Annotated in this window: 100 protein-coding genes, 4 tRNA genes and 3 rRNA genes (2 of these 107 only partly in view); 47 read left to right on the top strand and 60 right to left on the bottom strand. The window is 71.2% G+C overall.

What is annotated here, in order from left to right:
• The 3 genes from ACQP1N_RS23940 to ACQP1N_RS23950 form a co-directional block, all read left to right on the top strand.
• Positions 1-395, top strand: the 3' portion of a protein-coding gene (locus tag ACQP1N_RS23940; protein WP_242609053.1) for a TetR/AcrR family transcriptional regulator. Its footprint begins 313 nt before the window's first position; only the last 395 of its 708 coding nucleotides appear in the window; its start codon lies off the left edge, out of view; its stop codon occupies positions 393-395.
• Between the two features lie 61 nt (positions 396-456).
• The gene (locus tag ACQP1N_RS23945) at positions 457-1,458 is read left to right on the top strand and encodes an AurF N-oxygenase family protein (RefSeq protein WP_067797391.1); all 1,002 of its coding nucleotides are present in this window, start codon (positions 457-459) and stop codon (positions 1,456-1,458) included.
• Positions 1,455-2,273, top strand: a complete 819-nt coding sequence (locus ACQP1N_RS23950; protein WP_067797394.1) for an SDR family NAD(P)-dependent oxidoreductase — start codon at positions 1,455-1,457, stop codon at positions 2,271-2,273. The genes ACQP1N_RS23945 and ACQP1N_RS23950 overlap by 4 nt, the downstream gene beginning before the upstream one ends.
• A 6-nt stretch (positions 2,274-2,279) precedes the next feature.
• On the opposite strand, the gene ACQP1N_RS23955 is transcribed toward ACQP1N_RS23950, so the two are convergent.
• Positions 2,280-3,488, bottom strand: coding sequence for a PP2C family protein-serine/threonine phosphatase (locus tag ACQP1N_RS23955; protein WP_067797397.1), 1,209 nt, complete (start codon positions 3,486-3,488; stop codon positions 2,280-2,282).
• Positions 3,489-3,599: 111 nt separating this feature from the next.
• Here ACQP1N_RS23955 and ACQP1N_RS23960 point away from each other — a divergent pair, with 111 nt between their 5' ends.
• Entirely contained in the window at positions 3,600-4,100 is a 501-nt protein-coding gene (locus ACQP1N_RS23960) for a DUF523 domain-containing protein (RefSeq protein WP_067797400.1), read from the top strand.
• Between the two features lie 13 nt (positions 4,101-4,113).
• On the opposite strand, the gene ACQP1N_RS23965 is transcribed toward ACQP1N_RS23960, so the two are convergent.
• Entirely contained in the window at positions 4,114-4,800 is a 687-nt protein-coding gene (locus ACQP1N_RS23965) for a hypothetical protein (protein ID WP_067797403.1), read from the bottom strand.
• 640 nt (positions 4,801-5,440) lie between these two features.
• Between ACQP1N_RS23965 and ACQP1N_RS23970 the strand changes: the two genes are divergently transcribed.
• A complete protein-coding gene (locus tag ACQP1N_RS23970; RefSeq protein ID WP_433226753.1) occupies positions 5,441-5,587 on the top strand; it encodes a hypothetical protein in 147 nt (48 codons plus the stop codon).
• A complete protein-coding gene (locus tag ACQP1N_RS23975) occupies positions 5,587-6,000 on the top strand; it encodes an ATP-binding protein (RefSeq protein WP_131733027.1) in 414 nt (137 codons plus the stop codon). The genes ACQP1N_RS23970 and ACQP1N_RS23975 overlap by 1 nt, the downstream gene beginning before the upstream one ends.
• A 180-nt stretch (positions 6,001-6,180) precedes the next feature.
• Here ACQP1N_RS23975 and ACQP1N_RS23980 read toward each other — a convergent pair whose 3' ends face one another.
• Positions 6,181-6,780: a helix-turn-helix domain-containing protein gene (locus tag ACQP1N_RS23980; RefSeq protein ID WP_433226755.1), complete on the bottom strand. Its 600-nt coding sequence runs from the start codon at positions 6,778-6,780 to the stop codon at positions 6,181-6,183.
• 90 nt (positions 6,781-6,870) lie between these two features.
• On the opposite strand from ACQP1N_RS23980, the gene ACQP1N_RS23985 reads away from it, so the two are divergent.
• On the top strand, positions 6,871-7,854 hold the full coding sequence (locus ACQP1N_RS23985; protein ID WP_433226757.1) for an NAD(P)/FAD-dependent oxidoreductase: 984 nt from the start codon (positions 6,871-6,873) through the stop codon (positions 7,852-7,854).
• Positions 7,851-8,561, top strand: a complete 711-nt coding sequence (locus ACQP1N_RS23990; protein ID WP_242609054.1) for an MFS transporter — start codon at positions 7,851-7,853, stop codon at positions 8,559-8,561. The genes ACQP1N_RS23985 and ACQP1N_RS23990 overlap by 4 nt, the downstream gene beginning before the upstream one ends.
• Positions 8,562-8,742: 181 nt before the next feature.
• Here ACQP1N_RS23990 and ACQP1N_RS23995 read toward each other — a convergent pair whose 3' ends face one another.
• The 5 genes from ACQP1N_RS23995 to ACQP1N_RS24015 all read right to left on the bottom strand — a co-directional run bounded on the left by ACQP1N_RS23995 (position 8,743) and on the right by ACQP1N_RS24015 (position 15,604).
• Positions 8,743-9,783 (bottom strand): hypothetical protein, encoded by a 1,041-nt coding sequence (locus ACQP1N_RS23995; protein WP_433226759.1) that lies wholly within the window; start codon positions 9,781-9,783, stop codon positions 8,743-8,745.
• A complete protein-coding gene (locus ACQP1N_RS24000) occupies positions 9,780-10,022 on the bottom strand; it encodes a hypothetical protein (RefSeq protein ID WP_067797424.1) in 243 nt (80 codons plus the stop codon). The genes ACQP1N_RS23995 and ACQP1N_RS24000 overlap by 4 nt, the downstream gene beginning before the upstream one ends.
• 250 nt (positions 10,023-10,272) lie before the next feature.
• A 5S ribosomal RNA gene (gene rrf / locus ACQP1N_RS24005) occupies positions 10,273-10,389 on the bottom strand.
• 164 nt (positions 10,390-10,553) lie between these two features.
• A 23S ribosomal RNA gene (locus tag ACQP1N_RS24010) occupies positions 10,554-13,663 on the bottom strand.
• A 419-nt stretch (positions 13,664-14,082) separates the two neighbouring features.
• Positions 14,083-15,604, bottom strand: a 16S ribosomal RNA gene (locus tag ACQP1N_RS24015).
• Together the 16S, 23S and 5S rRNA genes form the textbook arrangement of a ribosomal RNA operon.
• Before the next feature lie 840 nt (positions 15,605-16,444).
• Between ACQP1N_RS24015 and ACQP1N_RS24020 the strand changes: the two genes are divergently transcribed.
• Positions 16,445-17,416, top strand: a complete 972-nt coding sequence (locus ACQP1N_RS24020) for an ATP-binding cassette domain-containing protein (protein WP_433226761.1) — start codon at positions 16,445-16,447, stop codon at positions 17,414-17,416.
• Entirely contained in the window at positions 17,413-18,234 is an 822-nt protein-coding gene (locus ACQP1N_RS24025) for an ABC transporter permease (protein WP_067794101.1), read from the top strand. Before ACQP1N_RS24020 ends, ACQP1N_RS24025 begins: the two co-directional genes overlap by 4 nt.
• Before the next feature lie 8 nt (positions 18,235-18,242).
• Here the strand turns inward: ACQP1N_RS24025 and ACQP1N_RS24030 are convergent, their stop codons facing one another.
• The gene (locus tag ACQP1N_RS24030) at positions 18,243-21,464 is read right to left on the bottom strand and encodes a BTAD domain-containing putative transcriptional regulator (RefSeq protein ID WP_067794102.1); all 3,222 of its coding nucleotides are present in this window, start codon (positions 21,462-21,464) and stop codon (positions 18,243-18,245) included.
• A 66-nt stretch (positions 21,465-21,530) separates the two neighbouring features.
• Between ACQP1N_RS24030 and ACQP1N_RS24035 the strand changes: the two genes are divergently transcribed.
• The 5 genes from ACQP1N_RS24035 to modA all read left to right on the top strand — a co-directional run bounded on the left by ACQP1N_RS24035 (position 21,531) and on the right by modA (position 24,840).
• Positions 21,531-21,788, top strand: coding sequence for a DUF7218 family protein (locus tag ACQP1N_RS24035; RefSeq protein ID WP_067794103.1), 258 nt, complete (start codon positions 21,531-21,533; stop codon positions 21,786-21,788).
• Between the two features lie 137 nt (positions 21,789-21,925).
• Positions 21,926-23,035, top strand: coding sequence for a Vms1/Ankzf1 family peptidyl-tRNA hydrolase (locus tag ACQP1N_RS24040; RefSeq protein WP_433226764.1), 1,110 nt, complete (start codon positions 21,926-21,928; stop codon positions 23,033-23,035).
• A gap of 198 nt (positions 23,036-23,233) precedes the next feature.
• Positions 23,234-23,416 carry a hypothetical protein gene (locus tag ACQP1N_RS24045; protein WP_067794105.1) on the top strand — a complete coding sequence of 61 codons (183 nt, stop codon included), beginning with the start codon at positions 23,234-23,236 and terminating at the stop codon, positions 23,414-23,416.
• Between the two features lie 184 nt (positions 23,417-23,600).
• Complete coding sequence (locus ACQP1N_RS24050) at positions 23,601-23,999, top strand: TOBE domain-containing protein (protein ID WP_067794106.1); 399 nt, start codon at positions 23,601-23,603, stop codon at positions 23,997-23,999.
• Between the two features lie 34 nt (positions 24,000-24,033).
• Complete coding sequence (gene modA / locus ACQP1N_RS24055) at positions 24,034-24,840, top strand: molybdate ABC transporter substrate-binding protein (RefSeq protein ID WP_433226767.1); 807 nt, start codon at positions 24,034-24,036, stop codon at positions 24,838-24,840.
• A 95-nt stretch (positions 24,841-24,935) separates the two neighbouring features.
• Here modA and ACQP1N_RS24060 read toward each other — a convergent pair whose 3' ends face one another.
• From ACQP1N_RS24060 to ACQP1N_RS24090, 7 genes are all read right to left on the bottom strand, one after another.
• Entirely contained in the window at positions 24,936-25,820 is an 885-nt protein-coding gene (locus tag ACQP1N_RS24060; protein ID WP_433226769.1) for a class I SAM-dependent methyltransferase, read from the bottom strand.
• 264 nt (positions 25,821-26,084) lie between these two features.
• Positions 26,085-26,157, bottom strand: a tRNA-Ala gene (locus ACQP1N_RS24065).
• Positions 26,158-26,549: 392 nt separating this feature from the next.
• Positions 26,550-26,622, bottom strand: a tRNA-Ala gene (locus ACQP1N_RS24070).
• A gap of 78 nt (positions 26,623-26,700) precedes the next feature.
• Positions 26,701-27,363, bottom strand: a complete 663-nt coding sequence (locus ACQP1N_RS24075; RefSeq protein WP_067794107.1) for a histidine phosphatase family protein — start codon at positions 27,361-27,363, stop codon at positions 26,701-26,703.
• The gene (gene rsfS, locus ACQP1N_RS24080; RefSeq protein ID WP_067794108.1) at positions 27,356-27,769 is read right to left on the bottom strand and encodes a ribosome silencing factor; all 414 of its coding nucleotides are present in this window, start codon (positions 27,767-27,769) and stop codon (positions 27,356-27,358) included. Before rsfS ends, ACQP1N_RS24075 begins: the two co-directional genes overlap by 8 nt.
• 175 nt (positions 27,770-27,944) lie before the next feature.
• A complete protein-coding gene (gene nadD / locus ACQP1N_RS24085) occupies positions 27,945-28,532 on the bottom strand; it encodes a nicotinate-nucleotide adenylyltransferase (protein ID WP_174548826.1) in 588 nt (195 codons plus the stop codon).
• A gap of 44 nt (positions 28,533-28,576) precedes the next feature.
• On the bottom strand, positions 28,577-29,863 hold the full coding sequence (locus tag ACQP1N_RS24090) for a phenylacetate--CoA ligase family protein (protein ID WP_433226772.1): 1,287 nt from the start codon (positions 29,861-29,863) through the stop codon (positions 28,577-28,579).
• Between the two features lie 92 nt (positions 29,864-29,955).
• Here ACQP1N_RS24090 and ACQP1N_RS24095 point away from each other — a divergent pair, with 92 nt between their 5' ends.
• On the top strand, positions 29,956-30,990 hold the full coding sequence (locus ACQP1N_RS24095; protein WP_084262511.1) for a M48 family metallopeptidase: 1,035 nt from the start codon (positions 29,956-29,958) through the stop codon (positions 30,988-30,990).
• A gap of 66 nt (positions 30,991-31,056) precedes the next feature.
• Here the strand turns inward: ACQP1N_RS24095 and ACQP1N_RS24100 are convergent, their stop codons facing one another.
• From ACQP1N_RS24100 to ACQP1N_RS24180, 17 genes are all read right to left on the bottom strand, one after another.
• Positions 31,057-32,835: a TIGR03767 family metallophosphoesterase gene (locus tag ACQP1N_RS24100; RefSeq protein ID WP_433226774.1), complete on the bottom strand. Its 1,779-nt coding sequence runs from the start codon at positions 32,833-32,835 to the stop codon at positions 31,057-31,059.
• A 63-nt stretch (positions 32,836-32,898) separates the two neighbouring features.
• On the bottom strand, positions 32,899-34,158 hold the full coding sequence (locus tag ACQP1N_RS24105) for a glutamate-5-semialdehyde dehydrogenase (RefSeq protein ID WP_433226776.1): 1,260 nt from the start codon (positions 34,156-34,158) through the stop codon (positions 32,899-32,901).
• An 88-nt stretch (positions 34,159-34,246) separates the two neighbouring features.
• On the bottom strand, positions 34,247-35,353 hold the full coding sequence (proB, locus tag ACQP1N_RS24110; RefSeq protein ID WP_067794114.1) for a glutamate 5-kinase: 1,107 nt from the start codon (positions 35,351-35,353) through the stop codon (positions 34,247-34,249).
• Positions 35,354-35,364: 11 nt separating this feature from the next.
• Complete coding sequence (gene obgE / locus ACQP1N_RS24115; protein WP_067794115.1) at positions 35,365-36,759, bottom strand: GTPase ObgE; 1,395 nt, start codon at positions 36,757-36,759, stop codon at positions 35,365-35,367.
• 94 nt (positions 36,760-36,853) lie between these two features.
• Positions 36,854-37,111, bottom strand: coding sequence for a 50S ribosomal protein L27 (gene rpmA, locus ACQP1N_RS24120; protein ID WP_067640985.1), 258 nt, complete (start codon positions 37,109-37,111; stop codon positions 36,854-36,856).
• A 14-nt stretch (positions 37,112-37,125) separates the two neighbouring features.
• A complete protein-coding gene (gene rplU / locus ACQP1N_RS24125) occupies positions 37,126-37,440 on the bottom strand; it encodes a 50S ribosomal protein L21 (RefSeq protein ID WP_067794116.1) in 315 nt (104 codons plus the stop codon).
• A 289-nt stretch (positions 37,441-37,729) separates the two neighbouring features.
• Positions 37,730-40,816 carry an Rne/Rng family ribonuclease gene (locus tag ACQP1N_RS24130; protein ID WP_433226780.1) on the bottom strand — a complete coding sequence of 1,029 codons (3,087 nt, stop codon included), beginning with the start codon at positions 40,814-40,816 and terminating at the stop codon, positions 37,730-37,732.
• A gap of 207 nt (positions 40,817-41,023) precedes the next feature.
• Positions 41,024-41,881, bottom strand: coding sequence for a TIGR03936 family radical SAM-associated protein (locus tag ACQP1N_RS24135; protein WP_067794118.1), 858 nt, complete (start codon positions 41,879-41,881; stop codon positions 41,024-41,026).
• Between the two features lie 190 nt (positions 41,882-42,071).
• On the bottom strand, positions 42,072-43,994 hold the full coding sequence (locus ACQP1N_RS24140) for a TIGR03960 family B12-binding radical SAM protein (RefSeq protein WP_433226782.1): 1,923 nt from the start codon (positions 43,992-43,994) through the stop codon (positions 42,072-42,074).
• A gap of 60 nt (positions 43,995-44,054) precedes the next feature.
• Positions 44,055-45,239, bottom strand: coding sequence for a rod shape-determining protein RodA (gene rodA, locus ACQP1N_RS24145; RefSeq protein ID WP_242608972.1), 1,185 nt, complete (start codon positions 45,237-45,239; stop codon positions 44,055-44,057).
• Positions 45,236-47,308 (bottom strand): penicillin-binding protein 2, encoded by a 2,073-nt coding sequence (gene mrdA / locus ACQP1N_RS24150; protein WP_067794120.1) that lies wholly within the window; start codon positions 47,306-47,308, stop codon positions 45,236-45,238. The genes rodA and mrdA overlap by 4 nt, the downstream gene beginning before the upstream one ends.
• Positions 47,305-47,904, bottom strand: coding sequence for a rod shape-determining protein MreD (gene mreD, locus ACQP1N_RS24155; RefSeq protein ID WP_067794121.1), 600 nt, complete (start codon positions 47,902-47,904; stop codon positions 47,305-47,307). The genes mrdA and mreD overlap by 4 nt, the downstream gene beginning before the upstream one ends.
• A 1-nt stretch (position 47,905) precedes the next feature.
• The gene (gene mreC / locus ACQP1N_RS24160; RefSeq protein WP_067794122.1) at positions 47,906-48,895 is read right to left on the bottom strand and encodes a rod shape-determining protein MreC; all 990 of its coding nucleotides are present in this window, start codon (positions 48,893-48,895) and stop codon (positions 47,906-47,908) included.
• A 34-nt stretch (positions 48,896-48,929) separates the two neighbouring features.
• A complete protein-coding gene (locus ACQP1N_RS24165; RefSeq protein ID WP_067794123.1) occupies positions 48,930-49,964 on the bottom strand; it encodes a rod shape-determining protein in 1,035 nt (344 codons plus the stop codon).
• Between the two features lie 196 nt (positions 49,965-50,160).
• Positions 50,161-50,571: a nucleoside-diphosphate kinase gene (gene ndk / locus ACQP1N_RS24170; protein ID WP_067794124.1), complete on the bottom strand. Its 411-nt coding sequence runs from the start codon at positions 50,569-50,571 to the stop codon at positions 50,161-50,163.
• 333 nt (positions 50,572-50,904) lie between these two features.
• On the bottom strand, positions 50,905-51,249 hold the full coding sequence (locus tag ACQP1N_RS24175; protein WP_067794125.1) for a DUF4233 domain-containing protein: 345 nt from the start codon (positions 51,247-51,249) through the stop codon (positions 50,905-50,907).
• Positions 51,246-52,667, bottom strand: a complete 1,422-nt coding sequence (locus tag ACQP1N_RS24180) for a bifunctional folylpolyglutamate synthase/dihydrofolate synthase (protein WP_407642234.1) — start codon at positions 52,665-52,667, stop codon at positions 51,246-51,248. Before ACQP1N_RS24180 ends, ACQP1N_RS24175 begins: the two co-directional genes overlap by 4 nt.
• A 71-nt stretch (positions 52,668-52,738) precedes the next feature.
• Between ACQP1N_RS24180 and ACQP1N_RS24185 the strand changes: the two genes are divergently transcribed.
• Entirely contained in the window at positions 52,739-53,941 is a 1,203-nt protein-coding gene (locus tag ACQP1N_RS24185) for a hypothetical protein (RefSeq protein WP_433226787.1), read from the top strand.
• Here ACQP1N_RS24185 and ACQP1N_RS24190 read toward each other — a convergent pair.
• Both ACQP1N_RS24190 and ACQP1N_RS24195 read right to left on the bottom strand, forming a co-directional pair.
• A complete protein-coding gene (locus ACQP1N_RS24190; RefSeq protein ID WP_433226789.1) occupies positions 53,913-54,827 on the bottom strand; it encodes a hypothetical protein in 915 nt (304 codons plus the stop codon). The genes ACQP1N_RS24185 and ACQP1N_RS24190 overlap by 29 nt on opposite strands.
• Positions 54,828-54,948: 121 nt before the next feature.
• Positions 54,949-57,570 carry a valine--tRNA ligase gene (locus ACQP1N_RS24195; protein ID WP_433226791.1) on the bottom strand — a complete coding sequence of 874 codons (2,622 nt, stop codon included), beginning with the start codon at positions 57,568-57,570 and terminating at the stop codon, positions 54,949-54,951.
• Positions 57,571-57,779: 209 nt separating this feature from the next.
• On the opposite strand from ACQP1N_RS24195, the gene ACQP1N_RS24200 reads away from it, so the two are divergent.
• The gene (locus tag ACQP1N_RS24200; RefSeq protein ID WP_084262513.1) at positions 57,780-58,577 is read left to right on the top strand and encodes a sensor histidine kinase; all 798 of its coding nucleotides are present in this window, start codon (positions 57,780-57,782) and stop codon (positions 58,575-58,577) included.
• Positions 58,578-59,234, top strand: coding sequence for a response regulator transcription factor (locus ACQP1N_RS24205; RefSeq protein WP_067794129.1), 657 nt, complete (start codon positions 58,578-58,580; stop codon positions 59,232-59,234).
• A 53-nt stretch (positions 59,235-59,287) separates the two neighbouring features.
• Here ACQP1N_RS24205 and clpX read toward each other — a convergent pair whose 3' ends face one another.
• From clpX to tig, 4 genes are all read right to left on the bottom strand, one after another.
• Positions 59,288-60,562 carry an ATP-dependent Clp protease ATP-binding subunit ClpX gene (clpX, locus tag ACQP1N_RS24210; protein ID WP_067794130.1) on the bottom strand — a complete coding sequence of 425 codons (1,275 nt, stop codon included), beginning with the start codon at positions 60,560-60,562 and terminating at the stop codon, positions 59,288-59,290.
• 172 nt (positions 60,563-60,734) lie between these two features.
• The gene (locus ACQP1N_RS24215) at positions 60,735-61,418 is read right to left on the bottom strand and encodes an ATP-dependent Clp protease proteolytic subunit (protein ID WP_067794131.1); all 684 of its coding nucleotides are present in this window, start codon (positions 61,416-61,418) and stop codon (positions 60,735-60,737) included.
• A gap of 28 nt (positions 61,419-61,446) precedes the next feature.
• Positions 61,447-62,079, bottom strand: a complete 633-nt coding sequence (locus ACQP1N_RS24220) for a ClpP family protease (RefSeq protein WP_084262514.1) — start codon at positions 62,077-62,079, stop codon at positions 61,447-61,449.
• Between the two features lie 208 nt (positions 62,080-62,287).
• Complete coding sequence (gene tig, locus ACQP1N_RS24225; RefSeq protein WP_067794132.1) at positions 62,288-63,748, bottom strand: trigger factor; 1,461 nt, start codon at positions 63,746-63,748, stop codon at positions 62,288-62,290.
• A 225-nt stretch (positions 63,749-63,973) separates the two neighbouring features.
• Between tig and ACQP1N_RS24230 the strand changes: the two genes are divergently transcribed.
• The gene (locus tag ACQP1N_RS24230; protein ID WP_433226796.1) at positions 63,974-65,113 is read left to right on the top strand and encodes a hypothetical protein; all 1,140 of its coding nucleotides are present in this window, start codon (positions 63,974-63,976) and stop codon (positions 65,111-65,113) included.
• Between the two features lie 85 nt (positions 65,114-65,198).
• Here ACQP1N_RS24230 and ACQP1N_RS24235 read toward each other — a convergent pair whose 3' ends face one another.
• Together ACQP1N_RS24235 and ACQP1N_RS24240 are read right to left on the bottom strand one after the other, a co-directional pair.
• Positions 65,199-67,676, bottom strand: coding sequence for a Tex family protein (locus ACQP1N_RS24235; protein ID WP_433226798.1), 2,478 nt, complete (start codon positions 67,674-67,676; stop codon positions 65,199-65,201).
• Positions 67,677-67,922: 246 nt separating this feature from the next.
• Positions 67,923-68,339 carry a cupin domain-containing protein gene (locus ACQP1N_RS24240; protein WP_067794135.1) on the bottom strand — a complete coding sequence of 139 codons (417 nt, stop codon included), beginning with the start codon at positions 68,337-68,339 and terminating at the stop codon, positions 67,923-67,925.
• 60 nt (positions 68,340-68,399) lie between these two features.
• On the opposite strand from ACQP1N_RS24240, the gene ACQP1N_RS24245 reads away from it, so the two are divergent.
• From ACQP1N_RS24245 to alaS, 4 genes are all read left to right on the top strand, one after another.
• On the top strand, positions 68,400-68,870 hold the full coding sequence (locus ACQP1N_RS24245) for a MarR family winged helix-turn-helix transcriptional regulator (RefSeq protein WP_067794136.1): 471 nt from the start codon (positions 68,400-68,402) through the stop codon (positions 68,868-68,870).
• Positions 68,871-69,074: 204 nt separating this feature from the next.
• Positions 69,075-70,910, top strand: coding sequence for a glycosyl hydrolase family 18 protein (locus tag ACQP1N_RS24250; protein ID WP_433226801.1), 1,836 nt, complete (start codon positions 69,075-69,077; stop codon positions 70,908-70,910).
• 132 nt (positions 70,911-71,042) lie between these two features.
• A complete protein-coding gene (locus tag ACQP1N_RS24255) occupies positions 71,043-71,720 on the top strand; it encodes an HAD family hydrolase (RefSeq protein ID WP_433226803.1) in 678 nt (225 codons plus the stop codon).
• Between the two features lie 170 nt (positions 71,721-71,890).
• Complete coding sequence (gene alaS, locus ACQP1N_RS24260; protein WP_433226805.1) at positions 71,891-74,515, top strand: alanine--tRNA ligase; 2,625 nt, start codon at positions 71,891-71,893, stop codon at positions 74,513-74,515.
• Positions 74,516-74,582: 67 nt separating this feature from the next.
• Here the strand turns inward: alaS and ACQP1N_RS24265 are convergent.
• Positions 74,583-74,656, bottom strand: a tRNA-Pro gene (locus tag ACQP1N_RS24265).
• A gap of 156 nt (positions 74,657-74,812) precedes the next feature.
• On the opposite strand from ACQP1N_RS24265, the gene ACQP1N_RS24270 reads away from it, so the two are divergent.
• A tRNA-Gly gene (locus tag ACQP1N_RS24270) sits at positions 74,813-74,886 on the top strand.
• 374 nt (positions 74,887-75,260) lie between these two features.
• Here ACQP1N_RS24270 and ACQP1N_RS24275 read toward each other — a convergent pair.
• From ACQP1N_RS24275 to ACQP1N_RS24285, 3 genes are read right to left on the bottom strand one after another with little or no spacing between them, the layout of a single operon-like run.
• Positions 75,261-76,034: an ABC transporter permease gene (locus ACQP1N_RS24275; RefSeq protein ID WP_433226807.1), complete on the bottom strand. Its 774-nt coding sequence runs from the start codon at positions 76,032-76,034 to the stop codon at positions 75,261-75,263.
• A complete protein-coding gene (locus ACQP1N_RS24280) occupies positions 76,031-77,002 on the bottom strand; it encodes an ATP-binding cassette domain-containing protein (RefSeq protein WP_433226809.1) in 972 nt (323 codons plus the stop codon). The genes ACQP1N_RS24275 and ACQP1N_RS24280 overlap by 4 nt, the downstream gene beginning before the upstream one ends.
• Positions 77,003-77,014: 12 nt before the next feature.
• On the bottom strand, positions 77,015-77,677 hold the full coding sequence (locus ACQP1N_RS24285) for a DUF4097 family beta strand repeat-containing protein (protein WP_067794141.1): 663 nt from the start codon (positions 77,675-77,677) through the stop codon (positions 77,015-77,017).
• Positions 77,678-77,918: 241 nt separating this feature from the next.
• On the opposite strand from ACQP1N_RS24285, the gene ACQP1N_RS24290 reads away from it, so the two are divergent.
• On the top strand, positions 77,919-78,710 hold the full coding sequence (locus tag ACQP1N_RS24290) for a helix-turn-helix domain-containing protein (RefSeq protein WP_433232802.1): 792 nt from the start codon (positions 77,919-77,921) through the stop codon (positions 78,708-78,710).
• Between the two features lie 54 nt (positions 78,711-78,764).
• On the opposite strand, the gene ACQP1N_RS24295 is transcribed toward ACQP1N_RS24290, so the two are convergent.
• Positions 78,765-79,457, bottom strand: a complete 693-nt coding sequence (locus tag ACQP1N_RS24295) for a hypothetical protein (RefSeq protein WP_242608935.1) — start codon at positions 79,455-79,457, stop codon at positions 78,765-78,767.
• Between the two features lie 401 nt (positions 79,458-79,858).
• On the opposite strand from ACQP1N_RS24295, the gene ACQP1N_RS24300 reads away from it, so the two are divergent.
• Entirely contained in the window at positions 79,859-80,176 is a 318-nt protein-coding gene (locus tag ACQP1N_RS24300; protein WP_131732827.1) for a DUF7455 domain-containing protein, read from the top strand.
• A gap of 21 nt (positions 80,177-80,197) precedes the next feature.
• Here ACQP1N_RS24300 and ACQP1N_RS24305 read toward each other — a convergent pair whose 3' ends face one another.
• Genes ACQP1N_RS24305 through acsA form a run of 5 tightly spaced genes read right to left on the bottom strand, consistent with a single transcriptional unit; the run spans position 80,198 to position 85,612 of the window.
• The gene (locus tag ACQP1N_RS24305) at positions 80,198-80,440 is read right to left on the bottom strand and encodes an acyl carrier protein (protein ID WP_067794144.1); all 243 of its coding nucleotides are present in this window, start codon (positions 80,438-80,440) and stop codon (positions 80,198-80,200) included.
• On the bottom strand, positions 80,437-81,789 hold the full coding sequence (locus ACQP1N_RS24310) for a dihydrolipoamide acetyltransferase family protein (RefSeq protein WP_067794145.1): 1,353 nt from the start codon (positions 81,787-81,789) through the stop codon (positions 80,437-80,439). The genes ACQP1N_RS24305 and ACQP1N_RS24310 overlap by 4 nt, the downstream gene beginning before the upstream one ends.
• The gene (locus ACQP1N_RS24315) at positions 81,782-82,807 is read right to left on the bottom strand and encodes an alpha-ketoacid dehydrogenase subunit beta (protein WP_067794146.1); all 1,026 of its coding nucleotides are present in this window, start codon (positions 82,805-82,807) and stop codon (positions 81,782-81,784) included. Before ACQP1N_RS24315 ends, ACQP1N_RS24310 begins: the two co-directional genes overlap by 8 nt.
• Entirely contained in the window at positions 82,804-83,841 is a 1,038-nt protein-coding gene (gene pdhA / locus ACQP1N_RS24320) for a pyruvate dehydrogenase (acetyl-transferring) E1 component subunit alpha (protein WP_174548827.1), read from the bottom strand. Before pdhA ends, ACQP1N_RS24315 begins: the two co-directional genes overlap by 4 nt.
• The gene (acsA, locus tag ACQP1N_RS24325) at positions 83,819-85,612 is read right to left on the bottom strand and encodes an acetate--CoA ligase (RefSeq protein ID WP_433226813.1); all 1,794 of its coding nucleotides are present in this window, start codon (positions 85,610-85,612) and stop codon (positions 83,819-83,821) included. Before acsA ends, pdhA begins: the two co-directional genes overlap by 23 nt.
• Before the next feature lie 155 nt (positions 85,613-85,767).
• Between acsA and ACQP1N_RS24330 the strand changes: the two genes are divergently transcribed.
• The gene (locus tag ACQP1N_RS24330; RefSeq protein ID WP_084262516.1) at positions 85,768-86,412 is read left to right on the top strand and encodes a flavodoxin domain-containing protein; all 645 of its coding nucleotides are present in this window, start codon (positions 85,768-85,770) and stop codon (positions 86,410-86,412) included.
• Positions 86,413-86,424: 12 nt separating this feature from the next.
• Here ACQP1N_RS24330 and ACQP1N_RS24335 read toward each other — a convergent pair whose 3' ends face one another.
• Positions 86,425-86,787 (bottom strand): hypothetical protein, encoded by a 363-nt coding sequence (locus ACQP1N_RS24335; protein ID WP_131732826.1) that lies wholly within the window; start codon positions 86,785-86,787, stop codon positions 86,425-86,427.
• Positions 86,788-87,111: 324 nt separating this feature from the next.
• On the opposite strand from ACQP1N_RS24335, the gene ACQP1N_RS24340 reads away from it, so the two are divergent.
• Entirely contained in the window at positions 87,112-87,309 is a 198-nt protein-coding gene (locus tag ACQP1N_RS24340) for a hypothetical protein (protein ID WP_433226815.1), read from the top strand.
• Positions 87,310-87,710: 401 nt separating this feature from the next.
• Positions 87,711-88,643 carry a hypothetical protein gene (locus ACQP1N_RS24345; protein ID WP_433226817.1) on the top strand — a complete coding sequence of 311 codons (933 nt, stop codon included), beginning with the start codon at positions 87,711-87,713 and terminating at the stop codon, positions 88,641-88,643.
• Between the two features lie 54 nt (positions 88,644-88,697).
• On the opposite strand, the gene ACQP1N_RS24350 is transcribed toward ACQP1N_RS24345, so the two are convergent.
• A complete protein-coding gene (locus tag ACQP1N_RS24350) occupies positions 88,698-89,174 on the bottom strand; it encodes a cyclic nucleotide-binding domain-containing protein (RefSeq protein WP_433226819.1) in 477 nt (158 codons plus the stop codon).
• A gap of 210 nt (positions 89,175-89,384) precedes the next feature.
• Between ACQP1N_RS24350 and ACQP1N_RS24355 the strand changes: the two genes are divergently transcribed.
• Positions 89,385-90,872 (top strand): AAA family ATPase, encoded by a 1,488-nt coding sequence (locus ACQP1N_RS24355; RefSeq protein ID WP_433226821.1) that lies wholly within the window; start codon positions 89,385-89,387, stop codon positions 90,870-90,872.
• A 115-nt stretch (positions 90,873-90,987) separates the two neighbouring features.
• On the top strand, positions 90,988-91,659 hold the full coding sequence (locus ACQP1N_RS24360) for a response regulator (protein ID WP_067806857.1): 672 nt from the start codon (positions 90,988-90,990) through the stop codon (positions 91,657-91,659).
• Positions 91,660-91,708: 49 nt separating this feature from the next.
• Here the strand turns inward: ACQP1N_RS24360 and ACQP1N_RS24365 are convergent, their stop codons facing one another.
• A complete protein-coding gene (locus ACQP1N_RS24365; RefSeq protein ID WP_242608934.1) occupies positions 91,709-92,572 on the bottom strand; it encodes a universal stress protein in 864 nt (287 codons plus the stop codon).
• Positions 92,569-93,066 carry a flavodoxin domain-containing protein gene (locus tag ACQP1N_RS24370; RefSeq protein WP_433226824.1) on the bottom strand — a complete coding sequence of 166 codons (498 nt, stop codon included), beginning with the start codon at positions 93,064-93,066 and terminating at the stop codon, positions 92,569-92,571. The genes ACQP1N_RS24365 and ACQP1N_RS24370 overlap by 4 nt, the downstream gene beginning before the upstream one ends.
• A 144-nt stretch (positions 93,067-93,210) precedes the next feature.
• Between ACQP1N_RS24370 and ACQP1N_RS24375 the strand changes: the two genes are divergently transcribed.
• From ACQP1N_RS24375 to ACQP1N_RS24385, 3 genes are all read left to right on the top strand, one after another.
• Positions 93,211-95,823 carry a cation-translocating P-type ATPase gene (locus tag ACQP1N_RS24375; protein ID WP_067806851.1) on the top strand — a complete coding sequence of 871 codons (2,613 nt, stop codon included), beginning with the start codon at positions 93,211-93,213 and terminating at the stop codon, positions 95,821-95,823.
• A 147-nt stretch (positions 95,824-95,970) separates the two neighbouring features.
• Entirely contained in the window at positions 95,971-97,353 is a 1,383-nt protein-coding gene (locus tag ACQP1N_RS24380; RefSeq protein ID WP_067806848.1) for a tyrosine phenol-lyase, read from the top strand.
• 39 nt (positions 97,354-97,392) lie between these two features.
• Positions 97,393-98,406, top strand: a complete 1,014-nt coding sequence (locus tag ACQP1N_RS24385) for an Acg family FMN-binding oxidoreductase (RefSeq protein ID WP_067806845.1) — start codon at positions 97,393-97,395, stop codon at positions 98,404-98,406.
• Positions 98,407-98,419: 13 nt separating this feature from the next.
• Here ACQP1N_RS24385 and ACQP1N_RS24390 read toward each other — a convergent pair whose 3' ends face one another.
• Genes ACQP1N_RS24390 through ACQP1N_RS24400 form a run of 3 tightly spaced genes read right to left on the bottom strand, consistent with a single transcriptional unit; the run spans position 98,420 to position 100,760 of the window.
• Positions 98,420-98,851: a putative zinc-binding protein gene (locus ACQP1N_RS24390; protein ID WP_433226827.1), complete on the bottom strand. Its 432-nt coding sequence runs from the start codon at positions 98,849-98,851 to the stop codon at positions 98,420-98,422.
• A gap of 53 nt (positions 98,852-98,904) precedes the next feature.
• Entirely contained in the window at positions 98,905-99,339 is a 435-nt protein-coding gene (locus ACQP1N_RS24395; protein WP_067806866.1) for a hypothetical protein, read from the bottom strand.
• A complete protein-coding gene (locus ACQP1N_RS24400) occupies positions 99,336-100,760 on the bottom strand; it encodes a multicopper oxidase domain-containing protein (protein ID WP_433226829.1) in 1,425 nt (474 codons plus the stop codon). The genes ACQP1N_RS24395 and ACQP1N_RS24400 overlap by 4 nt, the downstream gene beginning before the upstream one ends.
• Positions 100,761-100,983: 223 nt before the next feature.
• On the opposite strand from ACQP1N_RS24400, the gene ACQP1N_RS24405 reads away from it, so the two are divergent.
• The 12 genes from ACQP1N_RS24405 (at position 100,984) to fdh (ending at position 113,043) form a co-directional block, all read left to right on the top strand.
• The gene (locus tag ACQP1N_RS24405; RefSeq protein ID WP_433226831.1) at positions 100,984-101,949 is read left to right on the top strand and encodes an Acg family FMN-binding oxidoreductase; all 966 of its coding nucleotides are present in this window, start codon (positions 100,984-100,986) and stop codon (positions 101,947-101,949) included.
• Between the two features lie 41 nt (positions 101,950-101,990).
• Positions 101,991-102,488 (top strand): hemerythrin domain-containing protein, encoded by a 498-nt coding sequence (locus ACQP1N_RS24410; protein WP_433226833.1) that lies wholly within the window; start codon positions 101,991-101,993, stop codon positions 102,486-102,488.
• Positions 102,481-103,899: a nitronate monooxygenase gene (locus tag ACQP1N_RS24415; RefSeq protein ID WP_067800960.1), complete on the top strand. Its 1,419-nt coding sequence runs from the start codon at positions 102,481-102,483 to the stop codon at positions 103,897-103,899. Before ACQP1N_RS24410 ends, ACQP1N_RS24415 begins: the two co-directional genes overlap by 8 nt.
• Complete coding sequence (locus ACQP1N_RS24420) at positions 103,896-105,080, top strand: TIGR04053 family radical SAM/SPASM domain-containing protein (protein WP_433226835.1); 1,185 nt, start codon at positions 103,896-103,898, stop codon at positions 105,078-105,080. Before ACQP1N_RS24415 ends, ACQP1N_RS24420 begins: the two co-directional genes overlap by 4 nt.
• Positions 105,081-105,198: 118 nt before the next feature.
• Positions 105,199-105,393 carry a hypothetical protein gene (locus ACQP1N_RS24425; protein WP_067800963.1) on the top strand — a complete coding sequence of 65 codons (195 nt, stop codon included), beginning with the start codon at positions 105,199-105,201 and terminating at the stop codon, positions 105,391-105,393.
• Positions 105,394-105,427: 34 nt separating this feature from the next.
• Positions 105,428-105,841: a PRC-barrel domain-containing protein gene (locus ACQP1N_RS24430; RefSeq protein WP_207394175.1), complete on the top strand. Its 414-nt coding sequence runs from the start codon at positions 105,428-105,430 to the stop codon at positions 105,839-105,841.
• A gap of 12 nt (positions 105,842-105,853) precedes the next feature.
• On the top strand, positions 105,854-106,024 hold the full coding sequence (locus ACQP1N_RS24435) for a hypothetical protein (protein WP_165488444.1): 171 nt from the start codon (positions 105,854-105,856) through the stop codon (positions 106,022-106,024).
• Positions 106,025-106,151: 127 nt separating this feature from the next.
• A complete protein-coding gene (locus ACQP1N_RS24440; RefSeq protein WP_067800966.1) occupies positions 106,152-106,715 on the top strand; it encodes a hemerythrin domain-containing protein in 564 nt (187 codons plus the stop codon).
• 193 nt (positions 106,716-106,908) lie between these two features.
• Entirely contained in the window at positions 106,909-107,433 is a 525-nt protein-coding gene (locus ACQP1N_RS24445) for a MarR family winged helix-turn-helix transcriptional regulator (RefSeq protein ID WP_084263123.1), read from the top strand.
• 161 nt (positions 107,434-107,594) lie between these two features.
• On the top strand, positions 107,595-108,908 hold the full coding sequence (locus ACQP1N_RS24450) for a PP2C family protein-serine/threonine phosphatase (RefSeq protein ID WP_433226839.1): 1,314 nt from the start codon (positions 107,595-107,597) through the stop codon (positions 108,906-108,908).
• A 79-nt stretch (positions 108,909-108,987) separates the two neighbouring features.
• On the top strand, positions 108,988-109,725 hold the full coding sequence (locus ACQP1N_RS24455) for an SCO6745 family protein (protein WP_433226840.1): 738 nt from the start codon (positions 108,988-108,990) through the stop codon (positions 109,723-109,725).
• Between the two features lie 66 nt (positions 109,726-109,791).
• Positions 109,792-113,043 carry a formate dehydrogenase gene (gene fdh / locus ACQP1N_RS24460; RefSeq protein ID WP_433226842.1) on the top strand — a complete coding sequence of 1,084 codons (3,252 nt, stop codon included), beginning with the start codon at positions 109,792-109,794 and terminating at the stop codon, positions 113,041-113,043.
• Here fdh and selD read toward each other — a convergent pair.
• Together selD and ACQP1N_RS24470 are read right to left on the bottom strand one after the other, a co-directional pair.
• Entirely contained in the window at positions 113,040-114,029 is a 990-nt protein-coding gene (gene selD / locus ACQP1N_RS24465; protein WP_067800985.1) for a selenide, water dikinase SelD, read from the bottom strand. The genes fdh and selD overlap by 4 nt on opposite strands.
• On the bottom strand, positions 114,026-115,343 hold the 3' portion of the coding sequence (locus tag ACQP1N_RS24470) for a SelB domain-containing protein (protein WP_433226844.1). Its footprint extends 449 nt past the window's final position; 1,318 of the gene's 1,767 nt are visible here — the last part of the coding sequence; its start codon lies beyond the right edge, outside the window; the stop codon is at positions 114,026-114,028. Before ACQP1N_RS24470 ends, selD begins: the two co-directional genes overlap by 4 nt.

Below are 115,343 nucleotides of genomic sequence, written 5' to 3' on the forward strand. Positions count from 1 at the left end.
CGCTCGACCTGCTGTGGGAGGTGTTCCGCGGCCGTCCGGCCAAGGCCCTCACGGAGCTGGCGGTGGCGGCCCGCACCGACGACGAGCTGCGGCCGCTGTGCCGCGACCTGAACGAGCGGATCCTCCAGGTGATCCTGGAGACGTTCGAGCGGCTGTTCCCGGAGAACACGCTGCCCCCCGACTTCGTCCCGGCGATGCTGCGCGGCGTGTTCGCGATGTTCGTCGGGCTGTCCATCCAGAACGCGCTGGACGACGACGCCGAGGGCCACCAGGCCGCGGTGCTGCGCCAGGTCAAGGACGTCGCGCAGCTGATCGTCCCACAGCCGGGCATCCCGGCCGGCCCGCCCATGCCCGACACGCCCGCGGAGGCGTCGTCGCCCGGATCCGAGCAGTGACCCCGTCCCCGTGACCCCCGTCGGCGCCCGCCGACCGCACCGCCCCGAGGGAGCGCCTCACATGCCGAAAGCCCCCACCGAACTCGCCGACGAGCTCCGCGAGCAGGTCAAGGACAAAAAGTCGTACATCGGTGTCATCGACCGCCTGAACAAGGCGTCGGTGGAGAAGCACTGGGAGGCCTACGCCGACATCCCCTGGGACGACCCCGAGTTCGCCGTGGACAAGAACGACCCGCGCTGGGTGCTGCCGCCGTTCGACCGGCTCGGCGAGACGGCCTGGTACCAGGCGCAGCCGCCGGAGATCCAGGCGCAGATCGGGCTGTGGCGCATCGCCACCGCGATGAAGATCGGCCTGCAGTTCGAGAACCTGCTGAAGCGCGGGCTGCTCAACTACGCCTACCGGCTGCCGAACGGCCGTCCCGAGTTCCGGTACGTCTACCACGAGACGACCGAGGAATGTCATCACGGGATGATGTTCCAGGAGTTCGTGAACCGGACGAAGATGCCGATCCGCGGCATGCCGCGGTCGCTCAGCCTCATCGCGCAGGCCGCCCCGTGGATTCCGCTGGTCAGCACCGAGATGTTCTTCATATTCGTGCTCGGCGGCGAGGACCCGATCGACTACGTCCAGCGCAAGTCCCTCAAGGGCGGGCACGTCAAGCACCCGCTCGAAGAGACCATCATGAAGATCCACATCGCGGAGGAGGCCCGGCACATCTCCTTCGCCCGGCACTACCTCAGGCACCGGGTGCCGAACATGAACCCGCTGCGCCGCCGCGTCCTCGGCATCGCGACCCCGGTCGTGCTCGGCGTGATGGCGCGGATCATGCTGGCCCCGCCCGGCCCGATGGTGCGGCACTTCGGCATTCCGAAGGACGTCGTCCGCGCCGCCTACAAGAACGAGGCGTCGCAGGCGGAGATCTCCAACTCGGTCGGCAAGATCCGCGACCTGATGGCCGAACTCGGCGTGATCAGCCCGGTGAACAGGCAGGTCTGGAAGGCGTTCGGCATCTGGGACGAGCCGAGGCAGCGCCGCGCCGGCACCGGGCGGAGCGCGCGATGAGCATCGCGATCGTGACCGGAGGCGCATCCGGCATCGGCCGCGCGATCGCCACGTCCCTGGTGGCGCGCGGCGACACCGTCGTGGTCACCGACGTCAACGCCGCGGGCGCCGCGCGGGTGGCCGACAAGCTGAACACCCTCGGCAGGGGCAAGGCCACGTCCGCCGCCCTGGACGTCACCGACGCCGGCGCCGTCACCGACCTCTACAAGGGCGTCAGGGCCGACCACGGACGGCTCGACCTCGTGTTCAACAACGCGGGCATCGCGATCGGCGGCCTGGCCGAGGAACTCACCCTCGACCACTGGAACCGCGCCATCGACATCAACCTCAAGGGCGTCGTGCACGGCGTCCACGCCGCCTACCCGATCATGCTGGAGCAGGGCGGCGGCCACATCGTGAACACCGCGTCGCTCGCCGGGCTCGTCCCGATGCCGATCGGCATCCCCTACACCGCCACCAAGCACGCGGTCGTCGGGCTCTCCCTCGGCCTGCGCGCGGAGGCCGCCGGACGCGGCGTCAAGGTCAGCGTCGTGTGCCCGTCCTTCGTCGACACCCCGCTTCTGCACAACGTCAACCCGGACCTGCCGGAGACGGCGCTGAGCGGCGACGCGACCGGTGACATCGCCAAGGCGTCCCCGCGCCTCTACACGGCGGAGAAGCTGGCCCGCGACATCATGCGCGGCGTCGCGAAGAACCAGGCGCTCATCGTCGCACCCGCGCACGGCCGGATCGCGTGGCGGGGCGTCCGGCTCAACCCCGGCGCGGCCGTCCGGGTGGCGCAGCTCGCCGTGAACCGGATCCGCGCCGGGAAGTGAGCCCGTTCAGGCGGGGGCGCGCCGGATCACCAGCAGCGCGACGTCGTCCTCGGTCCGCTCGCGGCCGATGAGCGCCGACATCACCGTGGCGCTCACCTCCTCGGGCGGACCGGCGAACACCACCTCGCAGAGCCGGTCGATGCCGGTGTTCACCGAGCTGCCCCGCCGCTCCACCAGCCCGTCGGTGTAGAGGGCCAGCAGGCCGCCCGGCGGGAGCGTGACGGTCACGGTCTCGCGCGGGGTCTCGATCCCGAGGCCGATGAGGACGTCGGGTTTCGTGTCGACACACCGCGCGGGACGTCCCGGCAGGGCCAGGGCGGGCGGCAGATGGCCGGCCGACGACAGCCGGACCCGCTCCAGCCCGGGATCGAACACCGCGTACAGGACCGTCGCCGTCGCGTCGGGCTCGAAGTGCTGCATCTTGCGGTCGAGCCTGCGCAGCACCTCGGCGGGATCGGTGCTCTCCAGCGCGTAGGCCCGCAGCGCGCTGCGCATCCGGCCCATCACGACGGCGGCGCCGAGCCCGTGCCCGGCCACGTCCCCCATGACGATGCCGATCTCGCCGGACGGGAGCGTGAACACGTCGTACCAGTCGCCGCCGACGCTCGCCTTGCCGGGACTGTAGCGAGCGGCGAGCTCGGCGCCGGGGATGTCGGGAAGCGCGGTCGGTATGAGGCTGCGGGTCAGTTCCCGGGCTCCGGCGCGTTCGGCCCGGCTGACCAGCGCCTGCACCGCCAGCGCCGCACGCGAGGCCGCGAGCTGCAGCAGTTCGGCCTCGTCCTCGGTGAACTCGCGGTGGGTGAGCGTCCCGACGTGCAGCACCCCGACCACCCGGCCACCGCCGATGAGCGGCACGCCGAGCAGGGAGCGCAGGCCCCGCTCGGCGAGCAGCGGGTTGAACACGGCGGCGCTCGGCACGTCCGCGATGTAGACGGGGCGGCGCTCGGCGGCGACACGCCCGGAGAAGCCCCGGCCGACCGGGACGCGCGCGGCCTGGCTGACCTCCTCCTCGATGCCCTTGGCGGCCGTCGCCTCAAGGAAGCGCCCCTGCCGGTCGAGGAGCAGGACGACGGCGGTGTCGACGTCCAGGATCTCGCGCACGCGGTCGAGCAGCGTGTCGAGGAACTCGTCCATATCCATATGGGCGAACGCCTCATCGGTGAGCGCCCGGATGTTCTCAAGCCTCCGGGCGGCGTCCTCCGAGTTCTCCAACATGCCACCTGTATGTACTAGATCTACTGATTCACTGCTGTTCCCCCAGGTCTGGGGGCCGATCCTAACCGGGGCGCAGAGTACGGCGCGACGGTCCCGCATAGGCTGGGCGACGTGGAACGCATCCTGGTCAGCTCCTGCCTGGCGGGCCGCCCCGTCCGCTACGACGGCGCGGCCAGGCCCGTGGGGAACGGCCTGTTCGAGCGCTGGCGTTCGGAGGGGCGTCTCGTGCCATTCTGCCCGGAGGTGTCGGGTGGCCTGCCCGTCCCGCGCCCTCCGGCCGAGATCGTCGACGGCGACGGCGCCGACGTCCTGGACGGAAGAGCCCGCATCCTCACCGACACCGGCGAGGACGTCACGGACCGGTTTCTCCAGGGCGCCCGCCTGGCCCTGGACACCGCCCAGCGCACCGGCACCCGAATCGCCCTCCTGAAGGAGGGCAGTCCGTCCTGCGGCACCCACCGCATCTACGACGGCACCTTCACCGCCACGAAACGCCCAGGCTCCGGTGTGACCACGGCCCTCCTGGAACGCGCCGGCATCACGGTCTTCACCGAGAACGACCTGGAAGCCCTCCAGACCCACCTGGCCGTCCTCGAAGACCGGTCCCTCTAACCAGGGTACGTGGCTACCAGAGGTCGAAGGGCCGGACCCGCACCCCCTTGCTCTTCCAGGGCTCCGGCGAGTCGTCGGACGAGAGGCGCTCCAGCCACCGGAGCTGCTCCACGAAGTAGGCGTGCGAGGACGTGCCCTCGCCGAAGACGATGATCGGGCCATGGGTCCCCCGCCGGCCGTGCCCGTACATCATGACGCGCACGACCCCGTCCACCTCCTCCATCGCGAACGAGCAGGGGAAGTCGAAGAGGTACAGCCGGAGCCGGGGCTCTTCGTCCGACGCGGCACGGAGCGGCCGGATGATCTCCCGAACGTAGCGCTCGGGGTCTTCCATGGCCGCGTCCGCTGGTTCGATCCGGTAACGGTCCTTGCGGGACTCGCAGTAGGGGTCCATGACATAGACGTTGACGTCCATCGTCCGCGCCTTCTTCTTCAGGACGGAGAGAACGGTGTCACTGGCGTAGAACGATCGCGTCAGGCCGAACAGGTTGATGCGCTCCCGGGCGGCCGAGATCCGCTGGACGAGATCCTGTTCGGACTCCTCACTCGTGAACGGGAACGCGTCAACGATCCCCGCGCGCTGAACGTGGGCCACGTCGCCGGGACTGTGGTCGGTCCCGAATCCGAGCCGATCGGGCCTTGTGCGGTAGAGGCGGCAGAAGTACTCGATGCGTTCGTTGCTCGGGCGGCGATCGCCCAATTCCCACCGGCATAGGACGGCTGCGTCTATGTGCGGCGGCTGGAGACCGTCCGCCTCGTACAGGGCGTCGAGTCTCGCGGAAACCTCGCTGCGGTCGTAGCCGCTGGCGAACCGCCATGCCTCCAGCGGCGTAATGTCCGAAATCTTACGAGTAATCCCTTCAACGATGGCTTCGACGGTAAGGCCGCGACGGATTCCATCCAGACGAATCTCGTTGGCTTCACGTTCAATCTGCCGGCGACGCTGCACATTCGCCCTGGTAGCAGCCACTGCTCACGCTCCCATTGTCGCCATACGGCAATGCCGTTGCCTTGATCAGACATTGGCTTTATTGCCGCATAGCGGCAATCTTGACCCAAGTCTAAGCGCTCTCCGAATCAGAGAAAAGAGAAAGATCGCGCCTCTCCTCGCTGGACCGCCTCACCTTCCCCCGAAAGCGAAAGAAGGGCGCAGAACGGAGATACAAGGCGGCCCCGGACCGGTGTCATCACCACCGCGTCCCAGGGCCTGGGCCCGACTGGAAGGAGTCGGACTTATGGGAAATATTACGACCAACCCATTAGCGGAGTTGGCAGCGCGGCTCATGCGGTGGAGACGCCGCGCGGCGGTGCACGGGACGCCCCTGATCACATCGCTGAGAGTGCGTGGCGAGCGGGTGATCGCGTGCAACGGCCGCCTGTTCCGCCTGGGCGGCGAGCGCGGGCATGTGCTCGGCGAGGCCGGCGACGGGTCGGCGACGGCGGAGCGGGCCGTACCGGTGCTGCGGCAGTTGGCGCGGCGGTCGTGATGGGCCATGGCAGGAGGAGCGCGATCGTCACCGACAGGCTGGACATGACGTTCCTGGCGGCGCGGACGGCCCCGGGTCAGGTTCGGACACTGGTAGACCTCCGGCTTGCCTCGTGGGGGCTGGCCGGGCTGCGCGACGACGTGGCGCTGATCGCCAGTGAGCTGGTGACGAACGCGATCCTGCACACTCCCGAGCAGCAGATTCGCGTGCAGTTCACGCGCGAGCCGTGCGGGGTGCTGCTGATGGTGTGGGACTCCTCGGACGCCCTGCCGGTGCGCAAACCGCCGATGCACACCGCGCCCATGAGGGCGGACGGCAGGGGCCTGCCCATCGTGGAGGCGCTGTCGTCCAAGTGCGGCATCTCCCCGACCAGACCATGCGGGAAGTGGATATGGGCACGTGTGCTGGCGTGACGCACTCGGGCCGTGCCGGGCACCCGAACGGACCGAAACGGGAAGAGCAGGCAAGATCACGCAAGGCGTGCGTCCGTTGCGCGGGCCTGCACGACAAGCGGGAGTTCCGATCCGAGGCGGGGAACGGACGCGGCGGATCCATCTCCCCATGCGGCAACGTGAAGGCGGCGGCCGAGCGGGTCAGGACGCCGGCTCCCGCCGGGGGCGTGGCCTGGCGCGGATGTGCATGCGCTCCCCCTGACGGCCGAACAGGCTGAGGACCTCCACCGGAGACTCACCGGTGGGGCCGAACCAGTGCGGCAGGCGAGTGTCGAACTCGGCGGCCTCACCCGGTCCCAGGATCAGGTCGTGGTCGGCCACGATGAGCCGCAGGCGCCCGGATAGCACGTACAGCCACTCATACCCCTCGTGTGTGCACGGCTCGGGCCGGTTCTGCTCGGCCGGGATGATCGACTTCCAGGCTTGCAGGGGGCCGGGGTGGGCGGTCAGCGGAATCATCGTGCGGCCATTGCGGACGCGGGGTTTCCAGCGGATTCGCGGGTCGCCGACCTCGGGCGCGCCGACCAGCTCGTCCAGCGGGAGCTGGTGGGCTTGGGCGATGGGCAGCAGGAGCTCCAGGCTCGGGCGGCGCCCGCCCGTCTCCAGCCTCGACAGGGTGCTCTTGGATATGCCGGTGGCCTCGGCCAGCGCGGACAGGCTCACGCCGCGCTGGGTGCGGATGCGCTTGAGGCGTGCGCCGACCTGGGCCAGCGTGGCGGCGATCGGAGATTGCTCGTTCATCCCCCCATTCCATCCCTGCGTCCCAGAAATGGCAACAGAAGTTGTCGGAACCTCACCAGGGCCGCACCATCGGGCGCGGAGGTGATCGCCATGATCAATGCGGTGAACGACCAGCCCCCCGGCGCGCGGCGCGCCGCCGGCGACGGGGTTTACGACGTGGTGGTGATCGGCGCCGGCGCCGCCGGTCTGAGCGCCGCCCTGGTGCTGGGACGGGCCCGGCGTACGGTAGCGGTAATAGACGGCGGTGAGCCGCGCAACGCGCCCGCCTCGCACATGCACGGCTTCCTGTCCCGTGACGGACTGGCCCCCGCGACACTGCTCGAACTCGGCCGCGCCGAGATCTCCCGGTACGGCGTCCGGCTCATCCAAGGCCGGGTGGACCGGATCGACCACGGCTACTACGTCCGGATGGCCGGGGGGCCGACACTCAAGGCCCGCCGCGTGCTGGTCGCGACCGGGTTGCGCGACGAGTTGCCCGACATCCCCGGCGTGCGTGAACGGTGGGGCAAGGACCTGCTGCACTGCCCCTACTGCCACGCCTATGAGGTCCGTGACCGGCCGCTCGCCGTCCTCGGCTCCCATCCGGGCTCGGTTCACCAGGCCCTGCTCCTGCGCGCGTGGAGCGACGATGTCGCCTTCTTCCCGCACACGCTCAAGCTGACGGCGCAGGATCGGGAAAGGCTGGAGGCACGCGGCCTGCGCATCATCGAGGGCGAGATCAGGCATCTGGTCATCGACGACGACCGGCTGCAAGGCATCGAACTCACCGACGGTCGCCACATCCCCCGTGCCGCCGCCTTCCTCGTCCCCCGCATGGTTCCGCAGGACGAGTTGCTGACCCGGCTGGGCTGCGACAAGGACGACGACGGCTGGGTCACCGTCGACCGCACCGGCCGCACCGGCATCGCCGGCGTCTGGGCCGCCGGTAACATCATCGATCCGTGCGCCCAGGTCATCACCGCCGCCGGCCTGGGCTCCACCGCCGCCTTCGCCATCAACACCGACCTGCTGGACGAAGACGTCGACCGCGCCGTCGAACAGCACCGCGCCACGGCCCGGGGTGATGGCCGATGAGCGTGGACACCACCCGGCAGCAGGTGCCGGTCCCTCACGGAAGGCTGCCGCTCGGCGTCCACCTGCTCGCGTTCAGCCTGTTCGCGATGGGCAGTGCGGAGTTCCTGCTGGCCGGGACCCTGCCGGCGATCGCCGACGACCTGAAGATCAGCCTGTCCTCCGCCGGCGCGCTGATCTCGGCATTCGCCGTCGGTGTCGTGATCGGCGGGCCTCCCTTCGCCATCATGACGCTGCGCTGGCCGCGACGCACCACGCTGGTGACCGCTCAGGTCGTCTTCGCCGTCTCGGTGACGGCCGGCCTTCTGACCGGGAGTTACGCGGTGCTCCTGGCCACCCGTTTCGTCTGCGGCCTCGCCTATGCGGGGTACTGGGCGGTCGCAGCGGTCACCGCGACCGGCCTCGTCCCCCCTGGCCGCACCGCACGCGCCTCCGGAGTCGTCGTCAGCGGCCTCAGCCTGGCGATGATCGCCGGTGGCCCGGCGGGCGCGCTGCTCAGTCACTTCACCGGATGGCGGGGCGGGTTCTGGGGCGTGGTCGCCCTGAACGCCGGCGCGGGCCTCACGTCCGTCACCTGGATCGGCGCCGTCCTGGCCGCGGCCGTGGTGCCGGCCGTCCTGCTCGACCGGGCGGTCTCTCGCCGCCCGGTCGCAGATGACGGTGGACGAGGCCGGTTCGCCGGGCTGAGCCCGAGGTCTCCGCCGGTGTAGACGTCCGTCCGGACGTCGGCGGTGGCGGCCCGATGACGGCTGGGGATGGTGCGAGGCTGTACTCGAACCGGCGGGTCAGCGGAGGCCAACCCGTTCGGCGAGCGCCGCACCGGCGACCTCGTCTCGGGAGGAAAAGGGATGAGTGCCGTGACGTCGCCGGTCCGGCTCGTCGCGAGCGGCGTCACCCGCTCGGCGGCTGAGCAGCGGGCTCGAATCGTTCCCCGGCGGTGGACGCGGCCGGCCGGAACGCGTGCAGTCTCCGGGCCGCGAACACGACCAGGGCAACGGTGCCTGAAGCCAGCACAACGTTCATGACGTAGTCACCCGTGGTCTTGGGGCCCGACTCCGGCTGCATCCCGAACCCCATCCAGGCATAGGTCAGCACCGCGCCCGTGGCGAGAGCAAGGCGATGAGCACGGCTCCAGTTCCGCTGCCGCGACCAGCGGCCGACCACGATGATCGTGACGGCGATCACCACTGCAACCGCCGCGGCGCTCCACCATCCGGGCAGGTCGGCCGTGCACGAGAACGCGCCACCCGCGACGAAGGCGACGACGCCGACGATCCACGGCTTCGGGGCGATGCCGGCGAGCCGCGACGCGGGTGGACGGCGGAACGCCACGATGACCAGTGCCACAATCGCGGCCGCGGTGCCGAGCAACTGCACGGGCGCGGCGAGGAACCGCTCGTCCTGGTAGCCGCCCCAGGCGACGAGAGCCGAGCCGGTGGCGAAGATGACCGCGGTGACGCTCAGGCCGGTCCGGCCCAGCCACGGTGTCTCCGCCCGATCAGGCACGAAAGCCTCCACCAGCGCGATACCGACGTTCGTACTCCATACCGCGTGCATCGTCAGGACACCGAGGGTCAGCCAGCCGCCCATCCCGAGCACGGGAATGTAGGTGTCGCCCATCTCGTCGTGCCCGGCGTAGTACCGGTTGAAGAGCATCTGATCCGCCAGGCCCTCCTCTACGAGCCCATAGGCCACGCCGAGGATCAGCATCGTCGTCGGCCCACGCCCGGCCCTCCGGGTCACTTCCCGGATGAGCAGGGCGCCGCCGCCGTACATTGGGGCGAGGATGGGCAGGAAGAACGGCAGTTGCGTGTACGCGAGGTTCCCCAGCAGCAGTTCTCCGACCGTCGGCGCGAGGAGGAACAGCGCTATGGCGGGAGCGGCACGCCGGCTTCGCCGCAACCGGATCCCGCCCGTGTTCGGCCCGCTCATTCGGATTTCTCCGGAAAGCGTCGTTTCTTCGCCACATCGAGCCAGATGATCAGTGTGGCACTGAAGACGATGACACCGGCCGACGCGATCCACCAGAAGGGGCTCGGCAGGTACATGGGCAGGCAAAGGAAGCTGCTGTCCCAGCCGAGAGCTTTGTTGATGAACGGCCGGACACCCTCGATGACGCCGAGGAAGAGCAACAGTCCCGACAGGCGATCGTAAGACTTTGAATCCTTCATGACTACGATCGTGCCGAGCCGGTGCCCCTGCCGATAGCGACAATGGTCTAGGGCGAGCGGTCCATCGGTCGAGTGGGGGCCGTTCTTCTTACCCTTCGAGCAGCCGACACCCACCAGATGCGAGCTGGTCCCGGGCCGACGGTCAACACTGTGCCGATGTGTCTTCGGCGTCGCAAGAACGGCGGGAGCGGCAGGAAACCCTAGAAATGAGAAGACCCCGCCGGTAACGGCGGGGCCCTCCACAATATGAGTCCGGCGGTGTCCTACTCTCCCACACGGTCTCCCATGCAGTACCATCGGCGCTGAAGGGCTTAACTTCCGGGTTCGGGATGGGACCGGGTGTTTCCCCTTCGCCAAAACCACCGAACGACCAACCCCAACACCCCACCAAACGGGGGTGCGGGAAGACTCGTCCGAGCGTCAGGCTCGGTATTCACTTTTTGCTGCGGTACCCGGTTGTTTTCCGGGAACCACACAGGGACGCGAACAACTACACGCAACACATGCGGCGATTTGGTTTGAACGGATCATGTGTTCAAGCCACTCGGCCTATTAGTACCGGTCGACTCCACACGTCACCGCGCTTCCATCTCCGGCCTATCAACCCGGTCGTCTACCGGGGGCCTTACACCCCACAACGGGGGTGGGAGAACTCATCTTGAGGAAGGCTTCCCGCTTAGATGCTTTCAGCGGTTATCCCGACCGAACGTAGCCAACCAGCCGTGCCCCTGGCGGGACAACTGGCACACCAGAGGTCCGTCCGTCCCGGTCCTCTCGTACTAGGGACAGACCCTCACAATTCTCCTACGCGCGCAGCGGATAGGGACCGAACTGTCTCGCGACGTTCTAAACCCAGCTCGCGTGCCGCTTTAATGGGCGAACAGCCCAACCCTTGGGACCTACTCCAGCCCCAGGATGCGACGAGCCGACATCGAGGTGCCAAACCATCCCGTCGATATGGACTCTTGGGGAAGATCAGCCTGTTATCCCCGGGGTACCTTTTAGCCGTTGAGCGACACCACTTCCACACGTAGGTGCCGGATCACTAGGCCCTGCTTTCGCACCTGCTCGACACGTCCGTCTCACAGTCAAGCTCCCTTGTGCCCTTGCACTCGCCACCTGATTGCCAACCAGGCTGAGGGAACCTTTGGGCGCCTCCGTTACACTTTAGGAGGCAACCGCCCCAGTTAAACTACCCACCAGGCACTGTCCCCCACCCGGATCCACGGGTGCGGGTTAGACGCTCAAAACGACCAGAGTGGTATTTCACCAGCGACTCCACCGGCACTGGCGTGCCGGCTTCACAGTCTCCCACCTATCCTACACAAGACGCTCCAAGCGCCAATGCCAAGCTATAGTGAAGGTCCCGGGGTCTTTCCGTCCTGCTGCGCGAAACGAGCATCTTTACTCGTACTGCAATTTCGCCGGGCCTGTGGTTGAGACAGCGGGGAAGTCGTTACGCCATTCGTGCAGGTCGGAACTTACCCGACAAGGAATTTCGCTACCTTAGGATGGTTATAGTTACCACCGCCGTTTACCGGCGCTTAGATTCTCAGCTTCGACCCCCAAAGGGATCTAACCGGTCCTCTTAACGTTCCGGCACCGGGCAGGCGTCAGTCCGTATACCGCGTCTTACGACTTCGCACGGACCTGTGTTTTTAGTAAACAGTCGCTTCCCCCTGGCCTCTGCGACCCCACCCAGCTCCCACCGCAAGGGCGTTCACCGGGCGTGGTCCCCCTTCTCCCAAAGTTACGGGGGCAATTTGCCGAGTTCCTTAACCACAGTTCACCCGATCGCCTCGGTATTCTCTACCTGACCACCTGAGTCGGTTTAGGGTACGGGCCGCCGATACACTCGCTAGAGGCTTTTCTCGACAGCATGGGATCACTCACTTCACCTAAAACGGCTCGGCATCACATCTCACCCTCAACGGCGCACGGATTTACCTGCACACCGGGCTACATGCTTACCCCAGGACAACCATCGCCTGGGCTGAGCTACCCTCCTGCGTCACCCCATCACTCACCTACTACCCCCTCGGGCCCCACGCTCCCCGCAGACCAGGCCCGAAGGCCCAGACCACAGCTCGGGTGGTTAGCATCAGAGGGTTCAGCGTTGGCGCATACCAGCGGGTACGGGAATATCAACCCGTTGTCCATCGACTACGCCTGTCGGCCTCGCCTTAGGTCCCGACTTACCCTGGGCGGATTAGCCTGCCCCAGGAACCCTTGGTCATTCGGCGCACACGTTTCTCACGTGTGACTCGCTACTCATGCCTGCATTCTCACTCCCACAGCCTCCACCACTCGATCACTCGGCGGCTTCACCGGCTGCAGGACGCTCCCCTACCCATCAACACATCACATGTCAATGCCACGGCTTCGGCGGTGTGCTTGAGCCCCGCTACATTGTCGGCGCGGAATCACTTGACCAGTGAGCTATTACGCACTCTTTCAAGGATGGCTGCTTCTAAGCCAACCTCCTGGTTGTCACGGCAACTCCACATCCTTTCCCACTTAGCACACGCTTAGGGGCCTTAGCCGATGATCTGGGCTGTTTCCCTCTCGACTACGAAGCTTATCCCCCGCAGTCTCACTGCCACGCTCTCACTTACCGGCATTCGGAGTTTGGCTGACGTCAGTAACCTTGTAGGGCCCATCAGCCATCCAGTAGCTCTACCTCCGGCAAGAAACACGCGACGCTGCACCTAAATGCATTTCGGGGAGAACCAGCTATCACGGAGTTTGATTGGCCTTTCACCCCTAACCACAGGTCATCCCCCAGGTTTTCAACCCTGGTGGGTTCGGGCCTCCACACCGTCTTACCGGCGCTTCACCCTGCCCATGGCTAGATCACCCCGCTTCGGGTCTACAGCATGCGACTGAAAACGCCCTATTCAGACTCGCTTTCGCTACGGCTACCCGCCACCGGTTAACCTCGCCACACACCATAACTCGCAGGCTCATTCTTCAAAAGGCACGCCATCACGAACACCACCCGAAGGCAGTGAGGACGCTCTGACGGCTTGTAGGCACACGGTTTCAGGTACTATTTCACGACCCCTCACCGGGGCACTTTTCACCTTTCCCTCACGGTACTGGTCCGCTATCGGTCATCAGGAAGTATTCAGCCTTACCACGTGGTCGTGGCAGATTCACACGGGATTTCACGGGCCCCGTGCTACTCGGGAACACACCCAAGAGACGTCATGATTTCACCTACCGGGCTCTCACCGTCTACGGCCGGCCATCCCATACCGTTCGGCTATCACAACATTTTGTAACTCTCCGACCCAGCGGCAGCTAGATCAAGGCGGTCCCACAACCCCGCACACGCAACACCTGCCGGCTATCACACGCGCACGGTTTAGGCTCCTCCGCTTTCGCTCACCACTACTCACGGAATCACTATTGTTTTCTCTTCCTGCGGGTACTGAGATGTTTCACTTCCCCGCGTTCCCACCAACCTGCCTATACATTCAGCAGGCGGCGACACCCCATGACGGGTGCCAGGTTTCCCCATTCGGAAATCCCCGGATCAAAGTCTGGTTGCCGACTCCCCGAGGCATATCGCAGGCTCCCACGTCCTTCATCGGCTCCTGATGCCAAGGCATCCACCGTATGCCCTTAAAAACTTGAACACACGAAACGATCAAAACAAATCGCAGATGAGAGATACATGACCCGAAAGCCACAACCCCTCACCAGAGATGCTCGCGTCCACTGTGCAGTTCTCAAAAAACAACCGGGCCCACCAGACCCCCACCCCCGCGAAGGAGCGCGGTGTCTGGTCCCGCAGTCCGAGGCCACCGGGCTTACGCCCGTTCCCTCAGGACCCAACAGCGTGCCCAGCCCACCACCGGCCCGAAACCGCCGTTCCCACTCCCCACAGACCCAAAGGCCCCTGGGGCGGTACTTGCCGGCTCACACCAGTGGTGAGCTGAATAGCCAGTGCTCCACATCTATGAGCAGCCACCTGACGGACGTGCGCCGTCAACGGCGGCCACCGACCATCGCATCCCGCGGACGGGATCAGCGACGGCCAGTCGATGCTCCTTAGAAAGGAGGTGATCCAGCCGCACCTTCCGGTACGGCTACCTTGTTACGACTTCGTCCCAATCGCCGGCCCCACCTTCGACCGCTCCCCCCACACAAGGTGGTTGGGCCACGGGCTTCGGGTGTTGCCGACTTTCGTGACGTGACGGGCGGTGTGTACAAGGCCCGGGAACGTATTCACCGCAGCGTTGCTGATCTGCGATTACTAGCGACTCCGACTTCACGAAGTCGAGTTGCAGACTTCGATCCGAACTGAGACCGGCTTTAAGGGATTCGCTCCACCTCACGGTATCGCAGCCCTCTGTACCGGCCATTGTAGCATGTTTGCAGCCCAAGACATAAGGGGCATGATGACTTGACGTCATCCCCACCTTCCTCCGAGTTGACCCCGGCGGTCTCCCATGAGTCCCCACCACTACGTGCTGGCAACATGGAACGAGGGTTGCGCTCGTTGCGGGACTTAACCCAACATCTCACGACACGAGCTGACGACAGCCATGCACCACCTGTCACCGGCCCAAAAAGGACCCACCATCTCTGATGGTTTTCCGGCAATGTCAAGCCTTGGTAAGGTTCTTCGCGTTGCGTCGAATTAAGCAACATGCTCCGCCGCTTGTGCGGGCCCCCGTCAATTCCTTTGAGTTTTAGCCTTGCGGCCGTACTCCCCAGGCGGGGCGCTTAATGCGTTAGCTGCGGCGCGGAATCCGTGGAAGGACCCCACACCTAGCGCCCAACGTTTACGGCGTGGACTACCAGGGTATCTAATCCTGTTCGCTCCCCACGCTTTCGCTCCTCAGCGTCAGTACAGGCCCAGAGAACCGCCTTCGCCACCGGTGTTCCTCCCGATATCTGCGCATTTCACCGCTACACCGGGAATTCCGTTCTCCCCTACCTGCCTCTAGTCTGCCCGTATCCACCGCAGACCCACGGTTAAGCCGTGGGCTTTCACGACGGACGCAACAAACCGCCTACGAGCTCTTTACGCCCAATAATTCCGGACAACGCTTGCGCCCTACGTATTACCGCGGCTGCTGGCACGTAGTTAGCCGGCGCTTCTTCTGCAGGTACCGTCACGTTAGCTTCGTCCCTGCTGAAAGAGGTTTACAACCCGAAGGCCGTCATCCCCCACGCGGCGTCGCTGCGTCAGGCTTCCGCCCATTGCGCAATATTCCCCACTGCTGCCTCCCGTAGGAGTCTGGGCCGTGTCTCAGTCCCAGTGTGACCGGTCGCCCTCTCAGGCCGGTTACCCGTCGTCGCCTTGGTAGGCCATCACCCCACCAACAAGCTGATAGGCCGCGAGCCCATCCCCAACCGAAAAACTTTCCACCACCACCAGATGCCCGGAGTGGTCATATCCGGTATTAGACCCAGTTTCCCGGGCTTATCCCAGAGTCAGGGGCAGGTTGCTCACGTGTTACTCACCCGTTCGCCGCTCGAGTACCCCCGAAGGGGCCTTTCCGCTCGACTTGCATGTGTTAAGCACGCCGCCAGCGTTCGTCCTGAGCCAGGATCAAACTCTCCATTAAGGTCCAACGACCACACCAGGGAACAAACCCCGGCCGGCCAAACCTTGAAGAAAATCCCAGCACACACAACCCCCCAAGGGGGCCGTGTATTGCCTCAAAGAAATCCCCACCACCCCCACAAAAGAGGATGGCCACGGGGCGACCCGGCCAAAAAGGCCGAGCCGATAAAGGCACTGGCTTTTAACACGCTGTTGAGTTCTCAAGAAACGGACACCCACCGCGCCGAACCCCGCTCCCGCGGACCCCGGCTCCGGGGCAACCCTACTAACTTACCCGGTTCGCTCCCGTTGTCAAGCCGATCAGCGAAGATCTTTTTGACGATCGGAGGCGTCCCAGCCCCCCACGCGACGACTCACCCCCAGGCCGAAGACCTGGCGAAGACCATCTCGTAGGAGGTGCCCTGCGGGTCGGCCACCTTGCGGTGTCCTGCATCCCGTCCGAGCTTGCCTTTTAAGAGTACCTCGGCCCGGAGCAAGCTACGAACCGTTCTCTCTGTTGGCTTCCCCCCGGGGCCGTCCGCCTGTCGGCGTCCCGCATCCCCTTGGGGCACGACAGACATTAGCAGCCGCGGACGGTCCGTCAAATCGACACGGCCGTACAACGCCCGGCAGAGGAGGTCGTTGACCTCTCTACGCGTCCGTCGCCTCATCGCCCCGGGCATCAGCGGTGTTCTGGCGTGTACTCGGCGAACTTGCTGGTCGTCGCGGTATCGAGCGGTCAAGATCAGTAGCGCGTCAGCGGCGTGTCAGCGGCCGGGCGCCGATGTACGCGGCCTGTCAGCGCCTTCCCCGACGGTGGTGACCGTCACAGAAGATGCCCAGGCGGAAGGCAGGCAGATCGATGGACGAAGTGATCCGGGCCGAAGGGCTGCGCAAGAGGTTCGGCGAGACACGGGCCTTGGACGGTGTCGGCATCACGGCTCGCCGAGGCACGGTGCTCGGGGTGCTGGGGCCGAACGGCGCCGGCAAGACCACCGCCGTGCGGGTGCTGGCGACACTGCTCAAGCCCGATGCCGGACGGGCCGAGGTGTGCGGCTACGACGTGGTCGAGGACGCGGCGCGCGTCCGGGCGAAGATCGGGCTCACCGGGCAGTACGCATCGGTCGACGAGGAGCTGACCGGCACCGAGAACCTGGTGATGATCGCCCGGCTGCTGGACTTCGGCAGGCGGGAGGCGAAGGCCAGGGCACAGCAGTTGCTCGACCGGTTCCGGCTGACCGACGCCGCGGCGCGCGCCGTGAAGACGTACTCCGGCGGTATGCGCCGGCGGCTCGACCTCGCGGCGAGCCTGATCAACCACCCCGAGGTCATCTACCTGGACGAGCCCACGACCGGCCTCGACCCGCGGGCCCGCAACGAGGTGTGGGACACAGTGCGCGATGTCGTCGCCGACGGCGCGACGGTGCTGCTGACCACGCAGTACCTGGAGGAGGCCGACGCGCTCGCCGACCGGATCGTGGTGTTCGACCACGGCCGGGTCATCGCCGAAGGGACGTCCGACGACCTGAAGGGGCGGGTCGGGCGGCAGACGCTCGTGGTGCGCACGGCTGAGCCGTACCGGATCTCCCAGCTCACCGCGATCGTCGCCGAGCTGACCGGGGAGCAGCCCGAGGTGCAGGAGGCGGCCGGGCTCGTCACTGCGCCGGTGGACGACCGGCGGCTGCTGTCGGTGCTGGTCCGGCGGCTGGACGAGGCGTCCATCGTGGCGGCCGAGCTGGCGCTGCGGATGCCGAGCCTGGACGAGGTGTTCCTCACGCTGACGGGCCACCTCGCCGAAGAGACCGGATCCGAACTCGAAGGGAGCCTGGCATGACCGCGATGACCGTTGACGCTCGCCGCACCGCGGCGGAGCCACCCGGACGCGTCAGCCCGCGGCGGACGCTGCGGCACGGCCTGACGCTCGCGTGGCGCAACGTCGCCCAGCTGAAGCACTCGCCGGAGAAGCTGCTGGACACGACGCTGATGCCGATCGTGTTCCTGCTGCTGTTCCTGTACGTGTTCGGCGGTGCGGTGGCCGGCGACACGCACTCCTATCTGCAGCAGTTGCTTCCGGGGCTGGTCGCGCAGATGGCGATGTTCGCGACGATGGGGCTTGGGACGGCCCTGAACGAGGACATCCACAAGGGGGTGTTCGATCGGTTCCGGAGCCTGCCGATCGCGCGTTCGGCTCCGCTGGTCGGGACCGTCCTCGGGGACACGGTCCGGTTCCTCGTCGTGATAACGGTGCTCGTCGGGTTCGGGTCGCTGCTGGGGTTCCGGTTCCACACCGACCCGTTGTCGGTGGTGGCCGCGTTCGCGCTGGCGTACGTGTTCTACCTGGCCGTCTCCTGGCTGTCGGTGCTGGTGGGCCTGATCGCGCCGACACCGGGGACGGTTCAGGGGTTCTCGTTCATCTGGCTGATGCCGTTGACGTTCGGCAGCAGCATCCTCGTCCCGGACACCTCCACCATGCCGGGCTGGCTGGAGGCGTGGACGAAGGTGAACCCGGTCACGCATCTGGCGGAGGCGGTGCGCGCGCTGACGGTCGGCGGCACGGTCGGGAACCACGTCTGGTACACGCTCGCGTGGGCGGCGGGGATCGTTCTCGTCACGTTCCCGCTGGCCATGCGCATGTACTCACGGAGGGTCTGAAGGAGCCGTCAGACGGACTCCACCAGGTCGGCGCCCTGGGCGAAGACGTCTTCCCGCGTGACCCTGCGGCCACGGTCGTAGGCGGCGGTGAAGGCGTCTTCGCCGAGTGCGCGGGTCGCGGCGGGCACCGTCCGGCGGACTTCGTGGCAGGCCGTGTCGCGGTAGCCGTGCAGGCTGTGCGCGGTGCCCAGGAGTTCGGCGGCGCGGGCGAAGTTGCCGCGTGCGGCGGCGTAGGCGGCGAGTCCCTCGACGAGGGAGGCCACCGTCGGGTTGCCCATGAGCGCGCCGTCGGTCAGGCCGGTGAGGGCCTGGACGTGCCGGCGTTTCGCCGTTTCGAGGTCGCCGTCCTCCTCGGCGAGGCAGCCGAGGCGGCTGTAGGTGCGGCGGGCGGTCTGCGCGAAGTCGGGGCGGTGCGCGCGCGACTCGACCCACCGGTGGGCCCGGTCGGCGTGCGGGCGCGCGGCCTCGCGGTCGCCCTCCCACAGGGCCAGTTCGCACAGCATCAGCGACGCGCCGGCCGCATCCGCGAACTCGCCGATCCGTTCCAGCTGCGCCATGGCGTTGCCGAGGTCCGCGCGGGCCCGGGCCATCTCGCCCCGCTGGGCCCGCGCCCGCGCCAGATGGACGAGGAGCGTCCCGCCCTGTTCGGGGCTGACCCCGCTGGTCGCGTAGCCGTACGCCTCCTCGCCGAGCCGGACGGCCTCCGCGAGTTCGCCGCGGGCCATGGCCACCTGCATCAGCCCGCTCAGCCCGAGGATCATCCCGAACCGGTCGCCCAGCGCGCGGAAGCGCGCGTAGCCGTCGGCGGTCTGCGTGGCGGCCTCGTCGATGTTCCCGGTGTTGACGCCGATGTGCCCGAGGATGACACGGACGACGGCGCGGACCCACGGGTCGGGGTGGTCCTGGCGGCGCCGCAGACGCCTCCTCACCTCGTTCATGTCCCCGCTGAAGAGGCAGCTCGCGGTGTCGGCGAGGGCGAGGACCGGATGCACCGGTGCTTCGGGCACGACGGCGGCGGCCTCGGTCAGTGTCGCGCGCAGTGTTTCCGGGGTCGGCCCTTCGTCCCTGGACATCTCGCTGAAGAGGCTGGACGAGATGACGCACAGGGCGTACTCCTCGTCCAATCCGGGCGGCGGGGTGTCACCGATCATGGCGCGGACGACGATCGACCAGCCGCCGGCCTCCCGCTCCATGTCCCGCAGGATCCAGAACCACACGAGCGCCGCGACGAGCCGCAGGCCCGTCCCGGCATCACCGGTGTCGGCCACATGGCGGAACGCGACGGCGATGTTGCCGCGTTCCGCGGCGATCCGTTCGGCCCAGCGCAACTGGTCGCGGCGGCGCAGCTCCGGCTCGGCGCGCTGAGCGAGCCCGACGAGGTGGGCGGCGTGCGCGTCCCGGACGCGCCGGGTCTCGCCGGCCTCCTCCAGCCGCTCCCCCGCGTACACGCGGACGGTCTCCAGCAGCCGGTAGCGGACGTCGGTGTCGCCGTCCGCGATCACCAGCGACTTGTCGATCAAGGCGGCGATCACGTCGATGACGTCGTGGGGTTCGGGCGCGTCCGGCGCGTCCAGCCCGCACACGTGGACGGCGGCGTCCGGGGTGGCGCCGCCGGCGAACACCGACAGGCGGCGCAGGACGGCGCGTTCGACATCGTCCAGCAGGTCCCAGCTCCAGTCGACGACGGCGCGCAGCGTCCGGTGGCGGGGCAGTGCGGCGCGGCTGCCGCCGGCGAGCAGCCGGAACCGGTCGCCGAGCCGCGCCGCGACCTGGCCGCAGGTGAGGGACCGCAGCCGGGCGGCGGCCAGTTCGATCGCGAGGGGGATGCCGTCGAGCGCGCGGCAGATCGCGACGACGTCGGCGACGGTTCCGGCGTCCACGCCGAAGCCGGGGCGGACGGCCGCGGCGCGGTCGGCGAACAGCCGCACCGACGCGTGGCGGAGCGCCTCGGCGGGGTCGGTGACATCGTCGTCCGGCAGCGGCAGCGACGGGACGGGGCACAGCGCCTCGCCGGTGATGCCGAGCGGTTCGCGGCTCGTCGCGAGGATCCGGACGCCCGGTACCTTCGCGAGGACGTGGTCGACGAGCCGCGCGACGGCGTCGATGAGGTGCTCGCAGTTGTCGAGGACGACGACCATCCGCTTGGCGGTGAGGAAGTCGGTCAGCCGGTCGAGGGGCCGCACCACCACCCGCGTCTCGCCCGGACGGACGGCCTCGGGCACGCCGAGCGCCGACAGCACGGCCTGCGCGACGTCGCCCGGATCGCTGACCGGCGCGAGCGGGACGAACCACACGCCGTCCGGCATCTCCTCCACGACCGCGGTGGCGCTCTCCCCCGCCAGCCGTGTCTTGCCGGCGCCGCCCGGGCCGGTGAGGGTGACGAGCCTGGTCTCGCGGAGCAGCTTGCCGACGCGCCGCGACTCCTCCTCCCGTCCGACGAAGCTGGTGAGCTGCGCGGGCAGGTTGGTGCGCGGTGAAGACGCGGCATCCGGGGCGGCGGGCGCCGGTGCGTCGCGGCGCAGGATCGACAGGTGCACGGCGGCCAGTTCCGGGGACGGGTCGACGCCGAGCCGGTCGGCGAGCGTCCGCCGCGTCTCCTCGTACACCTCCAGCGCCTCGGCCTGCCGTCCCGCCGCGTAGAGGGCGCGCATGAGCTGCCCGCGCAGCCGTTCGCGCAGCGGGTTCGCGGCGGCGAGCGGCTCCAGTTCGGCGACCGGCGGGACGGGCAGCCCGGCGGCGAGCTCGGCGTCCACCCGGTCCTCGACGGCGGCGAGCCGCAGTTCCTCCAGGCGGGTGATGGTCCCGTAGGCGAAGTCGGCGTCGGCGACGTCGGCGAGAGCCGGGCCGCGCCACAGCGCGAGCGCCGCCCGCAGCCCGTCGGCCCGCCGCGCGGGATCGTCCTGCGCGCGTGCCGCCGCGACGCCGCGTTCGAAGGCGACCGTGTCGACCCCGGCCGGGTCGATGCCGAGCCGGTACCCGCCGGGGCCGTGCTCGACGACGTCCCGTCCGGCGGCGCCGCGCAGCCGGGAGACGAGGGCCTGCAGCGCGTTGCCTCCGCCGGCGGGCGGCGCGCCGTCCCACAGGTCGTCCAGCAGCCGCTCGGCCGACACCGGCCGCCCCGCCTCGACCGCGAGCCGCACCACCAGGGCGCGCAGCCGCCGGCCGCCGACCTCGACGGGCCGCGCCGCCTCGTCCCGCACCATGAGCGGGCCCAGGATGCCGATGCGCACAAGTCCCCTTCCCGGGTGTCATTGTCTCTGATGTGTGGACCACGCGTGCCGGGTACTTGTCCGGATATGCCGAGAGCGCAGATCAAGGACGAGAAGACGTACCAGAAGCTCCGCGACAAGGGCGAGAGCAAGGAGAAGGCCGCGCGCATCGCCAACGCCTCCGCGAGCCGCGGCAAGAAGAACGTCGGCCGCAAGGGCGGCAAGAGCCCGTCCTATGACGACTGGACGAAGGACGAGCTGCTGAAACGGGCCCGCGAGATCGGCGTCAAGGGGCGTTCCTCGATGAGCAAGTCCGAGTTGGTCAAGGCGCTGCGCGACCACTAGATGGAGCTCGTTTTCGTGCTGGGCCGCCGCACTCGGCTACGCGCGTCCGCGGCAGGCCGCCGAGAGCTGGCGTCCCACTCGCCCCAAGCGTCGCTTTCTTCATGTTTGCCCCAACAAAAACGGGTACCGCCATTCCCATGGATCTGGCATTCCTCAAGACGCTGTATCAACATCCGGGCCCGTACGCGTCGGTGTACGCCGATCTGACCCGGACCACCGAGGACGCGGCGAAGGCGGCCGAGTTGCGGTGGCGGGCGCTGCGCGCGGACCTGGAGGACCAGAACACCCCGAAGCCCACCCTCCGCGCGATCGAGCGGGTCATCGAAGAGGATCTGGGTGAGCGCCGTTCCGAGGGCATCGTGATCTTCGCGGCGGACGGCGAGGTGGTGCACAGTGAACGGCTCCCCCGGCCGCCCCGGACCACGCGCGCCGTCCTCGCGCCGCTCCCGGACGTCCTGCCGTATCTGGCCGAACGCGGCGAGAGGTTCCCGCACCTGCTGGCCGTCGTCGACCGCCGCGGAGGCGCGATCGACTGTGTGACGGCCGACGGGCGCCACCAGCACATCGACGTGCGGGGCGACGAGGACTATCCCATCCGCAAGGTGAAGGCGGGTGACTGGAACCAGTCCCGCTTCCAGCGCTCCTCGGAGAACGTCTGGAAGACCAACGCGAAGAAGGTCGCCCACGAGATCGACCGCGCCGCCGACCGCTGCGGCGCCGAGGCCGTCGTGATCGCCGGCGACACGCGCGCCCGCAGCGCCGTCATGGAGGAGGTCTCGGAGAGCGTCCTGGAGCACACGGTCGAGGCGGACAAGAACACCACGGTCGACGACCCGGACCTCGACGCCGAGGTGCGCCGTCTCCTGAACCTGAAGACCACCGAACGCGTCATGACGGTCGCCGAACGCTTCGACCGCGAACTGGCCAACGGCGAGCGAGCCGTCTCGGGCCTATCCGAGACCACCACGGCTCTCCGTCACGGCCAGGTGGAGACACTCATCCTGACCGACGACCGCGATTCGGACGCCCGCCTGTGGATCGGCCCAGACCCCGCCCAGGTGGCCGCGACCCCCGGCGAACTCCGCGAGGAGTTCGGCATCACCGACCCGTACGAGGACAGAGCGGATGCGGCTCTGGTGAGAGCCGCCGCGGCGACCGACAGCGATCTGGTGGTCCTCCCGCCCAACGGCGCCACCCGGGTGGGCGCCGTCCTCCGCTACACGACGACCCCCGAACCCCGAACCTGAGCCGCCAGGGTACGGGGGCGGAGCCTCCTACCAGCAGCGGAGAGGGTCGGCGCGCAGATCGCTCTCCCCCCGGGACCACGGCCGGCCCCGCCGAAGGCGCCGAATCCTCCGAGTAGCGACCGGTACCCGAAATACCTCCGCGGGCCCTGGTGCTCGTCGGCCGGCGGCCGACGAGCACCAGGGCCCGCACCACGCGGTGTGTCGTGGGGAGAGGTCGACCCGCGCTACGGCGACGCGGGGATACTGCTGGCCACCAGCGTGGACGGACGCCCCCTGGACGCCGAGGGGCCCCAGCTGGTCGTGCCCGGAGACACCGCGGGCAGCCGGTACGTGTCCCGGATCACCTCAATCTGGACCGGTCCCGCCACCGCTTTCACCTGATCACACTCCGCGCGTCCCACCGGTACGGCTGCGATCATCGCCATGATGAGAGCGGACACGGAGCCCGAGCAGGGACACCTCCTCGGAGGGTCGCTTAAATGCGAACATCTTGACCTCTCCAAGGGTGCACATGCCCGGCTCATACCGCGTGAAGCATGGATTGTGCGAGAGTAGGGTGAGGATTGTGGCGGAGTATCGGATCAACGAGGTCGCGACGGTGCTGGGAGTCAGCCCCGACACCGTACGCCGCTGGATCGACGCCGGCCGGCTGCCCGCACGCCGGGACCAGGGCGGACGGCGGATGGTCCAGGGCACCGACCTGGCCGCCTTTGCCCGCGCCCAGATGGCCCCCGGGCAGACCGAGTACGTCATGTCCTCTGCGCGTAACCGCCTGCGGGGCATCATCACCGAGGTCGTGCGCGACCACGTGATGGCCCAGGTCGAGATCGCCACGGGCCCCTACCGGGTGGTGTCGCTGATGAGCCGGGAGGCCGCCGACCAGCTCGACCTGCAGGTCGGCGTGATCGCCGAAGCGGTGATCAAGTCCACCAACGTCGTCGTCGAACGCCCAACCCCCGGCTGACCTATCGCCTTCCCCCCATTCGGAGGAGTTCGCCGTGCCGCTCAAGCACCTGATCACCCGCCTGGCCGCCCCCGTGGCCGCCCGGTTGACCATCGGAGTCACCGGCCTGGCCCTGCTCGCAGGAGCCGCCGCCGGCTGCGGCGGCACCTCCTCCGGAGGCGGGAGCGGTAAGACGGTGACGGTGTTCGCCGCCGCGTCGCTGACCGAGACCTTCACCACGCTCGGCAGGTCCTTCGAAGGCTCCCACCCGGGGGTCAAGGTCCGGTTCAACTTCGGTGGCAGTTCCGCCCTGGCCCAGCAGATCACCCAGGGCGCCCCGGCCGACGTGTTCGCCGCCGCCAGCCCGGCCACCATGAAGACGGTCACCGACGCGCATCTGGCGGACGGGCAGCCGCAGATCTTCGCGCGCAACCGGCTCCAGATCGCCACCCCGGCCGACAACCCCGGCAAGGTCACCGCGTTGAAGGACCTGGCCAGCCCCAAGGTCAAGGTGGTGCTGTGCGCCGAACAGGTTCCGTGCGGAGCGGCTTCCAACAAGGCTCTGGCCGCCGCCGGCGTGACCGTCAAGCCTGTCTCGCTGGAAAAGGACGTCAAGGGTGCCCTGAACAAGGTCACCCTCGGTGAGGCGGATGCCGCCCTGGTGTACCGCACCGACGTCAAGGCCGCCGGCGCCAAGGTGCACGGCATCGACTTCCCCGAGGCGGCCAAGGCCATCAACGACTATCCCATCGTCACCTTGGCCAAGGCCCCGCAGCCCGCCCTGGCCAAGGAGTTCCTCGGGTTGGTGGTCTCGGCGCAGGGTCGGACCACACTGACCGCGGCCGGCTTCGACACCCCCTGAGCCCCCCGCCTCCTGGAACCTCGTCTTCCATGATGCGGCCCGCCGCTCGGCGCCGAAGCGTCCGGGGCGTCGACCGCCTTGGGGCGAAAACAGGGCTACAGGCGGACGGCCAGGGCGAAGAACCGGTGGGGCGGGTCGTCGTAGCGGTCCAGGCGCCATTCCGCGGAGGCCAGCAACGACTGGAAGCAGGTCTCGGCCAGGGGCTCATCGGGACGCAGGGTACGGCCGTGGCGGGCGGCCAGTGCGGCACGTCCGGAGGGGTGGAAGATGACCAGCCTGCCACCGGGCCGGGTGATGCGGGCCAGTTCGGCCGTCCCGGCGGCGAGGTCGGGCAGGTGGGGGACCAGCCCGGCGGCGAAGACCGCGTCGAATCGGGCGTCGGCGAACGGTAGCCGGCGGGCGTCGGCCAGGACCAGGGCGGCGTGCTGCGCGCGGCCCGTCGCCCTGGCGACCGTGAGCATTTGGGGGGTGATGTCCAGGCCGATCACCTTCCCGGTGGGGCCGACGGCATCGCGCAATGCGGGCAGGGCGCGGCCGGTACCGCAGCCCGCGTCCAGGACGGCCCCACCGGCCGGGATGGCGGCCTGGCCGACCGCGGCGGCGTAGGCGGGCATGTCGTCACCGAACCTGGCGTCCCAGGTGGCGGTGCGGGGGGCGAAGAACGCCCGGCTCTCGGTGATGTACCAGTCGCCGTTCCCGGCCAGGCGCAGCGCGACGTGGCGGATCACCGGCCAGGAAGTATCGTGCAGGTCGATCACGATGTCCGCGTCGTTCTCGGCGTCCCCGTCGGGGGCACGGTGGGTGCGCAGCCAGATGACCACGTCCCACCCACCCGCCGGTGGACGAGCACGCCAGGCGGGGCCCGCGGCGATCGTGACCGTACCCGGGAACCGCTCGGCCACCGTGGAGCAGCCGCCGGCCGGCCGGACACAACGGCGCCCGCTGACGCTCAGGTGATCGGACAGCCGTTCGGCGACCACGGCCCCATCATCACGGTCCAACCATCACCGGTGAAGCCCACCGGGTTCGGCGAAGTCCTTCGAACCAGTCATGATCTCGGCTGGCGGGGAAAGATCACCGCGAAGCCCTGAGCACCGCAGACCGGCCCGACCGCGTCCCTCGGCGCCGACAGGCGACCTTACGGGATGAGAACCTCTCAGGCGACCTCTGATCAGGGCGTTCAGCCACCCGGGCGAAGACTGCCCCTGCAAGGCCCCCGGGTCGAGACACAGGGAAACACTGGGTGGAGCTATGGGGATTCGAACCCCAGACCTCCTCCATGCCATGGAGGCGCGCTACCAACTGCGCCATAGCCCCTCGGTCAAGGAAAAGCTTAGTGCACATTGGGAGCGCTTGAGACGCGCGGGCCGTGTGCAGCCCCCGTTGAAGGTGGGGACCTTGATGCCCCATTCCCCCAGCCAAGGGGGGCAAGGGGCGAAGCCCCAAAACCCCGGCGAAGCCCGGGGAAACCCCAAGCACCAAAGACCCGAGCGAACACACCACCCGAAACCAGCAGGGGGCAAGGGGCGAAGCCCCAAACAAGGGGGCAAGCGGCAGCGGCCCGAGCGGACGCAGCAAGGGAACCGGCAGGGGGCGTGGGGGCGGAGCCCCCACACCGGGGGTCCGGGGGTCGCCCCCCGGGCAAACACGACGAAGGAGTGGCGGGGAAGGAGCCCCCAGGCTCCGACCACACCACTCCCAACTCCGAGTGGAGCTATGGGGATTCGAACCCCAGACCTCCTCCATGCCATGGAGGCGCGCTACCAACTGCGCCATAGCCCCGCCGCTGCGTGGACGTTCATCCCGCAGCGCCCCGCCAGTGTATAGGACGGACGGGGCTGGTCTCGAATCGTTTGCGGGTCAGGTTCCGGCGTCGGGCCGGTCGTCGCTGAGGACGGGTTCGGGGAGGGTGCCGGCGTTGTGTTCGGCGAGGCGCCAGCCGCCGTCGCGCATTTCGGTGACGACGGACCAGCAGCAGTTGGACAGGCCGCCGAGGCGTTCCCAGGTCTCTTCGGGGAGGCCGATGAGGTGGGACATGCCGAGGCGGAGCGCGGCGCCGTGGGAGGCGACGACGAGCTGGCCGGTGGGGGGCAGGTCGTCGAGGGCGCGTTCGAGGGCGGCGCCGACGCGTTTGGCGACCTGGGCGCTGGTCTCACCGCCGGGCGGCTGCCAGGCGGCGTGTTCGGCGGGGTAGCGTTCGCGGATCTCCTGGGCGGTGAGGCCCTCCCATTCGCCGCCGTCGCGTTCGATGAGGTCCTTGTCGTAGCGGACGGGGAGTCCGGTGATGTCGGCGAGGGCCTGGGCGGTTTCGGCGGCGCGGCGGAGCGGGGAGGCCAGCAGGTGGGTGGGGCGGAGCCCGGCGAGGAGCCGGGCGGCGCGCCGGGCCTGCTGGACGCCGGTCTCGTCGAGCGGGATGTCGGTCTTGCCTTGGAATCGGCGTTCGACGTTCCAGGCGGTCTGGCCGTGCCGCCAGAGGACGAGGCGGCGCCGGCCGGGTTCGCGGGTGGGCCGGGTGTCACTCACTCGGGCTCCCGACGGCGCGGGCGCGCTGTGCCTGGTGGGCGGTGACGCTCTCCGGCAGCTTCATGAGGGGGCAGTCTTTCCACAGCCGTTCGAGGGCGTAGTACATGCGGTCTTCTTCGTGCTGGATGTGCACGATGATGTCGGCGTAGTCCAGCAGTACCCAGCGGCCCTCGCGCTCGCCTTCGCGGCGGACGGGTTTGGCGTCCGCCTCTTCGCGGAGGCGTTTTTCGACTTCGTCCACGATGGCGCGGACCTGGCGGTCGCTTGGGGCGGAGCAGAGCACGAACGCGTCGGTGATGACGAGCTGCTCGCTCACGTCGTAGGCAAGAATGTCGTCGGCCAGCTTGTCGCCCGCCGCCTCGGCGGCGATCCGGACCAGCTGTACCGCCCTCTCGGATGCGGTCACGGTGCGCTCGCGATCCTCCCTGTAGGGGTCATCTCCGTTGACACCCTCTCATGGGCGGCGGCCGGCTGACCCCTGTGTCGCTGTACGACCGCAATGCTCATGCGGCCCTTCCTCCTCCAGGGTAGGCGCCCCGGTCCGCCCGCCTCCGCGCCGTGCGGTGGCCGGTCTCGCCTCGCTAGTACAGCCCGCGTTTGTTGATGTACTGGACGATGCCGTCGGGGACGAGGTACCAGATGGGTTCGCCGGCGTGGACGCGTTCGCGGCATTCGGTGGAGGAGATCGACAGGGCGGGGACCTCCATGAGGGAGACGCGCCCGTTGGGCAGGCCGGGGTCGGCGAGGCGGTGGCCGGGACGGGTGACGCCGATGAAGTGGGCGAGTTCGAACAGTTCGCCGGTGTCGTGCCAGGTGAGCATTTTCTCCAGCGCGTCGGCGCCGGTGATGAAGAACAGGTCGGTGTCGGGGCCCTGGATCGCGCGCATGTCGCGGAGGGTGTCGACGGTGTAGGTGGGGCCGGGCCGGTCGATGTCGATGCGGCTGACGGAGAAGCGGGGGTTGGACGCGGTGGCGATGACGGCCATGAGGTAGCGGTCCTCGGCGGGGGCGACTTTGCGTTCTTCTTTGTGGGCCGAGACGCCGGTGGGCACGAACACGACCTCGTCGAGGGAGAAGAAGTGCGCGACCTCGCTGGCGGCCACGAGGTGCCCGTGGTGGATGGGGTCGAACGTGCCGCCCATGATCCCCACCCGCCGCTTTTGCGTCATGGCGACGAGAATAGTCAGCCGGGTGGATGCGCGGCACGTCCGGGTCATCTGAGGCCGGGTAGCGGCGGGTGGCCGTCCTCCCAGGACACGACGCGGACGGCTTTGCCGACCTCGACCCTCGGCACGGTGCCGGCGGGCAGCAGGAACACCTCGGCGGTCAGGCCGAGCGCCTCGTGCAGCGCGTGGACGAGACGGTCCTTCGGGTCGCCGGACAGGGCCTCGCAGGCGATCAGGAGCCGGACGGACGGGCTGCGCCGGTCCACGATGAGCTGGTAGTGCGGCCGGACGAGCCCGGAGCCGAGCAGGACGCGTTCGACCTCGCTCGGGTACACGTTGACGCCCCGCACGACGAGCATGTCGTCGGCGCGTCCGACGACCTTGCTCATCCGGACCAGGGTCCGCCCGCAGGCGCATTCGGCGCGGTCGAGGGAGGCGATGTCGCCCGTCCGGTAGCGCAGCAGGGGCAGGGCCTGCTTGGTCGGGGTGGTGAAGACGAGTTCGCCGGGGGTGCCGTCCTCGACGGGTTCGCCGGTGGACGGGTCGACGGCCTCGACGATGAAGTGGTCCTCGTTGACGTGCAGGCCGTCCTGTTCCAGGCATTCGGTGGCGACGCCGGGGCCGATGACCTCGGAGAGGCCGTAGATGTCCATCGCCTTGATGGGCAGCACGTCCTCGATGGCGGTGCGCAGCTCCTGCGACCAGGGTTCGGCGCCGAACAGCCCGGCTTTCAGCGCGGGCAGTTCGACGCCCTCCGCGGCGACGGCCTCGCCGAGCCGCAGCGCGTAGGCGGGGGTGCAGGTGAGGATGTCGGCGTGCAGGTCGATGAGCATCCGCACCTGCCGGTCGGTCATGCCGCCCGACATCGGCACGACGGTCGCGCCGAGCGCCACGGCGCCCTGGTGGATGCCGATGCCGCCGGTGAACAGCCCGTACCCGTAGGCGTTGTGGACGATGCTGCCGGGCGACGCCCCGGCGCACGCCAGGGAACGCGCGCACATCGCCGCCCACAGGTCGAGGTCGGCCTTGGTGTAGGCGACGAGTGTGGGGCGTCCCCGCGTCCCGCTGGAGCCGTGCACGGCGGCGGCCTGGTCCCGCGGGGCGGTGAGCATCCCGAACGGGTAGTGCTCCCAGAGGTCCTGCTTGGTGGTGAAGGGGAGGTCGCGGAGGCTGGCGAGCGTCACGTCCGAGCCGCCGGTGACGCCGGTCTCCTTCAGCCGCCGTCCCTGCACGCCGCCGGCGGCGAGGAGCCGGTCGACCAGGCCCCACAGCCGGTGCCGCTGCAGTGCGGCCCGTTCGTCCACGGACATCGCCTCGGCTTTGGGGTCGAACATGGCTGCCTCCCAGGCGCGGCCGGAGCGGGCCGAGGGCTCTGCGGCGGGGGAACCCTCCGGCACGGCGGTTCGTCGGAACTACCATGCCAGATATGACGGAGAACACACCGGATCGAGCACGCACGCGCTTCCCGGGGATCAGCTCCCGGGCCTACGAACACCCGGCGGACCGATCGGCGCTGGTGGCGCTGCGGTCGCTCTCCGGGTTCGACGTCGTCCTGCGCAAGATGTCGGGACTCATCAACGAGCGGTCGCTGCGCCTGATGTTCCTGGGCGGGACGGTGCGCGTCGGTGAGGACCAGTTCCGCCACATCCACGACATGGTCCGCGACGCCTGCTACATCCTGGACATGCCGGAGGTGCCGGAGCTGTACATCCGGCAGGACCCGGCGCCGAACGCGATGGCGCTCGGCTCCGACCACCCGTTCATCGTGCTGAACACCGGCCTGATCGACCTGCTGGACGACGAGGAGCTGCGGTTCGTCATCGGCCACGAGGTCGGGCACATCCTGTCCGGGCACGCGGTGTACCAGACGATGATGCAGGTCCTGCTGCAGCTCGGCGCGCGGCTGGCGTGGCTGCCGCTCGGCAACGTCGGCATCGCGACGATCATCATCGGGCTGCGGGAGTGGTTCCGGAAGGCGGAGCTGTCCTCCGACCGGGCGGGGCTGCTCACCGGGCAGGACGTGGACGCGGCGAAGCGGGTCAACATGAAGCTCGCCGGCGGGGTCCGGCTCGGCGAGATGAGCGCCGAGGCGTTCCTGCAGCAGGCGCGCGAGTACGACGCGGCCGGCGATGTGCGGGACGGCATCCTGAAGTTCCTGAACCTGCTCGGGCAGTCGCACCCGTTCGCGGTGATCCGGTTCGCGGAGATCGACCGGTGGGCGCGCAGCGGCGAGTACGAGCGCATCCTGGCCGGGGACTACCCGCACCGCGGCGACGACGAGGACGCGTCCGTCCGGGACGGGATCAAGGACGCGGCGCGCTCCTACCGGGAGTCGTGGGAGCGGACCGCCGACCCGTTCGTCGGGAAGGTGCGCGACATGGCGGACGCGGCGGCGGGCGCGGCCGGCGGGCTGTTCGACCGGTTCACCCGGCGGGACAACGGGCCCACGGACCGCAACTAGCGGGCCGTGACCCGGCGGGAACGGGCCGGGGCCGCCGCGCCAGCGGCGCGGCGGCCCTTCGCGCCGCTAGAAGGGGGCCGGGACGAGAAGCTCGACGTTGCGGTCGGCGGCCTCGCCGCGGCGGTTGGCGTCGCGGTCCTGCCAGTCGTTGCCGGCCAGCTCGCGGGACAGTGACGCGAGCCGGACGGGGTCGGTGAGCCGTCCGCCGTAGGACGCGGGTCCGGCCGAGTCGAGGATCGTCGCGAAGATCGACAGGGTGCCGTCGCGGTTGTCGGCCAGCTCCACGATGCGGCTCTGCTGCGGGAAGTCGATGTGCGCGGCCGTGTTGACCTCCCAGAACCCTCCCCCACCCGCCACCCCTGCCCCCTTCACGCGGGCGTGCGGGATGACCTCGTTGCGGTGCGTGTGGCCGTTCACCCACAGGATGACGTTCGGGTAGCGCAGCAGAAGCGCCCGCACCTCGTCGCCGAGGACGCGGTCGCCGCCCAGCGAGTTCTCCAGCGAGCCGATCGGGTGGTGGCTGAACAGGACGAACAGCCGGTCCTTCACCGCGTGCCGCACGGTGGAGCCGTCCGGGGCGAAGTAGCGGCCGCTGCCGGCCTTCAGCTGCGCCTCCAGCCACGCGAACTGCTTCCTGTCGAGGGAGCCCTCGGAGTAGCCGTTCGGGTTGACGGTGTCGAGGACGAGACCGCGCACCACGCCCCTGTCGAACGCGTAGTAGGCCGTCCCGTCGCGGAGGTTGGCGGCGGTGAAGCCGTGGCCGCGCAGGGCCGCGCTCGTCTTGAAGTGTTCGGCGACGACCTCGGCGCGCGACAGCATCCGGCGGTTCGGGTCGGGTGTCACGGGACGGAGCAGCCCGCCGGCGCCGCCCTGCTCTCGGCTCAGCCGCACGAGCTCGGCGGAGTCCGCATTGGTGATCATGCGGGCGAGGCGTTCGGCCTGGCCCGCGTCCGCCGGGGCGCCGATCTTGATGCCGCCGGTGGCGAGGCCCGAGACGAGCGGGTTCACCGGCAGGTTGCCCTGGATGAGGCCGTCGTGATTACCGAAGACCGCGAGCCACGGCATGCTCAGGCCGGTCGCCTGGAACGGCCGGCGTGCGGCCTCGATCAGACCTTTCACCCGCGGGAACCCGTACTTGGCGATCGCGACGTCGGCCTGGGCGCCGGACGGCGGGCCTTCGGGATGCCAGTACGCCCGGTCGTAGGACGCCCAGTCCATGACGCCCTCGTACCGGTTCGGGTCGCCGGAGTCGGGACGGATGCGCCCGCCGTCCAGCAGGTCGATGATCCAGCGGATCTCGTTGTACTGGACGTTGTCGGCGGCGTCGCCGGTGTTGATGGTGAACGCCAGGCGCAGGCCGGTCGCGGGCCCGCGGCCGACCCCGTTCACCGCCCGCACCATCGCCTCGGCGACCTGCGTCGACAGGATCTCCTGCGGCCGGTACGCGCCCTCGATGGGCAGCATGTCGACCGCGTCCTTCAGCCGGTCGACGAACTCGACGCGGGCCGGGGACTGCCCGTCGATGACGTGCACGTCGGTGAGATGACCGAACGCCAGGACGCCCCGCCGGGTCGCGGCGCGCCGCACGGCGGCGGTGCCGCCGAGGTCGCGGCGCAGCAGATGCGGCTCGGCCGGCCCGATGGTCACGGGCCGGTAGCCGCCGGTGCCCGGCGCGCCGAGCACATACGTCCGGTCGAGGGTGGTCCCGGCGGCGGGGCCGCGCAGCGCGGGCGCCGCGGCGGCGGTGGCGGGACGCGCGGGGAACGCGGCCAGCCCGGTGGAGGCGATCCCGGCGCCGAGGGCGGCACCCTTCAGCACGCGGCGGCGGCTGTACTCACGAGTCACAATCGTGAATCAGACCACACCCACAACGTGACAGCAATGGCAAAAACGTCACAAGTTGGAGGCTCAGCCGCGGGTATGACCCTCACCTGTCACGACGTACTTGGTGGACGTCAGCTCCGGCAGCCCCATCGGGCCGCGGGCGTGCAGCTTCTGCGTCGAGATGCCGATCTCCGCGCCGAACCCGAACTCCTCGCCGTCGGTGAACCGCGTCGAGGCGTTCACCATCACGGCCGCCGAGTCGACCAGCGCCACGAACCGCTTCGCGGCGGGCTGCGACGCCGTGACGATCGCCTCGGTGTGGCCCGATCCGTACGTGCGGATGTGCGCGACGGCGTCGTCCAGGGAGCCGACCACGCGGGCGGCGATGTCGAGCGACAGGTACTCGGCGTACCAGTCGTCCTCGGTGGCCTCCACGACATCGCCGCTGTACGAGCGGACGCGGTCGTCGCCGTGGACGGTCACCCCGGCGGTCCTGAGCGCCTCAAGCGCACGCGGGAGGAACGTGTCCGCGATGTCGGCGTGCACCAGCAACGTCTCTGCGGCGTTGCACACGGAAGGACGCTGCGTCTTGGCGTTCAGCAGGATGTCGACGGCCATGTCCGCGTCGGCGGCGGCGTCCACATAGACGGCGCAGTTCCCGACACCCGTCTCGATCACGGGGACGGTCGACTCCTCCACCACCGAGTTGATCAGCGACGCGCCGCCGCGCGGGATCAGCACGTCCACCAGCCCGCGCGCCCGCATGAGGTGCTTCACCGACTCGCGGGACGTGCCCGGGACGAGCTGCACCGCATCCGCCGGGACCTCGGTCTCGGCCAGCGCACCCTGCATCACCTGGACCAGCACCGTGTTCGAGTCGTGCGCGGACGACGAGCCGCGCAGCATCGCCACGTTGCCGCTCTTCAGGCACAGCGCGGCGGCGTCCACGGTCACGTTCGGGCGGCCCTCGTAGATCATCCCGACGACGCCGAGCGGCACCCGCACCTGCCGCAGTTCCAGCCCGTTCGGCAGCACGGTGCCGCGCACCGTCTCCCCCACCGGGTCCGGCAGCGCCGCGACCTTCCGGACGGCCTCCGCGATCGCCTCGATGCGCTGCTCCGACAGGCTCAGCCGGTCGATCATGTACTCCGAGGTGCCGCTCTCCCGGGCCCGCGCGACATCGGTCTGGTTCGCCTTGATGATCTCGGGAGCGGCGGCGACCAGCGCTTCCGCGATACGGTGCAGCGCCGCGTCCTTCGCCGCGCGCGGCAGCGGCGCCAGCCCGGCCGCCGCCGCCTTGGCGCGCCGCGCCACCCGGAGGAACTCCTCGCGCTCGTCGCTCATCACAACGCTCCTCAATCGACTCATTCCGGGGGACGCCCTAAACCCCCGCCATTCCAGTCATTCCGAGGGGACGGCCCCCAGACCCCCGCTATTCCAGTATCACCAGATGGTCCCGGTGAATTATCTCGCGTTCGTACCCGGCGCCCAGCTCACGGGCCAGCCAGCGCGTCGAGCGGCCCATCAGGTCGGGGATCTCGGACGCGTCGTAGTTCACCAGGCCGCGCGCGACGACGCGGCCGCCGGTATCGCACAGGTCGACCGGATCGCCCGCGGCGAAGTCGCCGTCCACGCCCGTCACCCCGGCCGGCAGCAGGGACTTGCGGCGCCGCACGACCGCCTCGACCGCGCCCGCGTCCAGCATGACCCGCCCCTGGCCGGTGGTCGCGTGCGCGAGCCACAGGTTCCGCGTCGACATGCGGCGGCCCTCACCCGGGTGGAACAGCGTGCCGACCCGGTCTCCGGCGAGCGCGTGCGCGGCGGACGCGGCGTTGGTCAGCACGACGGGGACGCCCGCGATCCGGGCCGCCTCGACCTTGGTGACCATGCCGCCGGTTCCGACGCGTCCGGACCGGCCGAGCTTGACGTCCTTCAGGTCGTCCGGCCCGTGGACCTCGTCGACGCGGCGGGCGCCGGGCTGGCGCGGGTCGCCGGTGTAGAGGGCGTCGACGTCCGACAGCAGGATCAGCGCGTCCGCGCGGATCAGGTGCGAGACGAGCGCGGCGAGCCGGTCGTTGTCACCGAACCGGATCTCGTCGGTGGCGACGGTGTCGTTCTCGTTCACGATCGGCAGGACGCCCATGGCGAGGAGCTGGCCGAGCGTGCGCTGCGCGTTGCGGTGATGCGAGCGGCGCATCATGTCGTCGGCGGTGAGCAGCACCTGCCCGACCGTCAGCGCGTACCGGGCGAAGGACGAGGTGTAGCGCGCGAACAGCAGCCCCTGCCCGACGCTCGCCGCCGCCTGCTGGGTCGCGAGGTCCGGCGGACGGCGGGTCAGCCCGAGCGGGCCGAGACCGGCGGCGATCGCACCGGACGACACGAACACGATCTCGGTGCCGTCGGCGCGCCGGGCGGCGAGGACGTCGACCAGCGCGTCGATGCGGCCCGCGTCGATCGTCCCCCGCGGGGTGGTCAGCGACGACGAACCCGCCTTCACCACGATGCGGCGGGCCTTCGCGATCGCCGCGCGGTCACTCATGACTCCGCTTCCTATCGTCCGTCCAGGCGCCGGTCGGTGCCGCGCGGGCCCATCGCGCCCTCGCCGGCCGGGACCTCCGGCTCCCAGTCGAAGACGATCGAGTCGTCCATCGTGCCGATCAGGACCGTGGCGCCCGCGCTGGCGCCCGCCCCGGCCAGCGCGTCCTCCACACCGAGCCGGGCGAGCCGGTCGGCGAGGTAGCCGACGGCCTCCTCGTTGGCGAAGTCGGTCTGCCGCAGCCACCGGACGGGCTTGGTGCCGGTGATCAGGTAGGTGTTGTCGCCGAGGTCCCGCACCTCGAAGTCGGTGTCGCCGCCGACCGGCTCCGGCCGGATGACGATGCGGGTCGGCTCCGCCGGCGGCAGCGACGCGCGGTGCTCGGCCACCATCGCCGCCATCGCGAACGACAGTTCCCGCAGGCCCTCGTGCGTCGCCGCCGACACCTCGAACACCTTCAGCCCGCGCGCCTCGAATTCGGGCCGGACCATCTCGGCGAGTTCGCGGCCGTCCGGTACGTCCACCTTGTTCAGGACGACGATGCGCGGCCGGTCCGACAGCGGACGGTCGCCCAGCACCCGGTCGTACGCCCGCAGTTCCCGTTCGACGACCTCGAAGTCGCTGACCGGGTCACGGCCCGGCTCCATCGTGGCGCAGTCGAGGACGTGCGCGAGCGTGGAGGACCGCTCGATGTGGCGGAGGAAGTCCAGGCCGAGGCCGCGTCCCTCGCTCGCCCCCTCGATCAGGCCGGGCACGTCCGCGACCGTGAACGTGGTGTCACCCGCGCTGACCACGCCGAGGTTCGGGATCAGCGTCGTGAACGGGTAGTCGGCGATCTTCGGCTTCGCCGCGGACAGCGCGGCGATCAGCGACGACTTGCCCGCGCTGGGGAACCCGACGAGCGCGACGTCGGCGACGCTCTTCAACTCCAGGACGACGTTCCGCTCCTCACCCGGCTCGCCGAGCAGCGCGAAGCCCGGCGCCTTGCGTTTGGCGGTCGCCAGTGCCGCGTTCCCGAGCCCGCCGTGGCCGCCCTTCGCGACCACGTACCGGGTGCCCTCGCCGACCAGGTCGGCCAGCACCCGGTCCCCCTCCTTCACGACGGTGCCGTCCGGGACGGACAGGATCACATCGCCGCCGTCCGCGCCCGTCCGGAGGTTGCCCTGCCCCTGCTTGCCGTTGCCCGCCTTGCGGTGCGGGCGCCGGTGGTACTCCAGCAGGCTCGCGGTACCCGAGTCGACGACGAGGACGACGTCGCCGCCGCGGCCGCCGTTCGCGCCGTCCGGGCCGCCGAGCGGCTTGAACTTCTCCCGGTGGATCGAGGCGCACCCGTTGCCGCCGTTGCCCGCGGCGACGTGCAGCACCACCCGGTCCACGAACTGCGCGCCCGATCCCGCTCCAGCGGCCACGGTGACTCTCCTCAGTGAAACCCTCGGTGAAAACGGCGAAGGGGCGGACCGGAACCGGTCCGCCCCTTCAACGAACGTTCAACGCGCAGGCGGACTACTCCGCCGGCGGGACCACGCTCACCGCGTTGCGACCGCGGTAGCGGCGGAACTGCACCGCGCCCGCGACCAGCGCGAACAGCGTGTCGTCGCCGCCGCGGCCGACGCCCGGCCCGGGGTGGAAGTGGGTGCCGCGCTGGCGGACGATGATCTCGCCGGCGTTGACGACCTGGCCGCCGAACCGCTTCACGCCGAGCCGCTGGGCGTTGGAGTCGCGACCGTTACGGCTGGACGATGCGCCCTTCTTGTGTGCCATGAGACCGCTCTCCCTTACTTCCCGGCCTTGATACCGGTGATCTTGACCTCGGTGTAGGGCTGACGGTGACCCATCCGCCGCTTGTACCCGGTCTTGTTCCGGTAGTGCATGATGTTGATCTTCGGGCCCTTGACCGCGCCGAGGATCTCGGCGGTCACCTCGTAACGCGCGAGGTCGGCCGCGCCGCTGACGACGTTGTCGCCGTCCACGACGAGCACCGCCGGGAACGTGACGGTCGAGCCGACCTCACCGGCCAGCTTGTCGACGGTCAGCACGTCGTCGACGGTGACCTTCTCCTGCCTGCCGCCTGCGCGGACAATCGCGTACACCGCGGAAACCCTTCGTCTGCGCGCGCTTCCGGACTGAACCGGTCCCGCGCGTGGCTAACCAGCCCCCGGATGGGGGCCTGCCCCCGGCACCGGGCCGAGGGCGGCACACCAGGAGCGACCCTGGCGCTCTCTGCTTGGCCTCACCGGATCGGCGAGGTGAGCACCGGCCGATCCCCGGACGGGGTTCGCGGTGCGAGTTCGGGTGACGCGCCCACGACGCGCCGAAGCCCAAGGGTACCGGATGCCCCGAGCGGAACGCGAACGCGTCCGCCCGGGGCCCGGTGACCCGTCAGTCCGCGGACTCGGCGGCTTCGGCGGCGGCCCGGGGGCGGCGGGTCCGGCGGCGGCGGGTGGCCGTTTCGCCTTCCTCGCCCTCGGTGGGCGCGGAGCCGTTCGGTTCGGCGGCGGGCACCTCCGCGGACACCTCGGCGCCGTTCAGGTCCGGGCCGGAGCCGTTGCCGTTGACCGGGACGGGCTCGGCGGAGTCGAGGGCGCCCGGGGAGGCTTCGGCGGCCTCCTCGGCGGCGTCGGCGGCCTCCACGGCGGCCTGGGCCGGGGACTCGTCGACCTCCGGGGGCGGGCCCGCCGGACGCTTGGCCGGGCCCGACTTCTTCCGGGAACGCACCGGCTTCGGCTTCGTCTCCGCGGCGGGGACCGGAGCCTCCGCCGGAGCCTCGGCCGGGGCCTCCTCCGCTTCGGTCTCCTTCGGCCTGACCTCGTGCCGGGCCAGCTTCTCCTCGACGGCCTTCTCGACCTCGCCCTTGCGCTTGCGGCGGCGTCCGCTCTCCTTGCCGGCCACCTTGTCCGGCTTCGGCTCGACCGGCGTCAGGTGAACGTGGATGCCGCGGCCGTTGCAGGACTCGCAGGTCTCCGAGAACGCCTCCAGCAGGCCCTGGCCGACGCGCTTGCGGGTCATCTGGACCAGGCCCAGCGAGGTGACCTCGGCGACCTGGTGCTTGGTACGGTCCCGCGACAGGCACTCCACCAGCCGGCGCAGCACCAGGTCCCGGTTGCTCTCCAGCACCATGTCGATGAAGTCGATCACGACGATGCCGCCGATGTCGCGGAGCCGCAGCTGGCGGACGATCTCCTCGGCCGCCTCCAGGTTGTTGCGGGTGACGGTCTCCTCCAGGTTGCCGCCCTGCCCGGTGAACTTGCCGGTGTTGACGTCGATGACCGTCATGGCCTCGGTGCGGTCGATCACCAGCGAGCCGCCGGACGGCAGCCACACCTTGCGGTCCATCGCCTTCGCGATCTGCTCGTCGATGCGGAACGCCGACAGCGCGTCCTGGTCGCCCGTCCAGCGCTCGACGCGGTCGGCGAGATGCGGCGCCACGTACTGGACGTACTCGGAGATGGTGTCCCAGGCCTCGTCCCCCGACACGACGAGCTTGGAGAAGTCCTCGTTGAAGATGTCGCGGACGACCCGGATCGTCAGGTCGGGTTCGCCGTACAGGAGGGAGGGGGCGGAGGCCGTCTTGACCTTCTTCTGGATGCTCTCCCACTGCGCGGCGAGGCGCGACACGTCGCGGGCCAGTTCCTCCTCGGTCGCGCCCTCGGCGGCGGTCCGGACGATCACGCCGGCGTTCTCCGGCATGACCTTCTTCAGGATCGACTTGAGGCGGCTGCGCTCCTTGTCGGGCAGCTTGCGGCTGATGCCGGTCATCGAGCCGTCCGGCACGTACACGAGGTAGCGGCCGGGCAGCGACACCTGGCTGGTCAGCCGGGCGCCCTTGTGGCCGAGCGGGTCCTTGGTGACCTGGACCAGCACCGACTGGCCGGACTTCAGCGCCGACTCGATGCGGCGCGGCTGCCCCTCCAGGCCGGAGGCGTCCCAGTTGACCTCGCCCGCGTACAGGACGGCGTTGCGGCCCTTGCCGATGTCGACGAACGCCGCCTCCATCGACGGCAGGACGTTCTGGACCTTGCCCAGGTAGACGTTGCCCACGTACGACTGGTGCGTGGCGCGGTTGACGTAGTGCTCGACGAGGACGTCGTCCTCCAGGACGGCGATCTGGGTGCGCTCGCCCTCCTGCCGGACGACCATGACCCGCTCGACCGACTCGCGGCGCGCCAGGAACTCCGCCTCGGTGATCACCGGCGGACGGCGGCGGCCCTGCTCGCGGCCCTCGCGGCGGCGCTGCTTCTTGGCCTCCAGCCGGGTCGAGCCGCGCACGGACTGGACCTCGTCCTCGGCGGCCGCGCGCTCCTCGCGGGCGGTGCGCACGTGCACGACGGTGTTCGGCGGGTCGTCCGAGCCGCCCCCGGCGTCGGTGTCGGCCCCGGAGCGGCGCCTGCGGCGGCGACGGCGGCGGCTCGTCCCGGACTCGGCGTCCTCACCTTCGCCCTCGTCCTCGGCGGTCTCCTGCTCGGCCTCCTCGGCCTTGGGCTCCTTCTTGCCGGACTTGGCTCCCCTGGCGGCCTTGGCGGGCTTGGCTGCCCTGGCGGGCTTGCCGCCCTGCTCGTCCTTCGGCTCCTCGTCCTTGGGCTCCTCGTCCCCGGGCTCCTCGGTCAGTGCCTCGTCCTCGGCGCCGTCCTTGCCCCGGCCGCGGCCGCGGCCACCGCGGCGGCGGCGCCGCCGGGACGGACGGTCCTCGGACTCGTCCTCGTCCGACGGGCCGTGCTCGTGGTCGTCGTCGCCGGTGTCGCGCTCGGCGGGCTCGGTGTCGGCGGGCTTCTGGCGCGCGGGGGCCTCGGCCTTCGGCTCCGGCGGCTGGAAGACGACCATCGGCGGCTGGAACATGACGCCCGGGACGCCGACGCCGCTCGCGGGTTCGAGCTCCGACACCTGCTCGGCGGACACCTCGGCTCCCGCGACCGGGGCGGCGGGGACCTCCGGCACCGGCGGGACGGCCGGCACCTCGGCGGCGGTGGAGCGGCGGCGGGTCCGGGTGCGGGGCGCGGGCGCCTGCTCGGCGGGCCGCTTCTCCGCCGCCGCGGCCTCGGGTGCGGCCTCGGGTTCGGCCTCCGGGGAGGTCTCGGCGCCGGTCATCGGAACGGGCTCGGGCGTCTCGGCGGCGGCCTTCTCGCTTCTCGTGCGGGTGCGGGTCCTGGTCCGCTTCGGCGGCTCGGGAGCCTCGGCCGCTTCCGGCTCCTCGGCCGCGGGCTCCCCGGCGGTCTCCGGTTCCCCGGTGGTCTCGGATTCCTCGGCGGTCTCCGGTTCCTCGGCGGCCGCGGGGGGTTCGGCGGGCGCGGCGGGTTCGGCCGGGGTGTCGTCCACGTCGGGCGGCGGGCCGGCGGGGCGGCTCGCCCGGCGGGGACGCGAGGTCACCCGCGCGCTCGCGCTCTCCGCGCCCCCGTTCCGGGTGGTCGCGGTATCGGTCGTCTCCTCGTCGGTGCCTTCGGCCGCGGCCGAATCGACTTCGTTCTCAAGCATCCGGGCAATCTCCCGTCAGGCTCCCGGGCGCGTCCGCCCGCTCCGCCCGGGGACGGATCGGTGCGGTGCGCCGCACGAGAGCACCTCATCAGTCATCGGCGTCAGCACCGCCGGACCGTGGTCCGGCCATGCCGACGAAGTCGTCGGGGGCGCGCCCGCCGTACCCTGCGGGACCGGTTCCGTGCTCCCACGGCTTCGGTCCCACGGTCAGGCGCTGACGGCATCCGCGCTCGCGGTGTCCCCGGGCCTCGGCCGCTCGTGGCCGTGTGCCGTCCCGGCGTCGTCGCCGGACGGCAGGCCGGTCTCCCGGTCGGGATCCAGGGGATCCGCGAGGCCACCGGTGTCCGCGTCGAGGGGCCCCTGCGCCAGCCTGGTCACCAGCGGCGGTGACGGCGGCGCGAGGTCGGCGACCTGGCGCAGTCCGGTGAGGATGTCGTCGGGTCGTACGGCCGGTGTGGAATGCCGAACAACCATTCGAAGTATCGCACAAGGGGCATCCGCCGCCTCCGCGGCGCGCCGGTCCAGCTCGCAGGCGGACACGGCGGCGCGCACGTCGAAACGGCGCCGTCCCTTCTTCGTGAGGCGTTCGACCTCGATGATCGCGGCGGCCATGAAGGCGGCCACGGCGGCGGCGGCGTCGCTCTCGGCCACGCCGTCCAGCCTGATCCGCCATTCGGACGCCTCAAGCCGATCGGTGAACGCGCCCGGCTTCGCCGCCGCGTCACCGCGTCCCGTCCCGACCGGCACGACATCGACGATGTCGAGCCCGGGGGGCAGGGCCGCGTCCAGATCGGCCCGGACCCGCGCAGGGTCGCGGGTCTCGGTGAGCCCGATCTCGAGGTACTCGGCCTCACTGGCCACCCCTGTCGCCGCCGCACCCGCGTACGAGATCTTCGGGTGGGGGGTGAATCCGCCGCTGAACGCGACAGGGATCCCGGCGCGCCTGACGGCGCGTTCCACGGCCCGGGAAATGTCGCGGTGGCTCGTGAACCGCAGCCTGCCCCGCTTGGCGTAGCGGACGCGCAGTCGCTGGGTCACGGGGGCCGGCGCCGGACCCTCCGGCATGGGTGCCAGGGTTCTGGTCCTTCCTACTCGTGTTGAGTCGAAAAACAAGGTCTCCCTATAGAGTACGGGTCCCCGAGCCTCGTTCTGCCAAGCGCGGGTCATGTAGAGGCCGGGCCCCCGCAGCTCAAGGCGTTTCCGCAACCGCTTCCGGCAGCGGGACGCCCGCGCGGGTCGCCCGGCCGCGCGCCGGTCAGACCACCGACAGCGGGAGGAGTTTCCTGCCGGTCGGGCCGATCTGGATCTCGGTGCCCATGGTCGGGCAGACGCCGCAGTCGTAGCAGGGCGTCCAGCGGCAGTCCTCGACCTCGGTCTCGTCGATGGCGTCCTGCCAGTCCTGCCAGAGCCACTCGCGGTCGAGACCGGCGTCGAGGTGGTCCCAGGGCAGCACCTCGACCTCGTCGCGCTCCCGGACGGTGTACCAGGCGAGGTCGACGGGCTCGTCGGCGAACGCCTTCTCGGCGCAGACCGTCCAGCGCTCGTAGGAGAAGTGCTCGCTCCAGCCGTCGAAGCGGCCGCCGTCCGCCCAGACGGCGCGGATGACCTTGCCGACGCGGCGGTCGCCGCGCGACAGCAGCCCCTCGATGATGGACGGCTTCCCGTCGTGGTAGCGCAGGCCGATGGCGCGGCCGTACTCCTTGTCGCCGCGCAGGGCGTCCTTGAGCGCGTGCAGGCGGCGGTCGACGGTCTCGTGGTCGCACTGGGCGGCCCACTGGAACGGGGTGTGCGGCTTGGGCACGAACCCGCCGATGGACACCGTGCAGCGGATGTCCTTGCGGCCGGTCGCCTCGCGCCCCGCCGCGATGACGCGGCGGGCCATGTCCGCGATCGCGAGGACGTCCTCGTCCTCCTCGGTGGGCAGGCCGCACATGAAGTAGAGCTTGACCTGACGCCAGCCGTTCTCGTAGGCGGTGCTCACGGTGCGGATCAGGTCGTCCTCGGTGACCATCTTGTTGATCACCTTGCGCATCCGCTCGGAGCCGCCCTCCGGCGCGAACGTCAACCCGGAACGCCGGCCACCGCGCGAGAACTCGCCCGCGAGCGTGATGTTGAAGGCGTCCACGCGGGTGGACGGCAGCGACAGCGAGGTGTTCGTGCCCTCGTACCGGTCGGCGAGACCCCGGGCGATGTCGCCGATCTCGCTGTGGTCGGCGCTGGACAGGCTGAGCAGCCCGACCTCCTGGAAGCCGGACTCCTTGAGGCCCTGCTCGACCATGTTCCCGATCGTGGTGATCGACCGCTCCCGCACCGGACGGGTGATCATCCCGGCCTGGCAGAACCGGCAGCCGCGGGTGCAGCCGCGGAAGATCTCCACGCTGTACCGCTCGTGCACGGTCTCGGCCAGCGGGACCAGGGGCTTCTTCGGGTACGGCCACTGGTCGAGGTCCATGACGGTGTGCTTCTCGATCCGCCAGGGGACGCCCGGACGGTTCGGCGCGACCCGCTGGATGCGGCCGTCCGGCAGGTAGGTGACGTCGTAGAAGCGGGGGACGTACACGCCGCCGGACGCGGCGAGCCGCAGGAGCAGTCCGTCCCGCCCGCCGGGCTCCCCCTCGTCCTTCCACTCGCGGATCACCTCGGTGATGGCGAGGACGATCTCCTCGCCGTCGCCGAGCACGGCGGCGTCGAGGAAGTCGGCGATGGGCTCGGGGTTGAACGCGGCGTGCCCGCCCGCGATGACGATCGGGTGGTCATCGGTGCGGTCGGCGGCCTCCAGCGGGATGCCGGCGAGGTCCAGCGCCGTGAGCAGGTTGGTGTAGCCGAGTTCGGTGGAGAACGACACGCCGAACACGTCGAACGCCGCGACCGGGCGGTGCGCGTCCACGGTGAACTGCGGGATGCCGTGCTCGCGCATGACGGCCTCCATGTCGGGCCAGACCGAGTAGGTCCGCTCCGCGAGCACGCCGTCGCGCTCGTTCAGGATCTCGTAAAGAATCTGGACGCCCTGGTTCGGCTGCCCGACCTCGTAGGCGTCCGGGTACATCAGCGCCCACCGGACCTCGGCCTCGTCCCAGTCCTTGAGCTGGGAGTTCAGCTCGCCGCCAACGTACTGAATCGGCTTCTGCACGCTCGGGAGCAGCGGCTCCAGGCGCGGGAAGAGCGACTCGACCGGCATGACGGAACCCTCCGTGCAGGGGACGTGGGATGAACGCCCAGCCTACGCGGTCGCCCGCCGCTAATCGAATGCGCGGCGGCGCACGTGCACGGCCTGCAGCAGCCCGAAAGCGATCATGTTCGCGAAGGTGGCGGAGCCGCCGTAGGACACGAACGGCAGCGGCAGCCCGGTGATCGGCATGATCCCGATCGTCATGCCGACGTTCTCGAACGTCTGGAACCCCAGCCAGCACACGACGCCGGTCGCGACGAGCGTGCCGAACAGGTCGGCGGCCTGGGTCGCGATCCGCAGCCCGCGCCACAGCACCACGCCGAGCAGCGCGACGATGATCGCGGCGCCGACGAAGCCGAGTTCCTCCCCCGCCACCGTGAAGATGAAGTCGGTCTGCTGCTCGGGCACGAAATGCCCGCTGGTCTGCTCGCCGTGGAACAGTCCCTTGCCGAGCGCGCCGCCCGACCCGATCGCGATCCGCGCCTGCTGGGCGTTGTAGCCGGCGCCGCGCGGGTCGGCCTCCGGGTTGATGAACGCGGTGAACCGGTCGATCTGGTAGGACTCCAGCAGCCCGAAGAACCAGACGGCGGCGGCCGCGGCGACTCCGCCGCCGACCAGGCCGAACAGCCAGCGCTTCTGCGCACCGGAGATCGCCAGCATGCCGAGCACGACCGCGATGAACACCAGCGTGGTGCCGAGGTCCGGCTGCAGCATGATCAGCAGGCCGGGCACCCCGGCGAGGGCGAGCGCGAGCAGCACGTCCCGGCGGCCCGGCCCGATCTCGCCGTCCCGCGGCTCGCCCAGGATCATCGCGAGCAGCACCACGAGGCCGACCTTCGCGAACTCCGACGGCTGCACCTGGAACCCGCCGCCGATCACGATCCACGAGTGCGAGCCGTTGATCGTCGAGCCCAGCGGGGTCAGCACGGCGAGCAGCCCCACGCACGCCAGCCCGTACAGGATCGGGACGTAGGCGCGCAGGAGCCGGTAGTCCAGGACGGTGATGACGCCGCCGAGCACGAACCCGATGATCAGGTTCAGGATGTGCCGCTTGAGCAGGCCCTCCGGGTCCTTGCCCTGCTCGGTCAGCAGGTGGAACGTGGCCGAGCGCACCAGCATCGCGCCCACCACCGACAGCGCCAGCACGGCGACGAACAGCGGCCAGTCGAGCCGCCGCAGCCCGGCGAGCCGGCTCCCCCACGTCCGCCGCGCGCCGTATCCCTCAACGGACCCCACGCCCGTACCGGTGATCACGGGGCGGCTCCCACGCCGGGCATCTTCGGCAGTTCGGAGGGGAGCCTTCCGTCCTTGAGGAGGGGCTTGCCGCCCTTCGTCCCGTACATGGCCTCCCAGATCTCCCGGACGGCCGGCGCGGCCGTCTGCGCTCCCTGGCCGCCCTGCGAGACCATCACGACGACCGCGAAACGCGGGTCCTTCACCGGCCCGAACGAGGCGAACCAGGACGTGTCCTGCTTGCCGTACACCTCCGCGGTACCGGTCTTGCCGCCGACGTCGACGCGCTTGAAGTCGAACCCGGAGAACGCGCCGGACGCCGTACCGCTCTTCGTCACGTCCCCCAGGGCGGCGCGCATGTACTTCAGCACCTTCCCGTCGACGGGCAGCCGCTCCGGCGGCGGCGCGTCGATCCTGCGGACGAGCGTGCCGTCCGGCCGCACGACCGCGACGCCGAGCCGGGGCGCGAACAGCTTGCCGCCGTTCGCGACCGCCGCGTACGCGCGGACGAGCTGCAGCGGCGTCACCAGCACGTCGCCCTGCCCGACGGAGAAGTTCGCGGCGTCACCGGGCCGCCACACATAGCCCTCGACGCAGTTCTCCGCCGCGACCGCCTTCAGGTAGGCGGCGCGCGCCGGGTCGGTCTTCGCGACCTCGGGGTAGCCCTCCTTGGCCCCCTTGCAGTTGGCCTTCTTGGTGATCTCCCAGAAGTCCTTCTTCCAGCCGCGGTCGGGGATGCGGCCGAAACTCTCGCTGGGGAGGTCGATGCCGGTCTTGGCGCCGAACCCGAAGCGGCGGGCCATCTTCACCATCGGGTCGGACGGGTTCTTCTTCGGACTCGTCCCGCCGTCGCGCTGCCACTCCTCGTAGGCGAAGCGGTAGAAGATCGTGTCGCAGGACTTCACCAGCGCCGTGTGCAGCGTCATCGGGCCGAGTTCTTCGCCCTCGAAGTTGCGGAACGCGCGGTTGCCGACGTTGTAGGAGCCGGGGCAGTCGTAGATGCCGTTCAGGCCGTTGCCGTCCGCCACCGCCGCGGCCACCGAGGAGATCTTGAACGTGGAGCCGGGCGCGAACTGCCCCTGGGTGACCCGGGAGATCAGCGGCTCGCCCTCCTTCTTGCCGAGCAGCGCGTCGTACTGCTCCTGGGAGATGCCGCCGGTCCAGATGGTGGGGTTGTAGGTCGGGTAGCTGGCCATCGCGACCATCCGGCCTGTCCGCACGTCCATCACGACCGCGGCGCCGGCGTCGGCCGGGCGGCCGGCCCTGCGCGCATTGTCGATCGTACGCTTGAGCGCCTTCTCCGCCGCACCCTGTACGCCGGCGTCGATGCTGGTGACGAGGTTGCTGCCGGACGTCGGCGGCTGCTCGGCGGCGGTGCCGGTGACGCGGCCCTGGCTGTCGACGAGAACCTTGCGGAATCCGGGCTCGCCGCGCAGCGCCGCGTCGTACTGCGCCTCCAGCCCGGCGCGCCCGACGAGGTCGACGCCGCTGTACCCGGTGACCTTCAGGCCCTTGCGCTTGTCGAGTTCCTCCTGGGTGACGGGCTGCAGGTACCCGAGGACCTGCGCGGCGTTCGCGCCCCCCGGCTCCGGGTAGTCGCGGACGGCCTGGAGTTGCGCGGTGACACCGGGGAAGTCCTCCTGGCGCTCCATGATCTGCAGGGCGCGCTTGGGGTCGACGTGGTCCTCGACGGGGATCGGCTGGTACGGGGAGCCGGGCCAGCACGGCCGCTTGACGGTGGGCCCGCACAGCCGGATCCGCTTGGAGATCTCCTGGTAACTCGTCCCGAGGACGCCGGCGAGCCGTCTCAGGACGGTCTCGCCCCCGTCCTTGCGCCGCATCAGCGTCGTCCGGTTGACGGACACGACGAGCGCGCTGCGATTGCGGACGAGGGGCTGGCCCCGGTCGTCCAGGATCATGCCGCGGACGGCGGGGACGACGATGTCGCGGGTGCGGTTCTGGGCGGCGATCTCCTTGTAGTGCCCGCCTTCCATGACCTGCAGTGCCCACATGCGTCCGACCAGGATGAGCAGCATCGCGCCGACGAGCACGTAGAGGACGACGAGGCGGAAGTGGGTCCTCGGGTTCACAGGTTCCCGCCCCGCCCCGACATCGCGCGGTAGCGGGCGGCGGGCACCGCGAGACGGTCGCCGCGGGACCGTTCGCCGCGCTCGTACCGGCGGGTGACGCGCAGCACCGCCCACACGACGAACGGGCTTGCGAGGACGTCGTAGAGGACCTGCAGCGGGACCATGCTCGACACCGTCGCCCACTCGGCGCGCGGGTCGCCGAGGATCATCCCGGTCGCCGCGTACAGCACGGTCCCGGCGGTGGCGCCGGCGGCGACGGCGAAGAACGGCACGACGGACTGGCGGTCCATCTCGGCGGACGCGGCGCCGCACAGGAACCCGATCAGGCAGTAGACGAGCGCGTACCGGCCGAGGGTGTGGTCGGCGGGCGGGACGATGTCGGCGGCGAGCCCGGCGAGGAACCCGGCGACCATGCCGGTCATCGACCCGGCGACCAGGGCGAGCGCGACGACGGCGAGCAGCACCAGGTCGGGCTGGACGCCGCCGGGCAGCGGGAGGCGGTTCGCCACCGACACCTGCAGGATCAGCGTTACGGCGATCACCACCGCGGTGACCGCGATGCGGCCGGCCGGCGACGCCTCGGGCGGGTTCAGCACGTCACTCCCCCGGAGTCGGATTCGTGGTCGGGCTCTTGGAGCCGCGCGGCCTCGCCTTCGGGCTCCCGCTCGCCTTCGGGCTCGTGCTCGGGCTCGGTGTCGCCGTCGGGCTCGGCTTCGGCGGCAGCACCGCGTCCCGCGGATCGGTCTTCGGCGGGGCGACCACGACGGCGACGACGTCCAGGCTGGTGAACCGGACGAACGGCCGGATGTAGGCGGTGCGGGTCAGCCCGCCGGTGGGCTTTTCGATCCGCTCGACCACGCCGATCGGGAGGCCGGGCACGTACGGGCGCTGGCCCTGCGACCCGAGCGTCACGATCCGCTGGCCGACGTGGATCGGCGCGGCGGCGTCCAGCAACTGGAACCGCAGCGGCGTGTCGCCGCCCCGGCCGATGCCGCGGCGGCCGCGGCCCTGGGTGATCCCGATCTCCTTGGAGTCCTCCAGGCGGGAGCCGATGGAGGAGGTCTGGTCGGTGGCGAGCAGGACGGTCGAGGTGGCGGGCCCGACGCGGGTGACGCGGCCGACGAGCCCGTCCGCGCTCATCACGGTCATGTCGGGCTTGATGCCGCTGCTGCTGCCGACGTCGATCGTGACGGTGTCCTCGAAGCCCTGCCCGGCGGAGATGACCTGCGCGGCGTGGACCTTGTAGCCGCCCATTCCCGCGGTGCCGAGCAGCCGCTCCAGCTGCGCCGACCGGTCCTTGTCCAGGTGGGCGGAGCGCAACTGCTCGCGTAGCCGCTGGTTCTGCCGTTCGAGCTGGTCGGCGCGGCGCCGCTCGCCGGGCGCGTCGGTGATCGCGCCGAGGGTGTTGCCCACCGGCCGGACGATGGACGCCGAGACCCGCTCCACCGGGCCGAACACGGTGGCGCCGAAATCGCGCAGGCCGCGCAGCGGGGAGTTCGCCCCGCCGCGGTAGTCGACAGTGATCATCATGAGCGCCACGACGAGCAGCCCGCCGAGCACCATGCGGGTGCGCCGGGTGTCCTTCACGCAGCGACCTCCGGTTTCCTAGTCCGCCGGGAGCTCAGTGCCGCGGCTCCGGTACGAGGACCTGGCGCAGCGACTCGAAGTCCTCCACGCACTTGCCGGTACCGAGCACGACCGAGTCGAGCGGGTTGTCCACCAGGTGGATGGGCATCCCGGTCTCCTCGCGGAGGCGCTCGTCGAGGTTCTTCAGCAGCGCACCGCCACCGGTGAGCGCGATGCCGCGATCCATGATGTCGCCCGACAGCTCGGGCGGGCACTTGTCGAGCGTGGTCTTCACCGCGTCCACCACGGCGTTGACCGGTTCCTCGATCGCCCGCCGCACCTCCTCCGCGGAGATCACCACGGTCTTCGGCAGCCCGCTCACGAGGTCGCGGCCCCGGATCTCGGCGTGCGGCTCCTCGTCGCCGCCGGGATAGGCCGACCCGATCGCCATCTTGATCTCCTCGGCGGTACGTTCCCCGAGCATCAGGGAGTACTCCTTCTTGGAGAACGAGATGACGGCCTGGTCCAGCTCGTCGCCGCCCACGCGGACGGACTGGCTGGTGACGATGCCGCCGAGCGAGATGATCGCGACCTCGGTGGTGCCGCCCCCTATGTCGACGACCATGTTCCCGGTCGGCTCGTAGACCGGCAGCCCGGCGCCGATCGCGGCGGCCATCGGCTCCTCGATGATGTAGACGCGGCGGGCGCCGGCCTGGTAGCCGGCCTCCTTCACCGCGCGCTGCTCCACCCCGGTGATCCCGCTCGGGACGGCCACGACGATCCGCGGCTTGGCGAAGTGCCGGCGCTTGTGGACCTTCTGGATGAAGTACCGCAGCATGCGCTCGGTGACGTCGAAGTCGGCGATGACCCCGTCCTTGAGCGGGCGGACGGCAACGATGTTGCCGGGCGTGCGGCCGATCATCCGTTTCGCCTCGATGCCCACCGCGACGATCTTCCCGGTGTTGGTATTGATCGCCACCACGGAGGGTTCGTTCAGGACGATGCCACGCCCGCGCACGTACACCAGTGTGTTGGCGGTACCGAGATCGACGGCCATGTCACGGCCAAGAAACGACAGCTTGTTGCCCATGAAGAAAGGGAGCCCTTCATGATTGACGGGCGTGTATAGCGGCGCGTCCATCGTAACGTGCGCCCCCACCCGCGGGCAGTCACCCCGCCGTCGCGCGTCGCCGAAAAAACACGTTCTGACCAGCTCGATTTTGGCTAAAGAAGACGCGGGCCGGAAGATCCGGCCCGCGCTCGAGCGTCGCCCCTCCGGGCGCTCCTCAGCCCAGTTCGGGGAAGAAGAGCTTGATCTCGCGCTCGGCGGAGTAGGTGGAGTCGGAACCGTGCACGATGTTCTCACCGATCTCCAGGGCGAAATCGCCGCGGATGGTGCCGGGGGCGGCGCTGACCGGGTCGGTGGCACCGGCCAGGGAGCGGAACGCCTCGATGGCGCGAGGGCCCTCGACGACCATGGCGACGAGCGGGCCGCCGGTGATGAAGTCGACCAGCTCGCCGAAGAACGGCTTGCTCGCGTGCTCCTCGTAGTGGGCCTCGGCGGTCTCGCGGGCGAGGGTGCGCAGTTCCAGCGCGACGAGCTTCAGGCCCTTGCGCTCGATCCGGGAGATGACCTCGCCGATGACTCCGCGGCGGACGCCATCGGGCTTGACCAGGACAAGAGTGCGCTCGGACACGGGTGGTTCTCCTTGCGGAATTTCGGATTCGGTGAGCGCGCGAATACTACCCGGCTCGCGGAGCGGAGGCGGAATTCCCGGGGCGCCGCACGCCGGGAGTCCCGCCGCGAACACGGGGAGTGACCACGTCGGGGGGCGCGGCGACGGCCACGGCCGTGCGGGACGCCGGAACGCGCCGGGCGGCCGGTCTTCGCCTGCGGACGAGGGCGCGGCCGGTTCCCGCGGAGGGACGCCCGCCGGACGCGCATTTCCCGGACGAGAGGGGTGTCCAAATTATGGCGATAACCGTAATTTGCGGTAATCAGCGGTGAAATGGCCGCCGCCCCGCCGGACTCAGCGCGGCTGCGCGCTCATCGCCTTGCGGCCGAGCCAAATGGCCGTCCCCCAAAGCGCCCCGAACACGGCGCCGAGGAAGAACATCGCCGGCACCATGAACCCGGTCGCGATGATGAGCACCTGCAGGCCGGTGCCGGCCGGGATCGCCCACGGGCGGCGCAGCAGCCCGGCCAGCACCAGGCAGGCGGCCGCGAGGCTCCCGCACACCGCGCCGGCGGTCGCGCCGTCCACCTTCAGCACGGCGACGGCGACCGGGATCGCCAGCGCGATGACGATGGCCTCGCATCCCAGCACCGTGGCGAACAGCCGCCGTGCCGGGTTCCCGGCGGTATCAGAGCTCATGACCGGTCCTCCACACGCAGCAGGGTTCGGGCGTCGCCGGCGGTGACCACCGACCCGGTGACCAGCACCCCGGCGCCCCGGTACTCGCCGGTCTCCTCGGCGAACCCGATCGCCCGGTCGATGGCGTCGTCCAGGCGCGCCGCGACATGCACGCGCTCGGGGCCGAACACGCCCTCGGCGATCTCGGCCAGTTCCTCCGGCGGCATCGAGCGCGGCGAGGAGTTACGGGTCACCACCAGTTCGGCCAGCACGGGTTCGAGCTGGTCCAGGACGCCGGCGACGTCCTTGTCGGCGGCGATGGCGAGCACCCCGGCGAGCCGGGTGAAGCCGAACGACTCGGTGACCGTCGCGACGGTCGCCGCCATCCCGGCCGGGTTGTGCGAGGAGTCCAGCAGGACGGTCGGGCCCGTCCGCGCGACCTCCAGCCGTCCCGGCGAGGCCGACTTGGCGAAGCCGCTGCGCACCAGCGCCGGATCGAGCTGCCCCTCGTTCCCGCCGAGATAGGGCTCGCCGGGCGCGACGCGGGTCGCGGCCTCCAGGTCCGCCTCTCCCCTGGTCGGCGCGCCGCTCGCGAACGCCTCCACGGCGGCGAGGGCCGTCGCGGCGTTGCCCGCCTGGTGCTCGCCGAACAGCGGCAGGAAGATCTCGTCGTAGACGCCGTGCAGGCCCTGCAGCCGGAGCTGCTGGCCGCCGACGGCGACGTCCCGGCTCAGCACGCCGTACTCGATACCCTCGCGTGCCGCCGCCGCACCGGTCTCCACGATCCGCCGCAGCAGCACCTCGGCCGCCTCGACCGGCTGCTGCGCCAGCACCACGACCGCGCCGGTCTTGATGATCCCGGACTTCTCCCCGGCGATCTCCTCCAGCGTGTCGCCCAGGTAGCGGGTGTGGTCCAGCCCGATCGGGGTGATCACGGCGACGGTGCCGTCCGCGACGTTCGTGGCGTCCCACGCGCCGCCCATGCCCGCCTCGACCACGGCCACGTCGACCGGCGCGTCCGCGAACGCGGCGAACGCCATCGCCGTCAGGACCTCGAAGAACGACAGCCGCGCCGTGTGCTTGCCGTCGACCAGCTCCACGTAGGGCAGGACGTCGTTGAACGTCTCGACGAACCGTTCCTCGCTGATCGGCTCCCCGTCGATCGCGATGCGCTCGCGCAACGTGGTCAGCTCGGGGCTGGTGTACAGGCCGGTGCGCAGCCCGCGCTCGCGGAGCAGCGACTCGATGAGCCGGGCCGTGCTGGACTTGCCGTTCGTCCCGGCGATGTGGATCACCGGATACGCGCGGTGCGGTTCCCCCAGGACATCGACCAGATCGCGGATGCGGTCGAGGGTGGGATCGATCTCCCACTCGACCCCACGGGCCATGATCGCGCCTACGGTCGCCCGGTAGCCGGCCGGTTCGGTTCCCTGACTCACGGTCTCAGAGCCTACTCGGCGACGGCCGGGGCTCCGTCCGGCCCCATGCCGCAAGCCCCACACTGGAAGGCATGGACGTGTTCTTCCGGGAATGGGAGCGGCGTGCGCCGGGCGAGACCCGCGACATCGGACGGGCCCGCGCCCTGGCCCGCGCGCTGGGCGTCCTCGCCCCGGGCGCTCCCGTCCTGACGGTCGTGGGGTCCAAGGGGAAGGGCACGACCGCGATCTACGCGTCGGCCTTTCTCGCCGCCGCCGGGCGTCGCGTATGCACCGTCACAAGCCCCGGCCTGCGCACGAACCGGGACCGGATCAGGATCGACGGGCGCGCCGTCTCGCCGGAGGAACTCGCCTTCCTGGCCGGCGCCCTCGACGCGGCCATCGGCACTCTTCCGCCGGCCTCGGGCGGTTATCTGTCGCCGTCGGGCCTGTTCACCCTCGCGGGCGTCCTGCACGCGCGGCGGGCCGGCGCCGACGCGCTCGTCCTGGAGGCCGGGATGGGCGGACGCTCGGACGAGGTGAGCCTGTTCCCGCCCGCCGTCGCCGCGATCACGCCGATCTTCCGGGAGCACGCCGGCGTGCTCGGAGACACCGAGGCGGAGATCGCGGAGGAGAAACTCGGCGTGGCCGGGCCGGAGACGGTCGTGCTATCCGCGCCGCAATCGCCGCGGGTCGCCGAGGTGCTGCGGGACGCCGAGATCGTCGGGCCGGGAGGCAGCGGGCTGCCCGCCGGCCTGCTGCCCGCCGGGCTCGGACGGGCCGGCGCCGAACTCGGCGTCGCCGCGGCCCGCCGCATGCCGGAGGTGCCCGAACCGCCGGCCGGGACGCTGCGGGAGGTGATGTCCTCGATCGTCCTGCCCGGACGGCTGTCCTGGCACGACGTGCCCGGGTCGGCGACAAGGCTGCTCGTCGACTCCGCCATCGACCGCGCCGGCGTCGCCGCCGCCCTGGCCGCCGCGCGGGACGCCTGGGGGACGATCGACCACGTCGTCGTCTGCCTCCCCGACCACAAGGACCTCGCCGGGGCCATCGCCGAACTCGGCACGCTGCCCGTGACGTCCGTCCGGCTGCCGCTGCCGCACCTGCGCTTCACCCACCCGACGCCGCCCGGCTGGGACGTCGTCGGCGCGGGCGCCATCACACCGGAGTCGCTCGCGACGCTCGGGCACCGCGTGGTCGTGCTCGGCACCGGCTACTTCACCGGGCGCGTCCTCGGCGTGGTCGGCGCCGACACCGAGCGGCTCTTCGTCACCTCGGCCGCTCGACGTCCCTCCTGATCCGGTGCATCACGTCGGCCATCAGCGAGAACTGGGGGTTCAGCGTCGGCCGGTTGGACGCGACGATGCCGTAGGAGTCCGCGGTCGCCCACGCGCAGTACGTGTGGGTCTCGGCCAGGACGGCGAACGTGCCGCAGACCGCCTTCCCGCCCCTGCCGCCCGGCGCGGCGTCCTGCCCCGCGATGAACGTGGTGGGCTGCGCCTTCTGCAGGAAGTCCGCCGGGTCGCCGACCGCGCCCGTCCCGCCCATGAACAGGACGTTGATCCCGCGCACCGGCCCCTCGGCGTAAACGGCCGTACCGTGCTCGGCGACCGGGACGCCGCCCGCCTCGACCGCACCCGCGATGAACGGGTACGCGGCGCTCGCCTGCGGCGCCACCAGGCCGTCCCTGTGCAGCCCACCGGCCACCGGACCGGCATTGATGATCTTCTTGGACGCGGGGACGGCCGCCCGGCGGGCGTCCTTGGCGTCGCCGCCGCCCGCCCGGAAGGCGAGCGCGCCCGCGAGCAGCAGCACCACGGCGACCACGGTGATGCCCGCGACCGGCAGCAGCCTCGGGAGCCCCCGCTCCCTCGCCGCCGGGCCGCCGGGCGCCACCGGCGGCGGGCCGGTGCCGGCCACGGGATGCGCGCCCGAGCCGCCCACCCGCGCGAACGGGCCCGTGCCGCCCGGCGGGCGGGGCAGGACCTGCGGCCCGGTGCCGTTCACCACCGGACGCGGGCCCGTCGCCTCACCGATGTCGGCCGACCACCACGGGCGCATCCGGCCCCAGGGCGCCGAAGCCGCGGCCCTCGGCGCGGACCCGTCCTCGCTGACCTCCGCCGCGCCCAGGTCATCACCGGACGCGAAGTCCGGCGTGCCGGACCGAGGGGGTGATTCGGCCATTGCACTCCCGATGGTTCATGTACCGCCAAAGCCCGCGGGCCCAACCGGATCGTAACGGCGGCGGGCCCGCCGCGCCGACGGTTCACGCGCTCGTGACCTGCCCGATGGCGAGACGGCCGGTTCAGCCCGCCGGCAGCGCGGTCAGCTGCGCCTCCAGCCGGCTGATGTCGGCCTCCGCCTGGGCCAGCCGATCGCGGTTCTTCGCGACGACCGCCTCCGGGGCCTTCGCCATGAACGCCTCGTTGCCGAGCTTGCGCCGCGCCTGGTCGACCTCCTTGCGGGCGGCGGCCAGGTCCTTCTCCAGCCGCTTGCGCTCGGCGGCGACGTCGATGGCGCCGGCGGTGTCGAGCCGGACCGCGGCCCCCTCGACCGACAGCGACGCGGTCGCGGCGAACGCCTCGCCCGGCTCGGTGAGCCGCAGCAGGACGCGGACGCCCTCCTCGTGCGCGGCCAGCGGCGAGCCGTGCCACTCCAGCGCGGCGGCGACCCGCTGGCCGGGCTTGAGGCCCTGGTCGGCGCGGAAGCGGCGGACCTCGGTGACGAGCCGCTGCAGCGACTCGACGACGGCCTCGGCGCCCCGGTCGGCGCGGCCCGGCTCGGCGGCCGGCCACGGCGCGGTGACGATCGTGTCCCCGCCGGTCAGGGACGTCCACAGCTCCTCGGTGACGAACGGGATCACCGGGTGCAGCAGCCGCAGCAGCTTGTCGAGGACCTCGCCGAGGACACGGCGCGTCGCTTCGGCGCGCTCGTCGGCCAGCTGGACCTTCGCCAGCTCCACGTACCAGTCGCAGACCTCGTCCCACGCGAAGTGGTAGAGCGCCTCGCACGCCTTCGCGAAGTCGTAGGACTCCAGGTGCTCGTCCACCTCGGCGATGACGGCCTGCAGGCGCGACAGGATCCAGGCGTCCACCGTGGTCACGTCCGCCGGCATGTCGCCGCGGACGTGCGCGCCGTTGATGAGCGCGAACCGGGTCGCGTTCCACAGCTTGTTGCAGAAGTTGCGCGAGCCCTGCGCCCACTGCTCGGCCACCGGGACGTCGCCGCCCGGGTTCGCGCCGCGCAGCAGCGTGAAACGGGTCGCGTCCGCGCCGTACGCGTCGACCCAGTCGAGCGGGTCGATGACGTTCCCGAACGACTTGGACATCTTCTTGCCGAACTGGTCGCGGACCATCCCGTGCAGGGCGATGGTCTGGAACGGCTGGACGCCGTCCATCGCGTACAGGCCGAACATCATCATCCGGGCGACCCAGAAGAACAGGATGTCGTAGCCCGTCACCAGCACGGACGTCGGGTAGAACCGCTCCAGCTCGGGGGTCTTGTCCGGCCAGCCGAGCGTGGAGAACGGCCACAGCGCCGAGGAGAACCAGGTGTCGAGGACGTCGGTGTCCCGCGTCCAGCCGGCGGGCGGCTCCTCGTCCGGCCCGGGGCAGACGACCTCGCCGTCCGGCCCGTACCAGACCGGGATGCGGTGCCCCCACCACAGCTGCCGGCTGATGCACCAGTCGTGCATGTTGTCGACCCACTCGAAGTAGCGGGGCGCCATCTCCGGCGGGTGGATGGCGACGCGGCCGTCGCGGACGGCGTCGCCGGCGGCCCGCGCCAGCGACTCCACCTTCACGAACCACTGCAGCGACACGCGCGGCTCGACGACCGTGGCGCAGCGCTGGCAGTGCCCGACCGAATGCTTGTAGGGGCGGATCTCCTTGACGATCCGGCCCTGCTCGCGCAGCGCGGCCACGACCGCCGGGCGCGCCTCGAACCGGTCGAGGCCCTCGAACGGGCCGGACGCGGTGACGACGCCGCGCTCGTCCATGACGGACACCGACGGCAGGTCGTGCCGGCGTCCGATCTCGAAGTCGTTCGGGTCGTGCGCCGGGGTCACCTTGACCGCGCCCGTCCCGAACTCCGGGTCGACGTGCTCGTCCGCGACGACCGGGATGCGGCGGCCGGTCAGCGGAAGCTCGATCTCCCGGCCGACCATGTGCGCGTACCGCTCGTCGTCCGGGTGGACGGCCACGGCGGTGTCGCCGAGCATCGTCTCCGCCCGCGTGGTCGCGACGACGATCTCGTCGTCGCCGGAGCCGTACCGGATCGAGACCAGCTCGCCGTCGACCTCCTCGTGCTCCACCTCGATGTCGGACAGGGCGGTCAGGCAGCGCGGGCACCAGTTGATGATGCGCTCGGCGCGGTAGATCAGCCCGTCGTCGAACAGCCGCTTGAAGATCGTCCGGACGGCCTTCGCGCGGTCGTCGTCCATCGTGAACGCCTCGCGCGTCCAGTCGACGCTGTCGCCGAGGCGGCGCATCTGGCCGAGGATGCGGCCACCGGACTCCGCCTTCCACTGCCAGACCCGCTCCACGAACGCCTCGCGGCCGAGGTCGTGCCGCGACAGGCCCTCCTTGGCCAGCTCACGCTCCACGACGTTCTGCGTGGCGATGCCCGCGTGGTCCATGCCGGGCACCCACACGGTCTCATGCCCCTGCATGCGGCGCCGCCGGATGAGGGTGTCCTGGATGGAGTGGTCGAGGGCGTGCCCCATGTGCAGCGAGCCGGTGACGTTCGGCGGCGGGATCACGATCGAGTACGCGGGACGCTCCGGCGCGCGCCGGGGGTCGGCGGTGAACAGCCCCGCCGATACCCACCGCTCGTAGAGCCGGCCCTCTACCTCGGCCGGTCGGTACTGGGTGGGCAGGTCGACGTCCGCGGCGGCCCCCTGGCCGCGCTCACTGCTGGGCTGTGTCACGGCTGACGATTCTACGGGGGCGGCAAGGGTGGAACGCCCCGGGGACGTGCGCGGGCGCCCGGCGTCCGCGAGGGCGCCGGAGACCGGGAATCCCGCGCCAGAGCGTTTTCCCGTCGCGGTCGGGACACAGGTCACCTGACACCGGGTCGCCTCACCCGCAAAGGTGGCTGCGGAAGGCCCGCGCACCGGGGCGGAGAGAGAGGGACGGGATGCGAGCGGTACTGGCACGCGCCGCCGTGCTTGCCGGCGCGTTCACCGCGGGGGCCGTGGCGGCACGTGCTGCGACCATCCCTCACCTCCACCGGCTCACCGCCGACCTGCAACGTTCCAGGGAGCAGATCCTCGCCAGCCGGGAGGAGGAGCGCCGGCAGCTGCGGCACGACCTGCACGACGGGCTCGGGCCGACGCTGGCGAGCCTCGCCATGTCGCTGGACGCGGCCCGCATCACCCTCGCCTGCGAACCGGAGCGGACCGATCCGCTGCTCGCCGACGTCCGGGACCGGCTGGCCACCGCCGTCGGCGAGATCCGCGAGCTGGCGCACGGGCTGCGGCCGCCCGCGCTGGACGACCTCGGTCTCGTCGCCGCCATCGAGTCGTTCGCGGACGGCTGCTGCGAGCGGGTGGACGTCCGGTTCGACGGCGAGCCCGCGGGGCTGCCCGCGGCCGTGGAGGTCGCGGCGTACCGGATCGCGCAGGAGGCGCTGACGAACATCCGGCTGCACGCGCCCGGGAGCCGCGCGACCGTCCGGCTGAAGCGCGACACCGAACTGCACCTCATGATCGCCGACAGCGGGCCGGGCCTGCCGGACGCCGCGCGGGGCGGCGGCCGGCCGAAGCCGCGCCGCGGTCTGGCCGCGATGAAGGAGTGGGCGGCCGAGGTCGGCGGCAGCTGCGTGATCACCTCCCGGAACGGCGGTGGCACCATCGTCGCCGCCCGGCTGCCGCTCGCCGCCGCGCAGACCGCCGCCGGGTACCATCGTCCTTCGGTCGGCAGAAGGCGGGCGTAGATGACGGAGACCATCCGGGTCCTCATCACCGACGACCATCCGGTGTTCCGGCAGGGCCTGAAGGGTCTCCTGCAGGCGCTGGGCGTGGAGGTCGTCGGCGAGGCCGAGAACGGGCCGGACGCGGTGAAGCTGGCCGCGGAACTGCAGCCGGACGTCGTCGTCATGGACCTGCACATGCCCGGCGGCAACGGCATCGAGGCCACCCGCACCATCACCCGCACCAGCCCGCGCATCGGCGTGCTGGTGCTCACCATGTTCCGCGACGACGACTCGGTCTTCGCGGCGATGCGCGCCGGCGCCCGCGGCTACCTGCTGAAGGAGTCGGGCGCCGAGGAGATCGCCCGCGCGGTGCGCGCGGTCGCGGCGGGCGAGGCCATCTACGGGCCGGAGATCGCGCGCCGGGTCCTCACCTACTTCACCGACATGCCCGACCCGAGGCAGGCCGCGTTCCCCGAACTGACCGAGCGGGAGCGCGAGGTCCTCGAACTGATCGCGCAGGGCCGCAGCAACGCCGAGATCGCCGGGACGCTCTTCCTCAGCCAGAAGACCGTCCGCAACCACGTCTCGAACATCTTCATGAAGCTGCACGTCGCGGACCGCGCCCAGGCCATCGTCAAGGCCCGCGAGGCCGGCCTCGGCGAATCCACCCTCCGCTGACCACCGGGACCGAGAACGCCCCCGGCCGAGGCGGCCGGGGGCGTTCCCCGTGTTTACGCGCTCTTCTCCCGCGGTTCGCGCTTGGGGCGGTCCCGCGGGACGAGCGTCGGGTTGACGTGCTCCAGGACGGCCTCGCGGGTGATGACGACGCGGGCGACGTCCTGGCGGCTCGGGACCTCGTACATCACCGAGAGGAGGACCTCCTCCATGATGGCGCGCAGGCCGCGGGCCCCGGTGCCGCGCAGGATGGCCTGGTCGGCGATCGCCTCCAGCGCGTCGTCGGTGAACTCCAGGTCGACCCCGTCGAGTTCGAAGAGGCGGTGGTACTGGCGGACCAGCGCGTTCTTCGGCTCGGTGAGGATGTTGATGAGGGCGTCGCGGTCCAGGTTGTGCACGGACGTGATCACCGGGAGCCGGCCGATGAACTCGGGGATCATCCCGAACTTCAGCAGGTCCTCGGGCATCACGTCGCCGAGCACGGCGGACGACTCCTCGAAGTCGGACTTGGAGCGGATCTGCGCACCGAAGCCCATGCCCTGCTTGCCGACCCGGGACTCGACGATCTTCTCCAGCCCGGCGAACGCGCCGCCGCAGATGAACAGCACGTTGGTGGTGTCGATCTGGATGAACTCCTGGTGCGGGTGCTTGCGGCCGCCCTGCGGCGGGACGCTCGCGGTGGTGCCCTCCAGGATCTTCAGCAGGGCCTGCTGGACGCCCTCTCCGGAGACGTCCCGGGTGATCGACGGGTTCTCGCTCTTGCGGGCGACCTTGTCGACCTCGTCGATGTAGATGATCCCGGTCTCGGCCTTCTTGACATCGTAGTCGGCCGCCTGGATCAGTTTGAGGAGGATGTTCTCGACGTCCTCCCCGACGTATCCCGCCTCCGTCAGCGCCGTGGCGTCCGCGATGGCGAACGGGACGTTGAGGAGTTTGGCGAGCGTCTGCGCGAGCAGCGTCTTGCCGGATCCGGTCGGGCCGAGCAGCAGGATGTTCGACTTGCCGATCTCGACCGGGTCGTCCCGGCCCGTGTCGCCCGACTGGATCCGCTTGTAGTGGTTGTAGACGGCGACGGACAGCGCCTTCTTCGCCGTGTCCTGCCCGATGACGTAGGAGTCGAGGAACTCGTAGATCTCCCGCGGCTTGGGCAGGTTGTCCCACTTGAGGTCGGAGGTCTCGGAGAGCTCCTCCTCGATGATCTCGTTACAGAGATCGATGCACTCGTCGCAGATGTACACGCCCGGACCCGCGATGAGCTTCTTGACCTGCTTCTGGCTCTTCCCGCAGAACGAGCACTTGAGCAGATCACCACCGTCGCCGATGCGTGCCACCCAACCGTCTCCTTTTCGTGGGGCCGCCCGCCTTGGAGGATGCGGCGCAGCTCAGTTGCGTCCCGAAGGCTCTCGACGTTGGACTCGACGTTACCGCCTCCAACGGACTTGGAAAGCCCCTCGCCCGGAAGTGTGGCGTCCGGGCTTGGGACTCCCGCGTCCTCGTGCCGTCTCAGGACGACACTACCTCGGCCTTCCGCTTCCTGCTGGCGAAGACGTCGTCGATGAGACCGTAAGCCTTCGCCTCGTCCGCCGTGAGGATCTTGTCGCGCTCGATGTCGCGGCGGACCTGGTCGATGCTCCTGCCGCTGTGCTCGGCCAGGATCGTCTCCAGCAGCTCGCGGATCCGCATGATCTCGCGGGCCTGGATCTCGATGTCGCTGGACTGGCCGTAGGTGCCCTCGGTCGCGGGCTGGTGGATCAGCATCCGCGCGTTGGGCAGCGCCGCCCGCTTGCCCGGCGTGCCGGCGGCGAGCAGCACGGCCGCGGCGGACGCCGCCTGGCCGATGCACACCGTCTGGATGTCGGGCTTGACGAACTGCATCGTGTCGTAGATCGCCGTCATGGCGGTGAAGGAGCCGCCGGGCGAGTTGATGTAGATGCTGATGTCACGGTCCGGGTCGATGGACTCCAGCGTGATCAGCTGGGCCATGACGTCGTTGGCGGACGCGTCGTCGATCTGCACGCCGAGGAAGATGATGCGCTCCTCGAACAGCTTGTTGTACGGGTTCATCTCCTTGACCCCGTACGTGGTGCGCTCGACGAACGACGGAATGATGTAGCGGTTGTCGACCGGCATCGGACCGGCGCCCGGTCGGACGATATCGGTGAAACCGGGTCGAATCAGGTCGCTCATGGTTGTGCCTCCGATGAGTATTCAGGCGTCAGGAGACGGGGCCCTCGGAGGGCACCTGGTTGGCGCTGAGCACCACGTGGTCGACGAACCCGTAGTCCTTGGCCTCGTCGGCGGTGAACCAGCGGTCGCGGTCGGAGTCGCGCTCGATCTGGTCGAGCTCCTGGCCGGTGTGCTCGGCGATCTTCTCGGCGAGCGTCCGCTTCACGTAGAGCATCTGCTCGGCCTGGATCTTGATGTCGGAGGCCGTGCCGCCGATGCCGCCGGACGGCTGGTGCATCATGATGCGCGCGTGCGGCAGGGCGTAGCGCTTGCCCTGGGCGCCCGCGCACAGCAGGAACTGCCCCATCGACGCGGCGAGCCCCATGCCCACCGTGACGATGTCGTTCGGGACGTACTGCATGATGTCGTAGATCGCCATGCCGGCGGTGACCGAGCCGCCTGGCGAGTTGATGTAGAGCGTGATGTCACGGCGGCCGTCCTCGGCCGACAGCAGCAGGAGCTCGGCGCAGATGCGGTTCGCGATGTCGTCGTCGACCTGCTGGCCGAGGAAGACGATGCGTTCGCGCAGCAGCCGCTGGAACAGCTGGTCGCCCAGAGGCAACAGGGGCGCCTCGGCGACCCGCGCCTGGATCCGCGACGACTCGTCGAAAGTCGGAGGCATGCTCACCGGGTGTTCCTCCGGTCCTTTTTAATCGGTTCGGATGATTGGACATTAACGCGCTCGCGGGCCCGCTTAAGCCCGGGGGGCCGCCTTTTCGCCAGGGGCGTACCCGGCCGGCGCCCCCGCAGCCCTGATCCGTTCCGCTCATGGCAGAACGCCCCGCACCCGGGGACGGGTGCGGGGCGTTCTCGATGCGCCGGAGGACGGCTCAGGCGTCCTTGTCCTTCGCGTCCTTCTCCTCGGCCGGTTCCGCGGCGGGAGTCTCCTCAGCGGCGGCCTCAGCGGTCTCCGCGGGGGTCTCCTCGGCCTCGGCCTCGGTCTCCTCCTCGGCCTGGGCGGTCTCGCCGTTCAGCTCGCGCTGCACGGCGGCGAGGTCGATCTCGTTGCCCGACTCGTCCTTGACGGTGACGTGCTCGACGACGAGGTTCAGCGCCTTGCTGCGCAGCACCTCCGAGACGACCGCCGGAAGCTGGTTGTTCTGCGTCAGGTACTCGGCGAGCTGCTGCGGCTGCACGCCCATCTGCATGGCCTGCGTGACGACGTACTCGCTGAGTTCCTCGTTCTCGACGCTCAGCTCCTCCTGGACGGCGAGCTGGTCGAGCACGAAGCCGCCCTTGACCGCGAGCCGGGCCGCGTCGGCGACCTCGGTGTCGAACTCCTCCTCGGACTTCTCCTCGTCGGAGAGGTAGTCCTCCTTGGTCATGCCGGCCATCTGGAGCTGCTGCTCCAGCTGCTGGTTGCGGCGGCTGATCTCCTCTTCCACGACCTTCTCGGGAAGCGGGATGTCGACCTTCTCCAGCAGGGCCTCAAGGGCCTTGTCGCGCGCCTCGGACAGCTGCTGCAGCCTCACCTGCCGGCCGAGCCGGGTGCGGACGTCGTCGCGCAGCTCGCCGATCGTGTCGAACTCGCTGGCGAGCTGGGCGAACTCGTCGTCCAGCTCGGGCAGGTTCTTGACCTTGACGCTCTGCACGGTGACGGTGATCTCGGCCTCCTCGCCGGCGTGCTCGCCGCCGGGCAGGGTGCCGGTGAACGTCTTGTCCTCGCCGGCGGACAGGCCGATGAGCGCCTCGTCCAGGCCCTCGATCGCCGACTTGCTGCCGACCTCGTAGGAGTAGCCGGTCGTGGACGCGTCCTCGACCTCCTCGCCGTCGATCTCGGCGGCCAGGTCGACGGTGGCGAAGTCGCCCTCCTCGACGGCGCGCTCGGCGGTGGTGAGGGACGCGAACCGCTCGCGCAGGTTGCCGATGGTCTCCTCGACCTGCTCGTCGGTGACCTCGGCGGCCTCGACGACGACCTCAAGGCCGTCGTAGTCGGGCACCTCGAACTTCGGCCGGATGTCCACCTCGGCGGTGAACGCGAACTGGGTGCCGTCCTCCAGCTCGGTCACCTCGACGTCGGGCTGCCCGAGCACGAAGATCTCGGACTCCTCGACGGCGCGGCCGTACAGCTCCGGAAGCGCGTCGTTGACGGCCTCCTGCAGGACCGCACCCCGGCCGACGTACTTGTCGATCAGCGGGGCGGGGACCTTGCCGGGCCGGAAGCCCTTGATCCGCACCTGCTGCGAGATCTCCTTGTACGCCTTGTCGAGGTTCGGCTTGAGCTCGTCGAACGGAACCTCGACGGTGAGCTTGACCCTCGTGGGGGTCAGCTCCTCGACATCGGTCTTCACTGGGGTTGGTCTCCTTGATCGGGCGCTGTGTCGGCCGCGGCGTTCGACGCGTGCTCAGTCAGGGGCGCGGGCACGCCGAAGAAGGGCTCCGCGCCTTCGCGCGCCAAGTCTATGGGGTCGCGGCCCCGGCTGCGGACATAGGAGGCTCACAAGGCCGGCGAATCCGCGTCAACACTCCTGCACACGGAGTGACATGAGGAGCCGGAAGCCCCATACTCGTCCGGGATGAACGGGATAGCCGCGGCTTTCAGTGCGACCGGTCTCTACTACCTCGGGTTCGCCGTCTTCAAGCTGGCGGCGGACCGGATGCCCCCGGTACGAGGCAGCCGCATCCCGCACCTGGCGTGGACGACCGCCGGCAACTGGATCTTCCTGATCGCGCTCGGCCTCGTGCTCGGCGGGCTCGGCCTGCAGATCCTCGCGCTGGGCAGGCTGCCGCTCTCCACCGCCGTGCCGATCTTCATGTCGGGCATGGTGCCGCTGCTGGTGATCGCGCTGGTGTTCTTCGGGGAGCGGCTCACCCCGCGCGAGTGGCTGAGCCTGGTGCTGATCGGCGCGGCGATCCTGCTGCTGACCGCGTCGCTGAGCGGGGACGAGCCGATCGGCTCGGCGGACGCGCCGCTGTGGAAGATCGTGGTCGTGGCCGCCCCGGCGGTCGCGGTGCCGGTGCTGATCTTCGTTCTCGGCGACCACCGGCCGGACGGCCGGCACGCCCGCCCCGTCACCGGCATCGCCTACGGGCTCGGTTCGGGTTTCCCGGTCGGCACCGCCGAACTGGCGATCAAGGGGTGGAGCGACGACCCCGGCGCCACCAGCCTGAAGATCGCCGCGACGCCGTGGCCGTACCTGACCGTCCTCGCGGCGGCCGCCGGTTTCGGGATCATGGTGATGGCGTTCCAGCGCTGCCGGGTGTCGATCGTGTCGACGGTCATGACGGTGAGCGCCAAGTCCTACCTGCTGACCATGGGCACGTTCCTGTACGGGGAGCCCTGGCCGCAGGACCCGGCGCACTCCGCGATGCGGCTGGGCGCGCTGATGCTGGGGGCGATCGCCGTCCTGCAGTTCCCCCAGCACCGGCCGGTCGCGCAGGAGCCCCAGGCCGCGTCCCGCGAGGACGTGCACGCCGCGCGTGACCCGTTCGGCGACCCGGCGATCGGCGGTCCGGTACTGGGCGGTCCGGTACCGGGCGGCCCCCGGCTCGGGCAGGCGCAGGTGCCGCCCCGGCGTTCCTCGCTCGCACGCGGGCCGCTGGGGCGGGAGGGCGGGCACGACCGCCGGGACGGGACGCCGCCGCGCCGTCCCGTCCGCCCGCAGAGCCCCACCGAGACCGGATCGGACGGACGCTGGCGCGGCTTCAGCGACTGATCATCGCGCCGGGGCGCGGGGCGCCCCCGCGCCGCCACGGCGCGAGGACCCCCGGCCTCCGGTCAGAGGCCGGGGATCGTCCGTCTCAGCGGCCCTTGCGGTCCTTGCCGGGCAGACCTTTGTCGAGGCCCGCGCGGCGGAGGGCGTCGGCCATGGCGCCGCCGCCCGAGAAGCCGCCGCCCTGGCCGCCACCACCCTGACCACCGCGGCCCTGGCCGCCACGGCTCTGGCCACCACGGGCCTGACCGCCGCGGCCGGCGGCGCGCTGGTTCTGGCCGCCGCGGTTCGGGCGTCCGTCACGGTCGCGCTGCTCGCCGCGCCGCCCGCCGCCCTGCTGCCGCCCGCCGCCCGGCTCGTCGTCCAGACGCAGCGTGAGCGAGATGCGCTTGCGCTGGAGGTCGACGTCCAGGACCTTGACGCGGACGATGTCGCCGGGCTTGGCGACGTCGCGCGGGTCCTGCACGAACTTGTCCGACATGGCGGAGATGTGGACGAGGCCGTCCTGGTGGACGCCGACGTCCACGAACGCGCCGAACGCGGCGGCGTTGGTGACGACGCCCTCCAGGATCATCCCGGGCTCGAGGTCGGCGATCTTGTTGACGCCCTCCTTGAACGTGGCGGTCCGGAACGCCGGGCGCGGGTCGCGGCCGGGCTTCTCCAGCTCGGCGAGGATGTCGGTGACGGTCGGCAGCCCGAAGGTGTCGTCGACGAAGTCCACCGGCTTCAGGGAGCGCAGGACGGCGGTGTTGCCGATGAGCCCCTTGATGTCGTTGCCGGCCGCGTCCAGGATGCGGCGCACGACCGGGTACGCCTCCGGGTGCACGCTGGAGGCGTCCAGCGGGTCGTCGCCGCCGGGGATGCGCAGGAAGCCGGCGCACTGCTCGAACGCCTTCGGGCCGAGCCGCGGGACGCCCCTGAGCCCGGCGCGGTCGCGGAACGGGCCGTTGGCGTCGCGGTGCGCGATGATGTTCTCCGCGAGGCCCTCGCCGATGCCGGACACGCGGGTGAGCAGCGGCACGGACGCGGTGTTGACGTCCACGCCGACGGCGTTCACGCAGTCCTCGACGACGGCGTCCAGGGAGCGGGACAGCTTCACCTCGGACACGTCGTGCTGGTACTGGCCGACGCCGATCGACTTGGGGTCGATCTTGACCAGCTCGGCGAGCGGGTCCTGGAGGCGGCGGGCGATGGAGACGGCGCCGCGCAGCGACACGTCCATGCCGGGCAGCTCGCGTCCCGCGTACTCCGACGCCGAGTACACCGACGCGCCCGCCTCCGACACCATGATCTTGGTGAGCCCGAGGTCGGGGTGCCGGGCGATCAGGTCGGCGGCGAGCTTGTCGGTCTCGCGCGAGGCGGTCCCGTTGCCGATCGAGACCAGGTCGACCTTGTGCTCGCGGGCGAGGCGGGCGAGCGTCTCGATCGACTCGTCCCACTTGCGGCGCGGTTCGTGGGGGTAGATCGTGTCGGTGGCGACGACCTTGCCGGTGGCGTCCACGACGGCGACCTTCACGCCGGTCCGCAGGCCCGGGTCGAGGCCCATGGTGGCGCGGGTCCCGGCGGGCGCGGCGAGCAGGAGGTCGCGCAGGTTGGCGGCGAACACGCGGACCGCCTCGTCCTCGGCCTCCTGCCGCAGCCGGGTGCGCAGGTCGATGCCGAGGTGGACGAGGATCCGGGTGCGCCAGGCCCAGCGGACCGTGTCCGACAGCCACCTGTCGGCCGGACGGCCCTGGTCGGCAACCTGGAACCGGCGCGCGATCTCCACCTCGTAGGAGCTGCGCGCGGCCGGGTCGTCGCCGGCCTCCTCCGGCTCCAGGTCGAGGTCGAGGACCTCTTCCTTCTCGCCCCGGAACAGCGCGAGGACGCGGTGCGAGGGCAGTTTCGCCAGCGGCTCGGAGAACTCGAAGTAGTCGGAGAACTTGGCGCCGGCCTCCTCCTTGCCCTCCCGGACCCGCGAGACCATGCGTCCCCGGGTCCACATGCGCTCGCGCAGCGCGCCGATGAGGTCGGCGTCCTCGGCGAAGCGCTCGACGAGGACGGCGCGGGCGCCCTCCAGCGCGGCGGCCGCGTCCGCGACGCCCTTCTCGGCGTCCACGTAGCCGGCGGCCTCGGCCTGCGGGTCGCGGGACGGGTCGTCCAGCAGCAGGTCGGCGAGCGGTTCGAGTCCGGCCTCCCGGGCGATCTGCGCCTTGGTGCGCCGCTTCGGCTTGTACGGGAGGTAGATGTCCTCCAGCCGCGCCTTGGAGTCGGCCTGCATGATGCGGGCCCTGAGCTCGTCGGTGAGCTTGCCCTGCGACTCGATCGACTCCAGGATCGCGGCGCGGCGCTCGTCCAGTTCGCGCAGGTAGCGCAGCCGCTCCTCCACCGCGCGGAGCTGCGCGTCGTCGAGCGCTCCGGTCACCTCCTTGCGGTAGCGGGCGATGAACGGGACGGTCGCCCCGCCGTCGAGCAGGTCCACCGCGACCCGGACCTGGCCCTCGCGGACGCCGATCTCGTCGGCGATGCGCTGGGTGATGGGCGGCGTGTCCTGCCCGGCGGACGTCTGGTTGATGGTCGCTGTCACAGCTTGGATTCGCTTTCTCCCCTGAGTGTCGCCAGAGCATTGTCCAGGCAATGGCCCCGCTTGTCTCCTCACCACCTGAACGAAGCTCACGAGGGTAGAGGTAACTCCACCCGGTCGTCACCGAGAAGGCGATCGGCAAGCACACCAACAGCATCTTCGGCAAGCTGGGGCTGCCGCCGTCCGGGGACGACAACCGGCGGGTGCCGGCCGTCCTCGCCTATCTCGGCGTCTGATCCCCCTTCCCGGTCACCTGGCCCAGGGCGGAACGATGCGCTCGTCCCCCTGGGGCGCGAGGTCGCACTTGTCCGGGTCGATGATCGCGTCCGGGTCGTAGGCGAGGCAGCCGGCGTGGGCTGCGACGACGGCGGTGAACCCGGTGCCCGCGGTGGTCATCTGGCGCGGCCGGCCGGCGGGCAGGACGACGGTGTCGCCGGCGCTCGCCTCCAGTTCGCGGCCGTCCAGGTCGATGGTCGCGGTGCCGTCCAGGAACGTCCACACCTGCTCGGTGTCGAAGGCGTGCAGCGGGCCGGTCTTGCCCGGCGCCATGTCGACGCGCCACACGGCGAGACCCTCGGTGCCGCCCTGGGTGGGCGTGGCGAACGTCGTCATGACGCCGTTCGGCGTCTCGGTACGGCGGCTGTCGGCGTTGCGGATGAGCGTCATGGCCCCGATCCCCTAACTTAGACAAAGTGGTTGTCCATATAGTCAACGAGGTTGTCTTTCATGTCAAGCGACACCCCCGGGTTCGAGCTGCCGCTGCGGCTCTTCCTCGCCTTCCGCGTGATCATCGACGAGCTGCACGCCGAACTGGCCCGCGAAGGGCATCCCGGCCTGCGCCCGATGCACGGCTTCGTCTTCCAGGCCATCGGGCCGGACGGCACGACGGCCGTGGAGCTCGGCCGCCGGCTCGGGGTGTCCAAGCAGGCCGCGGGCAAGATGATCGAGTCGCTGGAGCGGGCCGGGTACGTCGAGCGCGGCGCCGATCCGCGGGACGCCCGGCGCAAGATCGTCCGGCTGACCACGCGCGGGACGGACTCGCTGGCCCGGTCCGCGCAGATCTTCGACCGGATCCGGGACGACTGGGTCCAGGCGCTGGGCGCCGATCGCGTCCGGGCCCTGGAGGACGACCTGCGCCGGATGACGCCCGCCGACCTGTGGCGGCTCGACATGCCCGGCTGGTTCGGGACGGCCTGAACCTCCCGCGGAAACCTTCTCCCGGGACGGCGACCGTACGGGTCCAGGCAGGCGCTCAGACCACCCGCGGCGGGGTTCACGGGCTCACCGCAAGCCCTTGAACACGCCGTTCCGCCCGGTTACCATCCTTCCAATTCTTAGGAAACTTTCCTAAGAATTGAGCGGGGATTCCTGTTTGCTCGGGGGCCGGACGAACGGAGAATCATGTCAGGACCGGGCGGACGGCGGGCCATCGCGCTCGCCGGCGCAGCAACACTGGCGGTGGCCACCGCCCTGCTCACGGCGCCGCCGGCGTCGTCGGCGGGGACCGTCACCGCCACCTGTAAGAAGAGTTCCGACTGGGGCACCGGCTTCGAGGGAAGCTGCACCATCACCAACGGGACCGGCTCGGCCGTCAACGGCTGGAAACTCGAAGCGGACATGCCGTCCGGAACGTCCATCGGGAGCATGTGGGACGCCGCCAAGGCCGTCTCCGGGAACCACTACACCTTCACCAATGCGAACTGGAACGGCACGATCGCCGCGGGCGCCAGCGCCAGCTTCGGGTTCGGCGGCACCGGCTCCGGCTGGTTCACCGGCTGCACGATCAACGGTGCGCCCTGCGACGGGTCGGGTGCCCCCGGCGACGACACGCAGGCTCCCACCGCCCCGTCCGGCCTCACGTCCACCGGCAAGACCGCCACGAGCGTGTCGCTGTCGTGGAACGCGGCGACCGACAACGTCGGTGTCACCGGCTACGACGTCTACAACGGCGGCACCAAGGCGACGTCGGTGACCGGCACCGGCGCCACCATCGGCGGGCTGTCCGCCAAGACCGCCTACACCTTCACCGTCAAGGCGAAGGACGCCGCCGGGAACACCTCCCCGGCGTCCAACAGCGTGTCGGTCACCACCGACGACGGCACCGGCGGCGGGGACCCCGGCTCCGGCGGCAAGGTCATCGGCTACTTCGCCGAATGGGGCGTCTACCAGCGGAACTACCACGTCAAGAACATCGAGACGAGCGGCTCCGCCGGCAAGCTGACCCACATCAACTACTCGTTCGGCAACGTCACCGGCGGCAAGTGCGCCGTAGGCGACGGCTTCGCCGCCTACGACAAGGCCTACACCGCCGACCAGAGCGTCGACGGCGTCGCCGACAACTGGGACCAGCCGCTGCGCGGCAACTTCAACCAGCTGCGCAAGCTGAAGAAGCTGCACCCGAACCTGAAGGTGCTGTGGTCGTTCGGCGGCTGGACGTGGTCCGGCGGCTTCGGCGAGGCCGCGCAGAACCCGGCCGCGTTCGCCGAGTCCTGCTACAACCTGGTCGAGGACCCCCGCTGGGCGGACGTGTTCGACGGCATCGACATCGACTGGGAGTACCCGAACGCCTGCGGCCTCACCTGCGACACCAGCGGACCGGACGCGTTCAGGAGGCTCATGTCCGCGCTCCGGGCCAAGTTCGGGTCGGGCAACCTCGTCACGACCGCGATCGCCGCCGACGCCGCCGACGGCGGGAAGATCGACGCGACCGACTACGCGGGCGCCGCCCAGTACGTCGACTGGTACAACCCCATGACCTACGACTACTTCGGCGCCTGGAACGCCCAGGGACCGACGGCGCCGCACTCGCCGCTCACGTCCTACCCGGGCATCCCGCAAGCCGGGTTCGACTCGGCCGACACGATCGCCAAGCTCAAGGCCAAGGGCGTCCCGGCGGGCAAGCTGCTGCTCGGCATCGGCTTCTACGGCCGCGGCTGGACGGGCGTCACCCAGTCCGAACCCGGCGGCACCGCGACCGGCGCCGCGCCCGGCACCTACGAGGCCGGTGTCGAGGACTACAAGGTCCTCAAGGGCAAGTGCCCCGCCACCGGCACCGTCGCCGGTACCGCCTACGCCAAGTGCGGCAGCGAATGGTGGAGCTACGACACCCCGTCCACCATCCGCGGGAAGATGGCCTTCGCCAAGGACCAGGGCCTGGCGGGCGCCTTCTTCTGGGAGCTCAGCGGCGACACCCCGGACGGTGAGCTGATCACCGCGATGCGCGGCGGTCTCGGCTGACCGCATGAGCGGTCTCGGCCGGGCTGTTCGCAGGAAGGGACTCCCCCAGCCCCTCAGACGGCCGAGACATCGGGCCCCTGACCAACCGGACGCCGGTCAGGGGCCCGTCCATTCTCCCGGCACAATGGGCCCGTGCTGACGACGGTGCTGTTCGACCTCGACGGGACGCTCCTCGACCACGAAGGGGCCGCGGGCGAGGCGATCGTCCGGTCGTTCCCGGACGCGGACGCGGGGTGGCTCGTCCGGCGCTGGATGGAGCTGACCGAGGAGGCCGTCGACCGGTACCTGGCGGGCGACCTGGACTTCACCGCCCAGCGCCGCAGCCGGATCGTCCGGCTCGCCCGGGAACTGGGCCTCGGAACGTGGGGCGACGCCCGCGCCGACGCGTGGCTTTCGGAGTATGTGGCGCTCTATGAGGCGGCGTGGCGTCCGTTTCCCGATGTCAGGGCCGCACTGGACGTCCTGGCGGGACGCGGCCTGCGGCTCGGGGTGATCACGAACGGGGACGCCGCGCAGCAGCGGGCGAAGGTCGAAGGGCTGGGCCTCGCGGACCTGCTGCCCTATGTCGTGGCGTCCAGCGAGGCGGGCTCCGCCAAGCCGGCCGCCGGAATCTTCCGGACGGCCTGCGCGGGCCTCGGCGTCCCGCCCGGCGAGGCCGCCTACGTCGGCGACCGCCTCGTCACCGACGCCCGGGGCGCCGCCGCCGCGGGGCTGAGGGGCATATGGCTCGACCGTTCCGGCGATCCTCCGCCCGACCTGGAGGTCACCCGCATCACGTCCCTGACCGCCCTTCCCGGGCTCCTCGGCTGATCACCGGAAATTCATGTGCCGTCACGCGAGGTGCGGGATAGCGTGATCTGTGATGGACATTCACGAGGTGGGACGGCGAGCTAGCCGCGCCGGGCTGGGGAACGGGCAGTCGTGCCCGGCCCGGCTCGGCGGTGTGCGCCGTCATCCCATCGACCTCGTGAGGCCGTCCCATGCTTTCGACTGACATCCGCTCGACCTTTCTGGACTTCTTCCGAGAGCGCGACCATCGCGTCGTGCCGTCCAGCCCGCTGGTTCCGTCCGATCCCACGCTGCTGCTGACGAACGCGGGGATGAACCAGTTCAAGCCGTACTTCCTCGGCGAAACCACGCCGGAGCCCCCGCGGGCGGTATCGGTGCAGAAGTGCGCGCGTACGTCCGACATCGAAAACGTCGGCCGCACCACGCGGCACGCGACGTTCTTCGAAATGCTCGGCAACTTCTCGTTCGGCGACTACTTCAAGGCGGAGACGATCGCCTGGGCGTGGGAGCTGTTCACCCGGCATTACAACCTCGACCCGGAACGCCTATGGGTCACCGTGTACCTGGACGACGAGGAGTCCGTGCGGCTCTGGCGGCGCATCGGCGTCCCCTCGGAGCGGATTCAGCGGCTCGGCATGGGGGACAACCACTGGTCAATGGGCATACCCGGCCCATGTGGGCCGTCCACCGAACTGCACTACGACCGGGGCCCGTCCTTCGGGCGAGAGGGCGGACCCGCGGTGGACGGCGAGCGCTACCAGGAACTGTGGAATCTCGTCTTCATGCAGAACCTCCGCGGGGAGGGGTCCGGCAAGGGCGAGTATCCGATTCTGGGGGAACTTCCCACGCGGAACATCGACACGGGGCTCGGTCTCGACCGTCTCGCGGCTGTATTGCAGGACGTGGACACGGTCTGCGAAACCGACCTCCTCTCACCCACTTTCCAGCTCGTCCAGGAAATGGCGGGACGCCCCTATCCCGGACGGGACGGCAGCGACGACTCCAGCTCTTTCCGCATCGTCGCGGAACACTCCCGGTCGATCGCGTTCCTCATCGCCGACGGCGTCATGCCCGCACGCGACGGCCGCGGCTACGTGCTGCGCCGGCTGATGCGCCGCGCGATCCGGCACGCGCGCCGGCTCGGCATCGACCCGGCGCTGCCGGACCTGACGTCCAGCGTGATCGGCACCCTCGGCGGGACGTGGCCGGAACTGACCCGGCGGTCCGAGCTGATCCGCCAGGTGGTCACGGCCGAGGAGGAGGGCTTCGAGCGGACGCTGCGCCAGGGCTCCCGGCTCCTCGACGCGGCGATCACCCGCACGACCTCGACGATCTCCGGCCGCACCGCGTTCGAGCTGCACGACACCTACGGCTTCCCGATCGACCTGACCATCGACGCGGCGCGCTCGGCGGGCCTCACCGTCGACACCGACGCGTTCGCGGAACTCCTCGACGAGCAGCGCCGCCAGGCGCACCGGGCGGGCCAGGACCGGAAGGGCGACGCGGTCGCCCGCCAGGAGGTCTACCGCCGCGTCACCGCCGAACACGGCCTCACGGACTTCGTCGGCCACGCCGCGGAAACAGCGGAAACAACCGTGCTCGCACTCCTCGGCCCGGGCGGCGAACTGCGCGGCGCGGCCGAGGGCGACGAACTCGAAGTGATCCTCTCCCGGACCCCGTGCTACGCCGAATCGGGCGGCCAGGTCGGCGACACCGGCACACTGCACACCCCCACCGGGAAGGCGCGGGTCCTCGACACCCGCCCCGGCCTGGACGGCCTGCACGTGCACACCGTCCGCATACTGGACGGCGAGCTGCGTCCCGGCGACGAGGTGCAAGCGGTCATCGACGCGGACCGCCGGCAGGCGACCGCACGATCGCACAGCGCCACCCACGTCCTGCACGCGATGCTGCGCCGCCTCCTCGGCGACCACGCGACCCAACGCGGCTCCCGCGTAGAGCCGGGACGCCTGCGTTTCGACTTCACGCACCTCTCCCCGGTCGAGACGGGCTCCCTGCAGACCCTCGTCAACGACTACCTGCTCGACGACCCCGGCGTCCGCGTCTGGGAGGCGGCCAGGGCGGACGCGGAAACCGCCGGCGCGATCGCGCTGTTCGGCGAGAAGTACGGCGAGCACGTCCGCATCGTGGACATCGGCGACGCGTCCCGCGAACTGTGCGGCGGCACCCACGTCGGCCACGGTTCGCAGGCGGGCCCCGTCCACATCGTCGGCGAGTCGTCCATCGGCACCGGCCTGCGCCGCATCGAAGCCCTCACCGGCGCCGACGCGCTCCGCCACCACGACCACCAGCGGCACCTGCTGGACGAACTCGCGGCCCTCCTGAACGTCCACCCCGACCAGGCCCCGGCCCGCCTGCGCCAACGCTTGGAAACACTCGCGGAAACCCAGCGACACCTGGAAACCCTCCGCGGGGCGGAACTGAACGCGCATGCGGACCGGCTGGCGTCCCAAGCCGAACAGACACCGGGCGGCTGGCTGGTCGCGCAGACGATCCCGGGCTTGACCAGCACGGACCTCCGCACCATCGCGAGGGGCATCCTCAACCGCCGCGCCCCCCGCGGCATCGTCGTTCTGGGCACCGAGTCCGGCGGCAAAGCGGCACTGCTGGCGGCAGTGGGCACGGACATCGCCGTCCCGGCGCGCGACCTCCTGACCCGCGCGGCACGGCAGGTCGGCGGCGGAGCAGGAGGCAAGGGCCGGGTGGCGAACGCGGGCGGCCGCCACCCAGAGCACCTGCCGGAGGCGATCGGCACCGCGGCGTCCGACGCCCGCGCATTCCTGGAAACCCTCTGACCGGCACCGGGCCGCCGGCCGGGCCCGCCCAAGGCGGCGCGCCCGGCCGGCGGCCCAATCGTCCCTGTCGGGCTGGCGGGATTTGAACCCACGGCCCCCGGCACCCAAAGCCGGTGCGCTACCAAACTGCGCTACAGCCCGCACGTCACCGCCGAGCGCGGTGACGGGAGAAGTCTAGTCCCGATCAGCCCCCGCCCGCTGCGCCGAACCCGCATCCCGCCCGCCGGACCCGTCCGCCCCCGGAACCCTGTACGCTACGGGATGGCGATCGAGGGCCACCCGGCTCTCCATCCGCTCGCGGGCGTAGCTCAATGGTAGAGCCCCAGTCTTCCAAACTGGCTACGCGGGTTCGATTCCCGTCGCCCGCTCCAAAATTTCCGCAGGCCAGAGACATAAACTCTGCGATCTTGCTCTCACTCCAAGATTTCCATCACTGGGCTCGTACGCGATCATGGTGGATCCCCCGCGCCGACCCGGCTGTCATCCAGTGCTTGGCGCCTTCGCCGCCGGCGCCCGCCCACAGGCCCAATCACCCACACGATCTTCAGGACAGTCCCGGCGATGCCAAATGGCCCGCCCGGTTCGGTTTGAACACCGGGGAGATCGAAGATCTCTGGAGTGAGCAGACACGGGTGAGCCCTCTAGAAACGTGTACTTGTCTGAACGCTCTTGCGGGTGCGACGGGTGGAAAGGTTCAGGGCCGTCAGACCAACCGGTCTGACGGCCCTGTTCGGCCGGTTCATGGTCAGGTCTTGTTGTAGGTGTGCTTGGCCCAGAGGTAGGAGACGGCGGCGATGCCCGCGCACCAGGCGGTGGCGATGGCGGCGTTGTCGCCGATCGGGGTGCCGAGCAGGAGGCCGCGGACGGTTTGCATGACGGGGGTGAAGGGCTGGTATTCGGCGAACCAGCGCAGGGCGGTGGGCATGGAGTCGGTGGGGACGAAGCCGCTGCCGAGGAAGGGCAGGAAGACCAGGGGCATGGGTGCGTTGCTGGCGGCCTCGGGGGTCGGGGACTTCAGGCCGAGGGCGACCGACAGCCAGGTGATGGCCACGACGAACAGGGTGAGCAGTCCGGCGGCGGCCAGCCATTCGGCGGCGGTGGCGTCGGGGCGGAAGCCGATCGCCAGGGCGACGCCGATGACGACGGCCATGCCGAGGAGCTGCTGGATGACGCTGGCGACGACGTGGCCGGTCAGGATTGAGGCCCGGGAGATCCGCATGGTACGGAAGCGGGCGATGATGCCTTCGGTCATGTCGGTGGCGACCATGACGGCGGTTCCGGTCGCGGCCATGGTGGCCGCCATGAGCAGGATGCCGGGGACGACGTAGTTGACGTAGGTGTCGCGGCCGCCGCCGATGCCTGCGCCGAGGGTGCCGCCGAAGACGTAGACGAACAGCAGCAGGAGGATGACGGGCGTGATGACCAGTTGCACGGTCATGGACGGGTAGCGGAGCAGGCGTTTGAGCTGGCGCCGGACCATGGTGGAGGAGTCACGCATGGCGAGGGTGAGAGTGCTCATCGGACGGGCTCCTTGTCCTGGTCGCTGTTCTGGCCGGTGAGGGCGAGGAAGACGTCGTCGAGGTCGGGGGTGTGGACGCCGAGGTCGGCCGGTTCGATGCCCGCCGCGTCCAGCCGGGCGAGCAGGTCGCGCAGTGACGCGACTCCGCCGTCGGAGGGGATCTGCAGCGTGAGCCGGTCGTCGTCGGACGGGTCCACGAAGCCCCTGCCGAGCACGCCGAGCGCGTCCTTGAGCGCGTCGTCGTCGGTGAATCGCAGCGACACGTGGCCGCCGGGGATGAGCCGCTTGAGCTGATCGGCGGTGCCTTCGGCGATCAGCCGTCCGTGGTCGAGCAGGGCGATGTGGTCGGCGAGCTGGTCTGCTTCCTCCAGGTACTGGGTGGTGAGGAAGATGGTGACGCCGCCGGCGACGAGGTCGCGGACGATGCCCCACATGGTGCGGCGGCTGCGTGGGTCGAGGCCGGTGGTGGGTTCGTCCAGGAAGATCAGGCGTGGGTCGCCGACCAGGGTCATCGCCAGGTCGAGCCGGCGTTGCATGCCGCCGGAGTAGGTGCCGGCGGGTTTGCGGGCCGCGTCGGCCAGGTCGAAGCGCTCCACCAGTTCGGCGGCCTTGCGCTTACCGTCTCCGCGGGACAGGTGCTTGAGGTCGGCCATGAGGAGCAGGTTCTCCTCGCCGGTGAGCAGCTTGTCGACCGCCGAGTACTGCCCGGTGACGCCGATCGCGCCGCGCACGTCGTCGGCCTGGCGGTTCAGGTCGTATCCCGCGACCTGGACCTGGCCGCCGTCGGCAGCGATCAGGGTGGACAGGATCTGCACGGTGGTGGTCTTGCCGGCGCCGTTGGGGCCGAGCAGGGAGAAGATCGTTGCTTCGGGGACGGCCAGGTCGATGCCGTCGAGCACGACCTTGTCGCCGTCCTTGCCGGGGTAGGACTTGCGCAGCCCGTTCGCGGCGATGGCCAGGTTCGTCATGGCTCTGCTCCTTTAGAGGCTGCGGGCGGCGATGTCGCCGTGGGAGGTGGTGGCGCGGATGTCGAGTTCGGCGGTGCCGTCGTTCTTGAGGGTGTTGGTGATGCGGCCGTAGGAGGTGCCGGCGTCCAGGGCGGCCGAAACTCCGGCGGCGGCGCCGACGGAGATGTCGCCGGCCTGGGTGCGCAGCACGACCGTGCCGCCCGTGGCCTCGGCGATCTGGATGTCGCCTCTTTGGGTGCTGATGTCCGCGGGGCCGTTCAAGCGGCCTACCTCGACGTCGCCGTCGGTCGCGGTGAGGTGGACGCCGGCGGCCTCGTCGATCTTGATGTGGCGGTAGGCGCCTGCAAAGGCGATGTCGCCGAGGCGGCCGACGGCCCGGAACTCGGCGCCGGCCGTCTTCGCCTCAATGCGGGAACCGGCGGGCAGCTTGACCGTCACCTCGACGGATCCAGAGGGGGCGAAGGACTGGTCCTTGGCCGAAGTCTTGATCCGCAGGACGCCGTCGGCATATTCGACCGTGGTCTGCTCCGCCGCCTTCACGTCGCGGCCCTTGGAGGCGTTCGCGGGCAGGACCTCGACCCGGGTGCCGGCGCGGTCGGCGGCGATGAACTGGACGCGTCCGGCGGGGATGTCCAGGACGGCGGAGATCGGGGCGGGGGTGTCGAACTTCTGCATCGTGGTTTCCTCGCACTGCTGCTCGTTGTTTCGAACACCAGAAACGCTACGTTGCTTTCTAAATCACTGCAACGCATACGTTGCATAAAATCAATGTCTATGCAGGTAGAAGCTTGAAAACTGTTGCAACGGCATTCAAGATTAACGCAACGACCGTCACCCGATCATTGCAATGGATGGGAAGTGAACGCTATGGTGGAGGGGTCGGGGACCGCCACGAATGATCATCAAGGAGATCGTGATGCCGGGAGGCAGGCTCACCCAGCAGGACCGCCGGCAGATCGCGCTGGGGCTGGCCGACGGCCTTCCCTACGCCGAAATCGCCCGACGCCTCAACCGTCCGACCTCGACGGTCACGCGTGAGGTGATGCGCAACGGCGGCCCCGCCGGCTACCGCGCCGACCTGGCCCACCACGCCACCGAACGCCGCGCCCGCCAGCGCAGGCAGACCGCGCCCCAGGGGGCGCAGGCGGCGGCGCAGCCCTACGGACGCGACGCCGAGGCCGTCCGCGAGTACGCCGAGACGCTCACCACCGTCTTCATGACCTCCGGCCTCCCCAAGATGATGGCCCGGGTGCTGGCCTGCCTCTACACCACCGACTCCGGCAGCCTCACCGCGGCAGAACTCGCCCGGCGACTGCAGGTCAGCCCGGCGTCCATCTCCAAAGCGATCACGTTCCTGGAGAACCTGGACCTCGTCCGCCGCCAGCGCGACGAACACCGCCGTGACCGCTATGTCGTCGACGACGACCTGTGGTACCAGTCGATGATCCGCAGTGCCCGCTCCAACGACCAGTTCGCCGAGGCCGCGCGCCAGGGCGTCGCCCTCCTCGGCCCCGGCACCCCGGCCGCCACCCGCCTGGAGAACGCCGCCCGCTTCCTCGACTTCGTCGGCGAGAGCCTCCTCCGCGCCGCCGAGCAGGCCCGCGAGGTCCTCTACACCACCACCGGAACGGCCTCGGACAGCACCGCCGAACCAAGTTCGGATCACGGGCGGACAGCCGCCCCGAGGGATCACGCGGCCGGTGGCTGAATCCGTATCCAACGGCACAGTCGGGTATCAGAACTGCCTGAACGCCCGTGCCGATCAAGCGCTGGGGTCCTCTGGTGGTGGCAGGTAGGGGCCGAAGTGGTCGGCGACGATGTCGGCAATGGCCGTGGCGTCGCGGGATCCGTCGACCTCGATCACGCGGATGCCGAGGCGTTGCGCGGAGCGGACGGCGTCGTCGGCGACGAGGCGGTCTCGCTCCAGCCGGTTGCGTTGGGCCCGTTCGGGGTCGCTGACGCCATGGCCGATGCGGGCGGCTCGGGGGAGGTCGTGGAGCTGGCGGTCGCGGAAAGCCTGGGTGGGCACCATGACGACCATCTGCCGGGGCGAGTCGATGATCGGGGCGACCAGTTCGGGGCGGAGCCCCCAGCCTTCGGCGATGATGGGGCGCCCGGAGACCAGGGCGCGCAGGTCGTCCAGGGCCCATTCGAACCGGACGGGGAAGTCGGCCAGCGTTTTGGCGGCCATGTCCTCCGGGGTGGTGTTCACCCAGGTCCGGTCGGGGTCCGGGTCGGCGGGAGGTTGGCCGAGCTTGACGCGGCGAGCGATCCGGCGGTCGTTGTGGCCGCGGGCATCCTGGTAGTCGTAGTGGTAGGCGGTCAACCCGTAGCGGAGGGTCAGCAGCCGGGCGACGGTGGACTTGCCGGCCCATTGCCCGCCGCTGATCCACAGGACCCGGCGAAGCGTGCCGAAGGGATCCCCCACGTGCTTTTGGGTGTCGTTCCTGGTCACAGGTCTCCTCAGGTGCGGCGGCCAACGTCTGCTGCGTAGGTCGTCCAGTCTCCGGCACAAGCGCGTGCCATTGGACTGCGACGTTGATGTGGACGCCAAGTATGCGGGCGAGTATCGCGGCGGGGAGTTGCGCGGCCGGGGTGAGCCGGGCGCGGGTGGGTGGGATGCCGATGGTGTTCACTCGATGGTCCAGGCCAGTCGGCGCCGGCCGTGGTGCCGGTGACGCTTTCATCCTCGGGTGACCTCTTAGTTCTGCAGGACGGCGGCGGTCAGGGCGTGGGTGCTGCCGGGCATCGCCCCGGGCGTCCGCACGATCGTGCCGTCGGGGCGGGGCCGTTGGTCCTGGGATGTGTGTATGGACGGCCCTGTCCTGCCGGGTGGCGGCAGGACAGGCTGAAGACATGGCTACCAAGTTTCCGTACAAGGGCATCACCCGGCTCGCGGGCACGCGGACGGCTCAAGACCAAGCCGAACGCACTCATGGTCCGCCCGTCCCGGTTCTGGCGGATCGGGCGTGCTGCTGCCTGGCCAAGCCCGTCGTGATCGCGGTCATGCCGATCATCGGCCATGACCTGAGCCCCGTGGACATCCACCTGTGCGCCCATCACTACCGGCAGTCGCGCAAGGCGCTGGCCGAAGCGGGGGCCACCGTCTTCGACGGCTCGGGCATGCCCGTCACCGGCCTGGACCCGTACGAGCTGCTGCGAACCGCCCGCTGACATGGGGGCCGGCGCCTGTGGTCAGGCCCGGTGGGTGAGGTAGGTGACGCAGGCGTCGAGGGTGGCCAGTTCCGGGTAGTCGTCCTCGTCGATGCGCAGGCCCGATCCTTCGCTCAGTTCTTCCACGAAGCCGAGGAAGTCGAGGGAGTCGAGGCCGAGATCTTCGCGCAGCGAGGCGTCTCCGCCGACCGTCCCGGCGTCGATGTCCGGGGCGACCTTCTCCAGCGAGCGGACGGCCAGTTCACGCGCCTGTCGGGGTGTCATAGCTCCTCCGGGTGTTGCAGCAGCCGGTCCACGGCCTCCAGGATCCGCGCACCGGTGTATCCGTCGGTGGCGCGGTGGTCGGCGGCCAGCGTGGCGGTGACCACCGGGCGGACGCCCAGCAGCCCGTTCACCGCCCACGGACGCTGGACGATCCTGCCGAAGCCGAGGAGCGCGACCTGCGGCGGGAAGATGACGCCGGTGACCGATTCCACGCCCTGGTCGCCCAGGTTGGTGACGGTGATCGTGGCGCCGTCCAGCTCGGAACCGCGCAGCCGGCCCGACCGGGCGCGGACGAGCAGGTCCTTGAGGGCGGACATCAGGTCGTCCAGGGAAAGTTCGTCGGCGCGGCGCAGGGTGGGGGTCACCAGCCCGCCGCCGCGCAGCGCGGTGACGATGCCGAGGTGGACGCCGTCGCCGGGGACGAACTTCTCGTCGAGCCAGTGGCCGTTGAGTTCGGGTACCTCACGGGCCGCCAGGGCGCTGGCCTTGAGCAGCATCGCGGCCGGGAGAAGGCGCCGCGCCACCGGCAGTTCGCGGTTGCGCCGGCGCAGCCAGCCGGTCGCCTCACCCATGTCGATGGTGGTGCCGAGGTAGTAGTGCGGTATTTCGCGTTTGCTTCTGGCCATGAGCCGGCCGATCGCCCGCCGCATCGCCGCCTGCTTCTCGTCGGCCGCGGGGCGGGGCTCCGCGGGTCGCCGGGGGGCCCGTGCGGCGGCGCGGACATCGTCGGCGCGGATGACGCCGCGGGCTCCCGACCCGTACACGTGGTGCAGATCCACGCCGAGTTCGGTCGCGAGCCGGCGGGCCAGCGGTGACGCCTTCGGCCGGGTCGCCCGTTCGATGTCCGCGCGGACGATCCTGCCGCCGTGTCCCGTGCCGTTCACCGAGGTCAGGTCGATGCCCCGTTCCTCGGCGAGGCGCTGGACGAGCGGAGTCGCCGGTTCGGGGCGCCGGGGAGCGGGGGCCGGTTTTCCCCGCTCCGGCTCCGGGTGGCCCGCGGGCACGGGCCGCTTCGGCTCCGCGGCGGGCGGCTTCGGCTTCGCAGCCGGGGGCTTCGGCTTCGCAGCGGGAGGCTTCGGCTTCGCAGTGGAGGGCGGGGCGCTCGGGGCGGCGGCCGGGGAGGTCAGCCTGGCGAGCGGGGTTCCGACCGGCACGTTGGCGCCGGGCTGGACGAGAAGGGTGTCGATCACGCCGTCGTCGAAGCATTCGACCTCGATATCGGCCTTGTCGGTCTCGACGACGGCGACGATGTCCCCCTTGTGCACCCGGTCTCCGGGTTCGACCAGCCATCGGGTGAGGGTGCCCCGCTCCATGTCGGCGCCGAGCGAGGGCATCGTGAAGTCAGGCATCGCCGCTCACCGCCCGGTGCGCGGCGGCGACGATGTCGTCCGGCTGCGGTAGCGCCGCCTCCTCCAGGTGCCGGGCGTACGGGATGGGGACCTCGGCGCCGCACACCCGGCCGACCGGCGCGTCGAGGTCGTAGAACGCCTGCTCGGTGATGCGGGCGCTGATCTCCGCGGACAGGCTCCCGGACCGCCACGCCTCGTCCACGATCACGGCGCGGTGGGTGCGGCGGACCGAGCTCATGATGGTGGCGTCGTCCAGCGGGCGCAGCGATCGCAGGTCGATGACCTCGGCCTGGACGCCCTCGGACGCGAGCCGCTCGGCGGCGTCCAGGGTCTTCGGCAGGGTTCCGCCGTAGGTGATGAGGCTGACGTCCGAGCCGGTCCGGCGGACCGCGGCGCGGTCGATGTCCACCGCGCCCGCGCCGGGCGGCAGCTCACCGGCCATGCCGTACAACGAGCCGTGCTCGGCGATCAGGACGGGGTCGGGGTTCTCCAGCGCCGTCCACAGCATGCCCCGGGCGTCCTCCAGGGTCGCGGGGGCGAGGATGCGCAGGCCGGGGATGTGCGCGTACCAGCCTTCGAGGCTGTGGGAGTGCTGGGCGGCGAGCTGCCGGCCCGCCCCGGTCGTCATGCGGATGACGAGCGGCACGCCGACCTGCCCGCCGGACATGTGCGACAGGGTCGCCGCGTTGTTGAGGATCTGGTCGAGCGCGAGCAGGCTGAAATTGACCGTCATGATCTCGACGATGGGCCGCATCCCGGCGAGGGCCGCGCCGATGCCCGCACCGACGAACGCCGACTCCGACAGGGGCGTGTCGCGGATCCGCTCGGGCCCGAACTCTTCCAGCAGCCCGAGGCTGACGGCGAAGCAGCCGCCGTAGCGCCCGACGTCCTCTCCCATGAGGAAGACCCGGTCGTCCCTGGTGAGCGCATCGCGCAGGGCGGCCCGCATGGCCTCCCGGTAGGTGATGGGCTCGTTCCCGGCGGCCTTGTCGGCGTCGCGGGTCTTCGTCGTCGTCATGGCCGCACCGCCTCTTCGGAGTAGACGAACCGGGCCAGATCCTCGACCGGTTCCAGCGGCGCCGCCTTCGCCGCCTCCACGGCGGCGTCGATCTCGGCGGCGATCTCCTTCTCCATCGCGGCGACATCGTCGTCGCCCAGTTCGCCGGTGTCGCGCATCCGGGTCGTGAGGGCGTCGATCGGGTCGTGCCGCCGCCACTCCTCGATCTCGCTCTTGTCGCGGTAGAGGTCCGGGTCGTACATCGAGTGGGCGCGGTACCGGTAGGTGCGCATCTCCAGGAAATGCGGGCCGCCGCCCCAGCGCACCGCCTCGGCCGCCCGCCGCGCGGCGGTGGAGACGGCGAGGACGTCCATGCCGTCGACCGCCCAGGAGACCGTCCCGTAGGACGAGGCGCGCAGCGCCAGATCCGTCTCCGCGTGCTCGCGGGCGAGCGCCGTGCCCATGGCGTAGCGGTTGTTCTCGCAGACGAACAGGACCGGCAGGTGCCACAGCGCGGCCAGGTTCATGCATTCGTGGAACTCTCCCTCGGCGACCGCCCCGTCACCGAAGAAGCAGGCCGTGACGCGGTCGGCGCCGCGCATCCGGTCGGCGAGCGCCAGCCCGACCGCGAGCGGCAGCCCGCCGGCGACGATGGCGTTGCCGCCGTAGAAGCGGGTCGCGGTGTCGAACAGGTGCATCGAGCCGCCGCGGCCGCGGCTGCACCCGGTGGACCGCCCGAACATCTCCGCCATGATCGCCTCCGCCGACACGCCGCGGGCGAGGGCGTGCCCGTGCTCGCGGTAGGTGGTGACGACCGCGTCGTCCGGTCCGAGCGCCGCCATCGTCCCGGCGGCGACGGCCTCCTCGCCGATGTACAGGTGCATGAACCCGCGGATCTCGGCCGCGCTGTACAGCTCGACGCAGCGTTCCTCGAAGCGCCGGATCCGCAGCATCTCGTGGAGCAGGCCGCGGCGCTCCTCGACGGCCGCGTCCGGTGCGCCGGCGGCCGCCGCGGGCCCGGTGTTCCGCTTCTCAGCGGTCTTCTTCCTGGTCATGATGCTGCTCCAGTGTCGACACGTCACCTTCGGGCAGGCCCAGCTCACGCGCCTTCAGCAGCCGGCGCATCACCTTGCCGCTGCGGGTGTGCGGAAGGTTCTGGTCGAAGGCGATCTCCTTGGGCGCCAGCGAGGCCAGCCGCCGCCGGCCGAAGGCGATCAGCTCACGGCGCAGCTCCTCCCCCGCCCGGTAGCCGGGACGCAGGGTGACGAACGCCTTGACGATCTCCCCGGCCACCGGATCCGGCCGCCCGATGACCCCCGCCTCGGCGACGGCCTCGTGCTCCATGAGGACGCTCTCGACCTCGAACGGCCCGATCAGATGCCCGGCCGACTTGATCACGTCGTCCGCGCGGGCGACGAACCAGTAGTAACCGCCCGCGTCCCGGCGGGCGATGTCGCCGGTGAGGTACCAGCCGCCGGCGAACGCCTTGGCGTAGCGGGCGTCGTCGTGCAGATAGCCGCGGAACATGGACGGCCAGCCGGGACGCAGCGCCAGCTCGCCTTCGGCGTCCGGGCCGCGTGCCACCGTCACCTGCCCGCCGGGCGACACGAGGGCGCGCCCGTCGGCTCCCCGGTCCAGCAGCGCGACCTCCACGCCGGGCACCGGACGTCCCATCGAGCCGGGCCTGATCTCCATGGACGCGTAGTTGCTGATCATGATGGCGCCGGTCTCGGTCTGCCACCAGTTGTCGTGGACGGGCAGCCCGAACGCCTCCTCGCCCCACACGACGGCTTCGGGGTTGAGCGGCTCCCCCACGCTGGCGACGAACCGCAGGGCGGACAGGTCGTGCCCGCGAGCGGGCTCGGTGCCGTACCGCATCAGCATCCGCAGCGCCGTCGGGGCGGTGTACCAGACCGTGACGCGCTGCTCCTCCAGGGTCCGGTACCAGCGCCGGACATCGAACTCGGCGGCGTCCACCAACAGTGTCGCCCCGTGGGTGAGCGGAGCGATGATCCCGTACGAGGTGCCGGTGACCCACCCGGGGTCCGCCGTGCACCAGAACACGTCGCCCGTCCGCAGGTCGAGCGCGTAGGCGGCGGTGACATGGTGCGCCACGACCGCCTCGTGGACGTGCACCGCGCCCTTCGGCCGCCCCGTGGTGCCGCTGGTGAAATGCAGCAGTGCCATGTCCTCGGGGTCCGTCGGCGGTATCTCGAAGCCCGGGGCGGCGCCGTCCATGATCTCGCGGAAGGACACCGTGCCGGGCGGCGTCTCGTCCCCGCCCACGATGAGGACGTGCTTCAGCCCCGGCAGCTCGTCCCGGATCTGGGCGATCTTCCTGGCGTACAGTTCGGGATCGGTGACCAGCACCCTCGCGTCACCGAGGCGGAGCCGTTCGCGGATCGGCTCCGGCCCGAACGCGGGGAACAGCGGTGAGAAGACACTGGTGTTCTTCAACGTTCCGAGGGCCGTCACGTACAGCTCGGGTACCCGGCCCAGCAGTGAGAACACCCGGTCGCCCTTGTGCACCCCGAGGACCCGCAGCACGTTGGCGAACCTGCCGGTCTCGTCCCGCAGCCGCGCGTAGCTGAGTTCGGTCACCGCGCCGGAACGGTCGAGGCAGCGCAGCGCCACCCGGTCACGCAGTGGTCCCGCGGCGTGCCGGTCGACCGCCTCATGGGCGATGTTCAGGCCCCGCCCGTCCGGCAGGCCGTCCATGGCGGCCCGGGCGTCCTTCCAGCTGAAGCGGGCGCACACCGCGTCGTAGTCGTCCAGGTTCGGTGGAGAGCCGGAGAGTCCGGCCTTGGTGATCGGTTCCCAGCCCATAGGGCTCACCTCGTTGGAAGACGATTCCGCCTCCATCGTCCAGCGCGGGCGGCGGGCGCCCTAGGGCCGGAGGTCCCTCCCCCTGGGGGCCAACGACCTGCGGCGGAGCAGGCCGCGACGGCAGAACATGGAGGTGAGGACGCGGAGGTGAGGACATGACCATCCTTGTCGGGTACGCAAGCGCACACGGTTCCACGCGGAGCATCGCCGAGCGGATCGGTACGGTCCTGGCCGAGCACGACATCCGCGTTGAGGTCCGCCCCATGGACGGGGTGGAGGACGCAGGCGGGTACGAGGGGTTCGTGCTCGGCAGTGCGGTCCACAGCCGTGCGTGGCTGCCGGAGGCGCTCGACTTCGTGACACGCGCGCACGACGTCCTGGCCGGCCGCCCGGTGTGGCTGTTCAGCGTCGGGATGCCGGCCGCGCTTCGCGGTCCCTGGCGGAGTTACGGCCCCAAGGAGGAGGCCCTCCTGACGGAGGAGCTTCACCAGAGGCTCGCCGCCCGGGAACACCGGCTCTTCTCGGGGGTCTTCCGGCGGGAGCACATCCCCCTCACCGGGCGTCTGATCTGCAAGGTCATGGGACTGCGATACGGCGACTACCGGGACTGGCCGCAGATCGAGGGCTGGGCTTCGGCGATCGCCGACGGGCTGGGGGCTCGCGGCCCGGTATCCGCGGCGGGGCCGGCCGCCGGAGCCGCCGTGCCGCCCCGGGGCCGGGTCTCCCGGGGAGGACGGCCCGGCCGGGACAAGCGCGCCGAAGACGGCGGCCAGGCCCGCGGCGATTCCCGGCCGGGGTGAGGCGTCGGCCGGTCATCGGCTCCCCTCGCCGTGCAGGTGGACGATGTGCCGCAGTTCCTCGGCGAACGCGCAGGGGTCGTTGCGGTGCGGTTCCTCGGGGGGCAGCATGGCCCAGCGCCTGGCCAGGTCGAGGCATGCTTCCCGCAGGGATCGGTGCTCCTGGCGGGCGGTCGCCAGGAACGCCTCGGCCTGCCGGCGGGCCGCGCGGGCGTCGTCGCGTTGCGAGGCGACGGCGCGGACCGCGTTCTCGGCCCGGCCCTGCCGCGCTTGCCGCGCCCGTTTACGCACGCGCCTGCGGCGCCTCCCCACGGCGACGACCGCGGTCATGGCCATCGTGATCAACAGCAGGACCATCCAGGGGTATTCAATGCTCATGCCCTGTGCTCCTCTCCGCGGAGGCGGACACCGCCCCCCTCCGCATGGTCGCCACGAGGTCGTGCGCAGGGGGCCAATTCACCCGGATCGTATCGCCCTGAGCACGCAAGCTGTCACCGACCGTACTTACACCTCTGCAACAAGAAGCGTTAGAACGCGTTTTAAGTAAGTAAAACTTTCAAAGAGCCATCATTGAACGCACTTTTTCTGAGAATCTCAGACGAAAAAAGCGCCACTGCTCGCCAAAGCCCGTTCCGGGTCGCTAAAGTTCTCGGCCATAGTCCCGGCTGCTGTGACCGGCTCACAAGGAGAGGAACGCAGCGAATGGACGGATGCGGCACTCCCAGCTTTCCCCCGGCGGCCCGGCGGCACCTCGGCCAGGCGATCCGGCGGCACCACATCGAACTGTGCTCCGGCTCCAGGGCCGGCCTCGTCGCCGAAGGCGGCCCCTCCCTGCCGGTCATCAACAAGATCAAGACGCCCGGAGCCGCGCCCACACCGGCCGGGCGGTCCTCCCGCTGAAGACCCGGCCGGCATGGCGAGCCGGCGGCGCCCACGGCATCCCGGAAGGCCGCGGGGCGACCTGCCTCACCGTCCCCCTCGTTCCGGCCGCAGGGCCCGCGGAGCGCCACCCGGCGGAGACGGCACCGACCCGCTCCTGAGATTCCGCCGTCGCCCTCCGGCACCACCGGAGGGCGACGGGCGGCCACGATCGGGGGCCTGCGCAGGCGCCCGGCCCGCCCCGGCCGGTCGGCTCCAGCCGCAGGCACCCGCCCATGTACAGCCTCCAAAAGCCGCCCCACAAACGCTTCTACGGTCAGGGTCTCCACGACCATCACCGGGCCGACGCACCACCCAGCGCGCGTCCCCCGGTGCGGATCCACGTCCGCGTCCCCGCACGCGGGCACCCGAGGGGAGGACGCATGAACCCCGACGACCAAGACCTCCGCAGCATGATCACACGCCTGACCCAGGAGAACGCCCGGTTACGCAGCCAGCTGGCCGTGGCCCAGCAGTGGAACCCGCCCGCCGAAATGGAATACGCCTTCCGGACGGCCACCGGGTGGAAATGCCTGTCGGTGCCGCTGCCGGAGGGCCGGCCGACCCTCATCCTGATCGCCGGGACCGCGCCGGGAGCACCCGCGCCCGATCCCGACGCCGCCGGCCAGGTCTGGCGGCACCTGCTGACCGCCGCGCCGACCCGCGGCAGGATCGGCCCGTTCGCCCGCGCCACGATGCCCGCCCCGCTGCTGGGATACCTCGGCGAACAGGACGGCAGAGCGATCATCGTCCTCAGCAAGGACCTCGTCCGCGGTCAGCTCGCGCGCGCCGCCCGGCTCCTGCGCTCCAACGCCAACGCCTGCCACCCCCGGCCGCGCCTGCTGGAACTGGCCGTACTCCCCCTGCTATGCCTGGCCGACATCCTGCGTGACGCCGGCACCAAGACCGTGCTGGCCGCCGCGGCCCCGGCCGCGGCCGTCACGGTCTCGGCCGCCGTCGTCCTCAGCCCCGCCCCCGCCGAGCCCGCGCCCTCCCCCGCCGGCACCGCACCCGGCCGGGTCGGCACCGCCCGGGCCGACTGGCCGCGCCCGCGCCCGCGCCCCGCCGCGTCCTCCCCCAGGCTCCGCTCCCCCAGCGCCCGGGCCAAACCGAGGCCGTCCCGCAGTCCCTCCTCCCCGCCGATCACCACACGCACCCTCCGGCCGAGCACCGGCCGCCCGCCTTCGAATCTCCTGCCCACCGCCGCGCCGTCATCGTCCGTGCCGCCGTCGTGCCGGCAGCAGCCCGGAGCCCGCCGCGGGCAGTCCCAAGACCGCAACACCAGTGATCAGGACTCTTGCGATCCGGACCAGTGAAACTGGATGCCGGGCAGCTCAGCGGGCGTGCCGTGATCGTGCCCGGCTGACGCGTCAGGGTTGCGGGGCGGGCTCCGGATAGGACATCTCCAGGAGCCGGATCTGGGCGGCCTGGAGCCGCTCGATGACGAGTTCGGTGAAGCGGCGGGTCAGTTCGTAGCCGAGGGCGGGGTCGACCGCGCAGAGCGTGCGGATCAGCCGGCCGTCGAACTCGATGGCCGTGAGATCCGAGATCGCCACCGCGCCGAACCGCCACCGGTACGGGCGAAACAGCCAGGACCAGCCGAGGACGGAGCCGGGCCCGAAGGTTTCGACGACGACCGTCCCGCGGTCGGGCATGCGGAGATCGAGCGCCACGGCCCCGGCCTGGACCAGCCAGAATCGCTCCGCCGACTCCGACTCCGCGATGATCCGCCGTCCCGCCGGGATCTCGACGACATGGGCGGCGGTCGCCAGTCTCCCCAGGTCGGCACTCCGCATACCGCGCAGGAAGGGTTCACGCGCCAGGTCGGCAGCGGTAAGGGTGCTCACCGGTTTCGCCCCCGATCATGTGGTCGACAATGCGCACACCTCCATCTCACCGGCTGCGTGATCGTTCACACAGGGCCGAAGGACCCTTCACGGCGGGACCTCCGCCGCTCCCCGGGCCGAAAGTCCCGGGCGGACGGGCCGCTCGGCACTGATACACCGGCGCCTTCGCGGGGAGGGTGGAGATAGCCGAGCCGAGGACGTGAGGTAGCGATGGGCGACGCCGCAGTCAGCGAGACCCACATCGGTGTGGTCTTCTTCGTCGGCGACCGCGCCTACAAACTCAAGAAGCCCGTCGATCTGGGTTTCCTGGACTTCAGCACGCGGGAGCTGCGCGAGCGGGCCTGCCGGGAGGAGGTGCGGCTCAACCGGCGCTTCGCCCCCGACGTCTACCTCGGGGTCGCCGACGTCCACGACCCGGACGGCGAGGTCTGCGACCATCTGGTCGTGATGCGGCGGATGCCCGCGGACCGGCGGCTGTCCCGCCTGGTGCAGGAGGGCGCCCCGGTCGAGGACGCGCTGCGCGACGTCGCCCGGACCATCGCCGCCTGGCACGCCCGCGCACCGCGCGGCCCCCGCGTCGAGGCCCAGGGACGGCGCGACGCCCTGCACGCCCGCTGGCGCGACAGCTTCGAGCAGGTGCGGCCCTTCCACGGCAGTGTGCTCGACACGGCGGCGGCCACCGAGATCGAGGACCTCGTCACCGCGTTCCTCGCCGGCCGCGAGCCGCTGTTCGACGCCCGCATCGCGGCCGGACGGGTGGTCGACGGCCACGGCGACCTGCTGGCCGGGGACATCTTCTGCCTGGACGACGGCCCCCGCGTCCTCGACTGCCTGGAGTTCGACGAGGCGCTGCGCTCGCTGGACGGGCTCGACGACGCGTCCTTCCTCACCATGGACCTCGAACGCCTCGGCGCCCCCGGCCTCGCCGAACGCTTCCTCGGCTGGTACGCCGGGTTCGCCGCCGACCCGGCCCCGCCTTCGCTGCGGCACCACTACGTCGCCTACCGGGCGTTCGTCCGCGCCAAGGTCGCCTGCCTGCGCCACGAGCAGGGCGCCCCGGAGGCGGCCGCCGAGGCGCGCGGCTACGCCGACCTGGCACTGCGGCATCTGCGCGCCGGGCGGGTCGGGCTGATCCTGGTGGGCGGGCTGCCCGGCACCGGCAAGACCACGCTCGCCGGCGCCCTGGCCGACCGGCTCGGCTGCACCCTGCTCAGCAGCGACCGCGTCCGCAAGGAACTCGCCGGGCTCGCCCCGCTCGACTCGGCCGCCGCCGCCTACGGGACCGGCCTCTACTCCCCGGAGCGGACCCGGCGCACCTACCGGGAACTCGCCGACCGCGCCGCGACCCTGCTCAGGCAGGGTGAAACGGTCATCCTGGACGCCTCCTGGACGTCGGAGGGCACCCGGGCCCTGCTCGCCGAGGTCGCCGAGCGCGAGCACGCCCCCCTGTACTCCCTGCGCTGCGAGGCCCCGGAAAGGATCACCATCGAGCGGATGCGCGCCCGTCCGCAGGGGCTCTCGGACGCCGACGCCGACATCGCCGCGGCCATGCGGGCGGACGCCGCGCCGTGGCCGGAGGCCGTCGCCATCGACACCGCGGGCCCGCCGGCGAAGTCCCTGGAACAGGCGCTCACGGCCGTCCGGCCGCACGGCGCCGAGCACGTGTGGCCGCGCCGCCCGTTCCTCTCCCCCGACTAGGCCGATGCCGGTTTCGGGACCTTGGTCTTCCGAAGGCGGGACGACCAAGGAGTGTGCCGCCGCGCGGGGACCGGGTAACGTCCAATCCGTCACCGACGAGGCGAAGGACGATGCCATGACCGCCGAGGATGCCAAGACGATCCGCGTGTTCCTGCTGGACGACCACGAGGTCGTCCGCCGCGGGGTGGCCGCGTTGCTGTCGGCCGAGGACGACATCGAGATCGTCGGCGAGGCGGGAACCGCCGAGCACGCGCTCGCGCGCATCCCCGCGGCCCGTCCCGACGTGGCGGTGCTGGACGTCCGGCTCCCCGACGGCGACGGCGTCAGCGTGTGCCGCGAGATCCGCTCGCAGATGCCCGATCTGGCCTGCCTGATGCTGACCTCTTTCGACGACGAGGACGCGCTGTTCGAGGCGGTCATGGCGGGGGCGGCCGGTTACGTCCTCAAGCAGATCCACGGTTCGGACCTGGTGGGCGCCGTCCGCACCGTCGCCACCGGCCAGTCGCTGCTCGATCCCCGCTCCACGGCCCGGATGCTGCAGCGCCTCCGCGACCGGCAGGAGAAGCAGGACCCGCTCAAGGGCCTGACCGAGCAGGAACGCCACATCTTCGACCTCATCGGCGAGGGCCTGACCAACCGGCAGATCGGCGAACGCCTCTTCCTGGCCGAGAAGACGGTGAAGAACTACATCTCCAACATCTTCGCCAAGCTCGGGATGAGCCGCCGGACCCAGGCCGCCGCCCTCGCCGCCCAACTCAAGGCCGACCGCAAGGACGAGCGGCCCTGACCCTCGCCCAAGGGCCTCCAAAACGGGCCCCGGCACGGGCCGGGCCGCGTCACCGCGGGCGGATCACCGCGACGGGGCAGTGCGCGCGGTGCAGCATCGCGTGGCCGACCGATCCGAGCAGCAGCCCGCTGAACCCGCCGCGGCCGCGCGACCCGACGACCAGCAGGTCGGCGTGGGCGGACGCCTCCGCGAGCGTCCGCACCGCCCGCCCCCGCACGGCCTCGGCGACGACCTCGACGTCGGGATGTTCGGCACGCCATCCGGCGAGCGCCTCGGCCAGGACGCGCCTCTCCTCCTCCTCGACGAGACCGCGGTCGTAGACGAGCGGCTGCATGTCGCCGGGGCCGGTGGAGACCGGATACGACCACGCCATGACGGCCCGCAACCGCGCGCCCCGCAGGGACGCCGCCTCGAACGCGAACCCGACCGCGCCGGCGGCGGCCTCGGACCCGTCCACGCCGACGACGATCTCCCCGTGAGCGGACGGCCCGGTCTCGCGCACGACCACGACGGGGCACCGCGCGTGCGAGGCGACCTGCATCGCGACCGACCCCAGGGCCAGGCCCGTCAGCCCGCCCTTCCCGCGCGACCCCGTCACGAGCATGGCCTCCCCGGCGGCCCGCTCGATGAGGACCCGCGCGGGCTGGCCGCCGCTCTGCTCGCCCGTCACCTCAAGACCGGGCACACGGCCGCGGGCGCGGGCCACGGCGGCGTCCACGATCTCCTGGCCGCCGGCCAGCAGCAGCCGCCGGACCTCGGCGGCGTCCGGGTCGCCGGGGACGTCGAACAGCCACGACGTGACGGCGTACACCAGGTGCAGCGGCATGTCACGGCGGGCCGCCTCGTCGGCGGCCCAGTCCACGGCGAGCAGGCTCGGATCCGAGCCGTCCACCCCGGCGATGATCCGGTTCACGCCGTCACCTGCTGCAGTTCGCGGGCGATGCCGGCGGCCCATTCGGCGACGTGGTCACGGTCCCGGTAGTCGCCGGCGGACTGCTTCGCGACCTTGGACGCCATGAAGCCCTTCGCGCCGGGGTCCAGCCGCCCGCCGAAAGTGGCGTGGCCGCGGGCGCCCACCCGGTGCGCGAACTTGGCGACGCCCCGCACGGGGGCGATCTCCTTCTCCTCCGCGGTGTGGTCCAGCGGGCCGCTGCTGAACAGCCACACCGGCCGCTGCGCCAGCGCGCCGACGTGGTGCCGGACGAAGCGCCGCGCCTCCCGGTGCCAGCGTCCCGCGTACAGGGCGCCGCCGACGACGACGGCGTCGTACCCGTCCAGGGTGGTGACCTCGCCGGCCGGGCGCACATCCGCCTCGGCGCCCGTCCGGCGCAGTTCGGCGCCCACCCACTCGGCGATCTCGGCGGTCCCGCCTCGCTCGGAGGCGTACGCCACCAGCACTCGCATCATGACGACTCCTTCTCGTGCGCTCACCCCCAGCCTCTCCAGGCGCCGGTGCCGCGGTCAGGGGCATGGGTCGCAGATCCGCGGGACCTTCGACCCTGGGAGCATCGAAGCGGAGCACCGGAGGGTGAAGGTGACAGGAGGTACGGGATGACGACGGTTCTCGCGCCCTACCGCAGGCCCGCCGAGGACGTCGTACGCGACCTCGGCGGCGATGCGTCGCGCGGCCTCGCCGTGGCGGAGGCGGCCGCCCGGCTGCGGCGGGAGGGGCCCAACACGCTGCCCGCCGCGCGGGGCCGCGGCCCGGTGCTGCGGTTCCTGCTGCAGTTCAACAGCCCGCTGATCTATGTGCTGCTGGCGGCGGCGCTGGTGACCGGCCTGCTCGGCGAGCACGTGGACGCCCTCGTGATCCTCGGCGTGGTGATCGTGAACGCCGTGGTCGGGTTCGTCCAGGAGTCGCGTGCGGAGAAGGCGCTGACCGCGCTCGCCGCGATGACCGAGACGATCGCGGTGGTCGTCCGGGACGGGGAGCGGCAGCGGGTTCCGGCGGCGGACCTGGTCCGCGGCGACCTGGTCGAGCTGGAGGCGGGCGACAAGGTCCCGGCCGACCTGCGGCTGCTGCGCACCGACGAGCTGGCCGTGGACGAGTCGACGCTGACCGGCGAGTCGGTGCCCGTCGCGAAGGACCCGGCGGCGCTGCCCGAGGTCACCCTCGCCGACCGCACCGGCATGGCGTTCTCCGGGACGCTGGTGACCGGCGGACGCGCCACCGGCCTGGTCGTGGCGACCGGCGCGGACACCGAGCTCGGCGGCATCCACCGGCTCGTGCGCACCACCACCGCGGTGCAGACCCCGCTCACCCGCAAGATCGCCCGGTTCAGCAAGATCGTGACGGTGGCGATCCTGGCGCTCGCCGCGTTCACCTTCGTGATCGGTGTGCTGCGCGGGCGGGGCGCCGCGGAGATGCTGACCGCGGCGGTCGCGCTCGCGGTCGGCGCGATCCCCGAGGGCCTGCCCGCCGTCGTGACGATCACGCTGGCGCTCGGCGTCGCGCGGATGGTGCGGCGCGGCGCCATCGTCCGGCATCTGCCCGCCGTGGAGACGCTCGGCGGCACCACCGTCATCTGCACCGACAAGACCGGCACCCTCACCCAGAACCAGATGACCGTCACCGCGATCACCGCGGGCGGACACGACTACACCGTCACCGGCATCGGCTACGCCCCCGCCGGCGCGATCGAGCAGGACGGCGGTGCGGTCGATCTCGCCGGGCATCCCGTCCTGCGGGAGACGCTGCTGACGGGGCTGGCCTGCAACGACGCGCAACTGGCGGAGAAGGACGGCGGCTGGCGGCTCACCGGCGACCCGACCGAGGGCGCCCTGCTGACCAGCGCCGCCAAGGCCGGGCTCGACCAGGCCCCGGCCCGCACCGCCACGCAGCCGTTCACCGCCGAACGCCGCTACATGGCCACGCTGCACGAGGACGGCACCGTCTACGTCAAGGGCCCGGTCGAGCGGATCCTGGAACTGTGCGACGACGCCGCCGGCCCCGACGGGACGGCGACCGCGCTGGACCACGGCACCGTCATCGCCCGCGCCGAAGCCTACGGCGGCGAGGCCCTGCGCGTACTGGCCTTCGCGCGCGGGCACGCCGACTCGCTGGAGGAACTGCCCCGGCTGACCTTCCTCGGCCTGCAGGCGATGCTGGACCCGCCCCGCCCGGACGCCGCGCAGGCGGTCCGGACCTGCCACGACGCCGGCATCCAGGTCAAGATGATCACCGGGGACCACGCCGCCACCGCCGCCGCCATCGGCGCCCGCGTCGGGCTGGCCGGCGAGGTCATGACGGGCGCCGAACTCGCCGAGGCCCCCTCCCCCGAACGGCTCCGCGACACCACCGTCTTCGCCCGCATCTCCCCAGAGCAGAAGCTCCGCCTCGTCCAGGCACTGCAGGATTCCGGGCACATCATCGCGATGACCGGGGACGGCGTCAACGACGCGCCCGCCCTCAAGCAGGCCGACATCGGCGTCGCGATGGGCCGCACCGGCACCGACGCCGCCAAGGAGTCGGCCGACATGGTGCTGACCGGCGACGACTTCGCCTCCATCGAGCAGGCGGTGGAGGAGGGACGCGGCGTCTTCGACAACCTGGTGAAGTTCATCGTGTGGGCGCTGCCGTCCAACATCGGGCTCGGCCTCGTCCTCGTCGCCGCGATCGTCGCGGGCACGGCGCTGCCGATCCTGCCGCTGCAGGTGCTGTGGCTGAACATGACCGCGGTGCTCGTCCTCGGGCTGCCGTTCGCCGTCGAGCCGAAGGACGAGCACATCATGAGCCGACCGCCGCGCGACCCGGCGCTGCCGCTGCTCACCGGCGCGATGACGACCCGCATCCTGCTGGTCTCGGCGATCCTGCTCGCCGGCGCGTTCAGCCTGCAGCACTGGGAGCGGGCGCACGGCGCGTCCTCCGAGGTCGCGCAGACGATCGTCGTCAACGTGTTCGCGCTGACGCTGCTGACCTACATGTTCAACTGCCTGTCGCTGGAACGGCCGCTGCTGTGGGGCGGCATCCGCCGCAACCCGTGGGTCCCCGTCAGCGTGCTGGCCCTCGTCGCGATCCAGATGTTCTACACCTACACGCCCGCGATGAACAACGTGTTCCACTCCGCGCCGCTGGACGGGGCCGCCTGGGCGCGTATCGCGGTCATCGCCGTCGTGTCCTACCTGCTGGTGGAGGCGCTGAAGTTCGTCCAGCGCGCCCGCTGACGCCGGACGGGGGCCGAAAGGTCCGAAAGGCGGGGACCAAGGTCCTTGGCCGGGACGGACGGTCGTGCGTAAGGCTCTGATCACGGTACCGGTCGACCCGCGACCCGCGCCGACCGGTCGTTCCCGTGACCCCTGGGAGGAGCCGACATGACCCTGGCCGAGCCGTATCGGATCAAGAGCGTGGAGCCGCTGCGGGTGCCGACGCGGGCCGAGCGGGAGGAGGCGATCGAGCGCGCCGGACACAACACGTTCCTGCTGCGCTCCGACGAGGTCTTCATCGACCTGCTCACCGACAGCGGCACGAGCGCGATGAGCGACCGGCAGTGGGCGGCGCTGATGCGCGGCGACGAGGCCTACTCGGGCTCCCGCTCCTTCTACCGGCTGGAGGAGGCGGTCCGCGAGGTGTACGGGTTCCGGTACACGGTTCCGACGCACCAGGGCCGCGGCGCCGAGCACATCCTCGCCCAGATCGCGATCAAGGACGGGCAGTACGTGCCGGGGAACATGTACTTCACCACCACGCGCGCCCACCAGGAACTGGCCGGCGGCGTCTTCACCGACGTGGTGATCGACGAGGCCCACGACCCGACGGCTCAGCACCCGTTCAAGGGGAACGTCGACCTGGACAAGCTGGCCGCCCTCATCGACCGCGAGGGGGCGGCGAACATCGCGTACGTCAACGTCGCGGTCACCGTGAACATGGCGGGCGGGCAGCCCGTCTCCATGGCGAACCTGCGGGCCGTCCGGGACCTGTGCGCCCGGCACGGGATCCTGCTGTGGTGCGACGCGACCCGGTGCGTCGAGAACGCCTACTTCATCAAGGAACGCGAGGAGGGCCACGCGGACCGCCCGGTGGCCGAGATCCTGCGGGAGATGATGTCGTACTTCGACGGATGCACGATGTCCGGCAAGAAGGACGCCCTGGTCAACATCGGCGGATTCCTCGCGCTGAACGACGAGACGCTGCTGCAGCGGGCCCGCGAACTGGTCGTCCTGTTCGAGGGCATGCCCACGTACGGGGGGCTGGCCGGACGGGACATGGAGGCGATGGCCCAGGGCATCTACGAGATGGTCGACGACGCCTACATCGCGCACCGCATCCATCAGGTGCGGTATCTCGGTGAGCGGCTCCGCCTGGCGGGCGTCCCCATCGTGGAGCCGATCGGCGGGCACGCCGTGTTCGTCGACGCGGCCCGTTTCCTGCCCCATCTCGACCAGGAGCAGTTCCCCGCGCAGGCGCTCGCCGCCGCGCTGTACACCGACAGCGGCGTGCGCTCGATGGAGCGGGGCATCGTGTCGGCGGGACGGGACCCCAAGACGTCCCGCAACCGCAGGCCGCGGCTGGAACTGGTCCGGCTCACGGTGCCGCGGCGCGTCTACACCGACCGGCATCTGGACGTCGTCGCCGACTCCGTCCAGCACCTGTACGCGCGCCGGGACGCCGTGGGCGGGCTGCGCATGACGTACGAGCCGCCGACGCTGCGCTTCTTCACGGCCCGGTTCGAACCACTCGGCCGCCCATCGGACTGAACACGCCCTGCCGGCCCGCAGGACGAACGGAGGAGACAGATGACGACACCCGGCACAGCCGGGCGGTCGGGCACGCGCACCGACCTCGCGGCCCGTTTCGTGATCCGCGCGGCGACGCTGGCGCCATCGGTGCACAACACCCAGCCGTGGCGCTTCGGCATCTCCGGGGACGCGTTCCAGTTGTACGCGGACGTTCGGCACCGCCTGCCCGCGACCGATCCGGCGGGCCGGGAGATGGTCATCAGCTGCGGCGCGGCGCTGTTCAACCTGCGGCTGGCCATGCGGATGCTCGGCTTCGCCGCCAGGGTCACGCCGTTCCCCGACCCGGGGCGGGACGATCTGCTCGCCGAGATCCGGTGGGGCTGGAACAGGCCGCCGTCGCTGCATGAGCAGTCGCTGTTCCGGGTGATGAGCCGGCGCCACACGCACCGGGGGATGTTCCTCGACACCGCCGTGCCGGCTTATCTCCTCGCCGCGCTGGAAGGGGCGGCCCAGAGCGAGGACGCCCGGCTGGTCTTCGTCCAGGACGAGCCCCGGCTGGACCGGCTCGGCGCGCTGGTGGGCGAGGCCGAACGCCGGGAGCGGGCCGATCCGGGCATCGCGGCGGAGTTGGCCCGCTGGACTCCGGCGCCCGGCGACGGGCGGCTGGACGGGGTACCGGCGCACGCCTATCCACGGCAGCCGGACGGCGCACGGCTCGCCACCCGCGACTTCGCCATGGGCACCGCCCGGGGCCATGTGCCCCGGGTGCGGCGGTCCTGCCCGGCGACGCAGGGGGTCGTCGCCGTGCTCGCCACGCGCGGGGACCGGCGCCTCGACTGGCTGCGGGCGGGATCGGCGCTGCAGAGCGTGCTGCTGCACGGCGCCGCGCACCGGATCAGCGCCGCCTTCCACACCCAGCCCCTGGAACTGCCGGACCTGCGCGCGCACATCGAGCACGACATCGGCACCGGCGGCCACCCGCAGATGCTGTTGCGGCTCGGCTACACCGACCGGACGCGGAGCACTCCGCGCCGCCCGGTCGGCGAAGTGCTCGTCGACCGGGCGGTGTAGCGGCCCGGGTCTTTCAGGTCCCGGCGGGCGGCGGGGCCTGCGTGGCCTGGACCCCCGTGGCCTGGATCTCCGTGGCCTGGATCTCCGTGGCGACGCGCTGCAGGAGCGTGCCGAGGACCTCTTCGGCCTGGTCGGGGTCGAAGTCCTCGCCGAGCCGCTTGCGGACGCCCGCGTCGCTGAGCCGGTGGTGGAGGTCGGGGGTCACACCGTGCCGGGCGAGGCAGTGCCGGGCGCATTCCAGGGCGCATCCGTCGATCGCGATGATCGTGCGTCCGCTGGTGGCCTTGCGGACGAGGCTGCGCACGTCGCCGCCCACACCCGCGATGCAGGACATCTCGGCGACGCCGCGCCGATCGAGCTGGATCGCCAGCCAGTTCGTCATCTGGGCGGCGCTGGAGCAGCCGGAACACGAGTAGACGAGCGGGCGCTCACGACGGTTTCTCACGGGTTCTCCTTTGCTGGGCGGCAACTCGGGTGCCGGGCCTCAGGTGCTGGGCCTCAGGTGCTGGGCAGGGCGGTGGCGATGAGGACGATGCCGACCGAGCCGGTGAGCGAGGCGACCGCCAGGGCCCGGGCGAGGGACGGGCGGCGTGAGCTGGCCCAGCCGTGCAGGCCGGCGACGGTGATGACGGCACCGAACAGCAGCAGCTTGGCGGCGAGGATGCGTCCGTAGCCGGGCTGGGTGAGCGACGTCCAGGTGACGCCCTTGTGCCAGGCCATGGCCACGCCCGTGGTGATCTGCACCGGCAGGAAGACCGCGCCGGTGAAGATGCCGAAGCGGCGGCCGACCTCCCGCGCCACCCCGGCGCACTGCTCCGCGGGGAGCATCCGGCGGGCGAGCGGCAGGAGCACCAGGGAGATGGTGAGCTGCCCTCCCACCCACAGGGCGGCCCCCGTGACGTGCAGGAAGCGGATGACCGACCACCAGGTCATCGGGTCACCTTCAGGATGCCGTGGGCGCCGGCTTCGCCGTGCCGCATGTCGTGGTCCACGAACGGGTAACGGCCCGCCTCCGGAACCACCGTCTCCACGAACCCGCCCTGGCCCGGCGCCAGATCCAGGATCTGCGCGCCACCCGGATCACCCCGGCGCAGCAGATACGCCCCCTCCTTGTAAAGCGTGTCGAACTGGGCGCCCACGACATGGAACGCCGTCCCCGACGAAGGCCCGGCATCCACCACCCACACCCGCACCCGATCCCCCGCACGAGCCGTCAGCGGGGCACGGTCATAACCCGAGGCGGTGCCGTTGAACATCCACCCGTCCGGGCGGCCCCCGGCCATCTTGGCCACCTGCCCCGCCGACCCCGGCACCCCGAGATACAACTCCCCCTGCACCAGCACATACTCACGATCCACCCGAGACAGACCCGGCGGATCAATGATCACCGCGCCGTACATCCCATTGGCGATGTGCTGCAACATCGGCATCGTCGAACAGTGATACAACCACGCCCCCGCCCGCCCAGCGGTGAACCGGTACGTCAACCGCTCCCCCGGCCGAATGGTGCGCATCGGCACATCGGGCGCCAGCGTCCCGGCATGAAAATCGATCCCATGCCCCATCGCGCCGTCGTTGACCAGCGTGATGACGAACACATCACCCACCCGGCCGCGCAGCACCGGACCCGGCACCGTCCCACCGAACGTCCACATCGTCTGCCGCACCCCCGGCGCCACCTCCAACCCCCGCTCCGAAGCACGCAACTCCACCCGATGCACCCGACCCCCGGGCGCGGGCTTGAGCGCCGCGTCATAGGGCCTCCACCCCGCCGACATCGACCCCATGAAATCGATCGGACCCGGCCCCACCGCCCGATGACCCATCGACGGCATCGACGGCGCACGCCCCGCATGCCCCTCGTGCCCCGTGTGCCCGCCGACCGTCTTGATCTGCATCGTCATACCGGCGGCACGATGACCGGGCACCGTGCACCAACCCTCAACCGTCCCCCGCACCGACGGCACCGTCAGCGTCGCCGACTCCCCCGGATCCAGCATCGAAGTCGCCTGACCCGACGCCAACCGCAGATCATGACGCATCCCATCCCTGTTCGTCACCCGCAACACCACACGCGCACCAGGCGCCACCTCAACCGTCCCCGGACGAATACGCATCCCGACCAAACTCACCTCCACCACGCGAGTACCCGAGGCCGCAACGCTCGTGTTCGAGGACGGCCCGGTCTGGCCGCTCGACGCGAACACCACCGCGACGGCCGTCAGCAGGGCGCCGACCACCACTCCGGCGACGGCGGGGGACGGGCGCCGGCCGAGCGACCGGACGATGGCGGCGACGGCGTGCCAGGCCGCCCGCGGGCGCGACGGTGCCCGCACCGGCGATCCGCCGGTCACGGCACATCACCCGCGCGGAGAACGATCACGACCCCAGGGTCCCGGCCGGGCCCGGCGGGCAGGAGGGTCCAAGGTCCCGGGACCACGGTCCGAAAGGCCCGGAACCTCACGTAGGGACCGCCGGACGTACCGTCCTTGGTCCCCTCCGTTGCAGGACTTTCGGCCCTGGGGGGCCCGCACCGGTGACCGGGAGCCTGTGGGGGCACAGCCCGTGGAGGTGGCCATGCCTCACCCATTCGCGACGCATGTCGGGGTCCGGCGGCTGGTGACCGCGGCCATCGCGGCGCCGTCGGTGCACAACACCCAGCCGTGGCGTTTCCGGCTCGCGGACGCCGCGGCCATGGAGCTGCACGCGGACCTGGATCGGAGGCTGGGCGTCATCGACCCGCGCGGCAGGGCCCTGCACATCAGCTGCGGGGCCGCCCTGTTCAACCTGCGGCTGGCGATCCGGGTGACCGGGCACCGGCCCCTGGTCGAGCCTTTCCCGGACGCCGCGGACCGGCCGGCGCTGCTGGCGTCCGTCCGCGCCGAGGACGCGACGATGCCGTCGCCGAGGCAGTCGGAGCTGTACGCGGCGATCCCGCACCGGCGCACCAACCGCAGTCCGTTCAGCAAACGGCGGCTGCCGCAGGTCGTCTGGGAGGAGCTGACGACCGCGGCCCGGGAGGAGGGGCTGGTCCTGAGCCTTCCCGGCCCGCAGACCACCGCGTACCTGCTCAGCCTGATCGCCGCGGCGGACGCGAAGCTCGCCGCCGACCCGGACTACCTCGCCGAGCTGGCCCGCTGGACGCCGGACCGCACCGGCAGCGACGGCATCCCCTGGTACGCGTTCGGACCGCGGCCGAGCGGACGGGGCCTGCCGCTGCGCGACTTCGGCCTGGCCGGTTCCCGGGAGGGGCGGGAGGTGGCCGACTTCGCCGCCCGCCCGCAGCTCGGCGTCCTGCTCACCAAGGGCGACGAGCCGCGGGACTGGCTGCAGGCCGGGCAGGCGCTGCAGCGTGTCCTGCTCACCGCCGCGCGGCGCGGGGTGTCGACCTCGATGCTGTCCCAGCTGCTGGACATGCGCCGCCGCGGGCCGGACGGGCGGCGGCCGCACGGCCACATCCAGGCGATCATCCGGTTCGGCTACGGGCCGCTCGTGCCCGGCACGCCGCGCCGGCCGTTCCCCGAGGTGCTGGAACGCGCCTGACCACGGATTTCCACGTATCACTCCATGAAGAAAGGCGACCGATGCCCACACTCGTCCAAGAGTTCACCGAGGTCTTCCGGACCGAGCATCGCGGTGTGCGCGACCTCCTGCTCGACCTGGTGCAGGCGTTCCGGCTCGGCGACACCGAACGGGTGCGGGAGCTGGTCGGCGCCGTCGACGCCGCCACCGGCCCGCACTTCCGGTACGAGGAGGAGTCGATGTACCCGCAGCTCGTCGCCATCTTCGGGGACGAGTACGTGGACAAGCTGCTCGCCGACCACGACGGCGCGATCCGCAACGTCCGGCTGCTCCACGAGCTCGCCGGGCACGACGAGCTGACGCCGCTGCAGGCCGAGCGCGGGATCGAGCTGACCCGGCAGATCCTTCCGCACGTCAGCGACTGCGACGGGCTGTCCATCATGGTGGAGACGTTCCCCGAGGCCACGGTCGGCGACATCCTGTCGACCCGGCGCACCGCGCGCGCCGCCGGCCTGCCCCTGCTGACCTGGGCGATGACCACGCGGAACCGGGATGTCTGAGCCGGACCGGCCCCGCATCGTCCAGGGCGGCATGGGCGCGGGCGTCTCGGGGTGGCGGCTGGCGCGCGCCGTCTCCCGGACGGGACAGCTCGGCGTGGTCTCCGGGGTCGCGCTGGACGCCCTGCTCGCCCGCGGCCTCCAGGACGGGGACGAGGGCGGCCACCTGCGCCGCGCGCTCGCGCATCTCCCGCTGCCGGGGGTGGGCGAGCGGATCCTGGAGCGCTACTTCGTGCCCGGCGGCATCGAGCCCGGTGAGCGGTACCGGCCGGTCCCGAAGCTCGGCCTGCGGCCGAACAAGACGCGCGACGAGCTGACCATCGCGGGGAACTTCGCCGAGGTCTGGCTCGCCAAACAGGGACATGACGGGCTGGTCGGGATCAACTACCTGGAGAAGATCCAGCTCGCCACCCCGTCCGCCGCCTACGGGGCGATGCTCGCCGGCGTGGACTACGTCCTGATGGGCGCGGGGATTCCGAGCGAGATCCCCGCGCTGCTGAACGCGCTGGCCGACGGGTCCCCCGGGCGGCTGACGGTGACGGTCGCCGGCGCCGAGGAGGGCCGCCCGTTCGCGTTCGACCCGGCGTCGCTGGCCGAGCCCGCGATCAAGGCGAAGCGGCCGCGGTTCCTGGCGATCGTGTCCTCGTCCGTCCTCGCCATGTACCTGAACCAGTCGCCGGTCACCCGGCCGGACGGTTTCGTGCTGGAGACGGCGGTCGCGGGCGGGCACAGCGCGCCGCCGCGCGGAAAGCTGCACCTCGACGACGACGGCGAGCCGGTCTACGGCAAGCGGGACCGGATCGACCCGGCGAAGGTCGCCGCGCTCGGCCTGCCGTTCTGGGTGGCGGGCGGCTTCGCCCGGCCCGGCACGCTGGCCGAGGCGCGCTCCGCCGGCGCCGCCGGGATCCAGGCCGGCAGCGTCTTCGCGCTGTGCCGGGAATCGGGGCTCGATCCCGGGTTGCGGCAGCAGCTCGTCAAGCGGGCGCTGGACGGCACGCTCCGGGTCCGCAACGATCCCCGGGCCTCGCCGACCGGGTTCCCGTTCAAGGTCGCCGCGCTGCCGGACACGCTGTCGGAGCCGGACGTCTACGTGAAGCGTCCCCGGTTGTGCGACCTGAGCTACCTGCGCACCCCGTACCTGAAGGCGAACGGAACCGTCGGCTACCGCTGCCCGGCCGAGCCCATCGACGCCTACGTCCGCAAGGGCGGGGACATCGAGGACACGACCGGACGCCGGTGCCTGTGCAACGCGCTCGTCTCCAACATCGGGTACGGCCAGCACCGTCCGGACGGCTATGTCGAGCCGCCCATGCTCACGCTCGGCCAGGACCTCGGGTTCCTGCCCGACCTCGTCCGCACGAGGGGCGGCGACTACTCCGCCGCCGACGCCGTCGACTACCTGCTGGGAACATGAGACAGATCCGCGCTCCTCGCCATGATCCCGCCGACCGCCCGTTCATCGTGATCTGGGAGGCCACCCAGGCGTGCCCGCTGGCCTGCCGGCACTGCCGCGCCGAGGCCAGACCCGACCGCGACCCGGGCGAGCTGTCCACCTCCGAGGCGTTCGACCTCATCGAGCAGGTGGCCGCGTTCGGCAGTCCGCCGCCGCTGTTCGTCATCACCGGCGGCGACCCGTTCCAGCGGCCGGACCTGTTCGCCCTCGTCCGGCACGGTGCCCGCGTCGGCCTGCCCGTCGCGGTCTCCCCGTCCGGCACGCCGACGCTGACCTCGGAGAACCTCACCGGGTTGACGGAGGCGGGCGCGCGGGCGATCTCGCTGAGCCTGGACGGTTCGAACGCGCGCATCCACGACGACTTCCGCGCCACGCGCGGCGTCTACGGCTGGACGCTGGACGCCTGGCGGGACGCCCGCGAACTCGGGCTGAAGGTGCAGATCAACACGACGGTCGCCGGGCACAACCTGACCGACCTGCCGGAGATCGTGCGTGTCGTGCACGAGATGGGCGCGCTGACCTGGAGCGCGTTCCTGCTCGTCCCGACCGGCCGGGGCAAGCTGCTGCCCGGGCTGGACCCGCATCAGGTGGAGGACGTCCTCAACTTCGTCTACGACGCGGGGGCGCACATCCCGGCCCGCACCACCGAGGCCCACCACTTCCGCCGGATCGCCGTCCAGCGGGAGATCCTGCGGCGGCACGACGCCGACCACGTCGCCGCGCTGGGCCTGGGGCCGCTCTACAAGGAGCTACGGCACCGGCTGGAGGAGCTGGAGCTGCCGGTCCGGCGGGCCCGGCGTCCACCCATGGACGTCAACTCCGCGCGCGGGTTCGTGTTCGTCTCGCACCGGGGCACCGTGCATCCGAGCGGCTTCCTGCCGACCCCGGCGGGCAGCGTCCGGCGCGAACGGCTGGCCGACATCTACCGGAACTCGCCGCTGTTCGTCGGGCTGCGCGACCCCGGCAGGCTGACCGGACGGTGCGGCGCCTGCGAGTTCCGGACGATCTGCGGCGGCTCCCGCTCGCGCGCCCTGGCCACGTCCGGCGACCCGTACGCGGAGGAACCCTGGTGTTCCTACACGCCCGGTTCCTTCCCGTACCAGGACGAACTCGGCGCCTACGGCGCGCTCGCGTACGAGTGAGGACGGACGCCGCGGACTTCGGGACGAAGGTCCCTACGGGCGAGGCGGCTGCGAAGCGAACCCTGGATTCGACACCCGCCACCGTGGGGCGGCGTGACGAGGACGAAGGAGCTTCACGATGGCAAGGCAGATCGTCACCGGCGCCGGTCCCTCGGTACAGGAGTTGGAGCACCGCATCGCCGTCCTGGAACGGCAGGTCGCGGAGCTGACCGAGACGACCCGCGCGCTGGCGGCCGCACTGGAGCACGCCTCGCCGGCCATTCCGGGCGGCGGCGCCCCCGGTCTCGTCGTGGTCCCGGCGCCCACCTGCTGACCCCGGCCGGGGCCACATCCGGGACATATCCGCCGTGAGCTGGGTAGATGAAGACTCGAAGAAGGCTTCCCACTCCAACGGCTGGATGATGGACATGTTCGAGATCGAGGACATTCGGCAGTGGCGTGGCCGCGCGGTGATCGACGAGTCCGGCAACAGGATCGGTGAGCTGGAGGCCGTCTACGTCGACACCGCCACCGACCAGCCGGCCTTCGCCACCGTCAGGACCGGCCTGCCCACCCGGCGGCGGCTGGTGTTCGCGCCGCTCGCCGGGGCGACGGTCGGGCCGGAGCACCTCCGGGTCGCGCGCCCGAAGAAGGAGGTCAGGAACGCCCCCGCGATCCACACCGACGGGGAGCTCCTCGCCGCCGACGAGCACGCCGTCTTCGCCCACTACGGCCTGGGCTACGAGGCCGCGCCCGACGAGCGCCGGCTGGCGCGCCGCTGAAGGGATCGTCCCGTGGCACTGTTCCTGTTCCTCCTGCTCATCGCGGTGGCGCTCGGCATCGTCGGCGTCGTCGTGCACGGCCTGTTCTACCTGCTGATCATCGGCATCGTGCTGTTGCTGCTCGATCTCGTGCTGAGCGGGATACGGCTGGGCCACCGGCGTGGCTCGCGTCCCACCCGGTGAGCCGTCCCCGTCCGGCAGGCATGGTCCAGCAGGCATAACGGACATTTCGCCGGGTAGCCCGTAGCGCGATGGCCGGACGACCCGGTGTCGGGGCATCCGGCGATGCACATCATCGAGGGGGGACCCCATGGCCGACGTCTTCGAGGTTCTCGGACGTGACCACGCCGAGGTCAGGCGGATACTGACCGAACTGGAGGCGGGCACGCCCGAAGGCAAGAGCCGCCTCCAACTGCGCAAGAAGATGGTGGAAGAGCTCATCATCGAGGAGTCCAAGCACGAAGCGGTGGAAGAGGAGTACTTCTGGCCGGCCGTCCGGGAGCTGGTCCCCGACGGGGACCGGCTCGCCGACAAGGCCATCGAGCAGGAGCAGGCGGGCAAGTACGTCCTGAACGATCTCCTCGGCAAGGACCCGGCGGACGAAGGCTTCGAGGACCTGCTCTCGACCTTCATCACCGACGGCCGCGAGCACATCGAGTTCGAGGAGGTCCAGGTCTGGCCCAAGCTCCGCACGGTCCTCACCGCCGAACGCGCCGAGGACCTGGGGCGCAAGCTGGACCAGGGCAAGAAGATGGCCCCCACCCGCCCGCACCCGCATACACCTCCCAAACCGGGCATCCTCAAGGCCACCGGTCCCGCGGTGGCCGCCGCCGACAAACTCCGCGACAAGCTGACCGGACGGGGGCGAGGCTGACCGCCCCTCCCCGGCCGCGCGCCAGGAGATGACCGGCGGCACACGCCGGTGCCCTCCCGGACGGCGAGGTCGGCTCGCACGACACGGTCGCGGGCGGCCCGCGCACCGCGCGGGCATGCACCGTCGCGCCGTGACGCGTGGAACGTCTATCGTGGGGAATCGCTCGCGACCGTATCGTCCGAAAGGCTGGGGTGTGAGTCAGCGACGACCGCGGCCGTCAGGCGGCGAACCGGCGGACGATGGGGCGGGCGGCGTCCCCGACGACGTCGCGGCCGCCGTGGAACGGGTGCTGAGCACGACGGCGTTGCTGTGGAGCCGCGCGGAGCAGGGCCTCGAACCCGCCATCTCGCCGATCCAGCTGCGCGCCGTGGAGGCGATCTCGCGGTTCGGGCGGCTGAACCTCGGCGGGCTGGCCGAGGAGCTCGGGGCGATCCCCTCGTCCGCGAGCCGGCTGTGCGACCGGCTTGAGGCCGCCGGGCTGATCGTGCGCGAGCCCGCCCGCGAGGACCGGCGGGAGATCATCGTCCGGCTCACCGACCAGGGCGAGCGGCTGCACACCCAGCTGGTGCGCCGGCGGCGCACGGCGGTGCGGGACGTCCTCGCGCACATGTCGCCCACGTCGCGGGCCCGGCTGATCGACGCGCTGACGGAGTTCGGCCAGGCGTGCGAGCGGCGGGACTCCGGCGAGGCCAGGGTGGTCGGGTCCCGGACGGCCTGACACCGCCGATCCGACTCGACATCAAGTATTTGCCATAGGGCAAACTCTTTGGCAGTCTTCCCCTGCGGTCCTCCGTCCGCGCCCACGAACAAAGGCGGGACGGACCGGAACGGGGCGTGGCCGCGTCCGGTATCGGGGGGCAGTAACGAGATGGGGTCGCGATGAGAACGCAGGGCCGCCCGGCCGGGGCCGGACAGGGCCGCCCGTCCGGGGGCGAGCCGTCCAGGGACGCCGGCGACGACCGTCCGCTGCGGGTCGAGCGGGCGCTGCGGGCCGCTCCCGCGCACGCGGTGCCCGAGGCGCTGGCCGCCGCGCTCCGCCGCGCGTACCCGCAGGTCTCCGGCGCCCGGCTGCTGGTGTGCGACTACCACTCCCGCGTCCTGCTGCCGGTCGAGCCGCTCACCGCCGGGCCCGCGGACGGCGAGGGGCCGGCCGCCGGCGCGCTCGCCATCCGGCAGAGCAACGCCGGGCGGGCGTACCTGTCCCGCCGCGTGCTGCTCTCGGCGTCCGAGGACGGCGACCTCCCGAGCGCGACGACGACCTACATACCGATCACCGCGCGGGGCGAACGGCTCGGCGTCCTCGAAGTGAACTCGTCCGGCGCCTGGGGCGACGCGGACGCGCTGGCGGAGATCGGTGAACTGCTCGGCACCGCGCTGAAGGTCGCCTGGAACTGGACCGACCGGTACGAGCGGGCCCGGCGCCGGCAGCGCCTCACGCTCGCCGCCGAACTGCAGTGGCAGCTGCTCCCCGGCCACGCCTGCACCGACCGGGGGTTCAGCCTCGCCGGTCATCTGGAGCCCGCCTACTCGATCGGCGGGGACAACTTCGACTGGTCCGCCGAGCACGACCATCTGGCGTTGACCGTCACCAACGGGGCGGGCACCGGCATCAGCGCGGCACTGCTGACCTCGCTGACCGTCGGCGCACTGCGCAACGCGCGCCGCTCCGGCGCCGATCTCGGCGAGCAGGCGAGCCTGGCGAACGACATGGTCCACGTCCGGTACGGGGGCCGGGAGTTCACCGAGACCCTCGTCATGCGGATCGACTTCGCGGACGGGACCGTCCACATCATCGACGCGGGCTCGCCGCGCATCCTGCTGCTGCGCGGCGCCGAGGTGACGCGGGTGCCGCTGGAGCAGCAGCTTCCGCTCGGCATGTTCCCCGACACCGAGTACCGGCCCCAGCGGTTCCGCCTCGAACCCGGTGACCGGATGGTCATCGTCAGCGACGGGGTCTTCGCCGCGCGGACCGCGCGCGGCGAGTTCGGCGCGCACGCGCTGGAGCAGGCGACCCGCCGCAGCCGCCTGCAGGACGCGGCGGAGGTGCCGCTCACCATCATCAACGAGCTGATCGACTACCACGATGGCACCGGCCTGGAGGACGACGCGGTCGTGGTGTGCCTCGACTGGCACCCCTCCCCGGACGACGGCACGGCCTCTGTGCAGCGCCTCCGCGACGAGCCGGAGCCGTAGCGGAGGCCGCCGCGGGGCCGCCGCCGACCGGCGGGTAACCTCCGGCTATCAGATCACCCGGCGAACCGAGGAGCCCCCCATGCCGGAACTGAGTGCCGCGGAGACCGTGCGCGCCACCGACAAGACCATCCACGACATCGGATCGAAGTGGATGCTGGACCCGGTGATTTCGGAGCGCGGGAAGGAACTGGGGTACGCCAACCCGTTCGCGTTCTACTTCGCCGGCCGCGGCGGCGTGCTCGGCGATGTCGACGGCAGCGTGGTCTCGGCCGCGCTGGGCTGGTTCGAGCCGCGAACCGTCCGGGCCATGTGGGACGAGGGCGTCGCGGTCGCCGGGGCCAGGGAGGCCGCGCGGCGCTACGCGCGGGCGTTCACCGCCTGGGGCGAGGAGCGCCTCCCGGACGACCCGCGCCTGTGCGAGTTGGCCGAGCGGGTCGCCGGCGCCACCGAGGGCTCGGGCCTGCCGCTGTTCTGCGGCTGGCGCGCCGAGCCGCTGCCGGACAGCGGCCCCGGCCGGCTGCTGCAGGTGCTGCAGGTGCTGCGGGAACTGCGGGGCGGCCTGCACCTGGTCGCCACGACGGCCGTCGGCCTGGCGCCGGTGGAGGCGATCTTGACCGGGGACGGGGAGGGCACCGCGAAGTTCCTCGGCTGGCGGGGCGACTTCCCCGACTGCGCGGCGCTGAAGCCCCGCCGCGCGGAGGCCGAGGAGATCACCGACAGCCTCGCCGCCGCGGTGTACGAGCGGGCGCTGTCCCCGTCCGAACGCGCCGAGTTCGCCGACCTGGTCGCGAAGGCGGGCGCCGCCGTCCTCGGCTGAGCGCCTTGTTTCACGGGCCGCGCGGCGGGTAGGTGGACGGCGCGCCGAGGTGAAGGGCGGTGGGGCGTGGGCGTCCGTACATGGATCGGGTCATGGCCCGTCTACCGCCAGTTCACCGGCGATGACCCGCTCGGCCGCGGAGCCGCGGCCAAGAGCGCGGGGACCGAGCGGATCAGGGCGAGGGTGAGCACGGCCGACCAGGTCGTGAAGTCCGTCTGCCCGTACTGCGCGGTCGGCTGCGGGCAGGACGTGTACGTCAAGGACGGCAAGGTCGTCCAGATCGAGGGCGACCCGGACTCGCCGGTCAGCCGGGGCCGGCTGTGCCCGAAGGGCTCGGCCAGCCTCCAGCTGACCACCGGGTCGGCCCGCGAGCACCAGGTGCTCTACCGGCGCCCGCACGGCACCGGCTGGGAGCGCCTCGACCTCGACACGGCGATGGACATGATCGCCGACCGGGTGATCGAGACGCGCCGGCGCGGCTGGCAGTGGGAGGAGCAGGGCCTGCGGGTGCGGCGCACGCTGGGCATCGCGAGCCTCGGCGGCGCCACCCTCGACAACGAGGAGAACTACCTGATCAAGAAGCTGTTCACCGCGCTCGGCGCGGTGCAGATCGAAAATCAGGCGCGCGTTTGACACTCCTCCACCGTTCCCGGTCTGGGAACCTCGTTCGGACGCGGCGGCGCGACCACCTTCCAGCAGGACCTGCAGAACTCGGACTGCATCGTCATCCAGGGCTCGAACATGGCCGAGTGCCATCCGGTCGGGTTCCAGTGGGTGATGGAGGCGAAGGCGCGCGGCGCGAAGCTGATCCACGTCGATCCGCGGTTCACGCGGACGAGCGCGCTCGCGGACGCGCACGTCCCGCTGCGCGCGGGCAGCGACATCGCGTTCCTCGGCGGGATCATCAACTACGTCCTGGAGAACGAGAAGTACTTCCGCGACTACGTGGTGGCCTACACCAACGCGCCGGTGATCCTCACCGAGGACTTCCGCGACACCGAGGACCTCGACGGCGTGTTCTCCGGCCTGGACCCGCAGAAGCGCAGCTACGACCACACGACATGGCAGTACGAGGGCCTGGAGGTCCAGTCGGCCGCCGGCCGGCGCGACATGGAGCACGGCGAGCGCGTCACCTCCCTCGCGGAGGCGGCCCGCGGTGAGGCGCACGGTTCGGGCGGCGCGGCGCTCGGCGAGGGCGACCCGCGGCGCGACCCGACGCTGGAGCATCCGCGCTGCGTGTTCCAGGTGCTCAAGCGGCACTTCTCGCGGTACACGCCGGAGATGGTCGAGCGGATCTGCGGCGTCCCGCGCGACCGGTTCCTCCGGGTGTGCGAGACGCTCACCGAGAACTCCGGCCGGGACCGGACGTCCGCGTTCGTGTACGCGGTGGGCTGGACGCAGCACTCGGTCGGCGTCCAGTACATCCGGACGGCGGCGATCCTGCAGGGGCTGCTCGGCAACATCGGGCGGCCGGGCGGCGGCATCATGGCGCTGCGCGGGCACGCGTCCATCCAGGGGTCGACCGACATCCCGACGCTGTTCAACCTGCTGCCCGGCTACATCCCGATGCCGCACGCGCACACCAACCAGGACCTGGACTCGTTCATCCAGGCCGAGGCCGCGCGCAAGGGCTTCTGGGGCGACATGCGCGCCTACCTCGTCAGCCTGCTGAAGTCGTACTGGGGTGACGCGGCGACCGAGGACAACGAGTACTGCTTCGACTATCTGCCGCGGCTGACCGGCTCGCACAGCACGTACGAGACGGCGATGGCGCAGATCAACGGCGTGTGCAAGGGCTACTTCCTGATGGGCGAGAACCCGGCCGTCGGGTCCGCGAACGCCAAGATCCAGCGGCTCGGGATGGCGAACCTCGACTGGCTCGTCGTCCGCGACTTCTCGCTGATCGAGTCGGCGACGTGGTGGAAGGACGGCCCGGAGATCGAGTCGGGTGAGATGCGCACCGAGGACATCGGCACCGAGGTGTTCTTCCTCCCGGCCGCCGCGCACACCGAGAAGGACGGCAGCTTCACCAACACCCAGCGCATGCTGCAGTGGCACCACAAGGCGGTGGAGCCCGCCGGGGACGCGCGCAGCGACCTGTGGTTCACCTACCACCTGGGCCGCATCATCCGGGCGAAGCTCGCCGCGTCCAGCGACGAGATGAACCGCCCGATCCTCGACCTGACGTGGGACTATCCGACGCACGGCGAGCTGGACGAACCGGACGCCGAGGCGGTGCTGGCCGAGATCAACGGCTTCGACGCCGACGGGAACCCGCTGTCGTCCTATACGCAGCTGAAGGACGACGGGTCCACAAGGTGCGGCTGCTGGATCTACTGTGGCTGCTACGCCGACGGCGTCAACCAGCCCGCCCGCCGCAAGCCCGGCAAGGACCAGCACTGGGTCGCCCCCGAGTGGGGCTGGGCGTGGCCCGCGAACCGCCGCATCCTCTACAACCGGGCGTCCGCCGACCCGGACGGCAACCCGTGGAGCGACCGCAAGGCCTACGTCTGGTGGGACGCCGGGAAAGGCCGATGGACGGGCCACGACGTGCCCGACTTCATCGCCGACCGGCCGCCGGACTACAAGCCGCCGCGGGACGCGAGGGGCCCGGACGCGCTCGCCGGCACCGACCCGTTCATCATGCAGGCGGACGGGAAGGCGTGGCTGTTCGTCCCGGCCGGGCTGACGGACGGCCCGCTGCCGGCGCACTACGAGCCGCAGGAGTCGCCGTTCACCAACCCGCTGTACAAGCAGCAGCGCAACCCGGTCCGGCATCTGCTGCCGCCGCATCCCGACAACCGGTACGGGCCGAGCGGCGACGCGCCGGGCGCGGAGGTGTACCCGTTCGTGGTGACGACGTACCGGCTCACCGAGCACCACACGGCGGGCGGCATGTCGCGCTGGCAGCCGTACCTCGCCGAGCTGCAGCCGGAGTTCTTCTGCGAGGTGTCGCCGGAGCTGGCGGCCGAGCGGAGCCTGGAGCACGGCGGCTGGGCGACGATCGTCAGCCCGCGCGCCGTGATCGAGGCCCGCGTCCTGGTCACCGACCGGATGCGGCCCCTCGTCGTGGACGGCCGGACCGTCCACCAGATCGGCCTGCCCTACCACTGGGGGCCGAACGGCTACAGCCGCGGTGACGCCGCGAACGAGCTGCTGCACCTCGCCCTCGACCCGAACACGCACATCCAGGAGGCCAAGGCCATCTCCTGCGACATCCGCCCCGGCCGCCGCCCGCGCGGCGCCGCCGCCGGCGCGCTGGTCCGCCGCTACCGGGAGCGGGCCGGCATCACCGCCGAAACGGGCACCGAGATCTAGCGGACGACGAGGGGGGTGTCGCCGGCGGGGACCAGTTCGCCGATGACGGGGGCGCCGGGGATCTCGCCGGCGATGAGGAGGCCGCCGGAGGTCTGCGCGTCGGCGAGCAGCAGCCGGTCCTCCTGCGGTGTCGCGCCGAAGTCGGTGTGCGGGGCGACCCAGGCGAGGTTGCGGCGGGTGCCGCCGCTGACGTACCCGTCGCGGAGGGACGCGCGGGCGCCGTCCAGGTAGGGGACGGCGGCGGCGTCGACCACGGCGGTGACCCCGGACGCGCGGGCCAGTTTGTAGAGATGGCCGAGCAGCCCGAAGCCGGTGACGTCGGTGGCGCAGACGGCGCCCGCGTCGAGCGCGGCGGCGGACGCGTCCCGGTTCAGCTCGACCATGGTGGCGACGGCGTGGTCGAACACCTCGCCGGTCGCCTTGTGCCGGTTGTTCAGCACCCCGAGGCCGAGCGGTTTGGTGAGGGTGAGCGGCACGCCGGGCTTGCCGGTGTCGTTGCGCAGGAGCGCGGCGGGGTCGGCGACACCGGTGACGGCCATGCCGTACTTGGGTTCGGGGTCGTCCACGCTGTGGCCGCCGCCGACATGGCAGCCCGCCTGCGCGGCGACGTCCAGGCCGCCGCGCAGGACCTCGCGCGCCAGGTCGAACGGCAGCACCTCGCGGGGCCACGCGAGCAGGTTCACCGCGACGATGGGCCGGCCGCCGACCGCGTAGACGTCGGAGAGCGCGTTGGCGGCGGCGATGCGTCCCCAGTCGTAGGGGTCGTCGACGACGGGGGTGAAGAAGTCGGCGGTGGCGACGGTGGCCAGGCCGTCGCGGAGGCGGACGACGGCGGCGTCGTCACCGGTGTCCAGCCCGACGAGCAGTTCGGCGTTGGGCTGCGCGGGGGCGGTGTTCAGGCCGGCGACGACGTCCTCCAGCTCACCTGGCGGGATCTTGCAGGCGCAGCCGCCGCCGTGCGCGTACTGGGTCAGCCTCTTCATCATGTCGTCCTTTCGGTGCAGCGGCGGCGGAGGTCGTCCACCCTGACCGTGTAGCCCCGCTCGTCGAGGTGCTCCAGGAGCGGGACGGCGACGCGGCGGGTGGTGCCGAGCGCGCGGCGCGCCTCGCTCAGCGTGAACGGGCCGCCCAGCTTCGCCAGGAGCGCGGCGGCGCGGGCGTCGTCGCCGGGCAGCAGGACGATGCCGGCGCCGACCTTGAGGAGCGCGCCGGTCGCCGCGGCGGCGGCGAGCATCTTCGGGGTCAGGCCGAGTTCGGCGAGGCGGCCCGCGTCCGGGGCCTGGAACGGGGCGCCGGTCAGGTCGCGGCGGACGGCGTCGACGGCCCGCCGGACGGCCGGCGGCAGTTCGGGGGCGGTCGTCCGGCCGTAGATGCGGCCGTCGCGCCGCCGCAGGCCGGCGGCGAGGGCCTCGACGAGCGCGCGGTCGGGCAGGCCGAGGGCGCGGCGGGCGGCGTCGGCGGAAAGGCCGGGGTCGGCCGGGTGGGCGGCGGCGTGCTCCTCGACGGCCGCGATGAGGCGTTCGCGGAGGTCCGCCCAGTGGCCGGGGTCGGCGAGCCAGTCCCCCGCGACCGGCTCGGCCGGGACGGGCACGCCCATCGCGACCAGGTCCGTGCGCGTGATCAGCCTGCGGCGGCGGAGTTCGCCGGCACCGTCGGGGCGTCCGGTGATCGAGGCGAGTTCGCGGGCCCGCGCCGCCGCCGCACCGCGCCGCGTGAACGGCTCGGGGCGGACGTCCAGCACGGTGACCCCGGCCGGGACGCGATGCCGCCCGGGGTCGCGGAGCAGCGCGCCGTCACCGATCCGCAGCGGCAGCGCCCGCCGCAGCGCCAGCCGCGCGGTGTCGTCGCCGAGCGGACGCACATGGACCGGCACCGCCGCCGAGCCCACGTGCAGGATCAGCTCGCGCGGCAGGTCGCGCGCCGGTTCGCCGCGCAGCCGCACGTCGACGACGTCGGCGGTGAGCCAGCGTCCCGGGGTGAGCAGGGCTTCGCCGCGGCCCGCCCCGCCCGCGCCTCCGTGCAGGTTCACCGCGACGCGGGCGACCGCGCCGACCCGGTCGCGGTCCTCCTTGAGGCTTTGCAGGCCGCGCACGCGCACGAGGTCGCCGCCGCAGGCCAGGCGGTCGCCGACGCTGATCGTCCCGGCGCCGAGCGTCCCGGTCACGACCGTGCCCCTGCCCCGGATCGTGAAGACCCGGTCGATCCAGAGCCGCACGTCGGCGTCCGCGTCCGGGGCGGGAAGGGACGCGGTGAGGCGTTCCAGGGCGGCGCGCAGGTCGTCCAGGCCCTCGCCGGTGGTG

Source organism: Actinomadura formosensis (assembly GCF_050948385.1).
Classification (GTDB): Bacteria; Actinomycetota; Actinomycetes; order Streptosporangiales; family Streptosporangiaceae; genus Spirillospora; species Spirillospora formosensis.

Coding starts and splice junctions, on each gene's coding strand:
- ACQP1N_RS23945 (WP_067797391.1), top strand. CDS start 457: ATGCCGAAAGCCCCCACCGAACTCGCCGACGAGCTCCGCGAGCAGGTC.
- ACQP1N_RS23950 (WP_067797394.1), top strand. CDS start 1,455: ATGAGCATCGCGATCGTGACCGGAGGCGCATCCGGCATCGGCCGCGCG.
- ACQP1N_RS23955 (WP_067797397.1), bottom strand. CDS start 3,488: ATGTTGGAGAACTCGGAGGACGCCGCCCGGAGGCTTGAGAACATCCGG.
- ACQP1N_RS23975 (WP_131733027.1), top strand. CDS start 5,587: ATGGGCCATGGCAGGAGGAGCGCGATCGTCACCGACAGGCTGGACATG.
- ACQP1N_RS23980 (WP_433226755.1), bottom strand. CDS start 6,780: ATGAACGAGCAATCTCCGATCGCCGCCACGCTGGCCCAGGTCGGCGCA.
- ACQP1N_RS23985 (WP_433226757.1), top strand. CDS start 6,871: ATGATCAATGCGGTGAACGACCAGCCCCCCGGCGCGCGGCGCGCCGCC.
- ACQP1N_RS23990 (WP_242609054.1), top strand. CDS start 7,851: ATGAGCGTGGACACCACCCGGCAGCAGGTGCCGGTCCCTCACGGAAGG.
- ACQP1N_RS23995 (WP_433226759.1), bottom strand. CDS start 9,783: ATGAGCGGGCCGAACACGGGCGGGATCCGGTTGCGGCGAAGCCGGCGT.
- ACQP1N_RS24000 (WP_067797424.1), bottom strand. CDS start 10,022: ATGAAGGATTCAAAGTCTTACGATCGCCTGTCGGGACTGTTGCTCTTC.
- ACQP1N_RS24020 (WP_433226761.1), top strand. CDS start 16,445: ATGGACGAAGTGATCCGGGCCGAAGGGCTGCGCAAGAGGTTCGGCGAG.
- ACQP1N_RS24025 (WP_067794101.1), top strand. CDS start 17,413: ATGACCGCGATGACCGTTGACGCTCGCCGCACCGCGGCGGAGCCACCC.
- ACQP1N_RS24035 (WP_067794103.1), top strand. CDS start 21,531: ATGCCGAGAGCGCAGATCAAGGACGAGAAGACGTACCAGAAGCTCCGC.
- ACQP1N_RS24040 (WP_433226764.1), top strand. CDS start 21,926: ATGGATCTGGCATTCCTCAAGACGCTGTATCAACATCCGGGCCCGTAC.
- nadD (WP_174548826.1), bottom strand. CDS start 28,532: ATGACGCAAAAGCGGCGGGTGGGGATCATGGGCGGCACGTTCGACCCC.
- ACQP1N_RS24090 (WP_433226772.1), bottom strand. CDS start 29,863: ATGTTCGACCCCAAAGCCGAGGCGATGTCCGTGGACGAACGGGCCGCA.
- ACQP1N_RS24095 (WP_084262511.1), top strand. CDS start 29,956: ATGACGGAGAACACACCGGATCGAGCACGCACGCGCTTCCCGGGGATC.
- ACQP1N_RS24105 (WP_433226776.1), bottom strand. CDS start 34,158: ATGAGCGACGAGCGCGAGGAGTTCCTCCGGGTGGCGCGGCGCGCCAAG.
- proB (WP_067794114.1), bottom strand. CDS start 35,353: ATGAGTGACCGCGCGGCGATCGCGAAGGCCCGCCGCATCGTGGTGAAG.
- rpmA (WP_067640985.1), bottom strand. CDS start 37,111: ATGGCACACAAGAAGGGCGCATCGTCCAGCCGTAACGGTCGCGACTCC.
- ACQP1N_RS24130 (WP_433226780.1), bottom strand. CDS start 40,816: ATGCTTGAGAACGAAGTCGATTCGGCCGCGGCCGAAGGCACCGACGAG.
- ACQP1N_RS24135 (WP_067794118.1), bottom strand. CDS start 41,881: ATGCCGGAGGGTCCGGCGCCGGCCCCCGTGACCCAGCGACTGCGCGTC.
- ACQP1N_RS24140 (WP_433226782.1), bottom strand. CDS start 43,994: ATGCCGGTCGAGTCGCTCTTCCCGCGCCTGGAGCCGCTGCTCCCGAGC.
- ACQP1N_RS24165 (WP_067794123.1), bottom strand. CDS start 49,964: ATGGGCAACAAGCTGTCGTTTCTTGGCCGTGACATGGCCGTCGATCTC.
- ACQP1N_RS24175 (WP_067794125.1), bottom strand. CDS start 51,249: ATGAGCTCTGATACCGCCGGGAACCCGGCACGGCGGCTGTTCGCCACG.
- ACQP1N_RS24185 (WP_433226787.1), top strand. CDS start 52,739: ATGGACGTGTTCTTCCGGGAATGGGAGCGGCGTGCGCCGGGCGAGACC.
- ACQP1N_RS24190 (WP_433226789.1), bottom strand. CDS start 54,827: ATGGCCGAATCACCCCCTCGGTCCGGCACGCCGGACTTCGCGTCCGGT.
- ACQP1N_RS24200 (WP_084262513.1), top strand. CDS start 57,780: ATGCGAGCGGTACTGGCACGCGCCGCCGTGCTTGCCGGCGCGTTCACC.
- ACQP1N_RS24205 (WP_067794129.1), top strand. CDS start 58,578: ATGACGGAGACCATCCGGGTCCTCATCACCGACGACCATCCGGTGTTC.
- ACQP1N_RS24215 (WP_067794131.1), bottom strand. CDS start 61,418: ATGAGCGACCTGATTCGACCCGGTTTCACCGATATCGTCCGACCGGGC.
- ACQP1N_RS24220 (WP_084262514.1), bottom strand. CDS start 62,079: ATGCCTCCGACTTTCGACGAGTCGTCGCGGATCCAGGCGCGGGTCGCC.
- ACQP1N_RS24230 (WP_433226796.1), top strand. CDS start 63,974: ATGAACGGGATAGCCGCGGCTTTCAGTGCGACCGGTCTCTACTACCTC.
- ACQP1N_RS24240 (WP_067794135.1), bottom strand. CDS start 68,339: ATGACGCTCATCCGCAACGCCGACAGCCGCCGTACCGAGACGCCGAAC.
- ACQP1N_RS24245 (WP_067794136.1), top strand. CDS start 68,400: ATGTCAAGCGACACCCCCGGGTTCGAGCTGCCGCTGCGGCTCTTCCTC.
- ACQP1N_RS24250 (WP_433226801.1), top strand. CDS start 69,075: ATGTCAGGACCGGGCGGACGGCGGGCCATCGCGCTCGCCGGCGCAGCA.
- alaS (WP_433226805.1), top strand. CDS start 71,891: ATGCTTTCGACTGACATCCGCTCGACCTTTCTGGACTTCTTCCGAGAG.
- ACQP1N_RS24275 (WP_433226807.1), bottom strand. CDS start 76,034: ATGAGCACTCTCACCCTCGCCATGCGTGACTCCTCCACCATGGTCCGG.
- ACQP1N_RS24280 (WP_433226809.1), bottom strand. CDS start 77,002: ATGACGAACCTGGCCATCGCCGCGAACGGGCTGCGCAAGTCCTACCCC.
- ACQP1N_RS24285 (WP_067794141.1), bottom strand. CDS start 77,677: ATGCAGAAGTTCGACACCCCCGCCCCGATCTCCGCCGTCCTGGACATC.
- ACQP1N_RS24290 (WP_433232802.1), top strand. CDS start 77,919: ATGCCGGGAGGCAGGCTCACCCAGCAGGACCGCCGGCAGATCGCGCTG.
- ACQP1N_RS24300 (WP_131732827.1), top strand. CDS start 79,859: ATGGCTACCAAGTTTCCGTACAAGGGCATCACCCGGCTCGCGGGCACG.
- ACQP1N_RS24305 (WP_067794144.1), bottom strand. CDS start 80,440: ATGACACCCCGACAGGCGCGTGAACTGGCCGTCCGCTCGCTGGAGAAG.
- ACQP1N_RS24310 (WP_067794145.1), bottom strand. CDS start 81,789: ATGCCTGACTTCACGATGCCCTCGCTCGGCGCCGACATGGAGCGGGGC.
- ACQP1N_RS24315 (WP_067794146.1), bottom strand. CDS start 82,807: ATGACGACGACGAAGACCCGCGACGCCGACAAGGCCGCCGGGAACGAG.
- pdhA (WP_174548827.1), bottom strand. CDS start 83,841: ATGACCAGGAAGAAGACCGCTGAGAAGCGGAACACCGGGCCCGCGGCG.
- acsA (WP_433226813.1), bottom strand. CDS start 85,612: ATGGGCTGGGAACCGATCACCAAGGCCGGACTCTCCGGCTCTCCACCG.
- ACQP1N_RS24330 (WP_084262516.1), top strand. CDS start 85,768: ATGACCATCCTTGTCGGGTACGCAAGCGCACACGGTTCCACGCGGAGC.
- ACQP1N_RS24335 (WP_131732826.1), bottom strand. CDS start 86,787: ATGAGCATTGAATACCCCTGGATGGTCCTGCTGTTGATCACGATGGCC.
- ACQP1N_RS24340 (WP_433226815.1), top strand. CDS start 87,112: ATGGACGGATGCGGCACTCCCAGCTTTCCCCCGGCGGCCCGGCGGCAC.
- ACQP1N_RS24345 (WP_433226817.1), top strand. CDS start 87,711: ATGAACCCCGACGACCAAGACCTCCGCAGCATGATCACACGCCTGACC.
- ACQP1N_RS24355 (WP_433226821.1), top strand. CDS start 89,385: ATGGGCGACGCCGCAGTCAGCGAGACCCACATCGGTGTGGTCTTCTTC.
- ACQP1N_RS24360 (WP_067806857.1), top strand. CDS start 90,988: ATGACCGCCGAGGATGCCAAGACGATCCGCGTGTTCCTGCTGGACGAC.
- ACQP1N_RS24370 (WP_433226824.1), bottom strand. CDS start 93,066: ATGATGCGAGTGCTGGTGGCGTACGCCTCCGAGCGAGGCGGGACCGCC.
- ACQP1N_RS24375 (WP_067806851.1), top strand. CDS start 93,211: ATGACGACGGTTCTCGCGCCCTACCGCAGGCCCGCCGAGGACGTCGTA.
- ACQP1N_RS24380 (WP_067806848.1), top strand. CDS start 95,971: ATGACCCTGGCCGAGCCGTATCGGATCAAGAGCGTGGAGCCGCTGCGG.
- ACQP1N_RS24385 (WP_067806845.1), top strand. CDS start 97,393: ATGACGACACCCGGCACAGCCGGGCGGTCGGGCACGCGCACCGACCTC.
- ACQP1N_RS24395 (WP_067806866.1), bottom strand. CDS start 99,339: ATGACCTGGTGGTCGGTCATCCGCTTCCTGCACGTCACGGGGGCCGCC.
- ACQP1N_RS24405 (WP_433226831.1), top strand. CDS start 100,984: ATGCCTCACCCATTCGCGACGCATGTCGGGGTCCGGCGGCTGGTGACC.
- ACQP1N_RS24410 (WP_433226833.1), top strand. CDS start 101,991: ATGCCCACACTCGTCCAAGAGTTCACCGAGGTCTTCCGGACCGAGCAT.
- ACQP1N_RS24415 (WP_067800960.1), top strand. CDS start 102,481: ATGTCTGAGCCGGACCGGCCCCGCATCGTCCAGGGCGGCATGGGCGCG.
- ACQP1N_RS24420 (WP_433226835.1), top strand. CDS start 103,896: ATGAGACAGATCCGCGCTCCTCGCCATGATCCCGCCGACCGCCCGTTC.
- ACQP1N_RS24425 (WP_067800963.1), top strand. CDS start 105,199: ATGGCAAGGCAGATCGTCACCGGCGCCGGTCCCTCGGTACAGGAGTTG.
- ACQP1N_RS24440 (WP_067800966.1), top strand. CDS start 106,152: ATGGCCGACGTCTTCGAGGTTCTCGGACGTGACCACGCCGAGGTCAGG.
- ACQP1N_RS24450 (WP_433226839.1), top strand. CDS start 107,595: ATGAGAACGCAGGGCCGCCCGGCCGGGGCCGGACAGGGCCGCCCGTCC.
- ACQP1N_RS24455 (WP_433226840.1), top strand. CDS start 108,988: ATGCCGGAACTGAGTGCCGCGGAGACCGTGCGCGCCACCGACAAGACC.
- selD (WP_067800985.1), bottom strand. CDS start 114,029: ATGATGAAGAGGCTGACCCAGTACGCGCACGGCGGCGGCTGCGCCTGC.